Annotated in this window: 92 protein-coding genes (1 of these 92 running past the window's edge); 49 read left to right on the top strand and 43 right to left on the bottom strand. The window is 66.2% G+C overall.

Translation table 11 applies throughout. The features are described 5' to 3' along the window. The 6 genes from ACIPG5_RS14110 to ACIPG5_RS14085 all read right to left on the bottom strand — a co-directional run. Nucleotides 1-225: the start of an ABC transporter permease gene (locus ACIPG5_RS14110; protein WP_176516525.1), read on the bottom strand. The gene continues 723 nt to the left of window position 1, outside the view; only the first 225 of its 948 coding nucleotides appear in the window; it begins with the start codon at nucleotides 223-225; its stop codon lies beyond the left edge, outside the window. 10 nt (nucleotides 226-235) lie between these two features. Next, nucleotides 236-1738: a sugar ABC transporter ATP-binding protein gene (locus ACIPG5_RS14105; RefSeq protein ID WP_236236065.1), complete on the bottom strand. Its 1503-nt coding sequence runs from the start codon at nucleotides 1736-1738 to the stop codon at nucleotides 236-238. 11 nt (nucleotides 1739-1749) lie between these two features. Beyond that, nucleotides 1750-2694, bottom strand: coding sequence for an ABC transporter permease (locus ACIPG5_RS14100; protein ID WP_401375740.1), 945 nt, complete (start codon nucleotides 2692-2694; stop codon nucleotides 1750-1752). An 82-nt stretch (nucleotides 2695-2776) separates the two neighbouring features. Beyond that, complete coding sequence (locus tag ACIPG5_RS14095; protein WP_401375737.1) at nucleotides 2777-3877, bottom strand: sugar ABC transporter substrate-binding protein; 1101 nt, start codon at nucleotides 3875-3877, stop codon at nucleotides 2777-2779. Between the two features lie 185 nt (nucleotides 3878-4062). Then, complete coding sequence (locus tag ACIPG5_RS14090; RefSeq protein WP_401375735.1) at nucleotides 4063-5715, bottom strand: GMC family oxidoreductase; 1653 nt, start codon at nucleotides 5713-5715, stop codon at nucleotides 4063-4065. 38 nt (nucleotides 5716-5753) lie between these two features. Beyond that, nucleotides 5754-7271, bottom strand: coding sequence for an aldehyde dehydrogenase family protein (locus ACIPG5_RS14085; RefSeq protein WP_401375732.1), 1518 nt, complete (start codon nucleotides 7269-7271; stop codon nucleotides 5754-5756). A gap of 224 nt (nucleotides 7272-7495) precedes the next feature. Between ACIPG5_RS14085 and ACIPG5_RS14080 the strand changes: the two genes are divergently transcribed. Further along, nucleotides 7496-8152 (top strand): TetR/AcrR family transcriptional regulator, encoded by a 657-nt coding sequence (locus tag ACIPG5_RS14080; RefSeq protein WP_176516539.1) that lies wholly within the window; start codon nucleotides 7496-7498, stop codon nucleotides 8150-8152. Between the two features lie 59 nt (nucleotides 8153-8211). Here ACIPG5_RS14080 and ACIPG5_RS14075 read toward each other — a convergent pair whose 3' ends face one another. Beyond that, a complete protein-coding gene (locus tag ACIPG5_RS14075) occupies nucleotides 8212-9723 on the bottom strand; it encodes a CoA-transferase (protein ID WP_401375728.1) in 1512 nt (503 codons plus the stop codon). A 188-nt stretch (nucleotides 9724-9911) separates the two neighbouring features. Here ACIPG5_RS14075 and ACIPG5_RS14070 point away from each other — a divergent pair, with 188 nt between their 5' ends. The 4 genes from ACIPG5_RS14070 to ACIPG5_RS14055 all read left to right on the top strand — a co-directional run bounded on the left by ACIPG5_RS14070 (nucleotide 9912) and on the right by ACIPG5_RS14055 (nucleotide 13937). Further along, entirely contained in the window at nucleotides 9912-11057 is a 1146-nt protein-coding gene (locus tag ACIPG5_RS14070; RefSeq protein ID WP_286913005.1) for an acyl-CoA dehydrogenase family protein, read from the top strand. Then, a complete protein-coding gene (locus tag ACIPG5_RS14065) occupies nucleotides 11054-11824 on the top strand; it encodes a 3-ketoacyl-ACP reductase (protein WP_401375725.1) in 771 nt (256 codons plus the stop codon). Before ACIPG5_RS14070 ends, ACIPG5_RS14065 begins: the two co-directional genes overlap by 4 nt. 14 nt (nucleotides 11825-11838) lie before the next feature. Then, nucleotides 11839-13014: a dihydrodipicolinate synthase family protein gene (locus ACIPG5_RS14060; protein ID WP_286913008.1), complete on the top strand. Its 1176-nt coding sequence runs from the start codon at nucleotides 11839-11841 to the stop codon at nucleotides 13012-13014. A gap of 65 nt (nucleotides 13015-13079) precedes the next feature. After that, nucleotides 13080-13937, top strand: a complete 858-nt coding sequence (locus ACIPG5_RS14055; RefSeq protein ID WP_401375722.1) for a sugar phosphate isomerase/epimerase family protein — start codon at nucleotides 13080-13082, stop codon at nucleotides 13935-13937. Nucleotides 13938-14015: 78 nt separating this feature from the next. Here ACIPG5_RS14055 and ACIPG5_RS14050 read toward each other — a convergent pair whose 3' ends face one another. The 3 genes from ACIPG5_RS14050 to ACIPG5_RS14040 all read right to left on the bottom strand — a co-directional run bounded on the left by ACIPG5_RS14050 (nucleotide 14016) and on the right by ACIPG5_RS14040 (nucleotide 16698). Next, entirely contained in the window at nucleotides 14016-14987 is a 972-nt protein-coding gene (locus tag ACIPG5_RS14050) for a biotin-dependent carboxyltransferase family protein (protein ID WP_401375720.1), read from the bottom strand. Then, the gene (locus ACIPG5_RS14045) at nucleotides 14984-15871 is read right to left on the bottom strand and encodes an allophanate hydrolase subunit 1 (protein WP_176516554.1); all 888 of its coding nucleotides are present in this window, start codon (nucleotides 15869-15871) and stop codon (nucleotides 14984-14986) included. The genes ACIPG5_RS14050 and ACIPG5_RS14045 overlap by 4 nt, the downstream gene beginning before the upstream one ends. 68 nt (nucleotides 15872-15939) lie before the next feature. Then, entirely contained in the window at nucleotides 15940-16698 is a 759-nt protein-coding gene (locus tag ACIPG5_RS14040; protein ID WP_286913013.1) for a 5-oxoprolinase subunit PxpA, read from the bottom strand. A gap of 120 nt (nucleotides 16699-16818) precedes the next feature. Here ACIPG5_RS14040 and ACIPG5_RS14035 point away from each other — a divergent pair, with 120 nt between their 5' ends. The 4 genes from ACIPG5_RS14035 to ACIPG5_RS14020 all read left to right on the top strand — a co-directional run bounded on the left by ACIPG5_RS14035 (nucleotide 16819) and on the right by ACIPG5_RS14020 (nucleotide 21901). Then, nucleotides 16819-17736: a LysR family transcriptional regulator gene (locus tag ACIPG5_RS14035; protein ID WP_401375716.1), complete on the top strand. Its 918-nt coding sequence runs from the start codon at nucleotides 16819-16821 to the stop codon at nucleotides 17734-17736. A 64-nt stretch (nucleotides 17737-17800) separates the two neighbouring features. Next, a complete protein-coding gene (yddG, locus tag ACIPG5_RS14030; protein WP_176516560.1) occupies nucleotides 17801-18685 on the top strand; it encodes an aromatic amino acid DMT transporter YddG in 885 nt (294 codons plus the stop codon). A gap of 358 nt (nucleotides 18686-19043) precedes the next feature. Then, the gene (treS, locus tag ACIPG5_RS14025) at nucleotides 19044-21110 is read left to right on the top strand and encodes a maltose alpha-D-glucosyltransferase (RefSeq protein WP_286914970.1); all 2067 of its coding nucleotides are present in this window, start codon (nucleotides 19044-19046) and stop codon (nucleotides 21108-21110) included. 161 nt (nucleotides 21111-21271) lie between these two features. Continuing rightward, the gene (locus ACIPG5_RS14020) at nucleotides 21272-21901 is read left to right on the top strand and encodes a riboflavin synthase subunit alpha (protein WP_176513009.1); all 630 of its coding nucleotides are present in this window, start codon (nucleotides 21272-21274) and stop codon (nucleotides 21899-21901) included. A gap of 95 nt (nucleotides 21902-21996) precedes the next feature. Here ACIPG5_RS14020 and ACIPG5_RS14015 read toward each other — a convergent pair whose 3' ends face one another. From ACIPG5_RS14015 to ACIPG5_RS13990, 6 genes are all read right to left on the bottom strand, one after another. Then, nucleotides 21997-22701, bottom strand: coding sequence for an SDR family oxidoreductase (locus ACIPG5_RS14015; protein ID WP_401375712.1), 705 nt, complete (start codon nucleotides 22699-22701; stop codon nucleotides 21997-21999). Between the two features lie 84 nt (nucleotides 22702-22785). Beyond that, complete coding sequence (locus tag ACIPG5_RS14010; RefSeq protein WP_236236083.1) at nucleotides 22786-23691, bottom strand: LysR substrate-binding domain-containing protein; 906 nt, start codon at nucleotides 23689-23691, stop codon at nucleotides 22786-22788. Between the two features lie 33 nt (nucleotides 23692-23724). After that, nucleotides 23725-25227 carry a glycine betaine/L-proline transporter ProP gene (gene proP / locus ACIPG5_RS14005; RefSeq protein ID WP_401375709.1) on the bottom strand — a complete coding sequence of 501 codons (1503 nt, stop codon included), beginning with the start codon at nucleotides 25225-25227 and terminating at the stop codon, nucleotides 23725-23727. Nucleotides 25228-25315: 88 nt separating this feature from the next. Continuing rightward, nucleotides 25316-26290 carry a porphobilinogen synthase gene (gene hemB, locus ACIPG5_RS14000; protein ID WP_176513017.1) on the bottom strand — a complete coding sequence of 325 codons (975 nt, stop codon included), beginning with the start codon at nucleotides 26288-26290 and terminating at the stop codon, nucleotides 25316-25318. A 133-nt stretch (nucleotides 26291-26423) separates the two neighbouring features. Beyond that, nucleotides 26424-26945: a GNAT family N-acetyltransferase gene (locus ACIPG5_RS13995; RefSeq protein WP_401375706.1), complete on the bottom strand. Its 522-nt coding sequence runs from the start codon at nucleotides 26943-26945 to the stop codon at nucleotides 26424-26426. 190 nt (nucleotides 26946-27135) lie between these two features. Next, entirely contained in the window at nucleotides 27136-29247 is a 2112-nt protein-coding gene (locus ACIPG5_RS13990; protein WP_401375936.1) for a TonB-dependent receptor, read from the bottom strand. 237 nt (nucleotides 29248-29484) lie between these two features. On the opposite strand from ACIPG5_RS13990, the gene ACIPG5_RS13985 reads away from it, so the two are divergent. The 4 genes from ACIPG5_RS13985 to ACIPG5_RS13970 all read left to right on the top strand — a co-directional run bounded on the left by ACIPG5_RS13985 (nucleotide 29485) and on the right by ACIPG5_RS13970 (nucleotide 34106). Then, nucleotides 29485-30000, top strand: coding sequence for a sigma-70 family RNA polymerase sigma factor (locus ACIPG5_RS13985; protein WP_401375704.1), 516 nt, complete (start codon nucleotides 29485-29487; stop codon nucleotides 29998-30000). Beyond that, on the top strand, nucleotides 30001-30978 hold the full coding sequence (locus ACIPG5_RS13980) for a FecR domain-containing protein (protein ID WP_401375701.1): 978 nt from the start codon (nucleotides 30001-30003) through the stop codon (nucleotides 30976-30978). It begins immediately after the preceding gene. Between the two features lie 93 nt (nucleotides 30979-31071). Beyond that, nucleotides 31072-33492 (top strand): TonB-dependent siderophore receptor, encoded by a 2421-nt coding sequence (locus ACIPG5_RS13975; RefSeq protein ID WP_401375698.1) that lies wholly within the window; start codon nucleotides 31072-31074, stop codon nucleotides 33490-33492. 41 nt (nucleotides 33493-33533) lie between these two features. Beyond that, nucleotides 33534-34106 (top strand): helix-turn-helix domain-containing protein, encoded by a 573-nt coding sequence (locus tag ACIPG5_RS13970; RefSeq protein WP_401375695.1) that lies wholly within the window; start codon nucleotides 33534-33536, stop codon nucleotides 34104-34106. Between the two features lie 50 nt (nucleotides 34107-34156). Here the strand turns inward: ACIPG5_RS13970 and ACIPG5_RS13965 are convergent, their stop codons facing one another. The 6 genes from ACIPG5_RS13965 to ACIPG5_RS13940 form a co-directional block, all read right to left on the bottom strand. After that, a complete protein-coding gene (locus ACIPG5_RS13965) occupies nucleotides 34157-39508 on the bottom strand; it encodes a S8 family serine peptidase (RefSeq protein ID WP_401375692.1) in 5352 nt (1783 codons plus the stop codon). A 722-nt stretch (nucleotides 39509-40230) separates the two neighbouring features. After that, complete coding sequence (locus ACIPG5_RS13960) at nucleotides 40231-41649, bottom strand: HlyD family type I secretion periplasmic adaptor subunit (RefSeq protein ID WP_401375690.1); 1419 nt, start codon at nucleotides 41647-41649, stop codon at nucleotides 40231-40233. Next, nucleotides 41646-43814, bottom strand: a complete 2169-nt coding sequence (locus ACIPG5_RS13955) for a type I secretion system permease/ATPase (protein WP_401375933.1) — start codon at nucleotides 43812-43814, stop codon at nucleotides 41646-41648. Before ACIPG5_RS13955 ends, ACIPG5_RS13960 begins: the two co-directional genes overlap by 4 nt. A 414-nt stretch (nucleotides 43815-44228) precedes the next feature. Further along, nucleotides 44229-45122: a PA4780 family RIO1-like protein kinase gene (locus tag ACIPG5_RS13950; RefSeq protein ID WP_176513033.1), complete on the bottom strand. Its 894-nt coding sequence runs from the start codon at nucleotides 45120-45122 to the stop codon at nucleotides 44229-44231. An 88-nt stretch (nucleotides 45123-45210) separates the two neighbouring features. Next, nucleotides 45211-45642: a multidrug/biocide efflux PACE transporter gene (locus ACIPG5_RS13945; RefSeq protein WP_176513035.1), complete on the bottom strand. Its 432-nt coding sequence runs from the start codon at nucleotides 45640-45642 to the stop codon at nucleotides 45211-45213. Nucleotides 45643-45734: 92 nt separating this feature from the next. After that, nucleotides 45735-46664 (bottom strand): alpha/beta hydrolase, encoded by a 930-nt coding sequence (locus tag ACIPG5_RS13940; protein ID WP_401375687.1) that lies wholly within the window; start codon nucleotides 46662-46664, stop codon nucleotides 45735-45737. Between the two features lie 173 nt (nucleotides 46665-46837). Here ACIPG5_RS13940 and ACIPG5_RS13935 point away from each other — a divergent pair, with 173 nt between their 5' ends. The 4 genes from ACIPG5_RS13935 to ACIPG5_RS13920 all read left to right on the top strand — a co-directional run bounded on the left by ACIPG5_RS13935 (nucleotide 46838) and on the right by ACIPG5_RS13920 (nucleotide 52706). After that, on the top strand, nucleotides 46838-48583 hold the full coding sequence (locus tag ACIPG5_RS13935) for a hydantoinase B/oxoprolinase family protein (RefSeq protein ID WP_401375684.1): 1746 nt from the start codon (nucleotides 46838-46840) through the stop codon (nucleotides 48581-48583). 13 nt (nucleotides 48584-48596) lie between these two features. Further along, nucleotides 48597-50681, top strand: coding sequence for a hydantoinase/oxoprolinase family protein (locus tag ACIPG5_RS13930; RefSeq protein WP_401375681.1), 2085 nt, complete (start codon nucleotides 48597-48599; stop codon nucleotides 50679-50681). 132 nt (nucleotides 50682-50813) lie between these two features. Continuing rightward, nucleotides 50814-51770 carry an AraC family transcriptional regulator gene (locus tag ACIPG5_RS13925; protein WP_176513042.1) on the top strand — a complete coding sequence of 319 codons (957 nt, stop codon included), beginning with the start codon at nucleotides 50814-50816 and terminating at the stop codon, nucleotides 51768-51770. Nucleotides 51771-51851: 81 nt separating this feature from the next. Continuing rightward, nucleotides 51852-52706: a LysR family transcriptional regulator gene (locus ACIPG5_RS13920; protein ID WP_236236093.1), complete on the top strand. Its 855-nt coding sequence runs from the start codon at nucleotides 51852-51854 to the stop codon at nucleotides 52704-52706. A gap of 6 nt (nucleotides 52707-52712) precedes the next feature. Here the strand turns inward: ACIPG5_RS13920 and ACIPG5_RS13915 are convergent, their stop codons facing one another. Both ACIPG5_RS13915 and ACIPG5_RS13910 read right to left on the bottom strand, forming a co-directional pair. Next, entirely contained in the window at nucleotides 52713-53609 is an 897-nt protein-coding gene (locus ACIPG5_RS13915) for a DUF2950 domain-containing protein (RefSeq protein ID WP_286914987.1), read from the bottom strand. Continuing rightward, nucleotides 53606-55162 carry a DUF3300 domain-containing protein gene (locus ACIPG5_RS13910; protein ID WP_401375677.1) on the bottom strand — a complete coding sequence of 519 codons (1557 nt, stop codon included), beginning with the start codon at nucleotides 55160-55162 and terminating at the stop codon, nucleotides 53606-53608. Before ACIPG5_RS13910 ends, ACIPG5_RS13915 begins: the two co-directional genes overlap by 4 nt. A 150-nt stretch (nucleotides 55163-55312) precedes the next feature. Here ACIPG5_RS13910 and ACIPG5_RS13905 point away from each other — a divergent pair, with 150 nt between their 5' ends. Continuing rightward, nucleotides 55313-55690 (top strand): VOC family protein, encoded by a 378-nt coding sequence (locus ACIPG5_RS13905; protein WP_176513206.1) that lies wholly within the window; start codon nucleotides 55313-55315, stop codon nucleotides 55688-55690. Nucleotides 55691-55769: 79 nt separating this feature from the next. After that, nucleotides 55770-56489 (top strand): TorF family putative porin, encoded by a 720-nt coding sequence (locus ACIPG5_RS13900; RefSeq protein ID WP_176513208.1) that lies wholly within the window; start codon nucleotides 55770-55772, stop codon nucleotides 56487-56489. 6 nt (nucleotides 56490-56495) lie between these two features. Here the strand turns inward: ACIPG5_RS13900 and ACIPG5_RS13895 are convergent, their stop codons facing one another. Next, the gene (locus tag ACIPG5_RS13895) at nucleotides 56496-57395 is read right to left on the bottom strand and encodes a LysR family transcriptional regulator (RefSeq protein WP_236236097.1); all 900 of its coding nucleotides are present in this window, start codon (nucleotides 57393-57395) and stop codon (nucleotides 56496-56498) included. A 191-nt stretch (nucleotides 57396-57586) separates the two neighbouring features. Between ACIPG5_RS13895 and ACIPG5_RS13890 the strand changes: the two genes are divergently transcribed. From ACIPG5_RS13890 to dctM, 8 genes are all read left to right on the top strand, one after another. Beyond that, entirely contained in the window at nucleotides 57587-58426 is an 840-nt protein-coding gene (locus ACIPG5_RS13890) for a MaoC family dehydratase N-terminal domain-containing protein (protein WP_401375673.1), read from the top strand. Nucleotides 58427-58447: 21 nt separating this feature from the next. Continuing rightward, nucleotides 58448-59611, top strand: coding sequence for an acyl-CoA dehydrogenase family protein (locus ACIPG5_RS13885; RefSeq protein ID WP_314619449.1), 1164 nt, complete (start codon nucleotides 58448-58450; stop codon nucleotides 59609-59611). Nucleotides 59612-59621: 10 nt separating this feature from the next. Continuing rightward, entirely contained in the window at nucleotides 59622-60971 is a 1350-nt protein-coding gene (locus tag ACIPG5_RS13880) for an MmgE/PrpD family protein (protein WP_314619452.1), read from the top strand. Between the two features lie 9 nt (nucleotides 60972-60980). Then, nucleotides 60981-62180, top strand: coding sequence for a CaiB/BaiF CoA transferase family protein (locus ACIPG5_RS13875; protein WP_401375670.1), 1200 nt, complete (start codon nucleotides 60981-60983; stop codon nucleotides 62178-62180). Beyond that, nucleotides 62177-62995, top strand: a complete 819-nt coding sequence (locus ACIPG5_RS13870) for an HpcH/HpaI aldolase/citrate lyase family protein (RefSeq protein ID WP_401375667.1) — start codon at nucleotides 62177-62179, stop codon at nucleotides 62993-62995. The genes ACIPG5_RS13875 and ACIPG5_RS13870 overlap by 4 nt, the downstream gene beginning before the upstream one ends. 210 nt (nucleotides 62996-63205) lie before the next feature. Beyond that, on the top strand, nucleotides 63206-64204 hold the full coding sequence (locus tag ACIPG5_RS13865) for a TRAP transporter substrate-binding protein (protein WP_236236103.1): 999 nt from the start codon (nucleotides 63206-63208) through the stop codon (nucleotides 64202-64204). A gap of 69 nt (nucleotides 64205-64273) precedes the next feature. Further along, a complete protein-coding gene (locus tag ACIPG5_RS13860) occupies nucleotides 64274-64909 on the top strand; it encodes a TRAP transporter small permease (protein ID WP_401375664.1) in 636 nt (211 codons plus the stop codon). Next, nucleotides 64906-66189 carry a C4-dicarboxylate TRAP transporter large permease protein DctM gene (gene dctM, locus ACIPG5_RS13855; protein ID WP_176513224.1) on the top strand — a complete coding sequence of 428 codons (1284 nt, stop codon included), beginning with the start codon at nucleotides 64906-64908 and terminating at the stop codon, nucleotides 66187-66189. Before ACIPG5_RS13860 ends, dctM begins: the two co-directional genes overlap by 4 nt. Before the next feature lie 164 nt (nucleotides 66190-66353). Here the strand turns inward: dctM and ACIPG5_RS13850 are convergent, their stop codons facing one another. Further along, nucleotides 66354-67235, bottom strand: coding sequence for a LysR substrate-binding domain-containing protein (locus ACIPG5_RS13850; RefSeq protein ID WP_401375662.1), 882 nt, complete (start codon nucleotides 67233-67235; stop codon nucleotides 66354-66356). A 44-nt stretch (nucleotides 67236-67279) separates the two neighbouring features. Continuing rightward, complete coding sequence (gene ggt, locus ACIPG5_RS13845) at nucleotides 67280-69070, bottom strand: gamma-glutamyltransferase (protein ID WP_401375659.1); 1791 nt, start codon at nucleotides 69068-69070, stop codon at nucleotides 67280-67282. A 116-nt stretch (nucleotides 69071-69186) separates the two neighbouring features. Between ggt and ACIPG5_RS13840 the strand changes: the two genes are divergently transcribed. Further along, on the top strand, nucleotides 69187-69822 hold the full coding sequence (locus tag ACIPG5_RS13840) for an ankyrin repeat domain-containing protein (protein WP_401375656.1): 636 nt from the start codon (nucleotides 69187-69189) through the stop codon (nucleotides 69820-69822). Between the two features lie 120 nt (nucleotides 69823-69942). Here ACIPG5_RS13840 and pobA read toward each other — a convergent pair whose 3' ends face one another. After that, nucleotides 69943-71130: a 4-hydroxybenzoate 3-monooxygenase gene (pobA, locus tag ACIPG5_RS13835; protein ID WP_401375653.1), complete on the bottom strand. Its 1188-nt coding sequence runs from the start codon at nucleotides 71128-71130 to the stop codon at nucleotides 69943-69945. A gap of 133 nt (nucleotides 71131-71263) precedes the next feature. Between pobA and ACIPG5_RS13830 the strand changes: the two genes are divergently transcribed. From ACIPG5_RS13830 to ACIPG5_RS13820, 3 genes are all read left to right on the top strand, one after another. Beyond that, on the top strand, nucleotides 71264-72142 hold the full coding sequence (locus ACIPG5_RS13830) for a helix-turn-helix domain-containing protein (protein ID WP_401375650.1): 879 nt from the start codon (nucleotides 71264-71266) through the stop codon (nucleotides 72140-72142). A gap of 173 nt (nucleotides 72143-72315) precedes the next feature. After that, a complete protein-coding gene (locus ACIPG5_RS13825; RefSeq protein ID WP_176517248.1) occupies nucleotides 72316-72714 on the top strand; it encodes a MerR family DNA-binding transcriptional regulator in 399 nt (132 codons plus the stop codon). Between the two features lie 20 nt (nucleotides 72715-72734). Continuing rightward, nucleotides 72735-73634: a hydroxymethylglutaryl-CoA lyase gene (locus tag ACIPG5_RS13820; protein WP_401375647.1), complete on the top strand. Its 900-nt coding sequence runs from the start codon at nucleotides 72735-72737 to the stop codon at nucleotides 73632-73634. Between the two features lie 532 nt (nucleotides 73635-74166). Here the strand turns inward: ACIPG5_RS13820 and ACIPG5_RS13815 are convergent. Continuing rightward, nucleotides 74167-74685 (bottom strand): MgtC/SapB family protein, encoded by a 519-nt coding sequence (locus ACIPG5_RS13815; protein ID WP_401375644.1) that lies wholly within the window; start codon nucleotides 74683-74685, stop codon nucleotides 74167-74169. A gap of 137 nt (nucleotides 74686-74822) precedes the next feature. Between ACIPG5_RS13815 and ACIPG5_RS13810 the strand changes: the two genes are divergently transcribed. The 5 genes from ACIPG5_RS13810 (at nucleotide 74823) to ACIPG5_RS13790 (ending at nucleotide 81885) form a co-directional block, all read left to right on the top strand. Continuing rightward, on the top strand, nucleotides 74823-75062 hold the full coding sequence (locus ACIPG5_RS13810; protein ID WP_176517245.1) for a DUF3203 family protein: 240 nt from the start codon (nucleotides 74823-74825) through the stop codon (nucleotides 75060-75062). 122 nt (nucleotides 75063-75184) lie between these two features. Continuing rightward, the gene (ccoG, locus tag ACIPG5_RS13805) at nucleotides 75185-76570 is read left to right on the top strand and encodes a cytochrome c oxidase accessory protein CcoG (RefSeq protein ID WP_401375931.1); all 1386 of its coding nucleotides are present in this window, start codon (nucleotides 75185-75187) and stop codon (nucleotides 76568-76570) included. Nucleotides 76571-76609: 39 nt separating this feature from the next. Then, nucleotides 76610-78019 (top strand): GntR family transcriptional regulator MpaR, encoded by a 1410-nt coding sequence (gene mapR, locus ACIPG5_RS13800; RefSeq protein ID WP_176517244.1) that lies wholly within the window; start codon nucleotides 76610-76612, stop codon nucleotides 78017-78019. Nucleotides 78020-78076: 57 nt separating this feature from the next. Continuing rightward, the gene (locus tag ACIPG5_RS13795; RefSeq protein WP_176517243.1) at nucleotides 78077-79729 is read left to right on the top strand and encodes a PAS domain-containing sensor histidine kinase; all 1653 of its coding nucleotides are present in this window, start codon (nucleotides 78077-78079) and stop codon (nucleotides 79727-79729) included. 71 nt (nucleotides 79730-79800) lie between these two features. Then, nucleotides 79801-81885, top strand: coding sequence for a PAS domain-containing protein (locus tag ACIPG5_RS13790; RefSeq protein WP_401375639.1), 2085 nt, complete (start codon nucleotides 79801-79803; stop codon nucleotides 81883-81885). A gap of 10 nt (nucleotides 81886-81895) precedes the next feature. Here the strand turns inward: ACIPG5_RS13790 and ACIPG5_RS13785 are convergent, their stop codons facing one another. The 6 genes from ACIPG5_RS13785 to ACIPG5_RS13760 all read right to left on the bottom strand — a co-directional run bounded on the left by ACIPG5_RS13785 (nucleotide 81896) and on the right by ACIPG5_RS13760 (nucleotide 88642). Then, a complete protein-coding gene (locus ACIPG5_RS13785; protein ID WP_401375636.1) occupies nucleotides 81896-82642 on the bottom strand; it encodes an SDR family oxidoreductase in 747 nt (248 codons plus the stop codon). A gap of 363 nt (nucleotides 82643-83005) precedes the next feature. After that, entirely contained in the window at nucleotides 83006-84541 is a 1536-nt protein-coding gene (locus ACIPG5_RS13780) for a DHA2 family efflux MFS transporter permease subunit (protein WP_401375633.1), read from the bottom strand. Next, nucleotides 84538-85731, bottom strand: coding sequence for an HlyD family secretion protein (locus tag ACIPG5_RS13775; protein ID WP_176517315.1), 1194 nt, complete (start codon nucleotides 85729-85731; stop codon nucleotides 84538-84540). The genes ACIPG5_RS13780 and ACIPG5_RS13775 overlap by 4 nt, the downstream gene beginning before the upstream one ends. A 32-nt stretch (nucleotides 85732-85763) precedes the next feature. Next, nucleotides 85764-86237 carry a MarR family winged helix-turn-helix transcriptional regulator gene (locus ACIPG5_RS13770; protein ID WP_176517316.1) on the bottom strand — a complete coding sequence of 158 codons (474 nt, stop codon included), beginning with the start codon at nucleotides 86235-86237 and terminating at the stop codon, nucleotides 85764-85766. Between the two features lie 359 nt (nucleotides 86238-86596). After that, nucleotides 86597-87223: a response regulator transcription factor gene (locus ACIPG5_RS13765; protein WP_401375630.1), complete on the bottom strand. Its 627-nt coding sequence runs from the start codon at nucleotides 87221-87223 to the stop codon at nucleotides 86597-86599. 12 nt (nucleotides 87224-87235) lie between these two features. Continuing rightward, entirely contained in the window at nucleotides 87236-88642 is a 1407-nt protein-coding gene (locus ACIPG5_RS13760) for a sensor histidine kinase (RefSeq protein ID WP_401375627.1), read from the bottom strand. Nucleotides 88643-88835: 193 nt separating this feature from the next. On the opposite strand from ACIPG5_RS13760, the gene ACIPG5_RS13755 reads away from it, so the two are divergent. The 3 genes from ACIPG5_RS13755 (at nucleotide 88836) to ACIPG5_RS13745 (ending at nucleotide 93553) form a co-directional block, all read left to right on the top strand. Beyond that, complete coding sequence (locus tag ACIPG5_RS13755; RefSeq protein ID WP_401375624.1) at nucleotides 88836-90458, top strand: acyl-CoA synthetase; 1623 nt, start codon at nucleotides 88836-88838, stop codon at nucleotides 90456-90458. 96 nt (nucleotides 90459-90554) lie between these two features. Continuing rightward, on the top strand, nucleotides 90555-92324 hold the full coding sequence (locus ACIPG5_RS13750; protein ID WP_401375621.1) for an acyl-CoA dehydrogenase C-terminal domain-containing protein: 1770 nt from the start codon (nucleotides 90555-90557) through the stop codon (nucleotides 92322-92324). Between the two features lie 221 nt (nucleotides 92325-92545). Further along, nucleotides 92546-93553 carry a FecR family protein gene (locus tag ACIPG5_RS13745; RefSeq protein ID WP_401375619.1) on the top strand — a complete coding sequence of 336 codons (1008 nt, stop codon included), beginning with the start codon at nucleotides 92546-92548 and terminating at the stop codon, nucleotides 93551-93553. Between the two features lie 4 nt (nucleotides 93554-93557). On the opposite strand, the gene ACIPG5_RS13740 is transcribed toward ACIPG5_RS13745, so the two are convergent. Continuing rightward, nucleotides 93558-94877, bottom strand: coding sequence for a Na+/H+ antiporter family protein (locus ACIPG5_RS13740; protein WP_176517325.1), 1320 nt, complete (start codon nucleotides 94875-94877; stop codon nucleotides 93558-93560). Between the two features lie 491 nt (nucleotides 94878-95368). Between ACIPG5_RS13740 and ACIPG5_RS13735 the strand changes: the two genes are divergently transcribed. Both ACIPG5_RS13735 and ACIPG5_RS13730 read left to right on the top strand, forming a co-directional pair. Then, on the top strand, nucleotides 95369-97513 hold the full coding sequence (locus ACIPG5_RS13735) for a methyl-accepting chemotaxis protein (protein WP_401375616.1): 2145 nt from the start codon (nucleotides 95369-95371) through the stop codon (nucleotides 97511-97513). A 98-nt stretch (nucleotides 97514-97611) separates the two neighbouring features. Further along, nucleotides 97612-98628 carry an ABC transporter substrate-binding protein gene (locus tag ACIPG5_RS13730; protein WP_401375613.1) on the top strand — a complete coding sequence of 339 codons (1017 nt, stop codon included), beginning with the start codon at nucleotides 97612-97614 and terminating at the stop codon, nucleotides 98626-98628. A 12-nt stretch (nucleotides 98629-98640) separates the two neighbouring features. Here ACIPG5_RS13730 and ACIPG5_RS13725 read toward each other — a convergent pair whose 3' ends face one another. Next, complete coding sequence (locus ACIPG5_RS13725; protein ID WP_401375611.1) at nucleotides 98641-100128, bottom strand: aldehyde dehydrogenase family protein; 1488 nt, start codon at nucleotides 100126-100128, stop codon at nucleotides 98641-98643. Nucleotides 100129-100329: 201 nt separating this feature from the next. Here ACIPG5_RS13725 and ACIPG5_RS13720 point away from each other — a divergent pair, with 201 nt between their 5' ends. From ACIPG5_RS13720 to sfnR, 8 genes are all read left to right on the top strand, one after another. Next, nucleotides 100330-101481, top strand: a complete 1152-nt coding sequence (locus ACIPG5_RS13720; RefSeq protein ID WP_176516919.1) for an amine dehydrogenase large subunit — start codon at nucleotides 100330-100332, stop codon at nucleotides 101479-101481. 15 nt (nucleotides 101482-101496) lie between these two features. Next, the gene (locus ACIPG5_RS13715) at nucleotides 101497-102033 is read left to right on the top strand and encodes a MauE/DoxX family redox-associated membrane protein (RefSeq protein ID WP_236238267.1); all 537 of its coding nucleotides are present in this window, start codon (nucleotides 101497-101499) and stop codon (nucleotides 102031-102033) included. A 4-nt stretch (nucleotides 102034-102037) separates the two neighbouring features. Then, complete coding sequence (mauD, locus tag ACIPG5_RS13710; protein WP_401375607.1) at nucleotides 102038-102673, top strand: methylamine dehydrogenase accessory protein MauD; 636 nt, start codon at nucleotides 102038-102040, stop codon at nucleotides 102671-102673. A gap of 14 nt (nucleotides 102674-102687) precedes the next feature. Further along, entirely contained in the window at nucleotides 102688-103209 is a 522-nt protein-coding gene (locus ACIPG5_RS13705) for a methylamine dehydrogenase light chain (RefSeq protein ID WP_016392015.1), read from the top strand. A gap of 4 nt (nucleotides 103210-103213) precedes the next feature. Beyond that, nucleotides 103214-103732, top strand: a complete 519-nt coding sequence (locus tag ACIPG5_RS13700; protein WP_286915036.1) for a cytochrome C — start codon at nucleotides 103214-103216, stop codon at nucleotides 103730-103732. 384 nt (nucleotides 103733-104116) lie between these two features. After that, a complete protein-coding gene (msuE, locus tag ACIPG5_RS13695) occupies nucleotides 104117-104677 on the top strand; it encodes an FMN reductase (RefSeq protein ID WP_401375604.1) in 561 nt (186 codons plus the stop codon). A 9-nt stretch (nucleotides 104678-104686) separates the two neighbouring features. Further along, nucleotides 104687-105874 carry an acyl-CoA dehydrogenase family protein gene (locus tag ACIPG5_RS13690; RefSeq protein WP_401375601.1) on the top strand — a complete coding sequence of 396 codons (1188 nt, stop codon included), beginning with the start codon at nucleotides 104687-104689 and terminating at the stop codon, nucleotides 105872-105874. Between the two features lie 9 nt (nucleotides 105875-105883). After that, nucleotides 105884-106984, top strand: coding sequence for a sigma54-dependent transcriptional activator SfnR (gene sfnR, locus ACIPG5_RS13685; protein WP_236238272.1), 1101 nt, complete (start codon nucleotides 105884-105886; stop codon nucleotides 106982-106984). 138 nt (nucleotides 106985-107122) lie between these two features. Here sfnR and ACIPG5_RS13680 read toward each other — a convergent pair whose 3' ends face one another. The 6 genes from ACIPG5_RS13680 to ACIPG5_RS13655 form a co-directional block, all read right to left on the bottom strand. Beyond that, the gene (locus tag ACIPG5_RS13680; protein WP_401375598.1) at nucleotides 107123-108505 is read right to left on the bottom strand and encodes an MFS transporter; all 1383 of its coding nucleotides are present in this window, start codon (nucleotides 108503-108505) and stop codon (nucleotides 107123-107125) included. Beyond that, nucleotides 108502-109713 (bottom strand): acyl-CoA dehydrogenase family protein, encoded by a 1212-nt coding sequence (locus ACIPG5_RS13675; RefSeq protein ID WP_401375596.1) that lies wholly within the window; start codon nucleotides 109711-109713, stop codon nucleotides 108502-108504. The genes ACIPG5_RS13680 and ACIPG5_RS13675 overlap by 4 nt, the downstream gene beginning before the upstream one ends. 153 nt (nucleotides 109714-109866) lie before the next feature. Beyond that, on the bottom strand, nucleotides 109867-111579 hold the full coding sequence (locus tag ACIPG5_RS13670) for a dipeptide ABC transporter ATP-binding protein (RefSeq protein WP_401375593.1): 1713 nt from the start codon (nucleotides 111577-111579) through the stop codon (nucleotides 109867-109869). Further along, nucleotides 111576-112439 carry an ABC transporter permease gene (locus ACIPG5_RS13665; RefSeq protein ID WP_401375590.1) on the bottom strand — a complete coding sequence of 288 codons (864 nt, stop codon included), beginning with the start codon at nucleotides 112437-112439 and terminating at the stop codon, nucleotides 111576-111578. The genes ACIPG5_RS13670 and ACIPG5_RS13665 overlap by 4 nt, the downstream gene beginning before the upstream one ends. Continuing rightward, nucleotides 112436-113422: an ABC transporter permease gene (locus tag ACIPG5_RS13660; protein WP_401375587.1), complete on the bottom strand. Its 987-nt coding sequence runs from the start codon at nucleotides 113420-113422 to the stop codon at nucleotides 112436-112438. Before ACIPG5_RS13660 ends, ACIPG5_RS13665 begins: the two co-directional genes overlap by 4 nt. Continuing rightward, nucleotides 113419-115053 carry an ABC transporter substrate-binding protein gene (locus ACIPG5_RS13655; protein ID WP_401375585.1) on the bottom strand — a complete coding sequence of 545 codons (1635 nt, stop codon included), beginning with the start codon at nucleotides 115051-115053 and terminating at the stop codon, nucleotides 113419-113421. Before ACIPG5_RS13655 ends, ACIPG5_RS13660 begins: the two co-directional genes overlap by 4 nt. Between the last annotated feature and the right edge of the window lie 290 nt (nucleotides 115054-115343).

Here is a 115343-nt window from a genome sequence, read left to right as displayed (position 1 = left end):
GCTGGCCATGGAAGCCACCGCCTGGGACGACAGGTCGATGCCGCCGATCAGCAGCACGAAGGTGATGCCGGTGGCCATGATGAACAGCGTGGCGGTGTCGGCAAGCAGCCCGAACACGGCACCGGGGTGGATGAAGCCGGGGTCGTAGCCGGCGATCAGGGCAACCAGCACGATCAGCGCCAGCAGCGGCGCCTGGGTGCGAAAACCATTGAGCAGGATAGGCATCGTTGTTCTCTCAGACCATGTACTGGATCAGGTCGACCTGCTGGGGCTTGGCCCCCGGCAGGCAGGCGAAGGATTGCGCCACGTCGCCATCGCGCATCACCAGGATGCGGTGGCTCAGGCCGATCATTTCTTCCAGGGTGTCGGCGGTGAGGATCACCGACACGCCCTGTTCGGTGATCTCGCGGATCAACTGGTAGACGTCTTCCTTGGCACCCACGTCCAGCCCACGGGTGGGGTGGTCGAGGATGAGGATGCTGGAGCCGGCGTTGCGCCATTTGGCCAGCACCACCTTCTGCTGGTTGCCGCCGCTGAGGTTGAGCAGCAAGGCATCCGGGCCTGGGGTCTTGATGCTCAGCCGCTTGATCCAGCTCTCGGCGAGGCTGCGCTCGCGCTTCTCGTCGAGCAGGCCGGCACGGGTGACCTGGCCGATCCGCGCCAGGGTCATGTTTTGCGCCACGCTGAGCATCGAGACGATGCCCTCGACCTTGCGCTCACGCGGGATGTAGCCGATCCCGGCGCGGATCGCCGCCGCCGGGCCGCCGCCGGCCAGGCGCTTGCCGTGCACCTTGAGCTCGCCAGTGCTTCGGGGCAGCAGCCCGGCCAGCACCCGGCACAACTCTTCGCGGCCCGAGCCGATTACCCCGGCGATGCCGAGGATCTCGCCGCGGTGCAGGTCGAAGTCGAGGCTGGCGAAATGGCCGTGCAAGGCCAGCCCGCGTGCCGACAGCACGACCTCGGGCAAGCACGGCTTCTGCAGCGATTCGCGGTAGAACTCGGCCTGCAGCGAACGGCCCACCATCAGGCTGTGCAGGCGCTCCTTGGAGGCTTCGCCAGCGGGCATCTGCGCCACCACCTCGCCGTCCTTCATCACGTACACCCGGTCGCTGAGTTCGAGCAGCTCGTCCAGCCGGTGCGAGACGAAGATGAACGAGGCGCGCGACTTGAGCTGGCGCACCAGGCGGAACAGCGTGTCGATCTCGCGCTGCTCCAGCACCGAGGTGGGCTCGTCGAGCAGGATCACCAGGTGGCCCTGGCAGCGCTCTTCCAGCGCCAGCGCCTTGGCCAGCTCGATCATCTGCCGCTGGCCGAAGCTCAGCTCGCTGCACAGCATGCCCGGGTCGATATCGAGGTTGACCTTGGCCAGCTGCTGGCGCGCCGCGCGGTGCAGTTTTTTCCAGTTGAGCCAGCCAAAGCGCGAGAATTCGTCTTCGCGGCCCATGAACAGGTTCTCGGCCACCGACAGGTTGGGCAGGATCGACTGCTCCTGGTAGACCATGGCGATGCCCTGCGCGGTGGCACCGCGAGGGCCGTCGAGGACGATGGGCTGGCCGTCGAGCTCCAGGTGCCCTTCATCGGGCTGGTGCACGCCGGTGAGGATTTTCATCAGGGTCGATTTGCCGGCACCGTTCTCGCCGATCAGGCCGACCACTTCGTGCTTGCGTACCTCAAGGTCGATGCCCTTGAGCACGGTGACGCCGTTGAAGCGCTTGGTGACATTGTTCAGGGTGAGCATGGCGGCTTTCCTCACTTGACGACCCGTGCCTTGGCACGGTCGAGGGCAATGGCGACGGCAGCGATGATCAACACCCCCTGCACGCCTTGCTGGACATACGGCGCAACCCCCATCAGGACCATGCCGTTGCTCACTACCACCACGATCAGCACGCCCAGCAAGGTGCCCAGCGGGCTGCCGTTGCCGCCGGCCAGCGAGGCGCCGCCGACCACGATGGCGGTGATCGCGGTGAACAGCTGGCCCTGGGCGATCAGCGCGTGCCCCTGGCCGAACTGCGCCACCGCAAGGATTGCCGCCAGGCCATAGAAGCCCCCGGCCAGGGCGAAGATGCCGATGCGTATGCGGTTGACGTTGACGCCATTGAGCCGCGCCAGGTCCTCGCCACCGCCGATCGCCAGGGCGTGGCGCCCGAGCACGGTATGGCGCGAGATGAAGTGCGCGACGCCCAGCGCCAGCACCACGATCCACACCGACAACGGCAGGCCGAGCAGGCGGTGCAAGGCGATGGCGCGCACGTCCATGTCCAGCACCCGCACGGTGTTGCCCTGCAGCAAGGCCGTGGCCAGGCCGATGCCGACGAAGCCCAGGCCCAGGGTGGCCATGAACGACGGGATGCGCAGTTTCACCTGCAGCAGGCCGTTGAGCAGGCCGGTGCCGGCGCCGACCGCAATGGCCACCGGCAAGGCCCACAGGCCAAGGGCGTGGGCATTGAGGTTGTTGCCCACCAGCAGGGCGAAGCACACGGCGGCGACCGCCACCACGCCTTCCACGGACAGGTCGATGCTGCCCATCTGGATCACGAACATCCCGCCCAGTGCCATCAGCAGTGGGATCGAACAGGCGGTGGCGATGCGCACCAGGTTCATCGGGTCGAAGAAGTTGCTGTTGATCGAACCGATGAGCAGGCCGATCAGCAGCAGGACAAGCAGTGACGAAAACCGTCGCAGGCGGGCCATGACGATAACTCCGGAAAACAGGCAGTAGAAAACCCTCGGCGTGCAGCCTGGCAGGCCGGCCGAATGAAAAAGGCGCTAGGGGTCAGGAGGTGTAGCGGATAGGCCCGGCCACGCGCCCCCAGAAATCATTCACGTCCACCACCGGGGTGGCCTTGAAGTTGCTCGCGTAGAACGCCTCGACATTGGCCTTGGTGACCAGTTGCGGGCGCACGTAGAACTCGCGGTGCTCGTGCGGCTCCTGGGCCGGGTCGATGCGCCCGGTCTTGGCCGCGTGGCCCAGGGCCAGGCCCATGCTGCCGAGCCAGTAAGGGTCGAGGCTGGTGGTGGCGATGTATTCGCCGGTGCGAATGGCTTCGACGGCCTGCTCGATGCCATCGATGCCCACCACCGGGATCATCCCCGCCAGGCCTTCGCCACGCAGCGCTTCGAGCGCGCCCATGCCCATGTCGTCGTTGGCGCACCAGATGCCCTTGATGTCGCTGTTGAAGCGGGTCAGCCACGACTGCACGATGGGGAACGCCTTGTTCGCGCTCCAGTCGGCTGGCTGGAAGTCCAGCAGGGTGATGCCGGGGTACTTCTTCAGCGCGGCCTCCAGGCCACTGCGCCGGCCGATGGCCGCCACGTTGCTGAGGATACCGCCCAGGGCGACGATGCCGCCGCTGCCGCCCATGGCTTCGAACAGCTCGGTGGCCACCGCCTCGCCCACCGCCTGGCCGTCTTCGGAGATGTGCGCCACCCAGTAGGGGCTGTAGTCCCAGGGGTGCATGTCGTCGGGCTTGTTCCACACGGTGGTGACGTAGACCCCGGCCTTGACGCACTGCTCGATGATGGCGCGGGCGTCGGCGGAGTCGTTGGGCTCGATGTTGAGGATCAGGTTGCCTTCGGTCTTGGCGATCAGCGCGCGGATATCGGCGATGCCCTTCTGGCTGTTGCCTTCGGTGACCAGCGGCGAGTACGGCAGGCCCAGGCTGGCCGCGTAGGCCTGGCCGCCGCGGTTGAAGATGGCGTGGTAGGGGTTGGTCAGGGAGCGGAAGGAATTGGAAAACGTCAGTGTGGTCTGCGCCCAGAGCGCGGTGGGCATCAGCGCGGCCACGGCACCGACGCCGGCAAGGCCTGCGGCACCGACCAGCAGCTTGCGCCGGGTGATGTCCAGCAGTTGGGTGGAATCATTGTTGTTATTCATTTGGCCTCCGGGTGCAGGGCACCGGGTGAGTACTGCCTGTTGTTTTTATGTAACCAACTAGTTATTTATAAATCTAACGCAGCGAGGATGCAATCTTTAATGTTTGTCAGGTCTGGCCCTATCGCCGGCAAGCCGGCTCCCACAGAGGACGGTGAGGCTTGCCGGCGATAGGGCCCTGGCAGGGTTCAGACTGCCTTGTGCAGCTCCCCATGCTCACTGCGCACCAGCACCTGCGAAGGCGCCAGGCTGCGCCCCAGGATCAGGTCGGCGCCCTTCTCGGCAATCATGATCGACGGCGCATTGGTATTGGAGCTGACCAAGCGCGGCATCACCGAAGAGTCAACCACCCGCAAGCGCCGCACGCCCCGCACCCGCAACTGCGGATCGACCACGGCCATGGCGTCGATGCCCATCTTGCAAGTACCCACCGGGTGATACCCGGTGCGCCCGCAGCGCCGTGCGTAGTCTTCGTAGTCCGCCTGAGTACGCACGCTGTCGCCGGGGAAATGCTCGGCCTTGATGTAGCGGCTCAAGGACTGCTGGGCCATGATCTCGCGGCTGAGCTTGATGCCTTCGACCGACACGTGCAGGTCATACGGGTCGCTGATGTAGTTGGGGTCGATCAGCGGCGGCTGCAGCGGGTCGGCGCTGCGCAGGCGCACGCTGCCGCGGCTGCGCGGGCGCAGGAAGTACGAGTTGAGGGTACAGCCGGCGCCGGAGGGCACCGGCGGGATGCCCGCCTCCACCCCGGCACCGGGCAGGAAGTGAAACTGCAGGTCCGGCACGCTGGCGCGCGAATCGCCGTACCAGAAGGCACCGGCCTCGGCGATGTTGGAGGTGACCGGCCCCTTGTTGAATAGCTTGTACTCCAGCCCCGCCAGCAACATCATGTGCGGCTTGGCGTACTTGTCCAGGCTCTGCGACCCCTTGAGCTCGTAGACGATGTCGATGTCGAAGTGATCCTGCAGGTTCTGCCCCACCCCGGGCAGGTCCTGCTTGACCTCGATGCCCAGGCGCTGCAGCTCCTCGGCCGGGCCGACGCCGGAGAGCATGAGGGTCTTCGGCGAGCCGATGGCGCCGGCCGCCAGCACCACTTCACGCTCGGCGGCCACGAAGCGCACCTCGCGCGAGCCGCTGCCCTGGACGTACTCGACCCCCGTGGCCTGGCCGTTGTCGATGCGGATGCGGGTTACCAGGCAGTCGGTCTGGATGGTCAGGTTGGGCCGCTGGCGGGCCTTGCTCAGGTAGCCCTGGGCGGCACTGCAGCGGCGCCCGCCGCGCTGGGTGACCTGGTAGGCGCCGCAGCCTTCTTGGCGCGCGCCGTTGAAGTCGGCGTTGTAAGGGATGCCGGCTTCCTGGGCCGAGCGGATGAAGGCCTTGGTCACCTCGTTCACGCTGATCAGGTCGGACACCCCCAGCGGGCCTTCGGTGCCGTGGTATTCGTTGCTCAGGCGCTCGTTGTCCTCGGCCTTGCGAAAATACGGCAGCACCTCGCGGAAGGACCAGCCACGGCAGCCCTCCTCCTGCTCCCAGTCGTCATAGTCCTTGGCGTTGCCGCGGGTATAGACCATGGCATTGATCGAACCGCCACCGCCCAGCACCCGCCCTTGCGGGTACAGCACCGAACGGTTGTTCATGGTGCCTTGGGCCACGGTATCGAAGCCCCAGGTCAGCGGGCCGCCGGTCATCTTGAAAAAACCCACCGGCATATGGATGTAGGGGTTTGTATCGGCAGGCCCGGCCTCGAGCAGCAACACCCGCACATCCGCCTGCTCGCTCAGGCGCGCCGCCAGCACACAACCGGCGGAACCCCCACCGATAACGACGTAATCGTACATGCTTGTTTTCTCCGATCTTGTTGTTCTGCTGCCTGGATTCAGGCGCTGACCCACGGCGTGCGGGCACCCAGCTGCACATGCACGGACTTGAGCTCAGTGTACTCCTCCACCCCGTAGCGCCCGGCCTCGCGGCCAATGCCCGACTGCTTGAAACCACCAGAGGGCAGCTCCGGCCCACCGGCGATGGTGGTGTTGACCCAGACCCGGCCAGCCTTGATCTGCCGCGTGGCCTGCAGCGCAGTCTCCAGGTTGCGGCTCCAGAGGCTGGCGGCCAGCCCGAAGGGCGTGTCGTTGGCCAGCGCCATGGCTTGCTCGAAGCTGTCGAAGGCAGTGATGGTCAGCACCGGGCCGAAGATTTCTTCGCGGGCGATGACCATCTGCGGGGTGACATCGGCAAACACGGTTGGCTGCAGGTACATGCCCGTCGGCGATTCGATGCGCTGCCCGCCGCGCAGCAAGCGCGCGCCTTCGCGCCGCCCCTGCTCGATGTAGCCCAGCACCCGCTCCAGATGACGAGCCTCGGTGATCGAGCCGACCTGGGTGCCCTCGTGCAGCGGGTCGCCGATGCGCACCTTGTCGAGCAAGGCGCAGATCTTCTCGGTCAGCGCTTGCTCCACCGAGCGCTCGACGATCAGGCGGCTGCCGCTGACGCAGCATTGGCCGGCATTGAAGCAGATGCCGAAGACGATGGCGTCGGCGGCCGCGTCCAGGTCGGCGTCGGCAAACACCACCTGCGGGTTCTTGCCGCCCAGTTCCAGGCCGACCTTCTTCATGTTGCCGGTGGCCGCGGCCATGGTCAGGCGGCCGACTTCGGTGGAGCCGGTGAACGACACCATGTCGATATCGGCATGCGCGCTGATCGCCTGGCCGAGCACCGCACCCGGGCCGGTGAGCACATTGAGCACGCCGTCGGGCAGGCCGGCTTCCTGCATCAGCCCGGCCAGCATCAAGGTGGTACCTGAGGTCAGTTCACTGGGCTTGGCCACCACGGTGCAGCCGGACGCCAGGATGAACGGCAGGCGCTCGGCGAGGATGAAGAACGGGAAGTTCCACGGCGTGATCAGCCCGACCACACCCACCGGCTCGCGCGTGACCAGCCCGAGCAGGCTGTCACCGAGGTTGTTGAAGCTGTCGCCGTGCAGGGCCTGGGCTTGCCCTGCGGCATATTCCCAGATGCCCGCGGCGCCCAGCACCTCGCCGCGCGCCTGGCTGATCGGCTTGCCGGTCTCGAAGGTTTCCTGCAGCGCCAGCGCTTCGCTGTGCTGGCGGATCAGGGCGGCGGTGCGCAGCAGCACACCTGCCCGCAACGCACCACTGGAGCGGGCCCAGGTGCCGTGGTCGAAGGCCCGGCGGGCCGCCGCCACCGCCTGCTGCACGTCGTCGACGCCGGCAGCGGGGTAGACACTCACCGGCACCTCGTGGGACGGGCTGTAGCGCGTGACCTGGGCGGTCGCCGAACCCTGCGTCCAGCGGCCGTCGATGAACATTTCGAAGCGCCGCGGCTGCAGCGGCGGCGCCAGGCGTGGCGTGTTGTCGTTGTTGTTCACGGGAAACATCCTCAGTACAGCGTTGTTGTTGTTCTGGCAAACCACCCGCACAGCGCGTATGGAGCGGCTGCCGGTTGCCTATGTATAACTAACCGGTTGTTTACATACAAGCAGCGGGCTAAGCTTTGTTTGTCAGCCTTATGCCCCCGCGGCTAAGCTCATCGCCCCTACGCCGCAGGCCATTGATTTCTGCGTCAGGAAGTACAGCACTCAAGCTCTGGAGAGCGTTCCACATGCCCAGCAAAGCCACCGAAGCGGTCAGCGCCCGCCCCACCCGGGATTCCGAAGCGACGCGCCTGAGAATCCTCAACGCCGCCAAGGTCGAATTCGCCAAACTGGGCTTGGCCGGCGCACGCATCGACAGCATCGCGCTGCGCGCCAAGTCCAACAAACGGATGATCTACGAGTACTTCGGCAACAAGGAGGGGCTGTTCGAAGCGGTCCTGGAGTCGGCCTACCAGGACATCCGCCAGGCCGAACGCAAGCTCAATCTCGAAGCGCTGGAGCCGGTCGAGGCGATCACCCAACTGGTGACCTTCACCTGGAAGTACTACCTGAAGAACCCGCACTTCCTGACCCTGGTCAACAGCGAGAACCTGCACAAGGCCGTGCACCTCAAGCGCTCCCAGGAAAAGATGCAGCAGATGCACGCGCCGATGGTGTCGATGGTCGCCCAGATCCTCGCCCGTGGCGTGGCCCAGGGCGTGTTCCGCGAAGGTGTCGACCCGGTGCAGCTGAACATCACGATCGCCGCGATCAACTACTACTACCTGAACAACCGCTTCACCGGCGAGATCATCTACGGCTTCGACCTGATGTCGCCCGAAGCCCTGCAGGCGCGCATCGACTTCAACGTGCAGACCATCCTCGGCATGCTGCGCCCCGCCTGACGCCCACGCTGCACGCAGCCCCTCCCGGCCACACCGCACGCCGCGAGGGGCTGCCCGGCTCATGCCAGCCCCGCCACTTTCACATCGCGCACGATCGGCGTGAACGCCATGCGCGCCAGCACGTCGCGCTCGATATCCACGCCCCGCGCCACCTCGATGAGCTCGATGCCTTCGGCCAGCAGGCGGAACACCGCGCGCTCGGTCACGTACAGCACCTCCTGGCCTGCACGGACCGCCTGCGGGCCGCTGAAGGTGATGTGGCGCACCTGCTCGACCAGCTTGGGCACCTCGCCACGGCGCTCGATCTGCAAGGCAGCGCCGACCTTCGCCACCTCCAGCCCCTTGGCCTCGAAGGCGCCGCAGAACACCACCTTGCGCGCCCCCTGGGTGATGTCGACGAAGCCACCGGGGCCGACCAGCGTGCCGCCCAGGTTGGACACGTTGACGTTGCCCTGCCCATCCATCTCGCCCATGCCGAGGAACGCCAGGTCGACACCGCCGCCGCTGTAGAAGTCGAACTGGTCCAGCGAGGTGACGATCGCCTGCGGGTACTGCGCCGCGCCGAACATCGCCCCGCCCATCATGCGGCCGTTGTGGATGCCCTGCTCGATGCTGCCCCAGTAGCTGTCCTGCAGGCCGCGCTCGGCCAGCAGCGAGGGGATGCCGCCGGGGATGCCGAAGCCAAAGTTCAGCGACATGCCCGGGACGAATTCATCGGCCGCACGCGCGGCGATGATGCGGCGAATATCGTCGGCCATCGGCGCCTCGCTGCGCGCCGCCTGGGGCAGGCACTCGCCGCTGATGGCCGGGTCGTAGTCGGCGGCCACGCACTGGCGCTGGTCCTCGACCACCACCACTTCATCCACCAGCACGCCAGGGATGCGCACCAGGCGTGCCGGCACGAAGGCGCTGTCGCTCAGGCCGCGAACCTGGGCGTAGACCTTGCCGCCGCTGTTGTGCGCCGCCAGGGCCAGGGCGTAGGCGTCCAGGTCGGCCGCCTCGTGGCACAGGCTGATATTGCCGCTGGGGTCGGCCAGGCTGCCGCGCACGATCGCCACATCGACCTTGAACGGCTTGTAGCGCAGGTAGTCCTGGCCATCGATGCTCAGCCGCTCGACCAGCGCTTGGCGGGCACTGGCGTTGCACTTGCCGCCGGCCACCTGCGGGTCGGCGAAGGTGCCCAGGCCAATGTGGGTGATCAGCCCCGGGCGGCCGGCGCCGATCTCGCGCATCAGGCTCATGATCACCCCGGCCGGCAGGCTGTAGGCCTGGATCTGCTCGTTGCGCGCCAGCGCCTGCATCTTCGCCGACCAGCTCCAGTGGCCACCGATCACCTTGCGCACCAGGCCCGGGTGGGCCAGGCGCTCCAGGCCGCTGCCGCGCCCGTCGCCGATGCCCAGGGCGTGCACCAGGGTCAGGTCGCGCGGGTGGCCGGTGCTCAGGAAGCAGGCTTCGATGGCCGCCAGCAAGGCGTCCGGCTCCAGCAAGGTGCCCGAGCCACAGATGGCCACGGTCGCGCCATCGGCTATCCGGCTGGCGACATCCGCTGCTGATGTACAGCTTCTTTTCATTGTTGTTTTCCTCATCGATCGCCCGGCCCCGGGCGACTCCAGGTGTGCAATTGAGTGCTTGACGGCCTGCCAAAGGGCGCTTTAAATAAATAACCAGTTGGTTACTTAAAAACACTTTAGAGCAGCCCGGAACAGAACACAACCCACGCGATGAACCCCCTCGTCGCCTCCCGGAAAGGAAAACAACAATGCCGCTTTCTGAAACACACCTGATGATCCAGGACGTTGCCCGGCGCTTTGCCGACCAGACCATCCGCCCGCTGGCCGAACGCCTGGACCACGAAGAAAGCTTCCCCGCGCCGCTGTACCGGCAGATGGGCGAGCTCGGCCTGTTCGGCATCACCGTGCCCGAAGCCTTCGGCGGCGCCGGCCTGGACACCCTCGCCTATGCCCTGGTGATGGAAGAGCTGTCGCGCGGCTACGCCTCGGTCGCCGACCAGTGCGGCCTGCTGGAGCTGATCGGCACCCTGCTCGCGGTGCACGGCACCGCCGAGCAGCGCCAGCGCTACCTGCCGCCCTTGCTGCGCGCCGAGAAACACCCGGCCTACTGCATCACCGAAGCCGAGGCCGGCTCCGATGTGTCGGGCATCCGCACCAGCGCCGTGCGCACCGAAACCGGCTGGCTGCTCAACGGCTCGAAGCTGTGGATTCACAACGCCCCGGTGGCCGACCTGGCGTTCGTCCTGGCGCGCACCGACCCTGCCGCCGGCAAGCGCGGCATGAGCATCTTCATCGTCGACTGCCACCTGGCGGGTGTGTCCAAGGGCCCCAAGGAGCACAAGATGGGCCAGCGCGCCTCGCAGGTCGGCGGGCTGAACTTCGACAACGTCGAGCTGCCGGCCGATGCCCTGCTGGGCGTCGAGGGCCGTGGCTTCCACATCATGATGAGCGCCCTGGACAAGGGCCGTGTCGGCATCGCCTCGCTGGCCGTGGGCATCGCCCAGGCAGGGCTTGAGGCGGCGCTGGATTACGTGCCCCAGCGCAAGCAGTTCGGCAAGCCAATCGCCGACAACCAGGGCGTGCAATGGATGCTCGCCGACATGGCCAAGGACATCCGCGCCGCCCGCCTGCTGGTGCGGGACGCCGCCGAGCGCCTGGACCGCGCCGACAACGCCACCATCGCCTGCTCCATGGCCAAGTGCTTCGCCGCCGACATCGCCGTGGCGCAGACCGCCAATGCCGTGCAGTTGTTCGGCGGCAGCGGCTTCATCCGCGGCTTCGAGGTCGAGCGCCTGTACCGCGACGCCAAGATCACCCAGATCTACGAAGGCACCAACCAGATCCAGCGCACGATCATCGCCCGTGAGCTGCTCAACCAGGGAGCACGCGCATGACCGCCCGCCACGTTGCCTTGGTCACCGGCGCCCGCGCCGGCATTGGCCGGGCCATCGCCCTGGGCCTGGCGCAAGCCGGGTTCGACCTGGCCCTGGTCGACCTGCAGGCCGATGCCGCCCTGCAGCAAACGGCCGAACTGGCCAGCCGCCACGGCGCCCGCGCCGTGGCCCTGGCCGCAGACATCGCCGCCATCGACGGCCATGACGCCTTGCTCGATGCCGCCGAACAGGCGCTTGGCGCACTGAGCTGCCTGGTCAACAACGCCGGCGTCTCGGTGCTGTCGCGCGGCGACCTGCTGGAGGTGACGCCGCAGAGCTACGACCGCTGCCAGCAGGTCAACACCCGCGGCACCTTCTTCCTCACCCAGGCCTTCGCCCGCCGCCTGGTGCGGCGCGAGGCCGGCCAGGCCCTGCGCAGCATCATCACCATCACCTCATCCAACGCCCAGGCGGTGTCGGTGCTGCGCGGCGAGTACGGCATTTCCAAGGCCGCCCTGTCGATGGCCTCGCGGCTGTTCGCGGTGCGCCTGGCCGAGGCCGGCATCGGCGTCTACGAGGTGCAGCCCGGGCTGATCGCCACCGAGATGACCGCCCCCTCCAAGGCCCGTTACGACGCCGAGATCGAACGTGGCCTGACCGCCATCAAGCGCTGGGGCCAGCCCGAAGATGTCGCCCGGGTGGTGGTCAGCATGGCCACCGGCGCCCTGCCCTACACCGTCGGCCACGCCGTGCCGGTGGACGGCGGCCTGCTGCTTCCCAAATTCTGACTGGAGAGACACGCATGTCCTTGAGCATCAACCTGCCCAGCGCCCAGGCCGGCCACCCGCTGCAGCGCTACACCCTGGTCGGCGAGCCGCTGCTGCCGCCGGCCAGCCCCCTGCCCGCCAACCGCATCGCCCTTTCGGCGGCCCATGTCGTCGCCGACCCGTTCAGCGCCAGCGCCCCCGGTGGCAAGGCGGCGATCGACTGGCGGCGGACGATGGATTACCGCCGCTACCTGCTGCAGCAAGGCCTGGGCATCGCCGAGGCGATGGACACCGCGCAACGCGGCATGGGCCTGGACTGGCCGACCGCGTTGGAGCTGATCGAGCGCACCCTGAGCGAAACCCGCGACATCCGCCATGCGGTGATCTTCTCCGGTTGCGGCACCGACCAGTTGCCAGCGGACCAGGCCCGCGACCTCGATGACGTGGTGCGTGCCTATGCCCAGCAGCGCGACGCCATCGCCAAGCTCGGCGGGCGCATGATCCTGATGGCCAGCCGCGCCCTGGCGCGGGTGGCGAAGACGCCGTTCGACTACCGCCTGGTGTACCGCAAGGTGCTGGCCGAGGCCGACCAGCCGGTGATCCTGCACTGGCTGGGCGAGATGTTCGACCCCGCGCTGCAAGGCTACTGGGGCGCCGAGCGCTTCGAGGAGGCGCTGGACACCTGCCTGGAGGTGATCCACGAGAACGTGGGCAAGGTCGATGGCATCAAGATCTCCCTGCTCGACAAGGACAAGGAGATCCTCATGCGCCGTCGCCTGCCGGCCTCGGTGAAGATGTACACCGGCGACGACTTCAACTACCCGCAGCTGATCGCCGGCGACGCGCACGGCTACTCCCACGCGCTGCTGGGCATCTTCGACGCCATCGCCCCGGCCGCCGCCCACGCCCTGGCCGCGCTGGCCGAAGATGACCTGGCGCGCTACCAGCGGCTGCTCGAACCGACCCTGCCGCTGGCCCGGCTGATCTTCAGCAGCCCGACCCAGTACTACAAGACCGGCGTGGTGTTTCTGGCCTACCTCAACGGCCACCAGGAGCACTTCGTGATGCTCGGCGGGCACCAGGCCATGCGCCCGCTGCCGTACTTCTGCGAAATCTTCCGCCTGGCCGACCAGGCCGGCCTGCTCGCCGACCCGGTGCTGGCCGTTGCCCGCATGAAGCGCCTGCTGGCGCTCTACGGCGTCGACGCCTAGCCCCTTGCGCAACGCCGCGGCCTGCGGCGTTGCGCCCTCTGCCACCTGCCCACGGTGATTGCCCCATGAACGTTTCATCCCTGGCGCAGCGCCTCGACCGCTGCTCGATCAACACCGCCACCCTCGGCCACCGCCTGCCCCTCGGCCAAACCCTGGAGCTGATCGCCCGCACTGGCTTCGGCCAGGTCGCGCCCTGGCGCCGCGACCTGCAAGGCCAGGACCTGAAACAGGTGCGCCGGCAGCTGCGCGACTGCGGGCTGACGGTCAATGCCTACTGCCGCTCCACCTACCTGCCGGCGGCCAGCCGAGAGGCCTTCGCCGCCGCCGTGGCCGACAACCGCAAAGCCCTCGAAGAAGCCGCCGAGCTGCAGGCCGAGTGTTTCATCATGGTGGTCGGCGGCCTGGCGCAAGGTTCACGCGACCTCGCCGATGCCCGCCAGCAGGTGAGCGAAGGTATCGGCTGGCTGCTGGAAGATGCCCGCCGGCACGGGGTGGCCCTGGCCCTGGAGCCGCTGCACCCGATGTATGCGGCCGACCGCTCGTGCCTGTCGACCCTGGAACAGGCCCTGGACCTGTGCGAGGCCCTTGAGCCTGGGGGCTTCCAGAGCCTGGGCGTGGCCATCGATGCCTACCACTGCTGGTGGGACCCCAAGCTTGCCCAGCAGGTGCAACGCGCCGGTCAGCAGCAGCGCATCCTCGGCCTGCACCTGTCCGACTGGCTGGTGCCGACCCGCGACCTGCTGCTCGACCGCGGCATGATGGGCGATGGCGTCATCGACCTGCGTGGGTTGCGCCAGGGGGTGGAAGCGGCCGGGTATCAGGGCGCTATCGAGGTGGAGATCTTCTCGCGTGACAACTGGTGGCAGCGCCCGGCCGAGGAGGTGCTGCGCACCTGTGCCGAGCGCCTGCAGCAAAACTGCTGATGGAGGGCCGAAAGCCAATCCTGTGGGAAAGCATGAATCGTACTGTACCGTACCACGCCGTACGGTACAGATGGATGATCAGCCGAACAGCTTGGCCAGGCACCCCAGCTTCTTCTTGTACGACCGCCGCGCCTCCAGCGCTTCGTCCATGCTCACCGGCAAGAACCGCGCTTGCTGGTTGGGCTGCATCTGCCCCACCAGGTCCAGGTCGGCGCTGATCACCGTGCCGATCATGGCGTAGCCCCCACCCGACACCGCATCGCGGTGCAGGATGATCGGTTCGAGCCCTGCCGGCACCTGGATCGAGCCGATCGGGTAGCAGCTGTCGACGATGTTCGAAGGGTCCGAGCCCGCCCCGAATGGCTGCTCACGGGGCTGAAAGCTCAACGCGCCCCCGCCCTTGTAGCGGTAGCCGATGCGGTCCGCCTCCGACCCCACGGTCCAGGCGTCGGTGAAGAAGCTCTGCGCCGCGGCCTCGCTCAGGCGATGGAAGTACAACCCCGGCACCACCCGCAACACCACCTCGCCACCCAGCGCCTGGCGCAGCGCCATGGGCAGGCTGGCCCCGGCGCGGGTCTTGCCGCTGGCCTGGCCAACCGGCAGCACGTCACCCGCCATCAGCTTGCGCCCGTGATGGCCGCCAAGGGCGCCCAGGGCGTAGGTCGAGCGGCTGCCCAGCACCTCAGGCACATCGATGCCCCCGGCCACGGCCAGGTAAGCCCGCGCCCCTGCCGTGGGGAAGCCCAAACGCAGCACCTGCCCGGCCCGGACGGCAAAGGCGGTGTACGGGTGCTGCTCGCGGCCATCGAGCAGCACCGGCATCTGTGCGCCACACACCGCCACCAGGGCATCGTGCTGGAACTCGAGCTCCGGCCCCACCAGCGCGCATTCGATGCCGGCAGCGCCCGCCGGGTTGCCGACCAGGTGGTTGGCCGCACGCAGCGCGTACTGGTCGAGCGCGCCCGAGGGCGGGATGCCCAGGTGATAGAAGCCTTCGCGGCCAAGGTCCTGCACCGAGGTGGCCAGGCCAGGTTTGACTACCTTGATCATGCCAGCGCCTCCTGCAGTGTCTTGGGGTAACCGACGGGGTCGGCGAGAAATGCATCCAGGGAGAACTCCACCGGGCGGATGCGCAGGTCGAAGCGCCCGTCCTCGACGTCGGCCACGGCCTGGTCGTAGCTGCGCCGGTCGATGGGCTTGAACTGCACGATGTCGCCCGGGCGGAAGAACACCATGTGCTCCTTCAGGTAGGCCAGGCTCTGCTGCGGGTCGTAGATCGGCGCCGGGGTGACGCCGAACATCTGGTAGCCGCCGGCGCCACGCACCGAATAGATGCAGCCGAAACAGCCGCCATGGCCGAGGGTGAGCTTGGGCGTGTCGGTGCGCGGGCGCAGGTACTTGGGCACCTGCAACTGGCGCTGCTGCTCGACCATCTGGAACATGAACGGCAAGCCGGCGACGAAGCCGACCATCGACACGAACCACGGCGCCCCACTGTGCGCGGCAACGAACGCCTCGACGTCGGCCAGGCCGTTGATCCGCGCGGCGTATTCCAGGTCGGTGCTCTGCGGGTCCTGGTGGCGGTCACGAAAACGCATCAGGGTTTCATGGGTCCAGGGGTCGTTGTACAGCACCGGGATCTCGATGATGCGCGTGCTCAACGAGCGCTCCGCCACGGCCTCGGCCTCGGCGCCGCGCACCGCTTCGAGCAGCGCCTCGGGCGCGATGCGGTCGGGGTCGAAGCGGATCTGGAACGAGGCGTTGGCCAGGCACACGTCGAGCACGCCCTCCAGCGCCAGGCGCTCGACGGCGCGGGTCACCGCCAGCCCTTTGAAGAAGGCCTCCAGCGACATGCTCTCGCTGACCTCGGCGAACAGGTGCTCGTCGGCACCGAAGCTGTAGCGGATGGGGGTGGTGGCAAGCGGCTCGGCCATGTCTGCTCCTTTTCTTGGAATCTTTATCGGTAAGGCAGGCAAAAACAATGCGGTGCGGCAAATGGCGCTTAACGCGGGGCGCGCACCTGGATACCGGCGCCATCCAGGGCCGCGCGCGTGGCCTCGACCAGGCCCAGGGCGCCGGGCGTGTCGCTGTGCAGGCAGATGGAGTCGAACTCGATGGCCAGGTCCTGGCCTTCGACGGTGCGCACCACGCCTTCCTGGCAGGCGCGCAGCACGCGCTCGGCAACCCGCTGCGGCTCGTAGCCGCGCACGTTGCGGGTGAACACGATCGAGCCACTGAGGTCGTATTCGCGGTCGGCGTAGAACTCACGCACCACCGGCTGGCCAAGCGCCTGGGCGATCCGGCAGATCACCGAACCCGGCATGCAGTACAGCAGCAGCGTGGGCTCGATCACTTGCAGGTTTTCCACCAGCAGCCGCGCCGCCTCTTCATCACGGGCCAGGTGCATGTACAGCGCACCATGCGGCTTGATGTGCTGCAGGCTGACGCCCTGGGCGCGGGCGATTTCACGCAGCGCGCCGAGCTGGTAGAGCATGTCGTCGACCAGCTCCTGGGCCGGCGCGTTGATGTGCCGGCGGCCAAAGCCGACCAGGTCACGAAAGCCCGGGTGCGCACCCACGGCCACGCCCAGCGCCTTGGCCCGCTCGACCGTGCGGCGCATGGTACCGGGGTCGCCGGCGTGGAAGCCGGTGGCGACGTTGGCCGAACTGATGAACGCCATCAGCTCGTTGTCGACGCCATCACCGATGGTCCACGGGCCGAAACCCTCACCCATGTCCGAATTGAAATCCACCGCCTGCATGCTGGTTCTCCTGGTGCTTGTGGCTGCATGCAGGCCACGTTAGATTCTCCCCACCCCCTTGGGAAGATCTATAAACAGATAGGGTGTCTTCTGAAAAACAGATACCCAGGAGCTGTCATCGTGTCACTGACCCTGCGCCAGGTTCGCTACTTCGTCGCCACCGCCGAGATTGGCCAGATCTCCCAGGCCGCGATCCACCTGAACATCTCCCAATCGGCGGTGACCACCGCGATCAAGGAGCTCGAAGCGATGCTCGGCGTGCTGCTGTTCCAGCGCTCGCCCCAGGGCATGAACCTGACCGATGCCGGCCGGCACTTTCTCAACCGCGCCTACGTGATCTTGCGCAGCGTCGACGATGCGCTGAACAGCCCCCTGCCCGACGTGCGCGCCAGCGGCCTGCTGCGCCTGGCGGCCAGCTACACGGTGATCGGCTACTTCCTGCCCCACCACCTGCAGCGCCTGGCGCACTGGCACCCGGATGTGTCGCTGGAGGTGCACGAACAGGAGCGCAGCGCCATCGAGCAAGGCCTGCTGGACGGGCGTTTCGACATGGCCGTGGTGCTCACCGCCAACCTCACCCATCCGGACATCGTCTCCGAAACCCTGTTCAACTCCGAGCGCCGCCTGTGGCTGCCCGGCCATCACCCGCTGTGCGAGCGCTCGGCGGTGAGCCTTGCCAACGTGGCCTGCGAGCCGTACATCCTGCTCACGGTCGATGAAGCCGAGCAGAGCGCCATGCGCTACTGGGAGCAGGCCGGCCAGCGGCCCACGGTGCGGGTGCGCACCAGTTCGGTGGAAGCGGTGCGCAGCATGGTCGCCAACGGCAGCGGCGTGGCGATCCTCTCGGACCTGGTGCACCGGCCCTGGTCGCTGGAGGGCAAGCGCATCGAAACCGTGACCATCAGCGACCCGGTGACGCCGATGAGCGTGGGCCTGGCCTGGCACCGCGAACGCGCCTTCAGCCCGGCGATGCAGGCGCTGCGCAATTACTTCCATGATGCCTTCCTGGCGCCGCAGCAGCTTTCGGCGCGGCGCTGAACCCGTGACCCGTGGCAGCCGAGCCTTTAGACTTGGCGCTTTTTCACCCAAGAGAGCCCGCCCCATGCGCATCACCAGCCCTTCAGCCGCGACCGCCTGCGGCCTGGCGGCGATCCTGCTGTGGAGCACGGCCAGCGGCCTGATCCGCAGTGTCAGCGAACACTTCGGCCCCATCGGCGGCGCCGCGCTGATCTACACCCTCGGCGCCGCGCTGCTGCTGATGCTGCTCGGCCGCCCGCGCCTGCGCAACGCCTCGCGGCTGTACCTGGTCAGCGGCTCGGCGCTGTTCGTGGCCTACGAGATCTGCCTGTGCCTGGCACTGGGGTATGCCGTCAGCCGTACCCAGGCGATCCAGTTGGTGGTGGTCAATTACCTGTGGCCGAGCCTGACGGTGTTGCTGGCGATCTTCATGAACCGCCAGCCGGCGCGCTGGTTGATCGTGCCCGGCACCGCCATTGCCCTGCTGGGTATTCTCTGGGTGGTGAGCAGCGACGGGCTGTCGCTGGCCAGCATCGCCAGCAACATTGCGTCCAACCCCTTGAGCTACAGCCTGGCGGCGGCCTGTGCGGTGACCTTTGCCTTGTACTGCAACGTGACCCGGCGCTATGCCAATGGGCAGAGTCATGTGGCGCTGTTCTTTGTGCTGACGGCTGGGGTGCTGTGGGTGAAGTACCTGTTCAGCAGCGAGGCGCTGCCGGCTTTTTCGCTGGTGCACAGCCTTGAGCTGCTGGCGGCGGCGGTGGGTATGGCTGGGGGTTATGCGCTTTGGAACATTGGCATCTTGCGCGGCAACCTGACGTTGCTGGCGACGGCTTCGTATGCGGCGCCGGTGTTGTCATCGGCGTTTGCTGCGGCTTGGCTTGGGGCGCAGTTGGGGTTGCAGTTCTGGCAGGGGGCGGTGTTGGTGACGGTGGGGTCGTTGCTGTGTTGGCAGGCGACGCGGGGGTGAGGGGCTGGTCATGACTTTTTTGGTGGCTGTGAGATCGAGCGCCGCCCGCGCGGCGCATCGCGGATAAATCCGCTCCTACATTTGTTGCAACGTGCCGCGGTCTGTCAGGCCATGGTTGTCTGCTTTTGGTGCCCGCCGAGAAACCGCGTCGTGCCACCAAGGCTGGCAACCATGGCCTATCAGGCATAGGCACGTTGCAACAAATGTGGGAGCGGATTTATCCGCGATGCGCCGCGCGGGCGGCGCTCGATCTCATGAACGACACACATCCAACGCCAAACCACCTTCCCCAACCGAACATTCCGCGTACCACACCGTCATAACTTGAGCACATGCCGACCCGCAGCGAGGACGCGAAATGACCCAGCCCGACCCGTCATACGTCAAATGGCTCGAAGACCGCTCCATGCTCAAGGCCTCGCAAGCGCGGGCGCGCTTGTATTCCGGCCAGTCACGCCTGTGGCAGAACCCCTACGCCGAGGCGCAGCCGCGCCGGGCCACGGAAATCGCCTCGGTGTGGCTGACCGTCTACCCCGACGCCATCATTGCGCCCGAAGGCGACTCGGTGCTCAGCGCGCTGGGCCACGAGGCGCTGTGGAAGCGCCTCTCGGAGATGGGCGTGCAAGGCATCCACACCGGCCCCATCAAGCAGTCCGGCGGCGTGCGTGGGCGCGATTTCACCCCCAGCATCGACGGCAACTTCGACCGCATCAGCTTCGACATCGACCCGCTCTACGGCAGCGAACAGGAGCTGGTGCAGATGAGCCGCATGGCCGCGGCGCACAACGCCGTGACCATCGACGACCTGATCCCTTCGCACACCGGCAAGGGCGCGGACTTTCGCCTGGCCGAGCTGGGCCATGAGGCATTCCCCGGGCTCTACCACATGGTCGAGATCCGCGAGGAGGACTGGCCGTTGCTGCCGGACGTGCCGGCCGGGCGCGATGCGCTCAACCTGCTGCCGGCCCAGTGCGACGAGCTCAAGGCGCGCCACTACATCGTCGGCCAGCTGCAGCGGGTGATCTTCTTCGAGCCGGGGGTCAAGGAAACCGACTGGAGCGTGACCGCGCCGATCACCGGGGTCGACGGCAAGACCCGGCGCTGGGTGTACCTGCACTACTTCAAGGAGGGCCAGCCCTCGCTCAACTGGCTGGACCCAAGCTTCGCCGCGCAACAGATGATCATCGGCGATGCCCTGCATGCGCTGGACTGCCTGGGCGCGCGCGGCCTGCGCCTGGATGCCAACGGCTTTCTCGGCGTGGAAACCCGCGCCAGCGGCACTGCCTGGTCGGAGAGCCACCCGCTGTCGATCGTCGGCAACCAGCTGATCGGCGGCATGATCCGCAAGGCCGGGGGCTTCAGCTTCCAGGAGCTGAACCTGACCCTGGACGACATCGCGCAGATGTCCAAGGGCGGCGCCGACCTGTCCTACGACTTCATTACCCGCCCGGCCTACCAGCATGCCTTGCTCACCGGCGACACCGAGTTCCTGCGCCTGATGCTCAAGGAGATGCAGGCCTTCGGCATCGACCCGGCGTCGTTGATCCACGCCCTGCAGAACCACGATGAGCTGACCGTCGAGCTGGTGCACTTCTGGACCCTGCATGCCCATGACATGTACCTGTTCAAGGGCCAGACCCTGCCCGGCAGCATCCTGCGCGAGCACATCCGCGAAGAGATCTACGAGCGCCTGTCCGGCGAGCATGCGCCGTACAACCTGCGCTTCGTCACCAATGGCATCTCTTGCACCACCGCCAGCCTGATCACCGCGGCGCTGGGCATCCGCGACCTGGACCGGCTTGGCGCGGCCGAGATCGAGCAGATCCAGAAGGTGCACCTGCTGCTGGTGATGTACAACGCCATGCAGCCTGGGGTGGTGGCGCTGTCGGGCTGGGACATGGTCGGCGCGCTGCCGTTGCCGGCCGAGTCGGTGGCCGAGCGCATGCTCGATGGCGATACCCGCTGGATCCACCGCGGCGGCTATGACCTGGCGGGGCTGGCGCCGCAGGCCGAGGCGTCGGTGCGCGGCATGCCACGGGCGCGCGCGCTGTATGGCAGCCTCGACAGCCAGCTGGAAAACCCCGATTCGTTTGCCAGCAAGGTGAAGAAGCTGCTTGCCGTGCGCCAGGCCTATGGCATCGCCACCAGCCGCCAGGTGCTGGTGCCCGAGGTCAGCAGCCCGGGGTTGCTGGTGATGGTGCATGAGCTGCCGGCCGGGCGCGGGATACAGATCAGCGCGCTGAACTTCGGCCAGGCGGTGATTGCCGAGGAGCTGCAGTTGACCGGGTTCACGCCGGGGACGGTGGTGGACATGATCAACGAGACGGTCGAGGGCGACCTGACCGAGGATGGGCGGTTGATGATCAACCTGGACCCGTTCGAGGCGCTGTGTTTGCGGATCGTCAACAGCAGTGGGCATGTTTGAGCCTGCTGCGGCCCTATCGCCGGCAAGCCGGCTCCCACAGGGAACTGCGGGGTCCATGTGGGAGCCGGCTTGCCGGCGATGAGGCCGCAGCAGACAACTTGCATTTACCGCCCCAGGGGCATAGTTTCCCGGGCATTCCTTTCCCTGCCCAGGAGCCCCCCATGTACACCGGTATCGTCCAGGCCGTGCGCCCTCTTCTTGCGGTAACCACTCACCCGGGCCACAACGAGTTCACCGTCGAGCTCACCCCCGAGCTGCTTGACGAGCTGAAGATCGGCGCCAGCGTCAGCGTCGAAGGCACCTGCCTGTCGGTCACCGAAATCGCCGGCACCCAGGTCAAGTTCGACGCCATGACCGCCACCCTGGAGCGCACCAACCTGCGCTTCTTCAAGGCCGGCCAAGGCGTGAACATCGAGCGTTCGGCGAAGATGAACGCCGAAGTCGGCGGCCACCTGATGGCCGGCCACATCGCCACCACCGCCGAAATCGTCGAGCTGTCGATCGAAGAAACCGGCGCCTTCATCACCTTCCGCATGCCGCCGGAGTGGGCCAAGTACGTGTTCGCGCGGGGGTTTCTGGGGGTCAATGGCTGCAGCCTGACCGTCGCCGATGTGGACGACACGCTGGTGAAAATCAACCTGATCCCGGAAACCCTGCGCCAGACCACCTTCGCCCGCTACAAGGCCGGCGAGCTGATCAACATCGAGGTGGACCACCAGACCATGGTGCTGGTCGATGTGGTGGAGCGCACGTTGAAAAACACCCTGGCTCGGGAAAAGTTGTTGCCCTGAAGGGCCCTATCGCCGGCAAGCCGGCTCCCACAGGCACAGCACTGCCTGTAAATGTGGGAGCCGGCTTGCCGGCGATAGGGCCGATGCGGCCAACATCACACGCTGCGGGTAATCCCGCCATCGACGCGGATGTTCTGCCCGGTGATGTACGCGCCGCCCTCGCTGGCCAGGAAGGCCACGGTGGCGGCGATTTCCTCCGCCTTGCCATAGCGCTTGAGCGGCACGCTGTCGCGCCGAGCGTCGGTGGCCGGCAGGCTGTCGATCCAGCCCGGCAGCACGTTGTTGATGCGGATGTTGTCGCCGGCATAGGTGTCGGCAAAGATCTTGCTGAACGACGCAAGCCCGGCGCGGAACACCGCCGAGGTGGGGAACATGTCGCTCGGCTCGAAGGCCCAGGCGGTGGAGATGTTGATCACCACCCCGCCCTGCTGGCGCTGCATGATCGGGGTCACCAGGCGGGTCGGGCGAATCACGTTGAGCAGGTAGGTTTCCATGCCCAGGTGCCAGTCCTCGTCGCTGATCTCCAGGATCGGCGCACGCGGGCCGTGGCCTGCGCTGTTGACCAGCACGTCGATGCGGCCCCATTGGCCGACCACCGCGTCAACCAGGCGCTGGATGTCGTGAGTGTTGCGGTTGCTGCCGGTCACGCCGATACCGCCCAGTTCCTTCGCCAGCGCCTCGCCCTTGCCGGACGAGGACAGGATGCCGACCTTGAAACCGTCTGCCGCCAGGCGCCGGGCGCATGCCGCGCCCATGCCGCTGCCACCGGCGATCACGATTGCCACTTTTTCAACTGCCATAAGGCCCCCTTGTCGAGTGCGTCTGCATGAATGATGGGGGTTAGCCTAGCAGCAGGCTCGCCCCAGCAGAGAGCCAGGAAAACTTCAATCAGCCGATAGAAATTCTACTGCCTGTTGCAGCAGCCAGCTGCGCACGGTGGCCAGCGCCGGCGGCTGGTGGGCATTGCGTGGCCACACCAGGTAGAACGCCTGATCCAGGCGCAGCTCGTGGTCGAACGCCAGGGCCAGGCGCCCGGCGGCCAGCTCGCTCTGCACGAAGTAGTAGCTGGCCAGGGCCAGCCCCTGCCCGGCAATCGCCGCATCGATGGCCAGCGCCGTCTGGTTGAAGCGCACGTTCCGCGCCGCCGCCTGCAGGGGCTGGCGCAGCGCCTCGGCAATGAAGTCGGGCCAGAAGTTGTGGGCGTCGTGCAGCAAGGTGTAACGCTGCAACTGCGCAAGGTCCGTTGGCGCGCCTTGCGCCTCGAGCAACGCCGGGCTGCCCACCGCCACGATGCGCTGGGGCAGCAACAGCTCGGTCTGCAGCGCCGGGCCGAACGGCGGCCGGCCGTAGCGCACGGCCAGGTCCACGCCCTCGGGGCGAAGCTGCGAAAGGCGGTCGGTGGCCAGCACCTGCAGGTCGATGTGCGGATGCTGCGCGGTGAAGGATGACAAGCGCGGGATCAGCCATTTGGCGGCGAAGGTCGGGGTCACGCTGACGGTCAGTTGCGCACCGTCCGGGCGCAGCGCCTGGGTGGCGCTGGCGATCAGGGCGAAGGCGCTGCGGATGTCGGCGCTGTAGCGCTGGCCGGCCCCGGTCAGGCCCAGGCCCCTGGGCAGGCGGTCGAACAGCTTGAGCCCAAGGTTGGCCTCAAGCCCACGAATCTGCTGCGCCACCGCCGCCTGGGTCACCCCCAGTTCGTCGGCGGCCAGGCGAAAGTTGAGGTGGCGCGCCACCACCTCGAACACCCGCAGGGCATTGAGCGGTGGCAGCGCCGAGAAGCCATCGGCCATGAAGTTTATCTACTGAGTGGAAAGACCCACACCTTACTCGATCCGTGGGTGCTGCTGCACCAGCAGCTTGCGCTTGGCCTCGAGATCGGCGATCTGCTCGTCGATGTCCTCGATCTTCTGCTCGATGGTGTCGTGGTGCTCCTGCAGCAGTTCGCGCGCCTCTTCGATGTCCGAGGCCGCCGGGGCAGCGCCGCGCAGGGGCTTGTTGGCGGTTTCCTTCATGGTCAGCCCGGTGACCAGGCCGATGGCGGCGATCACCATCAGGTAGTAGGCCGGCATGTACAGGTCGCCCGTGCTTTCCACCAGCCAGGCGGCCAGGGTCGGGGTCAGGCCGGCGATCAGCACGGAGATGTTGAAGGCGCTGGCCAGGGCGCTGTAGCGGATATGGGTGGGGAACATCGCCGGCAGGGTCGAGGCCATCACGCCGATGAAGAAGTTCAGCAGCACGGCGATGATCAGCAAGCCGGCGAAAATCACCCCGAGCACGCCGCTGTTGATCAGCATGAAGGCCGGGATGGCCAGGGCGAACAGGCCGACGCTGCCGACGATGATGAATGGCCGGCGGCCCCACTTGTCGCTGAGCAGGCCGATCACCGGCTGAACGAAGAGCATGCCGACCATGATCGCGATGATGATCAGCACGCCGTGGTCTTCGCTGTAGTGCAGGTTGTGCGACAGGTAGCTGGGCATGTAGGTGAGCAGCATGTAGTAGGTGACGTTGGTGGCGATCACCACCCCGATGCAGGTCACCAGGCTGCGCCAGTGCTGGGTCGCCACCTCCTTGAACGACACCTTGGGCCCCGATGCCAGGCCCTCGCGGTCGCCTTGCTCGAGCTTGTCGACGTGCTGCTGGAAGGCCGGTGTTTCCTCCAGCGCATGGCGCAGGTACAGGCCGATGATGCCCAGTGGCAGGGCCAGGAAGAACGGCAGGCGCCAGCCCCATTCGAGGAATTTCTCCTCGCCGAGGGTGGCGGAAATCAGCACCACCACCCCGGCCCCGAGCACGAAGCCTGCGATCGAGCCGAAGTCCAGCCAGCTGCCGAGGAAGCCGCGCTTGCGGTCGGGTGCGTACTCGGCAACGAAGATCGATGCGCCGGTGTACTCCCCGCCGACCGAGAAGCCCTGGGCCATTTTCGCCAGCAACAGCAGGATCGGCGCCCAGATGCCGATCGAGGCGTAGGACGGTATCAGGCCGATGGCGAAGGTGCTGAGCGACATGATCACGATGGTCGCGGCCAAGATCTTCTGCCGGCCGAAGCGGTCGCCCAGGGCGCCGAAGAACAACCCGCCCAACGGGCGGATCAGGAACGGCACTGAGAAGGTGGCTAGCGCTGCGATCATCTGCACGCTGGGGTCGGCGTTGGGGAAGAACACCTTGCCCAGGGCATAGGCGACAAAGCCATAGACGCCGAAGTCGAACCATTCCATGGCGTTGCCCAGCGCCGCGGCGGTGATCGCCTTGCGCATCTTGGCATCGTCAACGATGGTGATGTCTTTCAAGCCGATCGGCTTGACGGTTTTCTTGCGTGATTTCATCCCAGTGTCCCTGTGGCTGAGCCTCTCTGGCATCAGAACCGCAGGGACACTAAATAATTCCACGCTCAGCGATTTCTCGCGGCAAAGGTCAGATGCCCTCGCGCGCCAGGTCCATGGCGAAGTAGGTGAGGATCAGGTCGGCGCCGGCACGCTTGATCGCGCCCAGGCTCTCGCGCACCACACGGCCTTCGTCGATGGCACCGGCCAGGCCGCCGAACTTGATCATCGCGTACTCGCCGCTGACCTGGTACGCCGCCAGCGGCAGGCGCGAGGCGGCGCGGATGTCGGCGATCACGTCGAGGTAGGCGCCGGCCGGTTTGACCATCAGCACATCGGCCCCTTCCTGCTCGTCGAGCAGCGACTCGCGCACCGCTTCGCGGCGGTTCATCGGGTTCATCTGGTAGGCCTTGCGGTCACCCTTGAGGGTGGTGCCGCCGGCTTCACGGAACGGGCCGTAGAGCGAGGAGGCGAACTTGGTGGAATAGGCCATGATCGCGGTGTCGTGGAAGCCTGCGGCATCCAGCGCGCCACGGATGGCCTGGACCTGGCCGTCCATCGCCGCCGACGGGGCGATGAAGTCGGCACCGGCGGCCGCGGCCACCACGGCCTGCTTGCCAAGGTTGGCCAGGGTCGCGTCGTTGTCCACGCCATGGTCGTGCAGCACGCCGCAGTGGCCGTGGCTGGTGTATTCGCAGAAGCAGGTGTCGGACATCACCACCATCTCTGGCACGGTGTCCTTGCAGATGCGCGCCATGCGCGCGACCAGGCCGTTTTCGTTCCAGGTGTCGCTGCCGGTGGCATCGAGGTGGTGGGAAACGCCGAAGGTCATCACCGACTTGATGCCGGCGCGGGCGTAGCGTTCGATTTCCTGGGCCAGCCGTTTTTCAGGGATGCGGTTGACCCCAGGCATGCTGGTGATCGGCACGAAGTCATCGATGCCTTCCTCGACGAAGATCGGCAGGATCAGGTCTTCGAGGCGGAATTCCGTCTCCTGGAAAATAGTGCGCAGCGATTCGTTCTGGCGCAGGCGGCGGGGGCGGACGGACGGGAAACGGTTGGACATGACAGCTCCAGGGAATATGGACGGCGTACACCATATGCCTGTTGGGCGCCAGTGAAAAGGGCGGATGAGGAGATTGTGTATTGCGCCGGGTGCAGTAGCGCATTTTTCCAGTATCGGCCGCTTCGCGGGGCAGTCAGCCTTCGTTGGGCTCAAGCGGGGTGGGCAGGATCTTCTGGTAGAACGCCAGGTCCAGCCACTGGCCGAACTTGTATGCCGCCTCGCGGATAACGCCTGCCGGTTCGAAGCCCAGGCCTTCATGCAGGGCAATGGAGGCCTGGTTGGCCACATCGATACCGCCGACCATCACATGCACCTCGCGCTGGGTCGCGATCTCGATCAGTTCGCCGAGCAGGCGCTTGCCCAGGCCCATGCCACGGCACGCGTGGTGCACGTAGACCGAGTGCTCGACGCTGTACTTGTTGGCCGGGCGGTCGCGGAACGGGCCGTAGCTGGCGAAGCCCAGCAAGGTGCCCTGCGCGTCTTCGAAACCGATCACCGGCAAGCCGTTGCGGCGCTTGGCAGCGAACCACTCGACCATCGACGCGGGTTCGCGCGGCTTGTAGTCGTACAAAGCAGTGGAGTTGAGGATGGCGTGGTTGAAGATGGCGAGAATGGCCTCGGCGTGGCGTTCTTCGCTGCAATGGATGAGGCGCATGGCGGATACTCAGGTCGATCACTATGAGATACGTTTTGTATCAGATAGTGAACGGGCTGAGAAGTCCTGTGGGGCACAGCCTCTTTGTGGGAGCCGGCTTGCCGGCGATAGGGCCTGGCAGGCAGATGAGGTTGTCTGCACTGGCCTCATCGCCGGCAAGCCGGCTCCCACAATGATTTTTGGGGGGCTGTTAGAAATCGACCGTGGCCGAAAGCTGCAGGGTACGCGGGTAGCCTGGGGAGAAGGCGCCGTAGGACGCCACGCCAGACCAGTACTCGCGGTCGAAGACATTCTGCACGGTGGCCCGGAAGGTGGTCGGGCGGCCATCGATCTTCGTCGCGTAACGGGCGCCGGCATCGAACCGGGTCCAGGCGTCCAGCTGCTGGGTATTGGCCTGGTTGACGTACTGGCGGTCGGTGTAGATGGCGCCGCCGGTCAAGGTGAAGCCTTCGAGCCAGGGGGTATCCCATTCGGCCCACAGGTTGGCCTGCACGTCAGGCACGCCCACCGGCTTGTTGCCACGGTTGGCGGCGGTGGCCGATTTGGTCAGCTCGCCATCGAGCAGCGTCACCCCGCCCATCAGGCGCGTGCCGGGCGCCACTTCGCCGAACACGCTCCATTCGATGCCGCGGTTGCGCTGCTCGGCCTGCACCGAGAACACATTGCCCGCGCCGATTTCGCCACTGGGCTTTTCGATCTGGAAAAGCGCCAGGGTGGTCATGAACGTGCCTAGCTCATACTTCACGCCGACCTCGTGCTGTTTCGATTCGTAAGGGGCGAAGGTCTCACCGGCGTTGGCCGCAGTGCCGGGGGCGATATCGCCTTTGCTCAGCCCCTCGACGTAGTTGTAGTAGAGCGCCACGTTGTCCCAGGGCTTGACCACCACGCCGACCAGCGGGGTGGTCGCGCTGTCGTCGTACTTCGAGCTCACCGCACCTGTGGCGCTGTAGTTGCGCGATTCGATGTCCTGCCGGCGCACCCCGAGGGTCAGCTGGAAGCGGTCGTCGAGCATCGACAAGGTGTCGGTCAGCGCCACGCCGGACAGCTGCGATTCGGAAACGCGCAGCACCTTGGGTGCGTTGATGTATTGCTTGGGCACCTCCACCGGGTGGTAGATGTTCGAGCGGATCTCGCTGCCGTTGTTGATCCCGCGCGACAGCTCATCCTGGTAGGTGGTCGCCATCACCGTGGTGGTGTGGCTGATCGGCCCGGTGCTGAACACCCCGCGCAGGCCGATGTCGGCCGTGGAGCGGTCGACGTTGAACTTGTAGTAGCCAGGAATGTTGCTGGTATCGCCCGCCTCGTTGAGGATTCTCGGCACCTGGTCGGACATGCGCTTGACGTCCGACTTGCCGCCGCCGGCATGGGCGAACAGGGTGAGCGAATCGCTCAGGTCGTACTCACCGCCCAGCAGCGCCGACTGCTCCTTGGTGTCGGACCAGCCCCAATCCTGGGGCAGGTTGGTGCGGCCGTTCGGCGCTGACGGCACCTCCACGCCCGGGGCGATGGTGAAGGGCCGCGAGGCGCCTTCGAAGCTTTCCTTCTGGCTGATGAAGTCAAGGTTCAGGCGCAGCCGCTCGCCGCGGTAGTCCAGGGCGATGGCGCCGATGCCAAGGTCGCGGTGCTGGTCGTCGACGGCGGTGTCGCCGCCTTGCAGGTTGCCGTTGAAGCGCACGCCGAACTGGTTTTCGTCACCAAAGCGGCGGCTGACATCCAGGTGCCCGCCGACCTGGGAGTCCATGGCGTAGGAGGCGGTGAAGCGGGTCAGGTCTTCGTCCAGCGCGCGTTTGGGCACGATATTGATCACCCCGCCTACCCCGCTGTTCGGCGAAATGCCGTACATCAGCGCACCGGGGCCTTTGAGCACCTCGACCCGCTCGGCGTACTCGGTGAACACCCGGTAGTTGGGCGCCACGCCGTACACGCCATCGAAGGCCAGCTCGCCAAGGTTGCCCTCGCCGACCGGGAAGCCGCGAATGAAGAACGAGTCGACGATACCGCCGGCCTGCCCGGTGGAGCGCACCGAGGGGTCGCGCTCCAGGGCATCGGCGACCGTCACCGTCTGCAGGTCGGCGAGGGTCTTGGCGGTGTAGCTGGTGACGCTGAAGGGGGTGTCCATCACGTCCTTGTTGCCCAGCATCCCGAGGCGCGCGCCACGGGCCACCTGGCCGCCGGGCAAGGCCTCGGGCAACGTTGGTGCGATGGCCGTGGCGTCGACGTTGGTGGTGTCGAGCACCAGCGCCTGCGGGCTCTCTGCGGCCCAGGCACTGGCGCTGCCTGCGAGCAAGACGAAATTCAGCATGGACGTGCGCAGGGTGAGCGAAGCACTCCTGGCAAGGGGACGGTGGACAACGGGCATGGCGTGGGGGTCCTTTTCGGCAAGGGAAAATGCTAATCACTCCCATTGCCAGCCAGGCGCGGAAAAAGTATCACCCCGGCGCAGAAATTTTATTCGCAGGGTCGCCACCCCCACCCTTGCCGGGCAAACGCGATACCTCTACCATTGCCAATAATTCTCAATTACAACAAAGCGGCAGCCATGCGCGAACCCCTTCCCGCCGACCCTCACGCCCACCTGCGCGCCATCGAAGCGCTGTACAGCGGCCACCATGGCTGGCTGTTCGAGACGCTGAAGAAAAAACTGGGCAATGCCATGGATGCCGCGGACCTCACCCACGACACCTTCACCCGCGTGCTCGCCTCGCGCGTCACCTGCATCGAGCAGCCACGGGCCTACCTCAGCTGCGTGGCCAAGGGCATCCTCGTCAACTGGTACCAGCGCAAGGCGCTGGAACGCGCCTACCTGGAGGCGCTGAGCAGCTTGCCACCGCAGCAAGTGCCCTCCCCTGAATTGCGCTACGTGGTACTGGAAACCCTGCACCAGATCGACCACATGCTCGATGCGCTGCCGCCGCTGGTCAAACGCGCCTTCCTGCTGTCGCAGATCGGCGGCCTGAAGTACCACGACATCGCCGAACAGCTGGGCGTCTCGCTGATCACGGTGAAGCGCTACATGAAGCAGGCGTTCGTGCAATGCCTGTTGCTGGTGGAGTGAATGGCCTTGCCAGGCAGCCGCGCCGTGCTCGACCCCAAGGCCCTGGAAGAAGCCGCCGAATGGCTGGTGCGCTGGAGCGAGGGCGAGCTCGATGCCTGCGCGCAGGCCGAATGGCAGCGCTGGCAGGCCAGCAGCCCCGAGCGCAGCGCCGCCTGGGCCCGCGCGCAGTTGCTGCAAAGCCGCATGGGCGGCCTGCCGCAGGCGCTGGCACTGAGCGTGCTCGACCGCCCGCGCAGCCCGCAGCGGCGCGCCGCGATTCTCAAGCTGGCGGCGCTGCTGGCCGTGTTGCCGGCCGGCTGGGGTGGCTGGCAGCTGAGCCGCCGGCAGGCTTGGACGGCCGACTACCACAGCGCGGTCGGCGAGCGCCGCGAGCTGACCCTGGCCGATGGCTCGCACGTCACCCTCAATACCGATAGCGCCATCGACGTGCTGTTCGATGCCAACCAGCGGCTGGTGCGCCTGCGCGCCGGCGAGATCCTGGTGCAGACCGCCGCCGACCCGGCAGCGCAGGCGCGGCCGTTTCTGGTGGCCAGCGCCCACGGCAGCATGCAGGCCCTGGGCACGCGCTTTACCGTGCGCGAGCTACAGCAGCGTACCCAGCTGGCGGTGCTCGACGGGGCGGTGAGCGTGGTGCTGGCAGGCAATCGCCAAGCCCCGCCACGGCTGGTCAAGGCCGGCCAGCGCACGGCCTTCTCGGCCCAGGCCTTCGGCCCTGTGGCTGCCACCGACGCGCATGTCAGCGCCTGGGCCCAAGGCATGCTGATGGCCGACAGGATGCGCCTGGCCGACTTCGCCGCGGAACTGGCGCGCTACCGCCGCGGCGTGGTCCGCTGCGACCCGGCCATCGCCAACCTGCAGGTTTCCGGCGCCTACCCGATCAGCGACACCCCGCGCACGCTGAACATGCTGGCCAACACCTACGGCATCCAGGTGGCCGCGCACCTGGGCGGGCTTTGGGTGACCCTGGCCCCCGGCTGAGAAAAAATTCGGCCCGGCGCTGATACTTTTTCCGCGCTCGGCTGGCTAATGGGCAAAGCCCTTTCCCATCGTCACCCATGAGGCCCCGTATCCATGCTCCTCGCGCGCACCCTGCGTCCGGCCCCGCCACTCAAACCGGTGATCCGCAGTGCGTTGCTGAGCCTGGCGCTAGGGGCGCCGGCATGCCCGCAGGCCCTGGCCGAACCCGCAGCGCAGCTGAACAGCGTCGAGGCCCGCCGGTACAACATCGCGCCAGGCCCGCTGGGCGCCACCTTGTCGCGCTTTGCCGTGGACGCCGGCATTGCCCTGTCGTTCCAGCCGGCGCTGACCGAAGGGCTGGCAAGCCCCGGCCTGGTCGCTACCTGCACGGCCCAGCAAGCCGCGACGCGCCTGTTGGCCGGTAGCAACCTGCAGATGCTGCTGCGCGACGACGGCAGCTACACCCTGGCACTGCGCCAGGTCACCCTCTCCGACACCGCCGTCAACGGCCTGGCCCCCGCTGGCCTGGAAGACGGCCTGGCGCCCGCCTACCCGGGCGGCCAGGCGGCGCTCGGCGGGCGCCTTGGCCTGCTGGGCAACCGCGATGTGCTGGACACCCCGCTGAGCATCAGCAACTACACCGCCACGCTGATCCGCGACCAGCAGGCCACCACCGTCGCCGACCTGCTCGAGCGCGACGCCTCGGTGCGCGCCACCGGGCAGGCGGGCGGCATCGTCGATTCGTTCTTCATCCGTGGCTTCCCGGTTGGCGAGGGCAACCTGGGCGAGCTGGCCTTCGATGGCGTGTATGGCGTGGCGTCGAACTACCGGGTGTTCACCGACTACGCCGAGCGCATCGAGGTCATCAAGGGCCCGGGCACCCTGCTCTACGGCATGTCGCCCAACAGCACCGTGGGCGGCGTGATCAACGTGGTGCCCAAGCGTTCGCTGGCCGACGACCTGACCCGTTACACCGCAAGCCTTGCCCTCGACACGCAGCTGGGCAACCACCTGGACATCAGCCGCCGCTTCGGCGAGCAGCGGCGCTTTGGCGTGCGCTTCAACGGCAGCCTGCAGCAAGGCGACACGGCCATCGACGCGCAGTCGCGCAAGGTCGGCATCGGCGCGCTGTCGCTGGATTACCGCGGCGAGCGCCTGCGCACCAGCCTTGACCTGATCGACCAGCGCGAAACCCTGGATGCCGCCTCGCGACCGTTCCTGATTGCCCAGGGCGTGCCAATTCCGCCTGCCGCCAATGGCCGCACCAATGTCAGCCAGGCCTGGGGCACCTCGACCACCGATGACCGCTCGCTGCTGTTCAGCGGCGAGTACGATGCCAGCGATGCCTTGACCCTGTTTGCCCACGCAGGCGGCGGCAAGTCCCGGGTGAGCAGGCTTTCCGACCAGACCCCGACGCTGATCGACAGCGCCGGCAACACCGCCTCCATCCCCGGCTATTACCGGTTCGATGTGCAGCGCTACACGCTCGATGGCGGCGCGCGCCTGCGCTTCGACACCGGGCCCCTGGCGCACAGCATGGCCTTGCAGGCCAGCCGCTACCGTGACGAGCTCAAGCGCGGCATCCTTTCCGGCGCGCCGATACTGTCCAACATCTACCACCCGGTCGAGCGCCCCAAGCCTGCCATCGCCCGCCCCGACACCGCCAAGGTGTCCGCCAGCGAGCTCAGCAGCCTCGCCCTGGTCGACACCGTGTCTCTGTTCGAGCAGCGCCTGCAGGTCACCGCAGGTGTGCGCCAGCAGCGCATCGAGTCGCGCAACTACACCGCCAACGGCAGCGTCGCCAGCCGCTACGACCAACGCCGCAGCACCCCGCTGTTCGGGGTGCTGGTCAAGCCCCTGGACAACCTCTCGCTCTACTACAACTACCTCGAAGGCCTGAGCAAAGGCGACGTGGCGCCCAGCACCGCGAGCAACTCGGGCGAAGTGTTCGCGCCCTACGTTTCCCGCCAGCACGAAGTCGGCGTGAAGATCGACTACGGCACCGCCATGGCGACCCTGGCCCTGTTCCAGATCACCAAGCCCTCGGGCGAGCTGGCCGACGGCCGCTTCTCGGTGCAGGGTGAACAGCGCAACCGCGGCGCAGAACTGAACCTGCTGGGCGAAGTGGCGCCCGGCATCCGCCTGCTCGGCGGCGTGACCTTGCTCGATGCCCGCCTGCGCAAGACCCGGGTGGCGGCCAACCAGGGCAACAAGGCGGTGGGCGTGCCGAACCTGCAGGCCAACCTCTGGGCCGAATGGGATACGCCCTGGGTCGAAGGCCTGACCTTGACCGGCGGGCTCATCCATACCGGCGAGCAGTACGTCGACCAGGGCAACACCCAGCAACTCGAGCGCTGGACGCGCACCGATCTCGGCGCACGCTACAGCACCCGCATCGGCGAGCACCCGACCACCTTTCGCGCCACCGTGCAGAACCTGTTCGATAGCCAGTACTGGTCGGGTGTCGCCTCCTACGGCGCGTTCTCCCAAGGCGCGCCGCGCACGCTGTTGCTCAGCGCCAGCGTCGATTTCTGAGTAAGCTGTGGGCCATTGCGCATCCAGGCCCGTGAATACCCATGACCCCACTCGACCAAGCCATTGCCCAACGCCTCGCCCACCTGCGCGGCCAGCAGCGCCTCAGCCTGGCGCAACTGGCCGAACGCTCCGGGGTGAGCAAGGCGATGATTTCCAAGATCGAACGCCAGGACAGCAGCCCCACCGCAGCGGTGCTGGGGCGGTTGGCGTCGGGGTTGGGGGTTTCCTTGAGCCAGTTGCTGGCCGAGGACAAGGGGGTGGGGGCATCGGCATTGCGCCGCAGGGCCGAGCAGGACACCTGGCGAGATCCAGCCAGCGGCTATGTGCGTCGACAAGTGGCGGAACTGGACCCGGCCAGTGGCAGCGAACTGGTGGAAATCGACTTGCCGCCTGGGCAACGCATCGACTACCCCTGCTGGCACTCGCAACCTTATCGGCAGCGATTGTGGGTGGTGACGGGCACTCTAGGGGTGACCTATGGAGAGGACCAGCACGTGATGGAGGCCGGTGACCAGCTTGATTTCGCAGTGGACAGGCCAGTCAGCTATCAGGCTCAAGGGACACAGCCCTGCCGTTATCTGCTGAACATTTTGCACAGGTCGGCACCGGCGTGATCATCTTCAAACTCTGGATAACGCCGGTACCGAATCTCACCGATAGATGATCATGCTGCAACGGCAACAGTTGACTCCCAGCGCTGAACGGGGGCCTCGGCAATCAGCGCCGAGCCGGCCGCCTCAGGCGCGAAGGCCGCCATGGCGTCCACAAGACTGGCGATGTTTGGTATCGCTGAAAATGCCATGGGTAATGCCTCTGCCGCTGCAGGTGGGGCGAAGATGAAGTCGTCGGCCGTGACCTGCGCGACCTCCAGCGAATCCAGATACAGCAGCTTGACGGTGCTGCCCTGCCCCGCCACCGTCACACCATGTATTTGGGCAAAACCATTGAACACGAAGAACTCGTCCTTGGCGATCTGCAAATCCTCGTACCGGCTAATACCCGTCTGGCTCAGGTCAATCTTGTCGATGCCGTGCCGGAACCCACGCAAGGTGTTCTTGTAATCCTCCACACCTTCCTGCTTCGCGATGACGAAAACACTAGGAGCAACGCTTGCAGGGCCGTAGATCTTGCCCGTCAACGATGCTACGAACTGCCCCGAGGCGTCCGATGTGAATGACACGCCACCTGCACCTCCTTCGAGCAATACTGTGGCATTGGCAGGCTCCACTGACTGACCTTCAGGGCTGCCATCGAAATAACCAGGCGCGGCGATCACAGTGTCCAGGAAGCGGAAGTTGCCAGGTTGCAACTGGGTAGTCGCCAAGCCTGCCAAGCTCAATGATTGCCCGTCTCCAAGGTCTATAATCGCAGTTGCCCCTTCCTGCTGCAGTTGCAAATCTGCGAAGGTCTTGCCACCAAACCCTATCAGGTCGATGGTTTCACGGGCGTGCTCAAATTGCTCGAGCACATCTCGGCCACTGGCTCGCTTGTGAATGACATAGCGATCTGTCCCGGCGCCTCCCCTGAGCAGGTTGTAACCACGGCCGCCATCGAGCAATGCACCGACCTCCCCGGCAATGAGGGTGTCGTCTCCATCGCCACTGATGAGATTGTGCACGGCGCCTGGCGCGATGTTCAGCGCGGCGCCGGCAATACTCGCGCTACCACTTCCCAGGTCGACCGAAACACCTTGGCTGACGGCTGCCGCATTTAGTGTATTGCGCCCGCCTGCAGTCCCGTTGACTGCGTCATCCAGCATGGCGCGGGCGGCCTGCTGGGCCACTGCGTTGGCGTAATCATCCGTATAGAAATACACATCGTTTTCGCTGCTTGGGCTTCCTATGACACACAATGACCAGCGATCGAGCGTCAGTGGCAAGCCATCGCCGGCATTGCTGACTTCCAGTCGCCATTCACCGGTCGAGCGTTCCGCGCGGTGATGAGTCGACATGAACCCGTATTTGAATTCTCCGGAACGTGGATTACCCAAGTCGTCAGGGCCAGAACCCGGTGCCTTGCCAGCACGGTCCAACAGTATGCTTCGAGTGCCCTCGGGGGACACCAGCGTCAGTGTCAGGTCTCCCAGCCGGCCGACCTGCGCGTGAATATCGACCTCGACATGTTCTATCAGCACTCCGTCCGGCAGAGTCAAGGCGGATGTACTGACTTGGCCTGGGGCGACGACGTGTGCAAGGGTATCGCTGTCGGTAGCCAGTAGTTGCTCGTTTGCCTTGCTTGCCTGGCCCCCCCACGATTCGGCAAGACGCACCGCCGCACGCGCATCGATCATCCCGAACCCGTAGTCGTGGCTAGCGCGCATGCCACCGCCATTCCAGTTGCGCCCAGCGTTGTACGTCCAGACCGTGGATGCGTCATCGACCTTGCGCGCCGAAAGCGCCAGGATCTGCTGAACATCTCGGTAACCAAGCCCGCGGTTGGCCTGGAGCATCAGCGCCACTACACCGGAAACGATCGGCGCTGCGAAGCTGGTGCCCTGGGTGGTGCCATAGGCGCTACCGACCATCGCACCGCGCTCGGCCTCCAGGCTGACGCCGCTGGACATGACATGACTACCTGGCGCAGCAATCAGCAGGCTGGAGCCTGGGTTGGAAAATGGCGCGCTGGCAACCTGTAGCACCGAGAGGTCCGCCTTTGCGTTGACGGCAGCCACTTCGATAGCGTGACGGCTGTTATTGATCAGCGAACCTTGCGCGCTGCCGCCCAGTTCGCGCTGGTTACCGCCCGACGCAACGATGATGGTACCCAGCCCGCCTCGACCATTGGTGGCCGCAAGCGACGCACTGAAGGCCAGCGCCAACGACGTGTCGATCTTGCCTTCAGGCACGTTCCCAATCGCGAAATCGGTTTTGAAACCCCAGCTATTGTTGGCAATGTCGTAGTTGACCATCTGCCCCAGGCCTGTCAAATCATCACCCTTGTTTGCCAGGTAGTGCCCGCCGATCTTCGCGTCATAGGCAATTCCGATACCCCCTTCATCATTACGCGCTCCCACCATCACGCCCGCTACCTGAGTCGCATGGTTGGAGTCCAGCACAGGCAAGGTGCCATTGCTGCGCTGGGTATGCAGCCAGATAGGGTCGACATTGATCTTGAGGTCTGGGTGTTCTATATCGAATACCTCCGGCGCTACGGCGAACTCGCCGCCCGGTTCGAACTGGCCGATTCTCACCCCCTTGCCCGTGAAGTCATGCCAGACTGGCTGGACATCGATTTCGTTGAGGTACCACTGGCGCGAGGCCAACGGATCAGCGGGCGACTGCTCATGGCGCAAGGTGACCGTGGCCCTTAATGGTGCCGATGCACCGCTGGCGACTTCCGTCACGGCCACGGATGGGTTACCGGCAGCATCGACCAGCTCATAGCGGAACGTGACATCAGTATCGTGCCCTGGCAACGGCGTGACTTCGACATCGCCCTGCGCATTCAAAATTACGGTCGCCCCCTTGCCATCGCTGACCGAGGCGATTCGCAGCGGGCCACTGCTGTCGAGGGGTAGGTCGTTGGCCAGTAGCGACGCGGCGGGAATCACCAAGCTGGTCGGTGTAGTGGCAAAGGCCGCTAATTGCGCCTGAGCCAACGTGTCGCTTATCGGCAATGCGCCGGGTGCCAGCAAGTCCACTGCCGCAATGTCGGCGAAGTTGAGTTTTTGGATGTTGCTCAGGGTGAGGCTGCCATCGCGCCCGGCTTGCCGGTCGGTTACCTGATGGCCAGTCGCGGTTCGGGTAATGAGGTACTCATCGTGGTTGCCATGCAAGCTGACCAGATTGACCCCACCCGCACCATCGATGGTGGCATTGCCGCGCCCGGCCTCGATGACATCATCCGCCGCCCCACCTGTGATCAGATCATTTCCTCCCCCCGCGTGGATGATGCTGCCACCTTCAGAGGCTTGAATGCGATCACCACGGGGGCCGGCATAAATCACCGCTTTGCCGGTACCACCGATAATGGTGTTGCGGCCCGTACCGCCAACCAGTACATCATTGCCACCTCCACCAATCAGCAGGCTGTCACCCGAACCACCCTTGATGAACACCCCGTGCTGCCCACCACTGGCAAGCACGTCCTTGCCACGACCGCCCTGGGCAATGGTCAGCCCTGCCTCGGCCATGTTCAGGGCCACACCATGCTCGCCCACGATCAATGCCGTGTCGCGCCCTCCATTGCCACGCAGGTTCGCTACACTGTCGCAGGCGCTGATGACCATCACATCATCACCCTCGCCCCCTACGTACGTGTTGCTGCCGCCACCGCCGACCAGCCAGCTACCACCTGGCGCGGCCCTGAGCACATCATCGCCTGCACCACCCTGCAGGGTGTCCACGCTGAGCGTAGCGGCGTCGAGCTCAACACCCACGGTGCTGTTACTGATGTACGAGCGCCGCGAGGTGCCCCTGCTCGTGGAGGTCAGCAGCGTTGCGGCCTCCTGCTGCTCGACGAGATTACCCACGGTGTCGGCAAGAAATTTCACCGCTAGCACTTCACGGCTCACACCATTGGCCATAAAGGTACCGCGAGCGATTACCTCGTTGCCTTGACGTACCTCACCCACTGGCTGGACCTGGGCTACATCGATTTGCGTGACGCCATGTTCCGCCAGCGTCTTTAGTTCGCCAGCATCGACACGGCCGTCGTGATTGCCATCGACCCAGAGTTTCAGATGCTCCCAAAGTGCATCGTCTGGCGTGATCGCGCCATCGCCATTGGCATCGACACTGGCCAGCGCAGCAAAACCATCCTTGAACGGCGCCTCGCCGGGGGCGCCGTTGCTGCCTGGCTGGCCACCGTAGTATTCGGAAAACAGCTGGCGGATACTCGCGACCTGCCCGCTCCCATCGTCGTGTACCAACATGCCGGTCTGCCGATCGGCCCAGCCTGTACGCCGCAGTTGGCCACTGTTGTCGACATCGAACAGTACAGCGTCCTCGATGCCGGTCATGCCCACCCCTTGGTCGCCAAGATCAAACAGCAACGGATCGACGAAAGTGTTGACAGTGGTCATCGCTGCCAAGCCATTTAGCACCACAGCGTTGCGCAAGCTGAAATCCGGCTGGTCGCTGCTTTCCAAATAGAACTGGGCCAAGTGCTGGTTTGGTCGAACATTTGGGTCCAGCTGAAGCTCGCCAGGGCGGATGCCACCAGTGGCCATACTGCCCATTTGGGCGGAGGTAAAGTCAGTATTGTCGAGCGTTTTGTCTGTGAAGGCGATGCTGTGGGTCAGGCGGCGATTGACGAAGCCGGCAGAAACGTCACTGCGGATGTCATCCTGACCTTGCAGATCGCGGCCGGATTCAGTGGTTGGGGTGATTTCGATCTGTATCGGGGAACTTGGTAAATACTCCTGACTTGGCACCAAGGACTCCTCATAAGGGGTCAACTTGAAGAAACTATTTAAGCCAGTGGAAACAATATCAAACCACCCGGAAGGCGCCTCTACATGGCCTATCCAGCTACGAGCAGCTTCGCGGACGTCGGGGGTTCCCATGACTAAGGCTTGCCCCATCATAACGTGAGTACGCAATGCTAGTTCGGATTCTTTCAGTGGATCACCGGCAGCAGATAAAACATGCCCCCAATAAATACCCCTACTTTCTTCCGACATACTCATAAACACTGTATACAGCGTCCATGACGACACAGGATAACCGTTTTCTTCAAATATTTCCCCGTGAAACTCAGCTATATTTGCTTGCGGCAATGGCAACTCGACAAAGCCTTCCACTAGATTGGCCTTCAACTCCGACACGTAACCACCGGCCATCTTGAAACGAATATCATTAACGTGCTCATCCCCCATGACAATTCCAGATTCCGCGGCGACAGACTTCATGTAATTAATTGCAACCACCCCCGCAATGGAATCCCCACGAGCAACGCCATTTGCCAGGACCGCATACTTATCGCCTTTCGCTGACAAGTAATCATACATTGCGGAAGGCCCAGCCTCGACTAGGAGCTTCTCTGCAAATTCCAATTCCTCAATTGACAACTTCATACGCACACGCCTCTTAATTTACTTTTATTTTATAAAACAATATCACACCGCAACACTTGCATCACTGCCACTAAAAAGACTTTAGCGATCAGACTCCACATTCTGACCATCCATTAAAAATCGATATTCGGGCAAAACATGTGGATACCTAACTGCAATTGCAGACTCATCACTGAAGCTCATCGCGCAACCACTTGATGTATTGGACTGAGTCACCCCCGACGTTAAATCAATGTAGAACCTGCTTAAGATTGCCACCCCACCCAAGCCGACCGGGGAAATAATGAGCAAACACAAAACTATGGCCCTCATTAAATTCCAAACTATGAGCAAACAGTACACGCCAACCGTCTTATTCATCTCATTACGCCTTCTAACAACTGGAATAACTCGATGGCTTTACCGCCACCCGTGAATCATGCATTTCTGGGCTGCACCACCGACGAACACTTACCCACGAAACATCATCGTAACTTAGACGCTGATCAGGCGCGTGGTAAACCTGTTTACGGCTGAGTGCGGAATGGCAGGCACCGACCTCGACAGCCGCACATGAAAAGAGTAACAGCCCACTGCAAACTCTCAATACCTGCCAAACAACGACATATAGTTGCACCAACAGATCTTTAAGCCTCCGCAACATCAAGCCCCCTACACGATTCGACCTGAACAAGAAACGGGCATCCATAACATGCCCTACAAAATCGACGCTCTCGTTTCCTCTATCGCTCTCCCAAGCTTTCTTTAACATACCGCTGCAGCGGACTGAGGAAATAGCTAATAACTGTTCGCTTATTAATTAAAAGCTCAGCACGTACTGTCATGCCCGGCGTAAGCGGCACATCTTTACCCCCAACCCGCAAAACACTTTCATTCAACTGAATTCGAGCATTGTACATCCACCCCCGCTGTTTATCCTCAACAGCATCATTGGAAATACTCTGAATAACTCCCGGCACGACGCCATACTTGGTAAAAGTGAATGTTTCCACTTTCACCTCCACCGCCTGACCCGCCTGAACAAAGCCGATATCTTTGTTCTCGATCTGCACTTCCACTTCAATGGGCTGGTCGCTCGGCACAATCACCATCAGGGTTTGCGCCGGGGTAACGACGCCGCCCTGGGTATGGATAGCCAATTGCTGAACCGTGCCGTCTACCGGAGAGGTGAGAACCCGGAGCCGGTGGCGCTGTTCAGCCTTGTGCAGCTCCTGGCTCAGGGTGGCGATCTGCCGATCCGCTTCGGCATGCAGGTCCAGCATGGCGCGGCGCAACTGGGCCACTGCACCCTGTCGCCGGTGCTGGGCCGCCAGCCGGGCGGCCTCCAACTCGTCTATGCGCGAGCCCTGGATCACCAGCTCGCGCTCCTGCTCCAGGCGGGCCTGCTCTTTTTCCAGGTAGGTATGCTTGGCAACCGCCGACTCGCTGAAGAGCTGCTTGTAATCCGCCGTGAGCTGGCGGGTGATCACCAGCAACTGTCGCAATGCATCGGCACGGGCTTGCGCCGATCGGATCTCGGCGCCGCGCTGGGTGATCTCAGCATCCGCCTGCTGCAGCGTGGTTTGTAGCTCCTGATATTGCCCCTCCAGCCAACGTTGTGCGTCGGCTTGCTGTTGTGCCGAGGCCAGAGGGATGCGTGCCGCCAGGGAGGCCGGCTCAGTATTGTCATCGAGCGCCGCCAGCAGCGTGGCGGCACGGGCCAAGTCCACCTGGGCAGCCAGCAAGTCGCTGTTAAGGCGCTTGATGTCCGCAAGGGTCGACTGTCCTTCGAGCTCGACCAGCAGATCGCCTTTCGCAACGAATTGACCGTCCACCACGTGAATAGCCTGGACCACAGCGACTTCACTGGCCTGGATCATCTTGCTCCTGCCACTGGGCACGACCCTGCCCTCGGCGCTGGCAACCACGTCTATTTCACCTACGTAGGCCCAGATCAAGGCCAGTGCGATTAACGCCATCAGGCTCCATTGCGCATAGCGCGGCAGGGGGTGAACCGGCGTTTCCTGCAACGACAATGCCGCTGGCAAAAACGCCAGCTCATCCGGCTCGCGAGCCGCACCTTGCATGGCACGGCGGCGCTTCCAAGCCGCACGCCAGGCATCGCAGTAACGCTCCATCAGGTCAGCGATCGGCGCATTCATGCAGCCGCCCCTTGCTGCAGCCGATGCAGATATGTGTAGACACCTTGCTGGTTGCCCAGCAGTTCATCGTGAGAGCCTTGCTCGATGACTTGGCCGCGCTCCATGACCACGATGCGGTCTGCATGGCGCACTGCAGACAGCCGATGAGCAATGATGATGACGGTGCGCTGGGCACAGATGCGCGCCATGTTCTGCTGGATGACCCGCTCGGACTCATAGTCCAGCGCACTGGTGGCTTCATCCAAGATGAGAATGCGCGGGTCGCCCATCAGGGCTCGCGCAATTGCGATACGTTGCCGCTGACCACCCGACAGGCTTGCACCGTGCTCGCCAACCAAGGTTTCGTAGCCGTCAGGCAGTTCGAGAATGAAGTCATGTGCACCTGCCAGCGTGGCCGCTGCCATGACTTCATCAAGAGGAGCTGCGGGGTTGGCCAGGGCTATGTTCTCGCGCACGGTGCGCCGGAACAGCATGTTCTCCTGCAACACCACACCGATCTGCCGTCGCAACGACGCAACATCGGCCAATGCCAAGTCGGCACCATCGAGCAACACGCGCCCTCTCTGGGGCGAGTGCAACCGTTGAATGAGGCGGGTAAGGGTGCTCTTTCCGGAGCCAGACCTCCCGACGATACCGATGACCTCACCCGGGCGTATCGTCAGGCTGACGTCGCGCAGCACCTCACTACCGCCCGGACGATATCGGAAACAGACCTGGTCCAGCTGGATTCGCCCTACCACCGCTGGCAATTGCGTACCGTGGTTGATCTCGGTGCGGTTATTGAGAATATCCCCTAGCCGCTGTATCGAAATGCCCGTCTGCTGAAAACTGGTCCACAACTGCGCCAGGCGCATGATGGGTTGCGATACACGACCGGCGAGCATATTGAAGGCAATGAGTTCACCGACCGAGAGTTCACCTGCGATGACAAGGCGCGCGCCTAGCCATAACGTGGCCACCGTGACCAGTTTGCCAATCAGGGCAACGCTTTCATTGGCGATATTGGACAAATTCTGGGTTTTCAGGCTGGCAGCGACATAGGCCGCCAACTGCTTGTTCCAGCGCCGCGTAACTTGCGGTTCAACGGCCATGGACTTCAGTGTGTCGATAGCATTGACCGCTTCAACGAGGAACGCCTGGTTTTCGGCACCGCGCTGAAAGCTCTGGTCAATGCGGGCACGCAGCAGCGGCGTAACGAATAGCGAAATCAGGAAGTACAGGGGTAGCGATGCGATGACGACTAACGTCAACCCACCGCTGTAAAGAAACATGACAACGATGAAGACAACGACGAACAAAACATCCAGCAGCAGGGTAATGCTATTGCTGGTCAGAAAACTCCGAATGTTTTCCAGTTCCCGTACGCGTGCGACGGAGTCTCCCACTCGCCGCGCCTGAAAGTAAGCGAGTGGCAACGCTATTAAATGCTGAAATAACTTAGCGCCCAGTTCGACATCGATACGGGAAGCGGTATGAGCCGATATATAGCTGCGAAGGCCACTGAGAAGGCTCTCGAACAATAAGACTGCCAACAGCCCCAATGCAATAACATCCAGTGTGGTCATGCCTCTGTGGACCAGCACTTTGTCCATCACCACCTGGAAGAACAAGGGCGTCAACAGGGCAAGAACCTGTATCACCAGGGAAACCAGAAATACTTCGCCGAGCAACTTTCTGTGTTTGACAATGGCCGGAATGAACCAGGTCAGGTCGAAACGTTCCAACCCCTGAGGCAAAGGTGCGTCCGAACGAACCAGGATCAGCTCCCCGTCCCAACGCTGGCTGAGCTCCGCCAGTGTCCAGGTTTGTGGAGAGCACATCTTGGGATCCTGCACCAGCACCCGCTCGCCTTCCATGCGGGCGATGATGAAGTAACCGCCCTGGCCATCCGCCGCCATGGCAGGCAACGGCATATGTACCAGACGGCGCGGATCAGTACGTCGAAGCTTGGCCTTCAACCCGACATGTTGAAATGCCTGAAGTATCTGAGCGGCCGTAAGAGGCCTGCCATCCGTTGCGAAACTGTGGCGTAGTTGCTCAGGAGAGATGGCTATATCGTGATATCGCGCCAGCATGACCAGGCAGGCCACACCACTATCACTTGATTGGCAATAAGCCGCGTCAGTTTGTTCGGACACCTTTTTCACCCATGCGAAGTAGAACATGGACAAATAGTAGCGCCTGGCAATCAGAAAATAGTCCTACAACGGTCCGACTTCCCTGCAGGAAAATTCTGAACAAAAAACATCAGCAGTAAGAAATTTCGGAGTCACACGAATTTAAAGGTAGGATTTAATTACCGTTTAAGTAGGAAATTTTCCAGAAGTTTCATTTAAAGCCCCAGAAATACAGACTCCTGCCTCCCCGATATGCGCGCTACTACAGAGCCCCTACATACCCAGATAGCGGTGGCCCATTCGCGAGGAGAGCCCATACCGCAGCTACTCACCATAGCTCTGCTGTGGAGTTGTGGGAGCCGGCTAGTAGGCGATAGGGACCTGACAGGCTGCCCTAGCTCACCTGCACCGGCCTCATCGCCGGCAAGCCGGCTCCCACAGGGTGGGGCGCAAACGTTGAGGTCACTGCAACCAGGGCGGCGGCGGCTCCTCGCCCTTGATCGGCCCGTGTTCGGCCTCGGCCAGTGCCTCACGGCGGCGGGCTTCTTCGCGCTGCGCTGCCTCGATCTCGCGCATCACGCCGACCACGTCCGCGGCATGTTCATCGTCGGCAAACTCGCCGGTCAACGGGCTGTCCGGGCGCAGCTCGCCGGCTTCGTACAGGGCCCACATCTCCTGGGCATAGCGGGTGCCCTTGAGCTCCGGGGCAAAGCGCCCGAAATAGTGGGCCATGTTCGCAACGTCGCGCTGCAGCATGCTGAACGCATGGTTGTTGCCCGCCGCATCCACCGCCTGCGGCAGGTCGATGATCACCGGGCCCTCAGGGCCGAGCAGCACGTTGAATTCGGACAGGTCGCCATGCACCAGCCCGGTACACAGCATCAGCACGATCTGGCGAATGACGAAGGCGTGGTGCTCGCGTGCCTCCTCTGCCTCCAGGTGCACGTCGTTCAGGCGCGGCGCGGCGTCGCCGTCGGCGTCGGTCACCAGCTCCATCAGCAGCACGCCATCCTGGAAGTCGAACGGCTTGGGCACCCGCACGCCGGCATTGGCCAGGCGGAACAGCGCCGCCACTTCAGCGTTCTGCCAGGCATCCTCGGCTTCCTTGCGCCCGTACTTGCTGCCCTTGGCCATGGCCCGGGCCTGGCGGCTGTTACGCACCTTGCGCCCTTCCTGGTACTCGGCGGCCTGGCGGAAGCTGCGCTTGTTGGCTTCCTTGTAGACCTTGGCGCAACGCACCTGGTTACCACAGCGCACAACATAAACGGCGGCTTCCTTACCGCTCATCAGGGGTCGCAGTACTTCGTCGACCAGGCCGTCTTCAATCAGCGGTTCGATTCGTTTTGGTGTCTTCATCAGGCTGCATTCGGGGTCCTGGCTGGGGTGGCGGACATCCTCTCACAGCCACGCAGTTCCTGCTTGCCTGTCTGATGCAAGACCCGGCTCACACCGCCAGCCGGCGCTGCACCAGGTAAAACCGCGCGCGGTCGAACGCCCAGTTGTACAGCACGGTGTACGGCAGGATGACCACGAAGAAGCCCAGTTCGACCATGAAGGCCTGCCACAGCGAGATGTCCAGCATCCACGCCGCCACCGGCAGGCACCACACCACCAGCCCGGCTTCGAAACCCAGGCCATGGGCGAAACGCATGCTGGCCTTCCAGTGGATGCGTTCGGTCTTCACCACGCGGTCGACCATGGCGTTGTAGAGCATGTTCCAGAGCATCGCGATCACCGACAAGGTGATGGCCAGGGCACCGGCGGTGGCCAGCGACTTGCCCATCACCCACGACAGCAGCGGCGCACAGAGCAGCACGGCGAACACTTCGTAGCCCACGGCATGTACCAGGCGTTCGCTGAAAGAGGTCTTTTTCATTGCAGATTCCATCATGTGGTTACGTCGTGGCAGCCATTTTCTTTGATGGAACAGATACTCGCGACATAGCTACTATCGGTTTTATCAATACCTCAGATGAAAGACGCCTTGCGCAACCACTGTTCCCACGCGTTGGGCCAATCTGCCGTGGGCGTATTGGCGCGCCCCATGCCGAAGCCATGCCCGCCGCTGGGCAGCAGCAGCCGCTCGACGGCAACGCCCTGGGCCTGGCAGGCCTGGGCCAGGATCAGGGCGTTTTGCGGGTTGGCAACCGGGTCATCTGCGGCCTGCACCACGAACACAGGCGCGCACTGCGCGGTCACGTAGGTTTCGACCGACCAATCAACCGCGGCCTGGTGGCTGGGGTGCTCGCCAATCAGGCTGCGGCGGGTCGAGGTGCGGTCGTAGGGCGGCAGCAGCGTTATCACCGGGTAGGCCAATGCCACGATTGCCGCGTTGGCCGCGAGGCGGTCGCGGTCATCGATCGGCTCATAGGCGCGAAACCCGGCCCGGGTAGCGGCCATGCCCAGCAAGTGCCCACCGGCAGAAAACCCCAGCAGGCCGATGCGCCGGGTATCGATCCCCTCCTCGGCTGCCCTGGCGCGGATGAGCCGCAGCGCGCGCTGGGCGTCTTGCAAGGGCGCCATGGCCCCGGCGTTCCACCCCTCGCGCGGCAAGCGGTAGGTCAGCACGAAGGCCGTTACCCCGCGCGCCGCCAGCCAGCGCGCGGCAGGCAGCGCCTCCTGCCCGTTCTCGATGCGCTTGTAGCCGCCCCCCGCGGCGATCAGCACGGCGGCGCCGTTCGGCTGCGCAGGCCGAAACACTTGCAGCGAAGGCGTGCAAACCTGGCTGACCGCACCTTTTGCGCTGATGACGGCAGGCCCCTGCGGCCCGCCGCCGCCCGGCGCAGAACCAGGCCACAGTGCCATGTGCTCGGCCGGCGTGGCGAGCAACTGCCTGGGCAGCCAGAAGCTGCAGGCCAGCGCCGTGCCTGCGGTGAGCCATGAACGTCGGTTGAGCATGGATCGATCCCCGGAAAGGTCGTGGCGAGACTAGCCAATTCGAGCGCTGCGTGCGCGCAAACGCAACAACCGGTGCACCCAGCGACAAGTCAGCCTTGCCCTTCCCCCGTAGCCTGTCAGCAAGGTCGCCCACTGCGGCCTCACCCAAAACACAAGAACAATGTCGGTGACCCATGAACTCAGTTGACCCGATTACCCTGGCCGTCGTGCGGGGTGCGCTGGAGACGGCGCAGCGCGAGATGACCCTGACCCTCGAAAAGACCGGCCGCTCCAGCGTGTTCAACCTGGCGCATGATTACTCCAACTCGCTGTTCGACCACTTGCCGGAGATGATCCTGCAGGGCCAGGACATCCCGATCCACCTGGGCTCGCTGATACCGGCGATGAAATGCGTGGCCGGTTTCTTCGGCGACGACATCGCCGAAGGCGACGTGATCTACCACAACGACCCGGCCTACAAAGGCAGCCACATCCTCGACTGCTGCATGTACAAGCCGGTGTTCTACCAGGGCGAGCTGGTGTTCTGGACCGTGTGCAAGGGCCACCTGACCGATATCGGCGGCCCGGTACCGGCCGGCTACAACCCCGATGCCAAGGAGATCTACGCCGAGGGCCTGCGCATTCCGCCGGTCAAGCTGTGGGAACGGGGCAAGCGGCGTGAGGACGTGATCAACTTCATGCTCACCAACATGCGCGCCCGCCCCTACCAGGAAGGCGACCTCAACGCCCAGTACGGTGCCTGCAAGGTCGGCGAGCGGCACCTGCTGGAGCTGCTGGACAAGTACGGCGTGGCGCAGGTGCGGGCGTGCATCGCCGAGCTGAAGAACATGGCCGACCGGCACATGCGCGCCCTGCTGCGCGAGGTCCCCGACGGCCACTACAGCGGCACCGCGGTGCTCGAAGACTCGGGCCATGGGCTGGGCGAACTGGCGATCACCGCCCACGTGGAAATCCGCGGCGAAACGGCGCACGTGCGCATCGAAAGCCCGCCCCAGGTGCCCTACTTCATCAACTCCTACGAAGGCAACTCGGTCTCGGGCGTGTACCTGGGCCTGATGATGTTCGCCCAGGTCGCACCGCCCTACAACGAAGGCCTGTACCGCTGCGTGAGCGTGGATGTGGGCGCCAAGGGCACCTTGTGCAACGCCGCCGAACCTGCGCCCCACGTCAACTGCACCACCACGCCGATGGAAACCCTGGCCGATGCCGTGCGCACCGCCCTGGAGCAGGCCTCGCCGCAGCGGGTCACCGCCTCCTGGGGGCACACCAGCGGCATCAACATCGCCGGCCACGACCCGCGCAACGGCAACAGCGAATACGTGACCATGGTGCTGGCCTCGATCATCTCCGGCGCCGGCGCCAACCAGGTGATGGACGGCTGGCATGCCTGCGGGCCGCTGTGCTGCTTCGGCGCCTTGATGAGCGGCGACATCGAGCTGCTCGAACACGCCTACCCGATCCTGATCCACCGCTACAGCCTGATGGCCGACAGCGGTGGCGCCGGCGAGTACCGCGGCGGCTCCGGCACCCGGCTGGAGATCGAGCCGCTGGAGCACGCCATGACCGTGGTCGGTTTCGGCGAAGGCCGCCAGCTGCCCACCGCAGGCGCCGCAGGCGCACGCAACGGCCTGCTGCAGCCCAAGCTCGGGCGGCTGATCCACCGCCATGCCGACGGCCAGGAAGACCATTACCTGCAGAACCCGATGCTGACCCTGCAACCGGGCGAGCGAATCATCAACATCAACCCGGGCGGCGGCGGTTACGGCGACCCGCTGCGCCGGCCGCTGGCAGCGGTGCTCGAAGACCTGCGCAACGGCCTGGTCTCGCCCCAGGGCGCGGCCCTGGACTACCGGGTGATCGTCGACGCCGACGGCCAACTCGACGAAACCGCCACCCACGCTGCCCGCGGCCAGCTCTGACCGGAGACTCAACATGCGCAACCAATATCGCCTGGGCATCGACGCCGGCGGCACCTTCACCGACTTCATCCTGGCCGACCGCGACGGCGGCGTGCAATTGTTCAAGGCCCCCTCCACCCCGCACGACGGCACCCTGGCGATCCGCGCCGGGCTTGCGCAGATCGCCGACGCCACTGGGCTCAGCCCGGCCCAGGTGATCGCCAACTGCGACTTGTGCATCAACGGCACCACCGTGGCCCTCAACGCGCTGATCGAGCGCACCGGGGTCAAGGTCGGCCTGCTGTGCACCGAAGGCCACGAGGACAGCCTGGAAATCCGCCTGGGCCACAAGGAAGAAGGCCACCGCTACGACGCCCATTACCCGCCGGCGTTCATGCTGGCGCCGCGGCACCTGCGCCGGCCCATCGGCGGGCGCATCCTGGGCGATGGCCGCGAGCACAGCCCGCTGGACGAACAGGCCGTGCACCAGGCCATCGAGTACTTCCGCGCCGAGGGCGTCGAGGCAGTGGCCATTTCGTTCCTGTGGTCGGTGCGCAACCCCCGCCACGAACAGCGCGCCGCCGAGCTGGTGCGCGCCGCGCTGCCGGGGGTGTTCGTCTGTACCGGTGTCGAGGTGTTTCCGCAGATCCGCGAGTACACCCGCACCTCCACCACCGTGGTCAACGCCTACCTGAGCCCGGTGATGGCCCGCTACGTGGCGCGCATCGACGCGCTGTTCGAAGAGCTCGGCGCACACCAGCCGGTGCGCTACTTCCAGTCCAACGGCGGGCTGGCCCCCGGCCACCTGATGCGCGAACGGGCGGTCAACGCGATCAACTCAGGCCCGGCCTCGGCCCCCCAGGCCGGCCTGGCGGTGGGCAAGCCGTTCGGCATCGACAACGTCATCACCGTGGACATGGGCGGCACCTCGTTCGACATCACCCTGACCAACGCCGGGCGCACCAACTTCAGCAAGGACGTGGACTTCTTGCGCCAGCGCATCGGCGTGCCGATGATCCAGGTGGAAACCCTCGGCGCCGGCGGTGGCTCCATCGCCTCGCTGGACACCCTGGGCATGCTCCAGGTCGGCCCGCGCAGCGCCGGCGCCACGCCGGGGCCGGTGTGCTACGGCAAGGGCGGCAACGAGCCGACGGTGACCGATGCCAACCTGGTGCTGGGCTACCTGGCCGACGGCGCGCTGCTGGGCGGCAGCATCCGCCTGAACCGCCAGGCCGCGCTCGAGGCCATCCGCAGCAAGGTCGCCGAACCGCTGGGCATCAGCGTGGAGCGCGCCGCCTTGGGCATCATCACCCTGGTCAACCTGAACATGGTCAACGGCATTCGCCGCGTCTCCATCGAGCGCGGTCACGACCCACGTGATTTCGCCCTGATCGGTGCCGGCGGCGCGGCAGGCATGCACGTGGTGCGCCTGGCCGAGGAAATCGGCATGCGCACCGTGCTGATCCCCAAGGTGGCCTCGGGCCTGTGCGCCTTTGGCCAGATCCTGTCCGATGTGCGCTACGACCAGCTCACCAGCCTGTCGATGCGCCTGGACGCGGCGCACGCCGACCTGGCGCTGCTCAACCGCACGCTGGCCGAGCTGCGCCAGCAGGGTATGGCCAACCTGCGCGAAGACGGCTTCGGCGACCAGGCCAGCAGTTGCCACTACACCCTGGAGATGCGCTACGCCGGGCAGATCCACGAGTGCAGCGTGGAGTGGCAGGAAGATGCGCTGGACAGCAACGGCCTTGGCGCGCTGATCGAGGCGTTCCACCAGCGCCACCAGACCCTGTACTCCTACAGCGAGCCAGGCAGCCCGGTAGAGCTGGTCAACCTGGAATGCTCGGTGATCGGCCACCTGCCGCGCCCGCCCCAACCGCTGCTGCAAGCCCCTGCCGAAGCCGCCGTGGCCACCGCGCAGGGCGAGCGGCCGATGCGCTTCAGCGCCGATGGCCCGTGGCAGGCAACGCCAGTGTTCAACGGTAGCTACCTGCTGGCGGGGCAAACCGTGCACGGCCCTTGCGTGATCGAAGAAGACACCACCAACATCGTCGTGCCGCCGGGCTGGCAGGCCTGCCTGGAACCCTCGGCGACCTACCGGCTGACACCTGTCGCCTGATACAGTGGTCGGCGCTTGTACCCGCCCGGCAGCCTCGCGCTGCCGAGCGGCGTGCACAATAACAAGAGCTGCTTGAGTAGCTTGCCAGCAGTTCCTTTTTTCAATGCTGCCCTCTTTGAAAAAGGACCGACCATGCCGACCGAAATCTCCACCCACAGCTGGGCCTTGCCCGAGCGCCAGGCGCGCTGGGCCGAAGCCGTCAGCGACACCTACTTCCCCTTGAGCCTGGCGTTCGCCGCCGAGCAACCCTTCGATGGCCACCTGCAACGCTGGAGCACGCCCAGCACCGCCTGCAGCCTGTCGCGCCTGCGCTCGAGCCGGCTGGGCTATTCGCGCAGCAAGGCGCAGGTGGGCCAGGACCGCGAGGCGTTCTACCTGGTCACCGTGCCCAGCCGCAGCGAGGTGCACTTCGAGCAGGACGGCCACCAGCTCAGCTGCCGCCCCGGCGGCTTCATCGTCGAGCGCGGCGATGCCCCTTATCGCTTCCACTACGGCGCCGAAAACGACCTGTGGGTGCTCAAGCTTCCGGAAAGTGCCTTCAAGGGCCACCTGCGCGGGCACCGGCGCTATACCCGCCACTGTTTCGATGCCACCCAGGGGCTGGGGCAGATCTTCGTCGAGCAGCTGGACCTGTGTGCCCGGCATTTCGACGCCAACCCGCAGGTTGCCCGCCACCTGCTGCTGGAGCAGGCCATGGCCACCTTGCTGCTGGCGCTGCAGCAGGACGAGCGCGTGCTGGGCAGTGAAGGGTCCAACCTCAGCACCCTGCACCTGACCCGGGTGGAGCACTACGTGCTGCAGAACCTGGCTGACCCCGAGCTGTCGCCGCAAGCCATCGCCAGTGCCTGCGGGCTTTCCCTGCGCTACCTGCACAAGCTGTTCGCCAGCACCGCTTTTACCTTGGGTGAATGGGTGCGCCAGCAGCGCCTGGAGGCGGTGCACCGGCAACTGCGCGACCCGCAATGCCACCTGCCGATCGGTGAACTGGCGTTTCGTTGCGGCTTTGCCGACCAGGCGCAGTTCACCCGCGCGTTTCGCCAGTACTTCGGCTGCACCGCCCGCGAGGTGCGCGCCGCCTGCAGGCACTGACGGCGCACGGATGCGCCCTTCACTTTTACGTTGATGGAACCGATACTCGCAGCACACTACCTATCGGTTTGCCCCATACCTATGCGCTATTCGCCTGAAGCCCTGGTCGCCTTCGTCGAAGCCGCCGCCCTCGGTTCGTTCTCCGCAGCGGCGCGCAAGCTGCGCAAGAGCCAGTCGACCATCAGCATCGCCATCGCCAACTTCGAGGCCGACGTAGGTTGCCCGCTGTTCGACCGCGCCGGCCGCCACCCCACGCTCAATGCCGCCGGGCGCCAGGTGCTGGGCCACGTCGAGGCGATCCTCGATGCCAGCGCGCGCCTCGATGCCCTGGCCGTGCGCCTGGCCGGCCAGGTCGAGCCGCTGCTGTCGGTGGTGATGTCGGACAGCTACAGCGTGGCTTCGCAAGGCGCGGCGATGAGCCTGTTCGCCGAACTGTACCCCCACACCGAACTGCGCTGGGGCCCCTCCGAAGACGCCGATGTGGTCGAACTGGTCCAGCAGGGCCTGGCGCAGATCGGCATCCTCGCCGCCCAGCAGCACTACCCCGCCGACGTGCAGGTGGCGCGCTTGCCCGAGCAGGCCGAATTCAGGCTCTACGTGAGCTGCGATCACCCTTTGGCGAAACGCCCGATGCTGCAGCCACAGGACCTGCAAAGCGAGCGCCAGCTGTACATGAAGACCTACGCGCCGAGCCTGCACCATGGCCGTGGCCAGGCCTGGTCGGCGCCGGATTACCTGACGCTGCTGGAATTCGCGGTGCGCGGCTTTGGTTGGGCAGAGCTGCCCACCGCACTGGTGGCGCGCTTTGGCACGGGCCTGGTGGAGTTGCCGGTGGCGGGCTACCCGCGGCGGGTGGCCATGGACGCGGCCTGGTCGCGGCAACGTGCGCTGGGGCCCGCCGGGCAGTGGCTGCTGGGGCAGTTGCTGGGCCGCTAGCGCGGCTCAATCACTGGCGTCTTCGGTCACCTCTTTCCAGCTGTCATCCGGGTCGAAGCGCTTCATGGCCTTGGCCAGCTTGTCGCTCTGCGGGCCGAGGTCTTTCTCGAAGACCTGGCCGTCATGGCTGATCATGAAACTCATCACCCCGGTGTCGTTGTACTTGGCCGGCCAGGCGATCAGGGCGAAACCCCGGCTCATCTGGTCGCCGATCAGGTAGCTGTAGGCGCCGCCGGGGGCCGAGGGGCCTTGGCCATCGAGGATGCGGAAGTGGTAGCCGTACCAGTCGTCACCGACCCGGTCCTGGCCGAACAGCGGCCCCAGCGGGCTCACCTCGCCATCGGCTTCGTCTTCCCAGTACAGGCCGTCATGTTTGCCGGGGGTGCTGAAGATGTGCTGCGCGTACTCCAGCGCACCGTTGCCGTTGCGGTCCTTGGCGGCGTAGTCCATCTGCGCATCGTGGTAGGCCAGCACCGATTGCAGGGCGCCCAGCTCGTTGCGGCCGATGCGCCGGGCGCGGATCTCGGCACTGCCGGCCTTGAGGTCGAAGTGCCAGCCGTTGGCCGCCTTGGCCAGCGGGATGGGCAGGGTCCAGTGTTCGCTGCCCACCGCGAGGATGGCCTTGGTATCGCCCTGGGCCTGGATCTGGTGCTGCTCGTGGTACTGCTTGAGGAAGGCATCCACGTCGCTGCGCTGCACCCCTTCGCGGGGGATGTAGGTGCGCCAGTCTTCACCGAACAACTGGGCCAGGCGCGCCTCGTCGGCGTGCTCCGTGCCCAGCGCGGCGACCAGCGATTCCACCGCCTTTTCCGGTGTCGGGAAGGCTTCCTGGGTCGCGGCCCAGCACGGCCAGGCCACCGCCATGGCCAACAACACGGGGGCAAGCATGCTCATGCGTTTCATCGACGGCCTCCTCCGCCACCACCGCGGCGCACAGGCGCGCTGGGCCGGGAAATGGTGTGCCCCGAGGCGCGCGCGTTGTTCGGCCGTTGGGCGAGCTGCTGGCTGACACGGCCGCGGTTGGCCTGGGCGCTGGTGCGCGAAGGCGAACGGACCCCATCGAAGGCATTGTTGCGCGCCCTGCCGGCGGCATTGTTGGGCCGGATATCACGCTGTTGGCGTGCCTGGCCTTCGCCTTGGCGGCGCTGGTTGAGCTGCGGGTTCTGGTTTCTGGCCTGCAGGTTGTCGCGGCTGGGGCGGGTGTCCTGCCGCCGGTCTGCCACCCGCGGCTGCTCGGCCCGCGCCTCGCGCGCCCGGTCGCGCGCTTCGAGGTTGCTGGTGGCGGGCCGTTCGATGCCGGCCCGGTCCAGCGAGGCACGGGCGCGGTCACGGGCATCCTGGTTGGCGTTGGCCGGCCGCTCGATACCGGCCCGGTCCATCGAGCCACGGGCGCGGTCGCGGGCCTCGGCGCGCTGGGCATCGTCGCCCCGGAAGGCCGCGCGCTGGCTGGCGCCGTCGAGCTGGCGGCCGAATTGCTCGCGGCTGCGGCTGTCGCGGTAGGGCACGCCGTCGCGGTGCACGGCGTTGTGCTGCCACTTGCCCTGGTTGTTGCCGATGCGGTTGTTGGCATTGATGTTGTTGTAGCGGTTCACGTTCACGTCGATATCGTGGTCATCCCAGTCGCAGTCGCCCCACAGCGAATTGACGATGGCAACGCCGGTGCCAAAGGCCAGCCCCGCCATCAGCGCGGTGCCGGCGGTGTACAAGGGCGATGGCGGGTAGTAGGCCGGCGGCGACGCGGGGTAGGCCCAGGTGCCGTAGGTGGTGGTCGGGTTGTAGCTGGGCACGTACACCACCTGGGAGTTGGCGGGCTCGATGATGATGTTCGACGTGCTGCTGGCCGGGGCACTGGCCGAGCCTGCGCTGGCGGCGGGCGCGGCGACCTTGACCGTGACGTTCTGGTACTGGTTGCTCTGCAGGTTGCCGGCTGCCTTGGCTTGTTGGCGCAGGTTCTGCACCGCGGCCATCACCTCGTCAGGCTGCGCCAGAAACGCATCGCCCATGCGCTGCACCCAGACCGGGTCCTGGCCGAGCAGCGCCAGCACCTGGGGGAACGCCACCAAGGCTTGCACGCTCGGGTCCCAGGGCTGTTGGGCCACCTGCTTGACTGCGTCGTCACCCTGGGCCTTGGGGTTGGCCTTGGACCAGGCCACCGCCTCGGTCACCTCGCCGGGATAGGTGCTGGCCATCAGCACCTGGGCCAGCAGCGCATCGGGGTAGAGGGCAATCGGCGCCATCATCTGGGCAAGTTGCGCCTGGTCGAACACGGCCTGCTTGGGCGCTGGCGCCTCGGCGGCCGGGGGTGGTGGGGCTGGCGGCGCCGCCACTGGCGCAGCGGCAACGGGCGCCGCAGGTGCGGGGGCTGCGGGGGTTGCAGGGTTTCGCGCCAGCAAGTAGGCGCCAACGCCTCCCAGGCAAAGCACAGCCGTCACGACGTAGAGCAATGGCCTGCGCATCACAGTTCCCCTTGGGGTCAAACCGCGTGGAATGTAAGGGTAGCAAAGGCTGGGCGTTCCACACGCGGGCTTGTCGAAAGCGTGGCCCAGTGCACTATGATGGCCCGGGCCGGACTGCGCGACGTCAGTCCCCACGCCTTGAGGTAGCCCATGATCGATCACCTGGACCATCTGGTACTCACCACCTGCGACGTCGATGCCTGCACCGACTTCTACACCCGCGTGCTCGGCATGCAACTGCAAACGTTCGGCGCCGGCCGCCTGGCGCTGCTGTATGGCAACCAGAAGATCAACATCCACGTGCGCGGCAAGGAGTTCGAGCCCAAGGCCCACCTGCCGGTGCCGGGCGCCCTGGACCTGTGCTTCATCGCCCGGGTTAGCCTTGAGCAGGTGATCGAGCACCTGCAGCAGGCGCAGTGGCCGATCATCGAGGGGCCGGTGCAGCGTACCGGGGCGACCGGGCCGATTCTTTCGGTGTACGTGCGCGACCCGGACCTCAACCTGATCGAAATCGCCCAGCCGCTCTGAAACAGGCCCCAAGGTTTTCGTCGCCGGCCTGGGCAGGTATCCTTTGCCGCTCAAGTGCAAGCTTCCCAGGACGGTGACCATGACCCGGCCCCTGCTGATACTGAGTGCGGCCCTGCTGTTCAGCCCGGCGCTGCTGGCGCAGCAGATCCAGCGCCAGCTCGGCGACTTCGACTTCACCCTCGGCACCACCCCTTCGCGCAGCATGGCCCAGGGGCTGATCTCGCCGACCGCGCTCGGCGCCTTCCACGGCGGCCTCGACCTCAGCCACCCCAGCGGCTGGTACATCGGCCAGTACGCACCGAGCATGGGCGTGACGCCCGACTCCACCCTGCGCCTGGACAACTACCTGGGCTACAAGCACCACTTCGACAGCACCCTGGGCTACGAGGTGGGGCTGATCCACTACAGCCAGCCGAACATCGCCAACGCCGACAGCTATGCCCTGTACGGCGGCATTTCGGTGCTCGGCAGCCGCTTCGGCGGGGCCCTGCGCGACAACCCGGGCAACCGCACCGGCACCCTGTTCGCCGACCTTGGCCGGCTGCCGCTGTTCAACGTCGACCTCACCGTAAAACTCGCCCACCATCGCCTGGGCACGCCGTTCACCATCGGCGACGGCAGCCAGGTGAACGGGTTTTCCGACTGGTCGCTGGAGCTCTCGCGCCCCTGGCTCGGGCTGGACCTCAACCTGATCTACAGCAACTCCGACTTGAGTGGCGGTGGCTGCGAGGCCTACGCGGGCATGAACAGCTACTGCGAGAGCGTGGTCACGCTCAAGGCCCAGCGCACGTTCTTCTAGCGCCTGTCAGGCCTGCACCGCGCCATCGGGCATCAGGGTTGCGATCAGCGCCCGCACCGTGCCCGGCAGCGCGTCCAGCTCGCGCACCAGGATGCTGCGCTCACGCACCGCCCACGGCTCGTCGAGGCTGATGGTGACCAGGTTCATGGTCTGGCTGTGCCGCAGCGCCGCCGATTCGGGCAGGATGCCGATGCCCACCCCCGCCTCCACCAGCCGGCAGATCGCCTCGAAGCTGGACAGCTGGATACGCAGCGAAAGGTTCAGGCCCATGCGCTCGACGTGGTCGCGCAAAAAGCTCAGCAAGGTGCTGCCGTCGTGCAGGCCGATGTGCTGGAACGCCAGCGTCTGCTTGAGCGTCACCTGCGTGCGCGAGGCCAGCTCATGGCCCACCGGCACGATCAGCACCAGGCGGTCGGTGCTGAAGTGCATCACCTGCAGGCCGCTGGCCTCCACGGGCCCGGCGATGATGCCCATGTCGCTGCTGCCATCGAGCACGCCGCGCACGATGTCGCGCGACAGGCGCTCCTGCAGGTCCACCGTCACCCCGGGGCGCTTGGCGAGAAAGCCGGCCAGCACTTCGGGGAGAAACTCGGTGACCGCCGTGGTGTTGGCGAAGATGCGGATATGCCCGGCCGAATCGGTGCCGAACTGGGTGAACTCGGCTTTCAGGTAGTCCACCTGGCGCATGATCAGGCGGGCGTGGGTCAACAGCTTGTGCCCCGCCGGGGTCAGCTCCACGCCACGGCTGTCGCGGTACAACAGGCGCGTGTCGAGCTGCGCCTCCAGCGCCTTGATCCGCGCGCTGGCGGCGGCCGGCGAGAGGAACGCCCGGCGTGCGCCCTGGGTCAGGCTCGGCGATTCGCCGATGTGGATGAAAAGCCGCAGGTCTGCCAGGTCGAAATGCATGTGAGGCTCCGCTGGTGGTCACAGGCCTCATCCCGGCACCTGTGGGAGCCGGCTTGCCGGCGATGAGGCCAGTACAGGCAAAAACATGGCGTTCAGCATACATGAACGCTGCCTTACACAAATGCAAATTCACAGAATGCCAGGCGCCTCGCATGATCGGTCCATAACAACAAATGCAGAGGCCCATGGTTATGACTGCTTCCCCCCCGCCCATCGACTACAGCGCCTGGATCGGCCGCACGCAAGAGGCCGTCGATGAGCTCAGCCGCAACCTGATCAAGCGCATCGCCGCCACCTTCGGCGAAACCGCGCCCGCCGTCGGCCAAGCGCTGCCCGCGCTGTGGATGTGGTGCTTCTTCCAGGAGCCGGTGGCCGAGGCGCAACTGGGCGGCGACGGCCACCCGGCCCGTGGCGGCTTCCTGCCCCCGGCAGACAACCGCAACCGCATGTGGGCCGGCGGGCGGGTCGAGTTCATCGCCCCGCTCAAGGTCGGCGCCGAGGCCCATCGCCTGTCGACCATCGTGCACATCGAGGAAAAGCACGGCCGCACCGGCGCGCTGCTGTTCGTCACCGTGCGCCACGACTACTCGCAGCACGGCCAGCTCTGCGTGCGCGAGGAGCAGGACATCGTCTACCGCGAGCCCAACCCGCCCAAGCTGACCAGCGCCGCCGCCGAGGCGCCCGGCGACTGGCACGAAACCGTCGTGCCCACCCCGACCCTGCTGTTCCGCTACTCCGCCGTGACCTTCAACGGCCACCGCATCCACTACGACCACCCCTATGTCACCGACACCGAAGGCTACCCCGGCCTGGTGGTGCACGGCCCGATGATCGCCACCTTGAACCTGCGCGCGTTCATCCGCGCCAACCCCGGCAAGCAGGTGCGCCACTTCGCCTACCGCGGCGTGCGCCCGCTAAGCGTGCCCACGCCTTTCGCGGTGGCCGGGCGCATCAGCGCGCCTGGCCAGGCCCAGCTGTGGGCCGGCAATGCCGATGGCGTGGCGCAGAGCGCCGACGTGCTTTTCGACTGATACCCGACAGAGAACACCCGCATGCATACGTACGACAGCGATGACCTCACTGCCATCCGCGAAGGCGTGCGCGCCTTGTGCGCCGAATTCGACGCCAGTTACTGGCGCAAGATCGATGAAGAAAAAAGCTTCCCGCAGGCCTTCGTCAAAGCCATGACCGACGCCGGCTGGCTGTCGGCGATGATCCCCGAGCAATATGGCGGCTCCGGCCTGGGCCTGGCCGAGGCCTCGGTGATTCTCGAAGAAGTGAACGCCTGCGGCGGCAACTCCGGCACCGTGCACGGGCAGATGTACAACATGTTCACCTTGCTGCGCCATGGCAGCGAGGAGCAGAAGCGCCAGTACCTGCCCAAGCTGGCCAGCGGCGAGCTGCGCCTGCAGTCGATGGGCGTGACCGAGCCCACCACCGGCACCGACACCACCAAGATCAAGACCACCGCCGTGCGCCAGGGCGATGAGTACGTGATCAACGGCCAGAAGGTGTGGATCTCGCGCATCCAGCACTCCGACTTGATGATCCTGCTGGCGCGCACCACGCCGCTGGCCGAGGTGAAGAAGAAGTCCGAAGGCATGTCGATCTTCCTGGTCGACCTGCGCGAAGCCATCGGCAACGGCCTCACCGTGCAGCCGATCGCCAACATGGTCAACCACGAGACCAACGAGCTGTTCTTCGACAACCTCAAGATCCCGGCCAGCAGCCTGATCGGCGAAGAAGGCAAAGGCTTCAGGTACATCCTCGACGGCCTCAACGCCGAGCGCACGCTGATCGCCGCCGAATGCATCGGCGACGGCCGCTGGTTCATCGAAAAATCCGCGCAGTACGCCCGCGACCGCGTGGTGTTCGGCCGCCCGATCGGGCAGAACCAGGGCGTGCAGTTCCCCATTGCCGAGGCCCATATCGAAATCGAGGCGGCCGATCTGATGCGCTGGCGCGCCTGCGCCGAGTACGACAGCGGGCAGAACGCCGGGGCCAGCGCCAACATGGCCAAGTACCTGGCCGCCAAGGCCTCCTGGGAAGCCGCCAACGCCTGCCTGCAGACCCACGGCGGCTTCGGCTTCGCCTGCGAATACGACGTCGAGCGCAAGTTCCGCGAAACCCGCCTGTACCAGGTGGCGCCGATCTCCACCAACCTGATCCTGTCCTACGTGGCCGAGCACCTGCTCGAACTGCCGCGCAGCTTCTGAGGGCCTGAACATGCAGCATACCCACGCGCTCGCAGGCTTCCTCGCCGACCTGCGCTACGCCCAGATCCCCGGCCACGTGCTGGACCGCACCGAAGACCTGTTTCTCGACTGGCTGGGCTCGGCCCTGGCCAGCCAGGGTGCGCACCCGATTCCGCTGTTCGAGCGCTATGCCCAGCGCATGGGCCCGGCCCAGGGCCGTGCGCGGGTGTTGACCAGCGGGGGCACCTCTTCGCCCTACTTCGCTGCCCTGGTCAACGGCGCCGCCTCGCACCTGGTGGAGCAGGACGACCTGCACAACAGCTCCGTGCTGCACCCCGCCACCGTGGTGTTCTCCGCCGTGCTGGCAGCCGCCCAGGACCTGGGCAAGTCCGGCCAGGACCTGCTGCTGGCGGCGGTGGCCGGCTATGAGGCGGGCATCCGCATCGGTGAGTTCCTCGGCCGCTCGCACTACCGCATCTTCCACACCACCGCCACGGTCGGCACCCTGGCCGCAGCGGTCGGGGTGGGCAAGCTGCTGGGCTTCGATCGGGAGCAGTTCATCAACCTGCTCGGCAGCGCCGGCACCCAGGCGGCCGGCCTGTGGGAATTTTTGCGCGACGCGGCCGACTCCAAGCAGCTGCACACCGCCAAGGCCGCCGCCGACGGCCTGCTGGCCGCGTACCTGACCGCCGATGGCCTGAGCGGGGCGCGCAATATCCTCGAAGGCGAGCAAGGCCTGGCCGCCGGCATGTCCAGCGATGCCGACCCGGCGCGCCTGAGCGACCGCCTGGGCACGCGCTGGGCGCTGGTGGAAACCTCGTTCAAATTCCACGCCTCGTGCCGCCACACCCACCCCGCCGCCGATGCGCTGTTGCAGTTGATGGCGCGTGAAGGCCTGGGCCATGGCGATATCGCCAAGGTGGTCACCCGCGTGCACCAGGGCGCTATCGATGTGCTGGGCCGGGTGACCACGCCCACCACCGTGCACCAGGCCAAGTTCTCCATGGGCACCGTGCTCGGGTTGATCGCCGTGCACGGCAGCGCGCAGTTGCTGGAGTTTCGCGACCTGGCCTTGAACGATGCGCAGGTGGCGGCGTTTCGCGACAAGGTGCAGATGCAGCTGGACCCTGAAGTGGACGCCGCCTACCCGGCCCGCTGGCTGGGCCGGGTCGAGGTCACCTGCAGCGATGGCCGCAGCTTCCACGCGGCCATCGACGAGCCCAAGGGCGACCCCGGCAACACCCTGTCGCGCCCGGAGCTGGAAGCCAAGTTCCAGCGCCTGCTGGCCTTCTCCGGGGCGCGCAGCCCGGCCCAGGGCCAGGCATTGATCGAGCGCGTGTGGCAATTGCGCGATGCCCGCTCCCTGGCCGACCTGCACTGAGGTGACCCCATGACTCAAGCATCACCCCGCCCGCTCGACGGCATCACCGTCATCAGCCTGGAACACGCCATCGCCGCGCCGTTCTGCACCCGCCAGCTGGCCGACCTCGGCGCCCGCGTGATCAAGGTCGAACGCCCCGGCAGCGGCGACTTCGCCCGTGGCTACGACCAGCGCGTCGACGGCCTGGCCTCGCATTTCGTGTGGACCAACCGCTCCAAGGAAAGCCTCACCCTCGACCTCAAGCAGGAGGCCGCCGGCGGCATCCTCGACGCGCTGCTGGCCAAGGCCGACGTGCTGGTGCAAAACCTTGCGCCGGGTGCAGCGGCGCGCATGGGGCTGTCGTTCGAAGCGCTGCATGCGCGCTTTCCGCAGCTGATCGTGTGCGACATCTCCGGCTACGGCGAAGGCGGCCCGTATGAAAAGAAAAAGGCCTACGACCTGCTGATCCAGAGCGAAGGCGGCTTTCTCTCGGTGACCGGCGGCCCGGGCGAAAACGAAATGGCCAAGGCCGGCTGCTCGATCGCCGACATCGCGGCGGGCATGTATGCCTACACCGGCGTGCTGTCGGCGCTGATGCTGCGCGGCAAGACCGGCGTCGGCAGCCGCATCGACGTGTCGATGCTGGAAAGCCTGGTGGAGTGGATGGGCTACCCCATGTACTACGCCTACGACGGCGCGCCACCGCCGCCGCGTGCCGGCGCTGCGCACTCGACCATCTACCCCTACGGGCCGTTCCCCACCGGCGGTGGCGGCACGATCATGCTCGGCCTGCAGAACGAGCGGGAATGGGCGGTGTTCTGCGAGAAGGTGCTGCTCGACCCGGCACTGGCCAGCGATGAGCGCTTCAGCGCCAACTTCAAGCGCTCGGAAAACCGCGGAGTGCTGCGCCAGATCATCATCGATGGCTTTGCCAACCTGCCTTTGGACGAGGTGGTCGCGCGCCTGGAGCAGGCGCAGATCGCCAATGCCCGGGTCAACGACATGCACGGGGTGTGGCAGCACCCGCAGCTGCAGGCCCGCGATGGCTGGCGCGAAGTGGACAGCCCGGCCGGCAAGCTGCCGGCGTTGCTGCCACCGGGGCGCAATGGCGCCTTCACCCCGCGCATGGACGCCGTGCCGGCGCTGGGGCAGCACACCCAGGGCATCCTCGCCGAGCTGGGTTTCAGCGCAGGCGAGCAAGCCGACCTGGCTGCGGGCGGTGTGGTATGAGCCGGGTGCGTTCGGCGCTGTTCGTGCCCGGCAGCCGGCCCGAGCGGTTTGCCAAGGCGCTGGCGGCGGGGGCCGATGCGGTCATCGTCGACTTCGAGGATGCGGTGGAAGAGCCGCTGAAGCAGCAGGCCCGCGAGCACCTGGCGGCATTCCTTGAAGCTACGCCACAAGCGGCCGTCTGGGTGCGGGTCAACGCCCCGCAGCATGTGCAGCACCGTGCTGACCTGGCGTTCTGCGCGCAGCACCCAGGTGTGGCCGGGCTGTTGCTGCCCAAGGTCGAGAACGCGGCACAAGTGGCCGTGGCGCGCCATGCCGGCAAGCCGGTGTGGCCGATCATCGAGAGCGCCAAGGGGCTGCTGGCGTTGCCGCAGATTGCCCAGGCCGAAGGTGTCGAGCGCTTGTCGTTCGGCAGCCTGGACCTGGCGCTGGACCTGGACCTGAACACCGAAAGCGCGGCGGCCCGGCAGTTTCTCGACCAGGCGCGCATGGCGGTGCAGCTGCATTCGCGGGGGGCGGGGTTATTGGCGCCTTTGGATGGGGTGTACCCGGCGATCGACGATGCCCAAGGCTTGCAGCGAGCGATGCGCCATGCCTACGACATGGGCTATGGCGGGGCGCTGTGCATTCACCCAAGGCAGGTGGCGGTGATCCATGCGGCGCTGGCGCCGAGTGCCGATGAGCTGGTTTGGGCGCGCAAGGTACTGGCTGCCAGCGAGGCGGCCCATGGCGCCGGGGCGTTCCAGCTGGAGGGGCAGATGGTGGATGCGCCGGTGGTGTTGCGCGCCCAGCGGTTGCTGGCCCGGCAACGGGGTTGAAGCTGCCGGCCCTATCGCTGGCAAGCCAGCTCCCACAGAGACTGCGGGCCTGCGGTGTAGCTGTGGGAGCCGGCTTGCCGGCGATAGGGCCGATGCTGGTGTTAACCCCAGCCGAACGCCGCCTTACACAAATGCTGATTCTCCACACACAAGCCATTGGTCCATCTTTACCCTCAACCCTCCTACAACAATAAATCAGAGGTGACATCGATGTTGAAGCTGACCCAGGCGCTGTTCTGCGCCGCCGCTGTGTCCATGGCGAGCCTGGCCCAGGCCGCCGACCCGATCATCATCAAGTTCGCCCACGTGGTGGCCGACAGCACCCCCAAAGGCCAGGGCGCGCTGATGTTCCAGAAGTTGGTCGCCGCCGACCCGCAACTCAAGGACAAGGTAAAAGTCGAGGTCTACCCCAACTCGTCGCTGTTCGGCGACGGCAAGGAAATGGAAGCCCTGCTGCTGGGCGACGTGCAGATGCTGGCGCCGTCGCTGGCCAAGTTCGAGCACTACAACAAGCAGGTGCAGATCTTCGACCTGCCGTTCCTGTTCGATGACCTGGCTGCCGTCGACCGCTTCCAGCAAGGCCCGCAAGGCAAGGCGCTGCTGACTTCGATGGAAGACAAGGGCATCCGTGGCCTGGCCTACTGGCACAACGGCCTCAAGCAGTTGTCGGCGAACAAGAAGGTGATCCTGCCCAAGGATGCCCGTGGCCTGAAGTTCCGCGTGCAGGCCTCCAGCGTGCTCGAGGAGCAGTTCAAGGCCATCCGCGCCAACCCGCGCAAGATGAGCTTCGCCGAGGTCTACCAGGGCCTGCAGACCGGCACCGTCAACGGCACCGAGAACACCTGGTCGAACTACGAAAGCCAGAAGGTCAACGAGGTGCAGCCGTACTTCACCGAGACCAACCATGGCCTGATCGACTACATGGTGATCACCAACGCCAAGTTCTGGAACAGCCTGCCCGAGGATGTGCGCGGCGAGCTGCAGGCGATCATCGACGAGGTCACCGTCGAGGTGAACAAGCAGGCCGAAGCGCTCAACCAGACCTCGCGGCAGAAGATCCTCGACGCCAAGACCAGCGAGATCGACCCGCTCACCGCCGAGCAGCGCCAGCAGTGGCGTGAATCGATGCGCCCGGTGTGGGACAAGTTCTCCGGGCAGATCGGCGCCGACCTGATCAAGGCCGCCGACGACGCCAACAAGCCGTCCTGACCCCTGCTGCGCCCTGCCCTGGCCACCCGCCCCCGGGTGGCCTGCCCTCTCTCTGTCTGGAGAAACCCTATGCAATCGCTCAGGCGCATCTGGGAGCATTTCGAGGAAGGCATGATCGCCTTCCTGCTGGCCGCCATGACCCTGGTGACCTTCCTCTACGTGGCGCTGAACAATCTCTACACCCTGTTCTACACCCTCAGTGACCACTGGTCCTTGGCCAGCGACCTGCTGCTGGGCATCGGCGACCACCTGATGGGCTACGCCCAGGAAATGACCTGGAGCATCGCCCTGACCAAGGCGCTGTTCGGCTGGCTGATCTTCTTCGGCATCGCCTATGGCGTGCGCACGGCCGGGCACCTGGGCGTCGACGTGCTGGTGCGGCGCACCCGCAAGCCGGTGCAGCGGGTGCTGGCGATGCTCGCCTGCGCCTGCTGCCTGGCCTATGCCGGGTTGTTCCTGGTGGCGAGCATCAAGTGGGTGAGCGCGGTGCTGGTGGCCGGCATCGGCGCCGAAGACCTCGACCGCTACGGCATCAAGGTCGGCCATATCGCGCTGATCGTGCCGCTGGGTTTCGCCCTGGTGATCGTGCGCTACCTGGAGATCTTCTACCGCCTGTTCACCCATCGCCAATACGGCCTGGGCCTGGCCGACGAGGCCGCCGAAGCCAGCAAGCTGGCCAACCCGGGTGAGGAGCACCACCAATGACGGTCATCTGCCTGTTCCTGCTGTTGTTCGTGTTCATGTTCCTGGGCGTGCCGATCGCGATTTCGCTGGGTTTGTCGGGGGCGCTGTCGATCTTGATGTTCAGCCAGGACTCGCTGAGCTCGCTGGCGATCAAGCTGTTCGAAACTTCCGATAGCTACACCTTCCTGGCCATCCCGTTCTTCCTGCTGTCGGGCGCGTTCATGACCACCGGCGGCGTGGCCCAGCGCCTGATCGACTTCGCCAACGCCTGCGTCGGCCACATCCGTGGCGGCCTGGCGATTGCCGCGGTGCTGGCGTGCATGCTGTTCGCCGCGCTGTCGGGCTCGTCCCCGGCCACGGTAGCGGCGGTGGGTTCGATCGCGGTGGCCGGCATGGTGCGCTCCGGTTACCCACGCGAGTTCGGCGCCGGCATCATCTGCAACGCCGGCACCCTGGGCATCCTGATTCCGCCATCGATCGTCATGGTGGTGTACTCGGCCGCCACCGAAACCTCGGTGGGCAAGCTGTTCATGGCGGGCGTTGTGCCCGGCATCCTGCTGGGCGTGGCGCTGATGGTGACGATCTACATCGTGGCGCGGATCAAGAAGCTGCCGGCGCAGCCGCGGGTCAGTTTCGCCCAGTGGCTGAGCACCGCGCGGCGCGCGTTCTGGGGGCTGTTGCTGCTGGTGATCATCCTTGGCGGGATCTACAGCGGCATGTTCACCCCCACGGAAGCGGCGGCCGTGGCGGCGGTGTATTCGGCGTTCATCGCCTTGTTCGTGTACAAGGACATGCGCCTGCGCGACTGCCCCAAGGTGCTGCTGGAGTCGGGGCGGCTGACCATCATGCTGCTGTTCATCATCGCCAACGCCATGCTCTTCGCCCACGTGCTGACCACCGAGCAGATCCCCCAGCAGATCACCCAGTGGGTGCTGTCCGAGGGGCTGACGCCGATCGGTTTCCTGATCATGGTCAACGTGGTGCTGCTGGTGGCCGGCAGCTTCATGGAGCCGTCGGCGATCATCCTGATCCTGGCGCCGATCTTCTTCCCGATCGCGATGAAGCTGGGCATCGACCCGATTCACCTGGGCATCGTGATGGTGGTGAACATGGAGATCGGCCTGGTGCACCCGCCGGTGGGGCTGAACCTGTTCGTGACCTCGGCGGTGACCGGGCTGACGCTTGGGCAGACGATTCGCGCGGCGCTGCCGTGGCTGTCGATCCTGCTGCTGTTCCTGGTGCTGGTGACCTACGTGCCGTTCATTTCGCTGGCGCTGCCGCAGTGGTTGGGGATGCCATAAGAAGCGACCTTTGTCGCGAAAGGCTGTAGGGGCGGCCTTGTGTCGCGAAAGGCTGTAGGAGCGGCCTTGTGTCGCGAAAGGGCCGCGAAGCGGCCCCCATCCATCAGCAGCGGCACAAAAACCCCGGGGCCGCTTCGCGCCCCTTTCGCGACACAAGGCCGCTCCTACAGCGCCCCTCCCCTCAGTAGTTCTGTCATCACCTCGGCCAACGCCTTGACCATCACATCCGCCGTCGGCCGGTGAACGATGACGATTTCGTAGCTGTCCACCTCCGGCAACCCCTGGGCAGCCCCCAGCACCCGATGCTCGCCACTGGCCGCGCGCGGCGGCAGCAGGCTGATGCCCATGCCGTCGGCCACCGCTGCCTGGATGCCGCTGAGGCTGGAGCTGGTGAAGCTGATGCGCCAACGCCGGCCCATGCCTTCGATGGCACTGATCATGTCCTCGCGGTACAGCCCCCGCGGCGGGAAGGTCACCAGCGGGATCGGGTCGAGTTCGAAGGCCGGAATACGCGCACTGTCGATCCACTGCAAACGCTCCGGCCAGCACGCCACGCCCTCGCGGGTATTGCGCCGCTGCTTGAGCAGCACCAGGTCCAGCTCGCCGTTGTCGTAGGCCTGGCTGAGGTCGCGGCACAGGCCGCTGGTGACCTCCAGCTTGACCTGGGGGTGCTGGCGGTTGAACGCCGACAGTGCGTTGGTGGTGCGCCCGCCAACGAAATCCTCGGGCACGCCCAGACGCACGGTGACGCCGACCATGGCCCCGGCCAGGGCTTCGAGCATCTGGTCGTTCAGCGCCAGCATGTGCCGGGCGTAGCCGAGCAAGGTCTGCCCGGCGTCGGTGGGCAGCACGTCGCGGTTGCCGCGCACCAGCAGGCGGTGGCCGACCATGTCCTCCAGGCGACGCACCTTCTGGCTGATGGTCGACTGGGTCGAGTGCAGGCGCGTGGCGGCGGTGGTGAAGCTGCCGCAATCGGCCACCACGACGATGGCGCGTAGCAGGTCGAGGTCGAACAGGGCTCTATTCGATTTCACGCTGATGGACATCTTGGTATTCAACTTTCAAATGGCAAGGCTGACTTCTACCACGCCTAGTCGCCCAGCGCCACGCCCTCACGCCGCGGGTCGGCGCCGCCCGACCAGCCGCCGGCGCTGCGCTGGATGATCTGCATGCCGCTGGTCATGGTCAGTGGCGTGACCTCATGCCCCCATGCCGCCAACTGTCGGATCAAGGCCGGGCTGGCCAGCTCCTTCTCCACTTCGGTGCCGCCATTGCGGCTGCCGAAATTGGGCAGGTTGGCGGCCTGCTGCGGGTCGAGCTTCCAGTCCAGCAGGCCGACCAGGGCCTTGTTCACGTAGCCGATGATCTGCGAGCCGCCGGGGGAGCCGAGGCTGGCCACCAGTTCGCCGGAATCGCGGGCGAACACCAGGGTCGGCGCCATCGCCGACAGCGGCCGCTTGCCGGGCTCGACGCGGTTGGCCACGGGCCTGCCGTTCTCCTGGGCGATGAAGGAAAAGTCGGTGAGCTGGTTGTTCAGCAAAAAGCCCTTGACCATCAGGTGCGAGCCGAATGCCGCCTCCACCGAGGTGGTCATGGCCAGGGCCTGGCCGCTGTCGTCCACGGCCGACAGGTGCGAGGTGGAGATGCGCAGCGGCGAGCGGTCCGGGGCCATCGCAAGGTTGGCGCCTTGTGGTGTGCCCGGGCGGGCGCGCTTCATGCTGTACTCGCCGACCAGCGTGGCGCGCCCGGCCAGGTACGCCGGGTCGATCAGCGCCTTGAGCGGCACCGGCACATAGTCGCTGTCGGCCAGGTATTGGGCACGGTCGGCGAAGGCCAGGCGTTCGGCCTCGGCCACCAGGTGCACCGCCAGCGGCGTGGGTTCCAGGCCGGCGGCCGAGGCCACCTGGCGCGGCGCTTGATGGGCCAGGTCGCGTTGCGCTGAAGCACGCTGCACGGCTTCGAGGATGCCCAAGGTCTGCAGCACGCCGACCCCACCCGAGGACGGCGGCGGCATGCCGCAGATCTGCCAGGCCTTGTAGGGGCCGCATACCGGGTCGCGGGCCTTGGCCTGGTACTGGCGCAGATCGTCCAGCGACAACTGCCCGGCGTTGGCATGGCCACGCACCTGGGCCACCATCGCCTCGGCGATTTCGCCGCGGTAGAAGGCATCCACGCCCTGCTCTGCCAACTGCTCGAAGGTGCGCGCAAGCTCGGGGTTGCGCAGTACGGTACCCACCGCCAGCGGCTTGCCCTGGCTGTCCAGGAAGTAACGCGCCATGGCCGGCGAATCGGCAATGAACGGGTCTTCGCTGACCAGCGCATGCAGGCGCTCGGACAGCGCGAAACCGTTGCGCGCAAGCTCGATGGCCGGCTTGAACAGCTCGCGCCAGGGCAATTTGCCGTGCTGTGCGTGGGCCATTTCCAGGGCCCGCAGCACGCCCGGCACGCCCACCGAACGGCCGCCGATCTGGGCAGCGCGAAATGGCATCGGCGTGCCGTCGGGTTGCAGGAACAGCGCTTCGGTGACCGCTGCCGGCGCCGTTTCGCGGCCATCGTAGGCCTGCACCTGCTGGCCGTCCCAGTACAGGATGAAGCCACCGCCGCCGATGCCACTCGATTGCGGCTCGACCAGGGTCAGCACCATCTGCATGGCGATCGCCGCATCGATGGCGCTGCCGCCGGCGCGCAGCATCGCCCGCCCCGCCTCGCTGGCCAGCGGGTTGGCCGCCGCCGCCATGTGCCGGCTGGCGTGCACCGGCTCAAGGCCGCTGCGGTAGCCGGACTGGGCTTCCGGCGGCGCCGGCAGCGCTTGGTCGGCCAGGGCGCCGTGGCTGGTGGCGGCCAGGCACAAGGCGGCGAGCAATGGCGTCGGAAAATTCATGGGTAGGCTTCCTGCTTTAACTATTCAGCAGGGCACTGTGGGTCATGCACATTCTTAACTTCAACCCCTGCCGTGCATTTTCTAGGATTGCGGCAGACATTACAGGAGCCTGCGAAATGCGTTTGCCACTTACCGCGCTAGCCTTTGCCTTGTTCACCAGCCTTGCCTTCGCCGAGACGCCCGCCATGCACAACGCCGCCGCGCACAACGATACCACCACCCTGCAGCGCCTGCTCGAGCAAGGCGCCGATGTGAACCTGCGCGACGACCAGGGCCGCACCGCGCTGCTGGTTGCCACCCACGCCAACCAGGTGGCGGCGGCCAAGGCGCTGATCGAGGCCGGTGCCGATGTGAACGCCAAGGACATCATCGACGACAGCCCCTACCTGTATGCCGGTGCCCGGGGCTTGAACGACATCCTGCGCCTGACCCTGGCCCATGGCGCCGACCTCAAGAGCACCAACCGCTACGGCGGCACGGCGCTGATCCCCGCCGCCGAGCGCGGGCACGTGGAGACCGTGCAGCTGCTGATCGACGCCGGGGTCGACGTTGACCACCTCAACCGCCTGCACTGGACCGCGCTGCTGGAGGCGGTGATCCTCGGCGATGGCGGCCCGCGCCATGTGGAGATCGTGCGGCGGCTGTTGGCGGCGGGTGCGGACCGGCAGATTGCCGACAAGGACGGGGTGACCGCCCTGGAACATGCGCGCCAGCGCGGGTACCGGGAGATGGTGGCGTTGCTGGCCCAATAATCCGGCGCTGCCCCTGTGGAAGCCGGCTTGCCGGCGATAGGGCCCGAGCAGGCAACCAAGGCTGCATTCGTCTGCCCCAGCCAATCGCCGGCAAGCCGGCTCCCACAGGATAGCGGCAGCTCAAGCCACCTCTTCGAACGGCAAGCCCACATAGTTCTCGGCAATGTTCACCAACCCCGCCTGCGACGACAGGAAGTACTCTCGGTCGGCCTCCTGCATCTTCTGGTCCCAGGCATCCTTGTGCTCGCCAAAGTCATGCAGCAACTGGGTCATGAACCAGCTGAAGCGCTCGCCCTTCCACACCCGGCGCAGCGCCAGCGGCGAGTACTGCTGCAGCAGGTCGGTGCGCCCTTCGCGATACACCTTGAGCAGGATGCGGTACAGGTAGTTCACGTCCGAGGCCGCCAGGTTCAGGCCCTTGGCACCGGTGGGCGGCACGATGTGCGCGGCGTCGCCGAGCAGGAACAGGTGGCCGTACTGCATCGGCTCGACCACCAGGCTGCGCAGCGGCGCGATGCTCTTTTCCAGAGCCGGGCCGGTCACCAGGCGCGCCGCCACCTCTTGCGGCAGGCGGGCCTTGAGCTCGTTCCAGAAACGCGCATCCGACCAGTCTTCGACGCGCTCCTCCAGCGGCACCTGAAGGTAGTAGCGGCTGCGCGTCAGCGAGCGCTGGCTGCACAGCACGAAACCCCGTTCGTGGTGGGCGTAGATCAGCTCAGGGTTGACCGGCGGGGTGTCGGCCAGCATGCCCAGCCAGCCGAACGGATACACGCGCTCGTAGTGCTTGAGCACACCTTCGGGGATGCTCTGCCGGGACACGCCGTGGAAGCCATCGCAGCCGGCAATGTAGTCGCAGTCCAGGCGCTGCGGCTGGCCATCGTGTTCGAAGGTCACGTAGGGCTGCTCGCCCTTGAGTTCATGCAGTTGAACATTGCTGGCCGAGTAGAAGATGGGCGCGGCGCTGGCCGCACGGGCCTGCATCAGGTCGCGGGTGACTTCGGTCTGGCCATAGACCATCACCGTCTTGCCACCGGTCAGGCCCTTGAGGTCCAGGCGCTGGCGGCGGCCGCCGACCAGCAGTTCTACGCCATCATGCACCAGCCCTTCGCGGTCCATGCGCTCGGCGACATCGGCCTCGCGCAGCAGATCGACGGTGCCCTGCTCGAGCACGCCGGCGCGGATACGGCCCAGCACATAGTCCGGTGCCTGGCGTTCGAGGATCACGTTGGCGATGCCGGCCTTGTGCAGCAGCTGGCCAAGCAGCAGGCCAGAGGGGCCCGCGCCGATGATTGCAACCTGAGTCTTCATTGTTGTTGTCTCTTGTTGTTAGGCGTTTTGTACTTGCATTTTTAAGGGCTAAAGCAGCCAAATAGGTGTGCTATTCCATAAGAAAACTGCACTTTTACAAAATTGGTTCGATTAACGAACAGGCCATCCGCCCATGCCATCCACCCTTTCCGGCGTCCCGTTGTTCCAGCTTTATGGCGAAAACCAGGCCTGGCCCGGCACCGACCTGCTGCATTGCGAGTCGATCCCGGCGCGCAGCCGCCTGCACCATTGGGAGATCAAGCCGCACCAGCACGCCGAGCTGTTCCAGCTGCTTTATGTGCAACGCGGCCGGGCCGAAGTTGAGATCGAGGGCGTGCGCAGCGTCATTGCCGAGGCGGCGATCCAGGTGGTGCCGCCGCTGACGGTGCATGGTTTTCGCTTCAGCGCCGATATCCAGGGGCATGTGCTGACCTTCGGCACGGCCCTGGTGGCGGCCCTGGAACAACGCCTGGGCACGCCGCTGGGCGTGCTGGCCAAGGCGGCGTGCTACCCGCTGGGCCAGGACCGCGGGCGCCTGCGCAACCTGATCGACACCCTGCAGCAGGAGTACCAGGGCCACGCCCCCGGGCGCGCGGCCTTGCTCGAAGCCCTGGTGACGGCGCTGATGGTGTGGATCAGCCGCTGCCAGCAACAGGGCCAGGCGCCGCGCAACCGCGACGAGCGTGACCGGCAGTTGCTGGGGCAATACCTGCGCCTGGTCGAGGCGCATTACCGCGAGCACCTGTCGGTGGAGGACTTTGCCGCGCGCCTGAACATTCCGAGCCTGCAACTCAACCAGCTGTGCCGGGCGTTGTGCGCGCAGACGGCGCTGCAGGTGGTGCACCAGCGGCTGCTGCTGGAGGCGCGGCGCAACCTTGTGTACACGCGCATGAGCATCGGGCAGCTGTCCGATAGCCTGGGGTTCAGTGACCCGACGTACTTTGCGCGGTTCTTCAAGCGCCTGAGTGGGCAGACCCCCAATGGCTATCGGCGTTCGGTGCAGCCTGAGTGAATGGCTTTGCCTGTTCGGGCCCTATCGCCGGCAAGCCGGCTCCCACAGGTACAGCGCAGCACTTGTGGGAGCCGGCTTGCCGGCGATAGGGCCAGCAAAACCGACACAGCCCTGCTTGACGTATACGTCAACCTGCCCTCAGGATACCGCCATACCCCACGCCGAGCCCGAGCATGAGCAGCCAGACCTACAGCATCTCCGACCTGTCCCGCGAGCTGGACATCACCACCCGCGCCATTCGCTTCTACGAGGAACAGGGCCTGCTCAGCCCCGAGCGCCGCGGCCTGGAGCGCATCTATTCGCCCCGCGACAAGGTCAGCCTGAAGCTGATCCTGCGCGGCAAGCGCATCGGTTTCTCGCTGGCCGAATGCCGCGAACTGATCGAGCTGTATGACCCCAGCAGCGGCAACCTCAAGCAGCTCAACAGCATGCTGGCGAAAATCGCCGAGCGCCGCGCCCAGCTGGAGCAGCAGATGCTCGACATCCACCAGATGCAACTGGAACTGGACACCGCCCAGGAGCGCTGCGAGCAGGCCCTGGCCGCCACCTTGAACAATAACGACAACCGTTGACCCGCCACAGGAACCCCGCCATGTCCTTGCCTGAAAAAGTCCGCCTGGTCGAAGTCGGCCCCCGCGACGGCCTGCAGAACGAAGCCCAACCCATCAGCGTCGCCGACAAGGTGCGCCTGGTCGACGACCTCAGCGCTGCCGGGCTGGGCTACATCGAGGTGGGCAGTTTCGTGTCGCCCAAGTGGGTGCCACAGATGGCAGGTTCGGCCGAGGTGTTCGCCGCCATCAGCCAGCGCCCCGGCGTTACCTATGCCGCCTTGGCCCCGAACCTGCGCGGTTTCGAAGACGCCCTGGCGGCGGGCGTGAAGGAAGTGGCGGTGTTCGCGGCGGCCTCCGAGGCGTTTTCCCAGCGCAACATCAACTGCTCGATCAGCGAGAGCCTGAACCGTTTCGAGCCGATCATGGCGGCGGCGCGCAGCCACGGCGTGCGCGTGCGCGGTTACGTCTCCTGCGTGCTCGGCTGCCCTTATGAAGGCAGGGTCAGCGCCGAACAGGTGGCCCCGGTGGCCAAGGCGCTGCACGACATGGGCTGCTACGAAGTGTCGCTGGGCGACACCATCGGCACCGGCACCGCAGGCGATACCCGCCGCCTGTTCGAGGTGGTCTCGGCGCTTGTGCCGCGTGCGCAGCTGGCCGGGCACTTCCACGACACCTACGGCCAGGCCCTGGCCAATGTGTACGCCAGCCTGCTCGAAGGCATCAGCGTGTTCGACAGCTCCGTGGCAGGTTTGGGCGGCTGCCCGTATGCCAAGGGCGCCACCGGCAACATTGCCACGGAGGATGTGCTGTACCTGCTGCAGGGGCTGGGTATCGAAACCGGTATCGACCTCGACGCACTGATCGCGGCCGGGCAGCGCATCAGCCAGGTGCTGGGCCGGGCCAACGGCTCGCGGGTGGCGCGGGCACGCAGCGCCCAGTGATTCACACGGTTGTCACAAGAGTGTGGGTGCAGTGTTACCGCTGCCGCCCACTCCAGCAAAAAATCGGGTAACAGGGAAACAATTCGACAGAATTTCAGGCCACCGGTTTTTCGCCATTTTGCTCAAGCCCTTGATTTTAAAGGCTTTTTAAAAGTTGGCACGGCACCTGCTATATCTTTCGTACAACAACAACAAAAAACGTGACACCCAATAAAAACAACAGGTAACGGCTCTGACATAACAAGAACAACACGGCAGAGGCGTAGCAAGCAGATTTTTTTGGAGTCGACAGGCTTTTCAGGGGCTCGCCCCGCGATCTGACACAGAACAACAAAACTACCTCCAGGTAGCGGCAGTCAGGATCGGATCAGCATGATGACAGCAGGTCAGCGCTCAAAAAAATACGTTTGCTCTTGACCCCGCATGGGGGTCGCTCGCAACACAAGGCAGGCTTACAAAAACAACAAAAGGCCGGTCTTCAATAATAATAAAAGAGCAGGCAACAACGCTTTGAGGGGAGCTTCGGCTCCCCTCAGTGCTTCCTGCCCTCCTCCTCCCTGCGCTTGTCCTCCTCTTGCGCCTCCAGCTTGTCCACCAGCAACGGCATCGTCGCCAGCACCAGCAGCGCCAGCAAGGTGCTGATCAGTGCCGTGGCCTCGCGCCCCATGCCGGCTGCCGTGCCGATGGCGGCGGTCATCCAAAGCCCGGCGGCCGTGGTCAGGCCTTTGACGTGGCTGGTGTCCTGGACATTGCCTTTCAAGATGGTGCCCGCCCCAAGAAAACCGATACCGGCGACGATGCCCTGGATCACCCGGCTCAGTGCCTGCTCGTCAGCACCGGCCATGCTCGGCGCCAGCACGAACAGCGCCGCGCCCATCGACACCAGCATGTGCGTGCGCACACCGGCCGACTTGCCCTTGCTCTCGCGTTCAAAACCCAGCACCGCGCCCAGGATCGCCGCCATCGACAGGCGCAAGAGGATGCGGGTGATTTCGGCTTCGTCGGTGATGTCGGCGAATTCCGCTTGCAGCGTTTGCCAGATGACGTCCATCGCCTTTCTCTCGATCCACTGTGGGCTTCACAGGGTTGACCTGCCGGAGGGCAACAAAGTGCCCGCCTGGCGGATCGATGCAGCAACCTGCCAACGCCCGCAGTCCCACCTGTAACCGCACCCCGGAGGACCGCCCCATGCCCGTCGAAATCGAACAAAGCACCCAGCGCTGCACCCTCATCGGCCAGGACCTGCGCATCGAAGGCCAAGGCCCGGACATCGAAATCGTCACCGATGAGCAGCTGCACATGTCCGTGGCACTGCTGGCCGGTAACCGTGTGCCGATCACCGAAGCCGAGGCCGATGCGCTCACCGTGGCCGGTGCGGTGGATAGCCGCAGGCATCTGAAGGCCAGCGTTCCAGGCTCCGTGATTTAAGGGTTCAGCGGCCTAGGCTGGCCATCTGATACGGTTTTAATCGCGCAACCTGAGCCTGTGCTGAAAACAGCTTGGGGGCCATAGTGCTCTGGCCTGATAGAGGCCTGATGAGCACCGTAGCCATGTACGAGAAAATCGACGTCATCCAGATCGCTGGCAAGCGCCCGAGCGTCAGCGGCATCCATACCCGCAGCTTCACCGGCCTGTATCGCAACCTGCGCATCGGTTTTGCCGGGGCGCTGTTCGTGCTGTTCTTCGGCACCGCCTGGCTCGACTGGAACGGCCGCCAGGCCGTGCTGTGGGACTTGTCCAGCAGCAAGTTCCACATCTTTGCCAGCACCTTCTGGCCGCAGGATTTCATCCTCCTGTCGGCGCTGTTGATCATCGCCGCCTTCGGCCTGTTCGCCATCACCGTCTACGCCGGCCGCGTGTGGTGCGGCTACAGCTGCCCGCAAAGCGTGTGGACCTGGCTGTTCATGTGGTGCGAAAAGGTCACCGAAGGCGACCGCAACCAGCGCATCAAGCTCGCCGCCGCGCCCTGGAGCCTGGGCAAGCTGGCCCGGCGCACGTTCAAGCACGGCCTGTGGCTGGCCATCGGCGTGCTCACCGGGCTGACCTTCGTCGGCTACTTCACCCCGATCCGGCCCCTGGCCCAGGAGCTGTTCACCCTGCAGCTGGGTGGCGTGGCGCTGTTCTGGGTGCTGTTCTTCACCGCCGCCACCTACATCAACGCCGGCTGGCTGCGCGAAGCGGTGTGCCTGCACATGTGCCCCTATGCGCGCTTCCAGAGCGTGATGTTCGACAAGGACACCCTGGCCGTGGCCTACGACCCGCGCCGCGGCGAAACACGCGGCGCGCGCAAGAAAGGCAGCGATGCCCGCGCCCAGGGCCTGGGCGACTGCATCGACTGCACCCTGTGCGTGCAGGTCTGCCCCACCGGCATCGACATCCGCGACGGCCTGCAGATGGCCTGCATCGGCTGCGCGGCCTGCATCGATGCCTGCGACAACGTCATGGCCAAGATGGGCTATGCCAGTGGCCTGATCGGCTACAAGTCCGAGCACAGCCTGCAAGGCGGCACCACCCACTGGCTGCGCCCGCGCCTGCTGGGCTATGCCGCGGCGCTGCTGGTGATGATCGCGGCGCTGGTGCTGGCCTTGCAGCTGCGCCCGATGGTGTCGCTGGACGTGATCAAGGACCGCGGCCTGTTCCGCGAAAATGCCCAGGGCCAGATCGAGAACATCTACCTGCTCAAGGTCATCAACAAGACCGAACAGACCCAGCGCTACCACCTGCGCCTGCTGGATGCCGAAGGCTTTGCCCTGCAAGGGCGCACCGAGCTGATCGTGCCCGCCGGCGAGATGGCCGAGCTGCCGGTATCGGTGGCCCTGCTGGCCGACCGCCCGAGCAGCAGCTCGCAGGAGCTGGCCTTCGAAATCCAGGACAGCGACCAACCCGAGGTGCGCAGCGTGGCCCACAGCCGCTTCGTGGCGCCGATCAACCGCTGATCCCTTACACTCAACGTTCACCTTGCCTGCCGAGCCCCCATGAAACGCTACGAACGCTTCGCCGACGACATTGCCGAACTGATCCGCTCCGGGGTGCTCGGCCCCGGCCAGCGCGTGCCTTCGGTGCGCTATGCCAGCCAGACCCACGGCGTCAGCCCCTCGACGGTGTTCCAGGCCTACTACCTGCTCGAGCGCCGCGGGCTGATCCGCGCGCGGCCGCGTTCGGGCTACTTCGTCAACGCCCACGCCCCGCTGCCGTTCAGCGAACCCCAGGCGCTGGAGCCGCAGAGCGAATCGACCGACGTGGATGTCAGCGCGCTGGTGTTCTCCATCCTCGAATCGATCAAGGACCCAAGCACTGTGCCCTTCGGCTCGGCCTTCCCCAGCCCCGAGCTGTTCCCGCTGCAGCGCCTGTCGCGCTCGCTGGCCAGTGCCAGCCGGGCCATGGACCCGCGCATGGTGGTCACCGACCTGTCGCCCGGCAACCCGCAACTGCGCCGGCAGATCGCCCTGCGCTACATGGTCGGCGGGCTGATGCTGCCGATGGAAGAACTGCTGATCACCAACGGCGCGCTGGAAGCCTTGAACCTGTGCCTGCAGGCGGTGACCGAGCCGGGCGACCTGGTGGCCATCGAGGCGCCGGCCTTCTATGCCTGCCTGCAGGTGCTCGAACGGCTCAAGCTCAAGGCGGTGGAAATCCCCGTGCAGCCGCGCGAAGGCATGGACCTGGCGGTGCTGGCCCAGACCCTGGACAAGCACCCGGTCAAGGCCGTGTGGTGCATGACCAACTTCCAGAACCCGGTGGGCGCGAGCATGCCCGAGGCGAAGAAGCAGGCGCTGGTCGAACTGCTGCGCCGCCACCAGGTGCCGCTGATCGAAGACGATGTGTATGCCGAGCTTTACTACGCGCAGCAGGCGCCCAAGCCGGCCAAGGCCTTCGACACCCAGGGCCTGGTGATGCACTGCGGCTCGTTCGCCAAGAGCCTGGCGCCGGGCTACCGCATCGGCTGGGTGGCGGCCGGGCGCTTTGCGCAGAAGATCGAGCGGCTCAAGCTGATGACCTCGCTGTGCGCCTCGATGCCAGCCCAGGCGGCCATCGCCGACTACCTGCAGCACGGCGGCTACGACCGCCACCTGCGCAAGCTGCGCTACGCCCTGGAAGGCCAGCAGGCCAACATGCTCGCCGCCATCGCCCGGCACTTTCCGGCGCAGACCCGGGTCAGCCAGCCGGCCGGCGGGTACTTCCTGTGGCTGGAGCTGCCCGAGCAGATGGATGCCCTGAAGCTGTTTCACATGGCCCTGGCCCAAGGCATCAGCATCGCCCCGGGGCCGATCTTCTCGCCCACCCGGCGCTTTGGCAATTGCATCCGCCTGAACTACGGCAGCCCCTGGAATGCCACGGCCGAAAGCGCGATGGAAACCTTGGGGCGCATCATTCGCTCCTTCTGAAGGCAAACAGCCAGCCCAGCGGCTATATTCGAACGACCCGCAAACCGGAGCGTTCCCATGCCGCAGGATCAGCCCGCCCTCAGCATCGAGCAGCTTCAGGCGAAGGTTGCCGAGCTTGAAGCGCAATGCGCGCAACGCATCGACCAGGCCCAGGCCAACAACAAGCTGCTGGGCGAACTGGTCGATCACAGCGTGGCCAATGTGTTCGCCGCCGACCGCAGCCTGCGCCTGCTGGCCATCAACCGCACCGCGCAGGAAACCTTCAAGCGCTACCGCGGCTTCGCGCCCAAGGTGGGCGACCACATCCCGCAGTTTCTGGCCGGGCAAGCGGACATCACCCACCAACTCGAACCGGTATGGCCAAGGGTGCTGGCCGGCGAAGCCTTCGTCGATGTCATCAGCCTGGGCCCGGCCGACCTGCACCGTCACTACGAGGTGCGCTACACCCCGCTGCGCGACGCGCAAGGGCAGATCCAGGGCGGCTACCTGTTCGCCTATGACATCACCGAGCGGGTGGTCGAGCAGAAGCGCTTGCGGGAAACCGAAGAGGCCTTGCGCCAATCGCAGAAAATGGAAGCGGTCGGGCAACTGACCGGTGGCATCGCCCACGACTTCAACAACCTTTTGGGCGGCATTCTCGCCGCCCTGGAAATGGCCGAGCAGCGGCAAAGCGAACATCGCCTGGCCGACAGCCAGCGCCTGCTCAGCACCGCGCGGCACAACACCGAGCGCGCCGCTACGCTGGTCCAGCGCCTGCTGGCTTTCGCCCGCCAGCAGAAGCTGGTGCCCCAAGCCGTGGACGTGCAACTGCTGGTAGAAGGCATGCGCGACCTGATCAACAGCTCGCTCGCCTCGCACATCAGCTTCAGCGACGAAACCCTGCCCGGCCAATGGCTGGTGCGCATCGACCCGCCACAGCTGGAAAACGCCTTGCTCAACCTCTGCCTGAATGCCCGCGACGCCATGCTCTTGGGCGGCTCGCTGCGCATCGGCTGCGAAAACGCCCCGCTCGACGAGGAGCAGGCGCGAGCCCTGGAGCTTGCACCCGGCCAGTACCTGCGGATCACCGTCAGCGACAATGGCGCGGGCATGACCGCGCAGGTGGCGCAACGTGCGCTCGAGCCGTTTTTCACCACCAAACCACTGGGCCAAGGGTCCGGGCTGGGGCTGTCGATCGTGTACGGCTTCGTTCGCCAGTCCGGCGGCCAGCTGCGCATCACCAGCACACCGGGGCAAGGCACCCGGGTCGCCCTGTACCTGCCCAGGGATTACGACGCCCTGGTCGCGGCGGCGGAGCGCCCGATAGTGGCCCCCACCCGCGAGCCAAGCCGGCATCGGGTGATGCTGGTGGAAGACCAGGACACCCTGCGCCTGCTGATCGGCGAAGTGCTCGAGGACAGCGGCCACGAAGTGCACGTGTTCGCCGACGGCCAAACTGCGCTCAATGCCCTGCACGGGGGGCTGCAACCTGACCTGCTGATTACCGACATCGGCCTGCCCGGCGGCGTCGATGGCCATCAGCTGGCCGCCACCTGCCTGAGCTCGCCTGGCGAAGTGGCAGTGCTGTTCATCACCGGCTACAGCGAATGGAAGGGCAAGAACAAGACCTGGCCCAACGGCCGCACCGACTTGCTCTACAAGCCATTCGCCCTGTCCGTGCTCAAGCAGCACGTCGACCGCCTGCTGGGAAACCTGCGCAACACCCGGTAAGCCGCTATGCACCTGGCACAGGGCAGGCTAAAGTCATTGCCAGTCAGTTCAGTTTTCTGTCGGAAGTCGGCATGCCATCGCGCGATCCACTCGCCCTGCAACAGCAAATCGAAGCACTCCAGCAGCGCAACGCGCAACTGGAGGCCCGCCTGGTACAGCGCCAGGACCAGGACCAGAACATCTACCGCTTTCTGTTCGACACCATGGACGAAGGCTTCTGCATCATCGAGTTCTTCGATGGCCCCCACGGCCCGCTCAGCGATTACGTGCACGTGCTGGCCAACGCCGCGTACGCCAAGCACGCCGGCATTCCCAACGTGGTCGGCAAGAAGCTGCGCGAAATGGTGGCCGACGAGGCCGATGTCTGGGTGCAACGCTACGGGGGGGTGCTGCGCACCGGCCAGCCATTGCAGTTCGAGCAGGAGCTGGTGGCCACCGGCCACGTACTGTCGGTGACCACGTTTCGCGTCGAGCCGCCCGAGCGGCGCCAGGTGGCGGTGCTGTTCAAGGATGTGACCGCGCGGCGCATGGCCGAACAGGCCTTGCAACAGCTCAACGAAGAGCTCGAACAACGGGTCAGCGCGGCGCTGGCCGAGCGCCGCCTGTTCGCCGAGCTGGTCGAGCAGTCGGTGGTCAACGTCCATGTGATCGACAATGGCATGCGCTGGCTGGCGGTCAACCGCCAGGCCAAGCAGGACTTTCACACGCTCTACGGCCACACGCCGGAAGTGGGCGAGTACATGCCAAGCCTGATGGACAACGCCCCAACCGATTCCCAGCAGGCCCTGGCCTTCTGGCGCCGCGCACTGGGCGGCGAGCGCTTCATCGAGATCGCCGCCTTCGGCCCGGAGCACGACCGGCGCCATTACGAACTGCGCTTCAATGCCCTGCGCGACCAGGACGGCAGCGTGCAAGGCGCCTACCTGTTCGCCTACGAGATCAGTGATCGGGTCAAGGAACAGCAGCGCCTGGCCAAGGCCGAGCAAGCGCTGCGCCAGGCGCAGAAGATGGAAGCCGTCGGCCAGCTCAGCGGCGGTATCGCCCACGACTTCAACAACCTGCTGGGCAGCATCCTCAATGCCCAGGAGCTGATGCAGCAACGCCTGCAGCAAGAGCGCCACGACGAACTGGCGCCGTTGCTGGCGCTGTCCAACAGCTCCGCGCAACGGGCCTCCTCGCTGGTGCACCGGTTGCTGGCCTTCTCCCGCCAGCAGACCTTGCAACCCACTGCCACCCAGGTCACGGCACTGGTCACCGGCATGGAGGAGCTGCTGCGCCGCACCATTGGCCCGGCCATCAGCCTGCACAGCCACTTCGACAGTGCCTTGTGGCCGACCTTCATCGACCCGCCGCAACTGGAAAGCGCGCTGCTCAACCTGTGCATCAATGCCCGCGATGCGCTGCCGGCGGGCGGTGTGATCGACATCCTCGGCGAAAACATCAGCCTCGAAGGCGAGCAGGCGCGGCTGCTGGAACTGCCCGCCGGCGACTACCTGCGCCTGAGCGTGGTGGACAATGGCCGAGGCATGAGCGCAGACATCGCCGCGCGGGCGCTGGACCCGTTCTTCTCGACCAAGCCCATGGGCCAGGGCACCGGCCTGGGGCTGTCGATGACCTACGGCTTCGTGCGCCAGTCAGGTGGCCAACTGCGCCTGCTGTCGACGCCAGGCAGCGGTACCCGCGTAGAGCTGTACCTGCCGCGCCATCATCAGCACGCACAACCGCCGGCCCCTGCGTCAGCGGCTGGGCTGCAACAGGCGCGCCGCGAGCCATGTGCGGGTGGGCAACGCATTGTGCTGGTTGAGGACCAGGCCGCGCTGCGCATGATCGTTGGCGATGTGCTGGAAGAGCTGGGTTATCAGGTCGAGGCCTTCGAGGACGGCCCGGCCGCGCTGGCCCACCTGCAGGATGCCGAGCGCCCGGACCTGCTGCTCAGCGACATCGGCCTGCCCGGTGGGCTCAATGGCCGCCAGTTGGCCGAACGTTGCCGGCAGCAGCACCCCGACCTCAAGGTGCTGTTCATCACCGGCTACGATGAAAGTGCCGCGCTCAACGACGGGCAATTGCTGCAAGGTACCAGCGTGCTGACCAAGCCCTTCGAACTGCAGGCCCTGGCCGAGCGCGTGCAGCAGTTGCTGGACGGCCAGTTGCCCTGAGCCGCCTGGGTCAGCGCCCGCCGCCCAGGTCGAGGAAGCTGCCGGTGGAATAGGACGCCTTCTCCGACAGCAGCCAGAGAATCGCCTCGGCCACTTCTTCGGGCTGGCCACCGCGGCCCATGGGCAAGCCGGCTTCGAGCTTGCTCACCCGGTCGGCGTCACCGGACAGCGCGTGGAAGCCGGTGTGGATGTAGCCCGGGCGCACACCGTTGACCCGCACGCCCTCGCCTGCGACTTCCTTGGCCAGGCCCAGGGTGAAGGTGTCCAGCGCACCCTTGGAGGCGGCGTAGTCGACATATTCGTTGGGCGAGCCCAGGCGGGCGGCGACCGACGACACATTGACGATCGCCCCGCCCTGGCCGCCATGCCGGCGTGACATGCGTAGCAAGGCGTGCTTGGCGCACAGCATCGGGCCGACGACGTTGGTCTTCATCACCTTGAGCAGGCGAAACTCCGACATGTCCTCGACGCGGCTCTGCTGGCCGATGGTGCCGGCGTTGTTGACCAGCGCGGTGACCGGGCCGAGTTCGTGATCGACGCGGTGGAACAGCTGGATCACCTCGTCCTCGACACTGGCATCGGCACGCACGCAGATGGCCTCGGCGCCCAGTGCACGCACCTGGGCCAGCAGCTGTTCGGCGGCCTGGTCGTCGGCGTGGTAGTTGATGCAGATGCGGTAGCCCTGCCGGGCGGCCTGCAACGCGGTGGCGGCGCCGATGCCACGGCTGGCGCCGGTGATGACGATGACTTTCTCCATGAAACTGCCAATCGTGTAGGAAAGGAGCCTCGACAATAGGGGAAAAGTTATTTCATGGGAATAGATTGGGTTGGGGCTGGTGGGGCTTGGCTTGAGGGGTGGGGTGAGGCAGAAATCGAGCGCCGCCCGCGCGGCGCATCGCGGATGAATCCGCTCCTACATTTGTTGCAACGTGCCTTTGCCTGATAGGCCATGGTTGCAAGCCTGGGTGGCACGACGCGATTTCTCGACGGGCGCTGAAAAGCGGACAACCATGGCCTGACAGACCGTGGCACGTTGCAACAAATGTAGGAGCGGATTCATCCGCGATGCGCCGCGCGGGCGGCGCGCGATCTCAACATCACCCCGCTCCCAAGGCGAACCTCAATGCCCCGCCGACGCCGGGCCCGCCTTGGCGGTAAAGGGTGGCTTGGCCAGCCACACCAGCAGGATCAACCCCGCGAACACCCAGGTCATCAAGGTGAAGTAATCCACCGTCGACATCATGTAGGCCTGCCCGTTGAGTATCTGCTCGAGCTGCGCGTAACTCTGCGGGCTGGCCCCGCACATGTGCTCCAGCGTGTGCCGCGTGGCCGGCTCGAATTCGCTGATGTGCTCGCTCAGGTAGGCATGGTGCTGGTCGGCGCGGCGGATCCAGATCCACGTCGTCAGCGACGCGGCAAAGCTGCCGCCCAGGGTGCGCAGGAAGGTTGCCAGCCCCGAGCCGTCGGCAATCTGCTGCGGCGGCAGGTCCGACAGCAGGATGCTCAAGGTCGGCATGAAGAACAGCGCCACGCCAATGCCCATGAACAACTGCACCAGGGCAATGTGCTGGAAGTCCACCTCGCTGGTGAAGCCGGCGCGCATGTAGCAGCTGCCGCCAATCGCCAGGAACGCCAGCCCCGCCAGCACCCGCAAGTCGAAGCGGTGCGCGTACTTGCCCACGAACGGCGACATGATCACCGGCAACAGCCCGATCGGTGCCACGGCCAGCCCCGCCCAGGTGGCGGTGTAGCCCATCTGCGTCTGCAGCCACTGCGGCAGGATCAGGTTGATGCCGAAGAACCCCGCGTAGCCCCCCACCAGCACCATCGTGCCGATGCGGAAATTGCGGTGCACGAACAATCGCAGGTTGACCACCGGGTGCCGGTCGGTGAGCTCCCAGATGATGAAGATGGCCAGGAACACCACCGAAATCAGGCTGCCGACAATGATGAACGACGACTCGAACCAGTCCAGGTCGTTGCCCTTGTCGAGCACCACCTGCAAGGCACCGACACCGACGATCAGGGTCAGCAGGCCGATGTAGTCCATCGGCTGGCGGCTGGTGACCACCGGCCGCGTGCGCATCTGCTGGCGCACCACGGCGGCGGCGAACAGGCCGATGGGCACGTTGATGAAGAAGATCCACGGCCAGCTGTAGCTGTCGGTGATCCAGCCGCCGAGGATGGGCCCGGCGATCGGCGCCACCACCGTGACCATCGCCAGCAACGCCAGGGCCATGCCGCGCTTGGCCGGCGGATAGACGGCAATCAGCAGGGTCTGGGTCATCGGGTACAGCGGCCCGGCCACCACCCCCTGCAGCACGCGAAAGCCCACCAGCTCCGGCATCGACTGGGCGATGCCGCAGAGGAAGGACGCCAGCACGAACAGCAGCGTGGCCCAGATGAACAGCTTCACCTCGCCAAAACGGCGGCTGAGCCAGCCGGTCAGCGGCAAGGCGATGGCGTTGCTCACCGCGAACGAGGTGATGACCCAGGTGCCCTGCTCGTAGCTCACCCCCAGGTTGCCGGAAATGGTCGGCAAGGCCACGTTGGCGATGGTGGTGTCGAGCACCTGCATGAAGGTCGCCAGCGACAGGCCGATGGTGGTCAGCAACAGGCTCGGCGGGGTGAACTGGGCCGGGGCGTTGTCGCTCATCGCTGGGCCGTCTTGCCGGTGGCGCTGTTTTCGTGGATCAGCCGGGCGATCAACTGGTCGGCCTCGCCCAGCTGGCGGTCATACACCTGGGTGCTGTAGCTGGCCTGCTGCGGCGGTTGCTGGGCCAGGGTCGGGCCGCTCTGGTCGTGCAGGTCGACCTCGACCACGGTGGACAGGCCGATGCGCAGCGGGTGGTCCTTGAGCTGGTCGGGGCTCAGGTGGATGCGCACGGGCACGCGCTGGACGATCTTGATCCAGTTGCCGGTGGCGTTCTGTGCCGGCAACAGGGCAAACGCGCTGCCGGTACCGGCGCCCAGGCTGTCGACCGTGCCGCTGTACTTGACCTCGCCGCCATACAGGTCGGCGGTGACGTCCACCGGCTGGCCGATGCGCATGTTGCGCAGCTGGGTTTCCTTGAAGTTGGCGTCGATCCACACCTCGTCCAGCGGGATCACCGCCATGGTCGCGGTACCCGGCTGCAGGCGCTGGCCAAGCTGCACGGTGCGCTTGGCCACGTAGCCTGTGACCGGCGCCACCAGGGTGGTGCGGGCGTGGTCGAGGTAGGCCTGGCGCAAGTCGGCGGCGGCCGCCATGACCTCGGGGTGCGAGGACACCACGGTGTCGTCGACCAGTGCGCTGCTGGTGTTCAGTTGCTGGCGGGCGCTGTTGACGGCGGCCTGGGCCACGGTCAGGTCATCGCGCGAATGGGAGATTTCCTCGGCAGCGATTGCGCCGCTGTCGGCCAGCACCTTGCGCCGGTTGTAGTTCTGCTGGGCCTTCTGCAGCTCGGCCTGGCGGGTTTCCAGCTGGGCCTTGAGCGAATCGACGTTGCTGTACAGGCCACGTACCTGGCGCACGGTGCGCGCAAGCTTGGCTTCGGCCGACTGCAGGGCGACTTCGCTGTCGGAGGGGTCGAACTGCAGCAGCACCTGGCCTGCATGCACCAGGTCACCGTCGTCGGCGCCGATGCTGGTGACGGTGCCGGTCACCAGCGGGGTGATTTCCACCACGTTGCCGTTGACGTAGGCGTCATCGGTGCTCTCGTGCCAGCGCCCGACCAGGCTGTACCAGGCCCAGGTGCCTGCGCCGCCGAGCAGCACCAGCAGCAGCAGGCCGAGCAGCCAGACCTTGCGCTTGCGCGAAGGCTGCGGTGCTTCGGGGGGAGTGGAGGTGTCTGCGGGAGTGGCCATGGGGAGTACCTAGTGAATATGCGTAACAGGGTTCAACGGTCGCCGAAGCGGCGTGTCGTCAGGGGGTCGCCGGCACCGAGCAGAACCTTGGCCAGCAAGCCTTCGAGGGCCTTGAGTTCGTCAGGCTGCAGCACGCCGACCAGTTCGTTCATCGCCGCCGCGCCGATCTCCGGCAAGCGGTCGGCCAGGCGCTGGCCGTCGGCGGTCAGTGCCAGGCGCACCTGGCGGCGGTCATCGGCGCAGCGGTTGCGCAGGATCAGGCCCTTGTGCTCGAGGCGATCGAGCATGCGGGTCATCGAACCGCTGTCCAGGCCCAGGTAGCGGCACAGCTCGGCCGGGGTGTCCACCTGGTACTGGGTGACGATGATCAACACCTTGAACTGCGCGGCGGTGACGCCCTCTGATTCGAGGTGCCAATCGAGAATGCGGTCCTTGAGGATCGCCGCCCGGCCCAGCAGCATGCCGATGGCGCAGGTCTGGAAGTTTTCCGGGGTGAAATGGGACATCGGCGGTGGGCTCGGGCAATTGTTTAAAAATATTACTGCCTAGGCAGTGAATGTCAAAGCCTTGATTAGTGGGCTAACTAAAATTTCATGTCGGGTGCTTGGAAATTTGCGGGGATGCGGATATCGCGCGCCGCCCGCGCGGCGCATCGCGGATAAATCCGCTCCTACATTTGTTGCAACGTGCCACGGTCTGCCAGGCCATGGTTGTCCGCCTTTGGCGCCCGCCGAGAAATTGCGTCGTACAAACAAGGCTGGCAACCATGGCCTATCAGGCATTGGTACGTTGCAACAAATGTGGGAGCGGATTTATCCGCGATGCGCCGCGCGGGCGGCGCTCGATTTACGCACCAGCAAAAACCTCAAGCCCTCCCCCCCAAGGCCTCCACCGCGCCGCAGGCAATGGCCATGCCCACCAACTCCGCCAAACTCCCGGCCTGCAACCGCTTCATCACCCGCCCCCGGTACAGATCCACGGTCTTCACGCTGACCCCCAAGCGCTCGGCAATCTCCCGGTTGTTCAACCCCTGCGCCAACGGCACGAACACATCCCGCTCGCGCGGCGTCAGCCCATCGATCCGCGCCTGCACCTGCGCCAGCGCCTGGTCGCCCTTGCGCGCCTGCCCTGCCCGCTCCAGCGCCGCCTGCACGCTGTCGAGCAGCAACTGGTCGTTGTACGGTTTCTCGATGAAATCGCAGGCCCCGGCCTTGAACGCCCGCACCACGATCGGCACATCGGCGTGGCCGCTGACGAAAATCACCGGGATCGCCAAGCCGCGCTCGCGCATCGCCTGCTGCACCGCCAAGCCGCCCAGCCCCGGCATGCGCACATCCAGCAGCACACAGGCCGGCCCGTCATCGGCACAGGCTTCGAGAAACGCCTGGCCACTGGCGAACGCCAAGGCCTCAAGCCCCACCGACTCCAGCAGCCACACCGTCGAATCGCGCATGCCCTGGTCGTCATCGACCACATAAACCTTCGCTTGCACCCTGCCTTCTCCTTATCCCCTGCTCACTGCCAGCCGGCAGCACAGCACCAGCCCACCGGTTTCACCTGCACGCGCCCACAAGCTGCCGCCAAAGCCCTCGATCAGGCTGCGGCTCATGCTCAACCCCAGCCCAAGCCCCTCGGCCTTGCTGGTATGGAACGGCGTGAAGATCGCCTCCAGGCGCTCCGGCGCCACGCCCGGCCCCTGGTCGGCCACCTCCACCAGCACCCCGTCGCCATCGCGCACGGCGCCGAGCAGGATACGCGACGGCTGTTCGCCCTGCTGCTCGCGGTTGGCGTCGATGGCGTTGCGCAGCAGGTTGAGCAGCACTTGCTCGAGCAACACCCGGTCGGCGAACACCGCAGGCATCTGCCCGGCGATGCGCAGCTCGACACTCACTTGCTCGCGCGCCGCCTCCCAGGCGCACAGGCGCATGGCTTCGGCCACCACCTCGGCCAGGTCGACCGCCTCCAGGCGCCGCGGGCCCTTGCGCAAAAAAGCCCGCAGGCGGCGGATCACCTCGGCGGCGTGGGTGGCCTGCTCGGTGATGCGCTGCAAGCCCTGGGCGACCCGTTCGCGCGCCTGCGGGTCGCGCTCCAGCCCTTGCAGGTAGCGCTGGCTGGCATTGGCGTAGTTGACCACCGCCGCCAGCGGCTGGTTGATCTCGTGGGCGATGCCCGATGCCAATTCGCCCAAGGTCGCCAGGCGGGCGCTGTGGGCGAGGTTTTCCTGGGCTTCGATGCGCAGGGTGATGTCGCGCGACACGGCAACCACCTCCACCACCGCGCCGGTGTAGGTTTCGCGGATCGCCCGGCTGGCGATCTCGAACCAGCGGTAGCCACCGCTGGCATGGCGTACCCGGCAGGTCATGGTGTGGTAGCCATCCTGATCCAGTGCGGCGGCGGCCTGGCGCAGGGCCTGGCGGCGCTCACGCGGGTGCAGCAAGGCCAGCACCGGCGTGCCGCGCAACTGCTCGGGCCACAGGCCGAGCAGGCGGTAGGCGGCCGGTGACGCATCGAGAAAGCGGCCATCGGGGCTGTGCCGGGAGATCAGGTCGGTGGTGTTCTCGATGATCAGCCGATACAGGCGCCGGGCGCGGTTGGCTTCACGGGCGGCCTGGCGCTCGTCGCTGGCCTCGCGGCAGCGGGCCAGCACCTGCTGGCCCTGGTCATCGGGGATGAACGTCCACAGCACGATACGCTCGCCCACCTGGGTTTCCACCTCGGCAATCGCGCGGTGCTGGCGCAGGCAGGCGCGCACCAGTGCCGGGCAATTGCTGGGCAGCCAGCCAGCCAGCGGCGGGCCGCCCTGGATCAGCGCCTGCAAGGCGGGGTTGAGCGCCAGCGCGCGGGCATCGGCGGCCAGCAGCAGGCTCGGTTGTGGGTCCTTGGCAAGCAAGGCAGTGGGGGTGGTTTCCACGGCAAAGGCTCTTTTTATAGTAGTTTTACTATATTGCTATAGTCGATATTCCATCTACCATAGCGGCTCGCGTAAAACTGCGACAGGGGCATGCGGCCAATCGGCGCGCTGCCCGCACCCTGAACAGAGCTAACAATCAGCCACCGGGGGCCACATGCACAGGCTGCGTGTGCCTCCTACACAGGACTTTTGCATGTCGATCTTCTCCCAGGGCCTGATGCCCGCTGCCGTCAACCATGTCGCCCTGACCCCGCTGAGCTTCATCGAGCGCACCGCTGCCGTGTACGGCAACTACCCGGCAGTGATCCACGGCGCCATCCGCCGCGACTGGCGCCAGACCTACCAGCGCTGCCGAAGCCTGGCCAGTGCCCTGGCCGGGCGGGGCATCGGCCGCGGCGACACGGTGGCGGTGATGCTGCCCAACACCCCGGCGATGCTCGAGGCGCACTTCGGCGTGCCGATGATCGGCGCCGTGCTCAATACCCTCAACGTGCGCCTGGACGCCGAAGCCATCGCCTTCATGCTGCAGCATGGCGAGGCCAAGGTGCTGATCACCGACCGGGAGTTCCACGCGGTCATCGAAGCGGCCCTGGGCCTGCTCGAACACCCGCCGCTGGTGGTCGACGTGGATGACCCCGAATATGGCGAAGGCCGCGCCGTCAGCGACCTGGACTATGAAGCCCTGCTCGCCGAGGGCGACCCGGAGTTTGCCTGGGAATGGCCCGACGACGAGTGGCAGGCGATCTCGCTCAACTACACCTCCGGCACCACCGGCAACCCCAAGGGCGTGGTCTACCACCACCGCGGCGCCTACCTCAATGCCATCGGCAACCAGATGACCTGGGCCATGGGCCACCGCCCGGTGTACCTGTGGACCCTGCCGATGTTCCACTGCAACGGCTGGTGCTACCCCTGGACCATCACCGCACTGGCCGGCACCCACGTGTTCCTGCGCCGGGTCGATCCGCAGAAGATCCTCACCCTGATCCGCGAGCACCGGGTCACCCACCTGTGCGGTGCGCCCATCGTGCTCAACGCCCTGGTGAACATGCCCGAGGCGGCCAAGGCGGCCATCGAGCACCCGGTACAGGCCATGGTCGCCGGCGCCGCGCCGCCGGCGAAGGTGATCGGCGCCGTTGAAGAAATGGGCATCCACGTCACCCACACCTACGGCCTGACCGAGGTCTACGGCCCGGTCACGGTCTGCGCCTGGCACGATGAATGGCAGGACCTGCCGCTGGAGGACCGGGCGCGGATCAAGTCGCGCCAGGGCGTGCGCTACCCGACCCTCGACGGCCTGATGGTGGCCGACCCGCAAACCCTCGAACCGGTGGCGCGCGACGGCAACACCCTGGGCGAGATCTTCATGCGTGGCAACACGGTGATGAAGGGCTACCTGAAAAACCCCGAAGCCACCGCCGAGGCCTTCCGTGGCGGCTGGTTCCACACCGGTGACCTGGCGGTGTGGCATGCCGACGGCTATGTCGAGATCAAGGACCGGCTCAAGGACATCATCATTTCCGGCGGCGAGAACATCTCCACCATCGAGGTCGAGGACGCCCTCTACAAGCACCGCGCCGTGCTGGAAGCCGCGGTGGTTGCACGTGCCGATGAAAAGTGGGGCGAAACCCCCTGCGCCTTCGTCGCGCTCAAGCCGGGGCACGAAGATACCCGCGAGAGCGACATCATCGGCTGGTGCCGCGAACACCTGGCCGGGTTCAAGGTGCCCAAGACCGTGGTGTTCGGCGAACTGCCCAAGACCTCGACCGGCAAGATCCAGAAGTACGTGCTGCGCGACCGCGCCAAAGCCCTCTGAATCCGTAGCGGCCCCATCGCCGGCACCTGTGGGAGCCGGCTTGCCGGCGATGAGGCCCGCCCACACACCCCACCTCCTTTGCCCGAGCCACCTGCCATGACCGACTACACCGCCCCCCTGCGCGACATGCGCTTCATTCTCCACGAGGTATTCCAGGGCCCTGCCCTGTGGGCCCGCCTGCCCGCCCTGGCCGAGCGCGTCGATGGCGAAACCGCCGACGCCATCCTCGAGGAGGCCGCCAAGGTCACCGCCAACCTGATCGCCCCGCTCAGCCGCAACGGCGACGAACAAGGCGTGCACTTCGACGCAGGCAACGTCACCACCCCCGACGGTTTCCGCGAAGCCTGGCGCACCTACCGCGAAGGCGGCTGGGTCGGCCTGGGCGGCAACCCCGAGTACGGCGGCATGGGCATGCCGAAAATGCTCGGCGTGCTGTTCGAAGAAATGCTCTACGCCGCCGACTGCAGCTTCAGCCTGTATTCGGCGCTGAGCGCCGGCAGCTGCCTGGCCATCGACGCCCACGCCAGCGACGCGCTCAAGGCCACCTACCTGCCGCCGCTGTACGAAGGCCGCTGGGCCGGCACCATGTGCCTGACCGAACCCCACGCCGGCACCGACCTGGGCCTGATCCGCACCCGCGCCGAGCCCCAGGCCGACGGCAGCTACCGCATCAGCGGCAGCAAGATCTTCATCACCGGCGGCGAGCAGGACCTGACCGAGAACATCGTCCACCTGGTGCTGGCCAAGCTGCCCGATGCCCCGGCCGGCGCCAAAGGCATCTCGCTGTTCCTGGTGCCCAAATACCCGGTAGCCGCCGATGGCAGCCTGGGGCCGCGCAACGCCGCGCACTGCGGCTCGATCGAACACAAGATGGGCATCAAGGCCTCGGCCACCTGCGTGATGAACTTCGACGGCGCCAGCGGCTACCTGGTGGGCGAGCCGAACAAGGGCCTGGCGGCGATGTTCACCATGATGAATTACGAACGCCTGTCCATCGGCATCCAGGGCATCGGTTGCGCCGAGGCCTCGTACCAGAGCGCCGCCCGCTATGCCAACGAACGCCTGCAGAGCCGCGCCGCAGCCGGCCCGCAGGCGCAGGACAAGGCCGCCGACCCGATCATCCACCACGGTGACGTGCGGCGCATGCTGCTGACCATGCGCACCCTCACCGAAGGCGGCCGCGCCTTCGCCGCCTACGTCGGCCAGCAGCTGGACCTGGCGCGCTACGCCGAGGACGCGGGCGAGCGCGAACATGCCCAGCGCCAGGTGGCCCTGCTCACCCCGGTGGCCAAGGCGTTCTTCACCGACAACGGCCTGGAAAGCTGCGTGCTCGGCCAGCAGGTGTTCGGCGGCCATGGCTACATCCGCGAATGGGGCCAGGAGCAGCGGGTGCGCGATGTGCGCATCGCGCAGATCTACGAAGGCACCAACGGCATCCAGGCCCTCGACCTGCTGGGGCGCAAGGTGCTCGCCGACGGCGGCCAGGCCATGGCAGGCTTTGCCGCCGAAGTGCGCGCCTTCTGCGTGGCTGCGCCGCTGCACCGCGATGCCCTGCAGGCCAGCCTGGTGCGCCTGGTGGCCACCAGCGAGTGGCTGAGCGCGCAGGTGAAGGCGGACCCCAACCTGGTCAGCAGCGTGGCGGTGGAGTACCTGCACCTGTTCGGCCTGACCGCCTACGCCTACATGTGGGCGCGCATGGCGGCGGTGGCCCAGGCCAGGCACGATGAAGAGCCGGCGTTCTATGGTGCCAAGCTTGCGGCGGCGCAGTTCTACTTCCAGCGTGTGCTGCCGCGTGGGCTGGCGTTGGAGGCGAGCATTCGTGCCGGCAGCGCCAGCCTTTATCGCATGGCGCCCGAGCAGTTCTGACTGCACTGGCCCTATCGCCGGCAAGCCGGCTCCCACAGCTGCTGCGCAGCGCTGTACCTGTGGGAGCCGGCTTGCCGGCGATAGGGCCGCGAAAGGTTCTCAAACGCGGCAATTACATTGCACAACCGACGAAAAACCTACATAACTGATAGTCATTCGCCATTACCTCGGTTCTCGGGACCCCCTGTGCAGGGGTAGAATGCGCAAAACCCGGAGCCGCAATGAACCACGACCGCCTCAATCCCAGCCCAGACGATGCCATTACCGACGCCGCCGCGCACTGGTGCATGCGCCTGCACGCCGACGATTGCACGCCGGGCGAGCGCGAGGCCTTCGCCCGCTGGCTGGCCGCCGACCCGCGCCACGCCGAGGAATACCAGGCGATGCTGGAGATCTGGGACACCGCCGACCTGCTGCCGCGCAGCGCCACGGTGATCGACTTCAACCCGCCAGCGGCGCCGGCTGCCCGGCGCCGCAACTGGCGCCCGCTGGCATCGGCCGCGGCGCTTGCCCTGCTGGCGTTGCCGCTGGCCGCCTGGGTGGGCTGGGAACAGGGCTGGGTGCCCAACCGCTACCAGCACTTCAGCGCCAGTGACAGCACCCAGGCCGTGGAGCTGAGCGACGGCAGCACGGTCGAGCTCAACCTCAACAGCGAGCTGACCTTCCTCAACTACAAGGACCGCCGCCAGGTCACGCTCAAGCGCGGCGAGGCGTTTTTCAAGGTGCGACATGACAGCGCACACCCCTTCATCGTGCACGCAGGCCACGGCCAGACGCGCGTGACCGGCACCCAGTTCAACGTGTGGAAGTACCAGGACCAGGTCAAGGTCACCCTGGTACAAGGCTCGGTGCTGGTCAGCAGCAATGGCAATACCGGCGGCTACCGCCTGGGCCCTGGCATGCAGGCCAGCTACCGCACCGGTGATTTCGAGCCGCAACTGGCCCAGAGCGACGACTACGGCCACAGCCTGGCCTGGCGCAGCGGCCAGCTGGTGCTCGACAACCTGAGCCTGGAGCAGGCCCTGCCGATCATCAACCGCTACCTCGAGGCGCCGCTGCTGCTGGCCGACGAGAGCACCGGGCACATTCGCATCAGCGGCATCTACAGCACCCGCGAAGTCGGGCGCCTGGTGGACAACCTGCCCAAGGTGCTGCCGGTCTACCTGACCCGCAGCAAGGACGGCAGCACCGTCCTCAACCGCATCTCGCCCCCGCCGCGCAAGGGCTGAGCCCTTACAGGGTCATCGCCGCCAACCAGCCAAAGGCCAGCAGTGGCAGGTTGTAATGCAGGAAGGTCGGCACCACGGTGTCCCAGATGTGGTGGTGCTGGCCGTCCACGTTCAGCCCCGAGGTCGGCCCCAGGGTCGAGTCCGATGCCGGCGAGCCCGCATCGCCCAGGGCACCGGCAGTGCCGACGATGCACACGGTGGCCAGCGGGTCGAAGCCCAGCTGCACGCACAACGGCACGAAGATCGCCGCCAGGATCGGCACCGTCGAGAACGACGAACCGATGCCCATGGTCACCAACAGCCCCACCAGCAGCATCAGCAAGGCGCCAATGCCCTTGCTGTGGTTGATCCACTGCGCCGACGCCTCGACCAGGCTCTTGACCTCGCCGGTGGCCTTCATCACGTCGGCGAAACCCGAGGCGGCGATCATGATGAAGCCGATCATGGCCATCATCTTCATGCCCTCGGTGAACAGGTCGTCGGTGTCTTTCCAGCGCACGATGCCCGACAGCGAAAAGATCAGAAAACCCACCATGGCGCCGATGATCATCGAGTCCAGCCACAGCTGCACGACAAACGCCGAGGCAATCGCCAGCCCCGCCACCAGCAGGGTCAGCGGGTTGTACTGCACGCTCACCTGCTCCACCTGCTCGATGCGCGCCAGGTCGTAGTCGCGCTTCTTGCGGTAGCTGATGAACACCGCGATCAACAGGCCGGCCAGCATGCCCGCCGCCGGGATGGCCATGGCATGGGTGACGTTGACCCCGCTCACATCGACCCCGGCGCGGGCGACGTTGGCCAGCAGAATCTGGTTGAGGAAGATGTTGCCAAAGCCCACCGGCAGGAACATGTACGGCGTGATCAGGCCAAAGGTGATGACGCAGGCGATCAGCCGGCGGTCGATGCGCAGGCGGGTCAGCACGTACAGCAGCGGCGGCACCAGCAGCGGGATGAAGGCGATGTGGATGGGCAGGATGTTCTGCGAGCACACCGCCACCACCAGCATCAGGCCGATCAGCAGCCACTTGACCTGGCCGCCGTTGGCATGGCCCTGGCGGTCGATCATGCTCAGGGCGCGGTCGGCCAGGGCATGGGCCAGGCCCGACTTGGCGATGGCCACGGCAAAGGCGCCGAGCAAGGCATACGACAACGCCACCGTGGCTCCCCCGCCCAGCCCGCCATTGAAGGCCTTGAGCGTGCCCTCAATCCCCAGCCCGCCCACCAGGCCGCCGACCAGCGCACCGATGATCAGGGCGATCACCACGTGCACCCGGGACAGGCTGAGTATCAGCATGATGCCGACAGCGGCAATCACAGCATTCATCGTTTGGTTTACCTCATGGCTGCAGACAAAAACCGCGCACTCTGAAGCAGTGGGGGGCGGATGTCAAAAGCGCCATGCTACGGCGCATTACACCGGCGCGGCCAATTTAAATTGAATGTTTGAATAAAGAAAAATTTGGGGGAACCGATATAGGGGGATGCGGGGTGCTTGGTTTGCGTTGGTTGGTGGTTTTGAGATCGAGCGCCGCCCGCGCGGCGCATCGCGGATAAATCCGCTCCTACATCTGTTGCAACGTGCCACGGTCTGTCAGGCCATGGTTGTCCGCCTTTGGTGCCCGCCGAGAAACCGCGTCGTGCCACCAAGGCTGGCAACCATGGCCTATCAGGCATAGGCACGTTGCAACAAATGTAGGAGCGGATTCATCCGCGATGCGCCGCGCGGGCGGCGCTCGATCTCAAATCCCCTAAAAACCCCAAGCCAGGCCCCTAAAATCCCACCCAGCCCTTACTGCCAGAAAAGGGATCGCCCCAATGCCTTTGCGACAACTTTCCATCCAGTGGAAGATCACCCTGCTCGCCGGCCTGTGCCTGGCCAGCATCGTCACCCTGCTCGTCGGCCTTTCCCTCTACCGCATGGACCACAGCTCGGACCTGGTCAAGGCCAGCAGCATGCAGATGCTTGGCGAAGCGGCGCAGGCGCGCATCGAGTCGCAAGGTGAAGTGCAGGCCCTGAACATCCGTCGCCAGTTCATGGATGCCTACCAGTACGGCGCAGGCTTCGCCCGCCAGGTGCTGTTCCTGCGCGAGCAGGCCGACAAACGCTTCCTCGACGCCTTCGACCTGCGCGAGGACATGACCCGCCAGGTGCGCGCCGCGCTGCAGGCCAACCCCGACCTGCTCGGCCTGTCGCTGGTGTTCGAACCCAATGCCCTGGACAGCAAGGACAGCCTGTTCGCCGGCAAGCCCGAGCTTGGCAGCAACGAAACCGGCCGCTTCGCCCTGTACTGGTCGCAACCGCGCGCCGGCCAGCTCACCGCCATGGCGCTGCCCGAACACGACATGGCCAACACCGAGATCGGCCCCAGCGGCCAGCCCGCCAACACCTGGTGGGTGTGCCCGCGCAGCAGCGGCAAGGTCTGCGTGGTGGAGCCCTACTTCTATGACATCGACGGCCAGCGCGTGCTGATGACCGGCATCGTCTTCCCGCTGGCGGTGGACGGCAAGGTGATCGCCACCCTGTCCATCGACATCAACCTCAACAGCCTGCAGGCCCTGAGCCAGGACGCCAGCCGCAGCCTCTACCAGGGCCAGACCACGGTCGGCATCCTCAGCCCGGTAGGCCTGCTGGCCGGCTACAGCGCCGACGCCAGCAAGCTGGCCCAGCGCTTCGACCAGGTCGAACCGCGCAAGGGCGCGGACCTGGTGCGCGCTTTGGCCGACGGCAAGCTCACCGTTCACCATGACCAACAACGCCTGAAGGTGCTGGCCGCCTTCCAGCCGATCCCGGATGCCCAACCCTGGGGCGTGTTGCTGGATGTGCCGGAAAGCGCCCTGACCGGCCCTGCCGAAACCCTGAAAAAGGAGCTGGACGCGCTGAACACCAGCGGCACCCTGCTGGAGCTGGGCCTGGGCCTGGCGGCCGCGATCGCCGGCCTGCTGCTGGTGTGGCTGATGGCGCGCGGCGTGACGCGGCCGATCCTCGGCGTTGCCAGCATGCTCAAGGACATCGCCAGCGGCGAAGGCGACCTGACCCGCCGCCTGACCTACGACAAGCGCGACGAGCTGGGCGAGCTGGCCGGCTGGTTCAACCGCTTCCTGGACAAGCTGCAGCCGACCATCGCCGAGGTCAAACGCTCGGTGCAGGCGGCCCGCGGCACCGCCGACCAGAGCTCGGCAATCGCCAGCGAAACCAGCGCCGGCATGGAGCAGCAGTACCGCCAAGTCGACCAGGTGGCCACCGCCTCCCACGAAATGAGCGCCACCGCCCAGGACGTCGCCCGCAGCGCCGCCCAGGCCGCGCAGGCTGCCCGCGAGGCCGACCAGGCCACCCGCGAAGGCCTGACGGTGATCGACCACACCACCCAGCGCATCGACGCCCTGGCCGCCGACATGAGCCAGGCCATGGCCGAGGTCGAAGGCCTGGCGCACAACAGCGAGAAGATCGGCTCGGTGCTGGAGGTGATCCGCTCGATCGCCGAGCAGACCAACCTGCTGGCCCTCAACGCCGCCATCGAAGCGGCGCGTGCCGGCGAGGCCGGCCGTGGCTTTGCCGTGGTCGCCGATGAAGTGCGCAACCTGGCGCAACGTACCCAGGAGTCGGTGGAAGAAACCCGCCAGGTGATCGAGGCCCTGCAGGCCGGCACCCGGGAAGTGGTCGGCGCCATGGACAACAGCCACCGCCAGGCCCAGGGCGGCGTGCAGCAGGTTGGCCAGGCGGTCACGGCGCTGCAGCGCATCGGCCAGGCGGTCAGCGTGATCACCGACATGAACCTGCAGATTGCCTCGGCCGCCGAGGAGCAGAGCGCGGTGGCCGAGGAAATCAACAGCAACGTGGCGACCATCCGCGATGTCACCGAGTCGCTGTCGGGCCAGGCCAACGAATCGGCGCGGGTCAGCCAGTCGCTGAACAGCCTGGCCAACCAGCAACAGGCGCTGATGGACCAGTTCCGCGTCTAACCCCTCTAGCGCAGAAGCCGCTGCTGCCACCCCGGCAGGCGGCCTCGAGCCTTCGTCTACACTTGCCCGCACCTGGTATGACAACCCGTGAGGTGCAGATGAAGAAAATTCCAACGCTGCTGGCCGGCCTGCTGCTCACCGTGGGCCTGGCCAGCACCGACAGCGCCGCCTCGGCCGAGCAGCGCGCGCCGATCCACTTTGGCGCCATCAACTGGGAAAGCGGCGCGCTGACCACCGAGATACTGCGCCTGATCATCGAGCGTGGTTACGGCTACCCCACCGACACCCTGCCCGGCAGCACCGTGAGCATGGAAGTGGCGCTGGCACGCAATGACCTGCAGGTGGTTGCCGAAGAATGGGCCGGGCGCAGCCCCGCCTGGGTCAAGGCCGAAGCGGCCGGCCAGGTGTTCGCCCTGGGCGACACGGTGAAGAACGCCGAAGAAGGCTGGTGGGTACCGGCCTACGTGATCAAGGGCGATGCGGCGCGCGGCATCGCGCCGGCCGCCCCCGAGCTGCGCAGCGTCGAAGACCTCAAGCGCTACCCCGAGGTGTTCGCCGACCCCGAAGCCCCCGGCAAGGGCCGCTTCCTCAACAGCCCCAGCGGCTGGACCTCGGAAATCGTCAACACCCAGAAACTCAAGGCCTACGGGCTCGATGGCCTGTACAACAACTTTCGCAGCGGCACCGGCGCGGCGCTGGACGCCGAAGTCGACTCGTCCATCCGCCGCGGCAAACCCGTGCTGTTCTACTACTGGAGCCCCACTCCGCTGATCGGCCGCCACGACCTGGTGCGGCTGCAGGAGCCGCCGTTCAATGCCGACAACTGGGCCACCCTGCTCGACCCCAACAACCCCCACCCACAAGGCAGCCAGTCGTTGCCGGCGAAGCTGTCGATCGGCGTGTCCAAGGCGTTTCGCGAGGGTCACCCGGAGCTGGTGGCGGTGTTCGAGAAGGTCGACTTGCCGATCGGCCTGCTGAACAAGACCCTGGCGCAAATGAGCGAAAAACGCCTGGCACCGGAAAAGGCCGCGCAAGCGTTCATGCGCGAGCACCCCGAGGTGTGGAAGCCCTGGTTGCCGGCCGACATCGCCGCCAAGGTGGCCAGCAACCTGTGACCGCGCGGGCCTTCAGTAGCGGATCATCACCGACTTCAACTCGGTGTAGTCGTCGATGAACGCGCTGCCGAACTCGCGCCCCACCCCGGACGCCTTGCTGCCGCCAAACGGCACCGCCGGGTCGAGGAAGGTGTGCATGTTGATCCACACCGTGCCGGCCTCGATCTGCGGGATCAGCCGCAGCGCCTTGGACAGGTCGTTGGTCCACAAACTGGCAGTGAGGCCGTAAGGGCTGTCGTTCATCAACGCCACCAGCTGCGCCTCGTCATCGAACGGCAGCACGCAGACGATCGGGCCGAAGGTTTCCTCATGCAGCAGCGGGTCGTGGGCGTCGTTGGCCAGCACCACCGTCGGTTCGACGAAGTAACCCGGCCGGTCGAGCGCCTTGGCGCCGCACACCACGGTGTTGTTGGCCCGGGCACGCTCGAAGAAGCCGAGAATCTTCTGCAGGTGCGCGGCGTTGGCCAGGGGGCCGAACTGGGCTTCGGGGTCCAGCGCCGAGCCGATCTTCAACTGCCCCAGCGCCGCGCCCAGCTTGCGGGTGACTTCATCGACCTTGCTGCGGTGCACGTACAAGCGCTCGGGCGATGCGCACACCTGGCCCTGGTGCACATAGGCGGTCTGCACGATGCCGGCCACCGCAGCGTCAACATCCACATCGGCCAGCAAGGCGGCTGCGTTCTTGCCGCCCAGCTCCAGGGTGGCGCGGGTCAGGTTGGCCGCCATCGCCGCCTTGCCCACGGCAATGCCGGTGGGCACTGAGCCGGTGAAGGCGACCTTGGCCACGCTCGGGTGCTCGATCAGCCGCTGGCCCACGGCGCCGCGGCCGTTGACCACGTTCAAGGCGCCGGCCGGCACCCCGGCTTCGATCGCCAGCTCAGCGATGCGCAGCAGCGTCAGCGGCGTGAACTCGCTGGGCTTGATCACGATGGTGCAGCCGGTGACCAGCGCCGAGGCGATCTTCCAGATGCCGATCATCACCGAGAAATTCCACGGCACGATGCCGGCCACCACACCCACCGGCTCGCGCAGGGTGAAGGCGGTGTAGCGCTCGCCGGCGAACGAGGGGATCGACGGGGTCATGGTCTGCCCGGTGATCTTGCTCGCCCAGCCAGCGAAGTAGCGCAGGAAGACTACACTCTGAGCGATTTCCAAGCCCCGCGAGAGGTTGATCGACTTGCCCGAGCAAAGGGTTTCGAGCTGTGCCAGCTCTTCGCCATGGGCCTCGATCAGGTCGGCCAGGCGGTTGAGCACCACCCCCTTCTGATACGGCGACACCTCGGCCCAGGCGCCCTTGAAAGCCTGCCGGGCGCTGGCCACGGCACGCGCCACTTCGGCTTCGCTGGCCTCGGCGACCCGGCTGATGACCGCCGCGCTGGAGGGGTCATGCACCTCGATCGATGGCCCCGCCTCGCCCGCCAGGTACTGGCCCTCGATGAAGTGGCCATGGGGCCTGGCGAGGAATTCGACCACGGCAGGTAACAGCTGGATATCGCTCATGACATGACTCCTGGGTTGGCAGCGCAAAAAGTGTGCAGGCCGATCTTCCGGTGCCCGGCCACTTGCCTGCCAGCCCTGCCCGGCGTTTTGTCAGGGAGCCACAAGAGAATGTCACGCTGGCCAAAGCAGCGCCTCGAGGCAGGCGGCACACTGCGATGACTGCGATTTCTGCATAACCCATAACAACATCGGAGATAGCCAATGCGTCGCGTCGACAGGCTCAGCATCTCGGCGGCCCTGGCCTTGGCCCTGGCCGCGAGCACCAGCGCGGTGCGGGCCGAGCTGCCCGCCGAAGAGATCGGTAGCAACACCCTGCCGTTCCCCCCGGACCCTCACCGCGTCTACATCCTCGATGTGGACTTCAAGAACCCCATCGCCGGCAAGGTGGTGGTGGTCGACCCCAAGGCCAAGCGCATGCTGGGCATGACCACCAACGCCTTCGTCGCCCCCACCGCGCTCAGCCCCGACAACCGCACCCTGTACTCGGCCAACCTGTTCTATTCGCGTGGCACCTACGGCGAGCGCACCGACGTGCTGGTGGCCTGGGACACCCAGACCCTGCGCCCGCAATGGGAAGTGGTGCTGCCGGCCAAGCGCGCCAGCACCCTGACCGAGAAGTACGCCATGGGCATCAGCGCCGACAGCAAGCTGGCCTATGTCTTCAACCTCACCCCGTCGACCTCGGTGACCGTGGTCGACACCCAGGCGCGCAAGGTCGCCAGCGAAGTGGCCATCAGCGGCTGCGTGCTCAACTACCCGGTGGGCAAGCGCAGCTTCGCCTCGCTGTGCGGTGACGGCCAGCTGCTGCTGGTGACCCTGGACGACCAGGGCCAGGAAGTGTCGCGCACGCAAACCCCATTCTTCGACCCGAACAAGGTGCGCCTGAACGAACGCGCCATCGCCAGCGGCGACACCTACTACTTCACCACCACCCGTGGCGAGGTGTACCCGGTGAGCTTCGAAGGCGGCAAGACCAAGCCGCTGCCGACCTGGTCGCTGGTCACTGACCAGGAGCGCAGCCAAGGCTGGGCGCCCGGCGGCTGGCAGGCGCTGGCCGTGGCCCCGGGCCTGAACCGCCTGTATGCGCTGATGCACGACCAGCACAGCGACGGCAAATGGGAAGACCCGAGCACCACCATCTGGTCGTTCGACCTCAAGACCGGCAAGAAACTCGCCACCCTGGAGTCGCCAAAACCGGTGTGGAGCCTGCAGGCCAGCCACGACAAGGCGCCAATCCTGGTGGCCACCGACCTGGAAGGCGGCGTGCAGTTCTTCGACCTGGCCAGCAACCAGCACAGCGGCGCGATGGACCAGGTTGCCGCCACTCCCGTGCTCACCCTGGCCCCTTGGTAAACAGGAGAACCGACCATGCTCGACCCTGTCCTGGTGATTGCCGCCAGTACCGCACTGGCCGCCCTGCTGGCCAGCGCGGCCAGCCACAAGTTGCGTGACTGGCGCGCCTTCAACGCCATCGTGCGCGCCTACCAGGTGCTGCCCAATGCGCTGGTGCCCGGCGCCACGGCCAGCCTGGCGCTGGCCGAACTGGCCCTGGCGCTGGCCTTGCTGCTGCCCGCCACGCGCAGCCTGGCGGCGCTTGGCGTGGTGCTGCTGATGGCGCTTTACGCCAGCGCCATCGGCCTCAACCTGTGGCGCGGGCGCCGCGACATCGACTGTGGCTGCTCCGGCCCCGGCGCCGCGCAACCGCTGCGCCCGGTGCTGCTGCTGCGCAACCTGGCGATTGCCCTGCTCGCGGGCCTTGCGGCCTGGCCCATGGCCGACCGCGCCCTGGGCGCGCTGGATATCTTCGTGGTGATCGCGGCCGGTGCCGTGGCGCTGCTGATTCATGTAGCGGTGGATGGCCTGTTGGCCAACCAGCCGCGTCTTGCCAAATTGACTGGGAGATAACCCCATGCAACTGCTCATCGCATCGAACATCCTGCTCTGGCTGCTGCTGATCGCCGTGGCCTTCACGGTCATGGCCCTGGTGCGCCAGATTGGCGTGCTGCACGGGCGCATCGCCCCGGCAGGCGCCTTGATGGTGGACAAGGGCGTCACCGTCAACGACCCGGCCCCACAAGTGACCGCCGCCGACCGCCACGGCCGCCCGGTGAACATCGGCTACCGCACCGAGCGCTCGCAGCTGCTGTTCTTCCTCGCCCCCGGCTGCCCGGTGTGCAAGTCGCTGCTGCCGGCGGTGAAGTCGATCGCCAGGGACAACAGCGGCGAGCTGGACGTGATCTACGTCAGCGACGGCGATTTCGCCGAGCAGCAGGCGCTGATCGAGGCCAACGGCCTGCAGCAGGCCACTTATGTGGTCGGCCCCCAAATCGGCATGACCTACCAGATCGGCAAGCTGCCTTATGCCGTGCTCATCGACCCGGCCGGCACCTTGCGCGCCAAGGGCCTGGTCAACTCCCGCGAACACCTCGACAGCCTGTTCGAAACCGTGCACCTGGGCAGCGCCAGCCTGCAGCACTACCTGCACGGCGAGCACCAGCACGACCACGGCCATGACCACGCCCACCCCCACAGCGCGCAGCACTGATCGCGGAGCACACCATGAGTTTTCTCGACAAACTGTTTGAACGCTCCAGCCGCCACGTCGCCGACACCACCTCGCGGCGCAAGGTGCTGGCCCGCCTCGGCTCGCTGATCGTGGCCGGCGCCGCGCTGCCGGTGCTGCTGCCGATCGACCGCACCGCCAAGGCACTGGCCGCCGATGAGCCGAAGATGGGCGACCCGGGCGACCCGACCAGCTGCGACTACTGGCGCAACTGCTCGATCGACGGCTTCCTCTGCTCGTGCTGCGGCGGCTCGATCACCTCGTGCCCACCGGGCACCGACGCCTCGCTGGTGACCTGGATCGGCACCTGCCGCAACCCGGCCGATGGCAAGAACTACATCATTTCGTACAACGACTGCTGCGGTAAACACGCCTGCGGCCAGTGCGCCTGCTCGCGCAACGACGACGAACAGCCGCTGTACCGGCCGTTCAACAACAACGACATCAACTGGTGCCTGGGGGCCGAGTCGAAGATCTACAACTGCACCGTCACCATCATCCGCGGCGTGGCGGTGTAGCGCCATGAAGGGTGTGACGGCGCTCCTGCTGCTGTGCCTGCTGGCGCCGCTGGCCCAGGCCAGGACCTTGCCCAACCCCAACCAGCGCCCGGCGCCGGGCAACGAGGTGCCCCCGGTACCGATCGCCCAGGCCGGGTACTCGACGCCGGTGAACTACCAGCTGCAGTGCGCCGGTTGCCACCGCGACCATGGCGAGGGCTCGGCGGCCAACGACACACCGCGCATGCAGGGCTTTGTCGGCAACTTCCTGCGCGTGCCCGGGGGCCGGGAGTTTCTGGTGCGGGTGCCGGGGATCTCCCAGTCGGCGCTCAACGATCAGCAGATTGCCGATTTGCTCAACTGGCTGCTGGCCGAGGGTGGCATGGCGGGCGCCAGCACCCCCGAGCAATGGCAGCCTTACAGCGGTGAGGAAGTGCAGCGGGTGCGCCATACCAGCATGCTCAACCTGCCCCACGTGCGGGCCGGGTTGATCGAAGCGATGCAGGCCAAGGGGATCGTCATCGGCGACGGGCTTGGCCACTGAATCACGCAAGCGTTGTGCCTTCAGCCCGCTCGGTCAGCGGGCTTTTTTTTTGCCTGCACCGGCCCTTCGCGGATAAATCCGCTCCTACACAAGACCGTAGGAGCGGATTTATCCGCGAAGGGCCAGAAATCAAATAAAGATCTAAGAATATGAATTCTTATTCTTTTTTATTTGCTCTGAACTCCTCTATAACTTTCCCAACTGTACAGCCGCCAACACCCGGCCAACTGTCTGCAGCGCAACACCGAATCAACAACCAACGCCCACAAGGCAACACCGGTCGCCGCCACCAATGGCACGCAACCTGTTGATTCATAACAAAATTCAAACCCGGCACGACGATTGCTCAAGCAAAGTCCCGCTTATAACAACCGGAGACCTGCCATGAGCGCCCCCCTCAACGTCGTTGCCCTGTCCGGCGGCACCACCCGCCCTTCGCGTACCCTGTCCCTGACCGAGGCCATCCTCGCCGAACTCGGCCAGCACCTGCACATCAAGCCGCACCTGATCGAGCTGGGCGACATCGCCCGCCCCCTGGGCGCCGCCCTGTGGCGCAGCGAACTGCCCGAGCAGGTGGAGCAGCAGCTGCGCCTGGTGGAAAAGGCCGACCTGCTGGTGGTCGCCTCGCCGGTCTACCGCGGCAGCTTCCCCGGCCACTTCAAGCACCTGTTCGACCTGATCGGCCAGGACGCCCTGGTCGATACCCCGGTGCTGCTGGCCGCCACCGGCGGCAGCGAACGCCATGCGCTGGTGCTCGACCACCAGCTGCGCCCGCTGTTCAGCTTCCTGCAGGCCCTGACCCTGCCGATCGGCGTGTACGCAAGCCAGGCGGAGCTGGCCGACTACCAGGTGTCCAGTGACGCCCTCAACGCCCGTATCCGCCTCGCCGCCGAGCGCGCCGTGCCGCTGTTCGGCGCCCACCATGCGCTGCGCAAGAGCGCCTGAGGAGCGGCCATGAATGCACCGGTAACCCCCGCCCAGCGCCCCGCCCTGGTGATTGCCCGCGAACTGGCCGGGCAGTTCGCCCAGAGCGCCGTCGAGCGTGACGAGCGCGGCGGCACGCCCAAGGCCGAGCGCGATGCGCTGCGCGCCAGCGGCCTGCTGTCGCTGGCCATCCCCCAGGCCTTCGGCGGCCAGGGCGCCAGCTGGCAGCAAACCTTCGAGGTGGTGCGCGAGTTCGCCCGCGTCGACAGCTCCCTGGCCCACGTGTTCGGCTTTCATCACCTGATGCTGGCCACCGTGCGCCTGTTTTCGCGCCCCGAACAGTGGCAGCCGTGGTTCGAACAGACCGCGCGCAAGCACTGGTTCTGGGGCAACGCACTCAACCCGCTGGACACCCGCACGGTGGTCAAGCACTTCGATGGCTGGTGCGAGTTCTCCGGCAAGAAGAGCTTCTGCTCCGGCGCCAGCGACTCGGAAATGCTGATTGCCTCGGCCGTGGACGAACGCGCCGGCGGCAAGCTGCTGATCGCCGCGATCCCCACAGCCCGCACCGGCATCACCCTGCACAACGACTGGAACAACATCGGCCAGCGCCAGACCGACAGTGGCAGCGCCACCTTCGAGCGGGTGCGGGTCGAGCTGGGCGAACTGCTGCTCGACCCCGGCCCGCTGAGCACGCCATTCGCCGCCCTGCGGCCACTGATCGCCCAGCTGCATTTCGCCAACCTGTTCCTCGGCATCGCCGAGGGCGCCTTCGACGAGGCGCGCCACTACACCCTCAAGGAAAGCCGGCCGTGGTTCCGTTCAGGCGCCACCAGCAGCGCCGACGACCTCTACGTGCTGCGCCATTACGGCGAGTTCTGGGTGGGCCTGGAAAGCATGCGCCTGCTGATCGAACGGGCTGCCGCGCAACTGGACCGGGCCTGGGCCAAGGAACATGCGCTCAGCGCCGAAGAGCGCGGCGACCTGGCCCTGGCCATCGGCACCGCCAAGGTCGCGGCCACGCGCCACGGCCTGGACATCTGCAACCGCCTGTTCGAAGTCACCGGCGCCCGCGCCACCCATGCTTCGCTGCGCTTCGACCGCCATTGGCGCAACCTGAGAACGCAAACCCTGCACGACCCCGTGGACTACCGCATCCACGAGCTCGGCGAGTGGGCCCTCAGCGGCAAGCGCCCTGCCCCATCCTTCTATTCCTAAGGATCGCCCATGCAACTGCTGACCCTCCCCCCGTCCCCGCAACTGGCTACCTCGATCAGGGCGACCGCACAGGTCTTCGAAGACCCTAAATCGCAGGCGCTGCTCGCCCACCTGCAACAGGTCGCCCCCAGCGAGGCCAGCGTCCTGATCATCGGCGAAACCGGCACGGGCAAGGAGCTGGTCGCACGCCACATCCACAACCTCAGCGGCCGGCGCAACGGCCCGTTCGTGGCGGTCAACTGCGGCGCGTTCTCCGAGTCGCTGGTGGAGGCCGAGCTGTTCGGCCATGAAAAAGGCGCCTTCACCGGCGCCCTGGCGGCCAAGGCCGGCTGGTTCGAGGAAGCCAACGGCGGCACGCTGTTTCTCGACGAGATCGGTGACCTGCCGCTGCCGATCCAGGTCAAGCTGCTGCGCGTGCTGCAGGAGCGCGAGGTGGTGCGCCTCGGCTCGCGCAAGAGCATCCCGATCAATGTGCGGGTGCTGGCGGCGACCAACGTGCAGTTGGAGAAGGCCATCAATGCCGGGCATTTTCGCGAAGACCTGTACTACCGGCTGAACGTGGTGACCCTGCAGCTGCACCCGCTGCGCGACCGGCCGGGCGATATCCTGCCGCTGGCCCGGCACTTCATCCGCAGCTACAGCGAGCGGCTGAACTACGGCCCGGTGGAGCTGAGCCCCAAGGCCCAGGCCAAGCTGGTCGAGTACAGCTGGCCGGGCAACATTCGCGAGCTGGAGAACGTGATCCACCACAGCCTGCTGACCTGCGGCGACGGCTTGGTGCAGGCGCAGGATCTGCGCTTGTCCAACCTGCGCCTGGAGCGCCAGGAGGAAGAGCCGACGAGCAATGGCGTGGACGACCTGCTGTTGCAGGCGTTCAGCCGGTTGTACGAGGAGCAGCCGGGGGATTTGTACGAGAAGGTCGAGAATGCGTTGCTGCGTTCGGCGTATCACTTCTGCCATTACAACCAGGTGCATACCGCGCAGTTGCTCGGGCTTTCGCGCAACGTCACCCGCACCCGGCTGATTGCGATTGGCGAGTTGGTGGTGAACAAGCGGCGGGTGCAGGAAGAGCAGGTGCTCGATGCTCGGGTGGTGCGGTTGTCGATCTGAGGTTTGCAGCGTCTGCATCGGCCTCTTCGCGGGCTTGCCCCGCGAAGAGGCCGCAAGCATTTTTAACTGACCCGAACTCAAGTTCGCCCTGCGTCGGGACATCAGTCAGAACCGTTTGCGCCAGCCCCGCGGATACCATCAGCTCGCCAACCGGCGGAACACCCCCGCCGACAACCCGCACAGCGCAGCGCACACCAGCATCACCGTGGCGATGTCCGCCACCGACGTTTCGCTGCGCCCCTCCAGCCCGGCCAGTACACCCAGCAGCACGCCAGCCAGGCTGACCGACAAGGCCATGGTCAACTGCACCGACATCGCCGACAACGAACTGGCCGCCGCCGAGCGCTCGCCCGGCACATCCTGATAGCTGGCCGCACCCAGGGTGGAAAACTGCAGCGAGCGCACCAGCCCCGCCGCGAACAGCACCAACGCCATCAGCCACACCGCCGTGTCCCGATCGAAAGCGGCGCACAACGCGATGCCCGCGCCACTGAGTACGGCATTGGCGCTCAGTACCCGCCGGTAGCCATAGCGGCGCACCAGCGGCACGGCCAGCAACTTCATCAGCAACGCACCGACACCACCGCTGACCACCAGCCAACCGGCCGCCAGCGGGCTCATGCCCAGGCAGTTCTGCAACAGCAGCACGATCAGAAAGGGCTGCGCCGCCGAGCCCAGGCGAAACAGCCCGCCCCCCGCCTGGGCCACGCCGAAGCTGCGCAGGCGCAGCAACGACAAGTCGACCAAGGGGTTGGGGTGCTGGCGCGCATGCAGCAAGTAGCCCAAGGCACACAGCACGCCACCGCCGACCAGCGCCAGCGCCCAGGCCTTGGGCAACTGGCCAAGCCCCAGCGACTCCAGGCCGAACACCAGCATGGCCAACGCCCCGCCGCTGAGCAGCAGCCCGCGTACGTCCAGGCGCGGCACCGGGCGTGCCGGGTAGTCCGGCACATGGCGCACGATCAGCCAGCAGCCGACCAGGCAGATCGGCAGGTTGACCAGAAAAATCCAGTGCCACGACAGCACCGTCACCAGCAAACCGCCCAGCAGCGGCCCGAGCAGCGGCCCCACCAGCGCCGGCAAGGCCAGCCAGGACATGGCCTGCAGCAACTGCTCGCGGCTCGACCAACGCAGGATGATCACCTGCCCCACCGGCGTCATCAGCGCCCCGGCCGCGCCCTGCAGCATGCGCCCCAGGCACAGCTGCCACAGCGTGTCGGCCAGCGCGCAGGCCAGCGAGGCAGCGGTGAACAGGCCCATCGCCACAAGCATCACCTGGCGCGGGCGAAAGCGCTCGGCGGCCCAGCCGCTGACCGGCACGCACAGCGCCAGGGCCAGCATGTACAGCGACACCACCAGGTTCATGCGCAGGCCCGGCTCGCCAAAGTCGGCGGCCATCTGCGGCAAGGCGGTCATCACCGCCGTGCTGTCGAGCAGCTCCATGAACAGCGCGGCGCCGATGATCACCGGCACCCTGGGGCTTTGCAGATGGCCGGCGAGCAACGCCGGCTGGGCGGTCAAAACAGCCCCGACACAGGCGGCTGGGTGCCCTTGAGCTGCCAGGCGCCGACCACCGCCGCCTTCCACTGGCGCGGGTTGTGGTTGGCCACGGTGCGGGCGTTGCGCCAGTGGCGGTCGAGGTTGTGCTGGCGCCCGGTGGTGGACGCGCCGCCCACGTCGAACAGCGTCTCGGCCGCCTTGAGCGCCAGCTCCGCAACCAGGTACTGGGCTTGCGCCACCTCGATGGCGGCCTGCTCCACGGCCGCCTCGTCCAGGTTCGCCGCCCAGGCCTTGTCGATGCTCGCGGCAGCCTTGAGCACCAGGGCTTGCGCGCCGTAGGCACGGGCAGCGATATCGCCCACCGACAGCTCCACGTAAGGGTCGTCCACCGAGCGGCTGGCGCTGCTGTGCTTGATCGGCCGGGCGTGTTCGCGGGCAAAGCGCACGGCGTCGTTCAGCGCGTTGCGGGCAATGCCGGCCAGCACCGTGCCGAGGAACAGCTGCAGGAAGGGCGTGACGAGGGTGCGCTTGCCCTCCTCCACGGTGCGCGTGCGAATGTCGCCGGCCTCGACCCGCACATTGCGCAGGTGCGTGGTGCCGCTGGCGGTCAGGCGCTGGCCCATGGCGTCGAAGTCGTCGACCAGCTCCAGGCCTTCGCGGTCGCGCGGCAGGATGAACGACACCGGCTGCTCGTGCTCGTCCAGGGCCACGGCGCTGACGTAGTCGGCGAACAGCGCGCCGGTGCTGTAGAACTTGCTGCCGTTGGCGCGAAAGTGCTCGCCCTCGCGCACCAGGCGCGCGGCGATCGCGCCGTTGGCGCCGCCCAGTTCCCAGCCGGCGTTGCCGATCACCGCGCCGTCCAGGTAGCGGGCGAACCAGCGCTCGCGTTCCTGCTCGGCGCCTTCGGCCCTGGACACCAGCAGGCCTTCGACGAAGGCGAAACCGGGGCGCAGGGCCTGGGCGACGTTGGAGTCGACTGACGCGACGTGCAGCAGCAGGTCGATCACGTCCGCGACGCTGCCACCGGGGCCGCCGTACTGGGTGGGGATGCGCACGGTGTAGAGGCCGGCGGCGGCGAGCTGGGCGATGGCCTGGTGGGGGAGCTGGCGGTCACGTTCGCGCTGGGCGGCGCCTTCGCCGATGGCGGGGAGCAGGGGCAGGATGCGGGCTTTGAGCGCTGCGATGCTGGTGGCGGGGGGTTGGCTGGGGAAGCGTTGGAAAGTGGTCATGGGTCAGTCCTTTTGGGGTTGTATTCACTATTGCTGGGGCTGCTGCGCAGCCCTTTCGCGACACAAGGCCGCTCCTACAGACAACCGCGTTGCCCCTTGTAGGAGCGGCCTTGTGTCGCGAAAGGGGCGCAAAGCGCCCCCAGCAACTTCAAGCTAGATGGCGATCTTCCAGAGCCGCGATTCGTCAAACAGGTCAAACGCCTCGTGCGCCAAATCCAGCGGCGGCACCACCAGTTCGGCGCCGCTGCCAGGCAAGCGCGGCACCGCACCGAGCAACCGCTGGGTGTACTCATGCGCCGGCCGCTCGAACAACTGCTCCACCGGCGCCTGCTCCACCACCTGGCCATGGCGCATCACCAGCACGTCGTCACTGACATGGCGAATCACCCCCAGGTCATGGGAAATGAACAGGTAGGCCAGGCCCAGCTCCTCCTGCAGGTCAGCCAGCAGGTCGAGCACCTGCGCCTGCACCGACACATCCAGCGCCGACACCGGTTCATCGCAGATGATCAGCTTCGGCTCGCTGGCAATCGCCCGGGCGATCGCCACCCGCTGGCGCTGCCCGCCGGAAAGCTGCAACGGCCGGCGCTGGCCCAGCTCGGCCGGCAGGCGCACCTGGCCGAGCAGCACGGCAATGCGCGCAGGCCTTGCCGCTGCCTCGATACCAGCCACCTGCAAAGCGTCGTCGAGGATCTGCGCCACGCTCCAGCGCGGGTCGAACGAGCCCAGCGGGTCCTGGTAGATCACGCTGATCTCGCGGCGCAGCGGCCTGCGCGCGGCCTCGCTCACGGCGTTGGCCGGGCGGTTCCAGGGTTGGCCGCGGTACAGCACTTCGCCCTGGTCGGGCTGCAGCAGGCCCAGGGCGATGCGCGCCACGGTGGTCTTGCCCGAGCCAGACTCGCCGACGATGCCCAGGGTGCGCCCGGCACGCAGGGTGAAGTCGACGCCCTGCACCACCTGGCGCAACAGCCCGTCCGGGCCGAGGTAGCGCTTGCCCAGGCCACGGCCTTCGAGCAGCACGTCGCTCTTGAACGCTGGCCTCGGCTCACGCCTTGCCCCCGCACGTTCCGGCGACAGCCGGCTGCCACGCGGATGCTCGGCCGGCACCGCCGCCAGCAGCGCCTGGGTGTAGGGGTGGCGGGGCTGGCGCAGCACCTGCTGCATCGGCCCCTGCTCCACCACTTCGCCATGGCGCAGCACCACCACCTCGTCGGCCAGCTGCGCGACCACCGCCAGGTCATGGCTGATGATCAGCAACGAGGCGCCACGGGCCTTGATCTGCTGGAACACTTCGAGAATCTGCGCCTGCACCGTGGCATCCAGCGCCGTGGTGGGTTCATCGGCGATCACCAGCGCAGGGTCCAGCGCCAGGGCACTGGCAATCAACGCCCGCTGCCGCAGGCCACCGGACAGTTGCCCCGGGCGCTGGCGCGCACGCAGCTCGACATCCGGCACGCCGACCCGCGCCAGCAATTCGTGCACCCGCGCGGCGCGAGCGTGGCGGTCGCCATATCGATGGGCCTGCAGCACTTCGAGAATTTCCTTGCCCACCGGCCGCAGCGGGTCCAGCGACACCAGCGCATCCTGCAGCACGAAGCCGATGTCCTTGCCGCGTACCGCACGCCATTGGCGTTCGCTCAGGCCAAGCAGGTCGTGGCCGTCGAAGCGGAGCCTGCGTGCACTGACCTGCGCCCGCGCACCGGCCAGGCCGACCAGGCTGCGGGCGCTGACGCTCTTGCCAGAACCCGACTCGCCAACCAATGCCACGCAGCGCCCCGGTGCCAGCACCAAGGACAAGTCACGCACCACGCTGCGGCCCTCGAAGGCCACGTTCAGCCCCTCGACGATCAAGGTCTTGTCACTCATGGCAGGCGGCCCTCCAGGCGGTGTTGGATGTAGCGGCCAGCCACGGTGGTGGCCAGGGTGGTGAGGACGATGAACAGGCCGGGGAAGAAGGTCAGCCACCAGGCATTGGCGATGAAGTCGCGGCCCATCGACAGCATGGTCCCCCACTCCGGCGCCGGCGGCCGCGCGCCAAGGCCCAGGAAGCTCAGCGCCGAGGCCCAGACGATGGCCTGGCCCACGCCCATGGTCAGCGTCACCAGCAGCGGCCGCATGGCGTTGGGCAGCAGCTGGCGCAGGACGATGCGCGAGGTTGGGTGGCCCAGCGCCCGCGCCGCTTCGATGTAGCCGGCGTTGCGCACCGCCAGCACCTGGCCACGCACCATGCGCGCATACCCCGGCGCACCGCCCAACCCGGTGGCGACGATCAGCGGGCCGACGCCGCTGCCGAACACCGCCACGAACAACAGCGCCAGCACCAGGCTGGGGAAGGCGAACAGCACTTCCAGCAACCAGCCCACGGCGCGGTCCAGGCGGGCGCCGCCCAGGCCGCCGAGCAGGCCGAGGGTGATGGCGATGGCCATTGAAATGGCCGTGGCCGCCACGCCGATCAGCAGGCTTTGCCGGGCGCCATGGATGATCCGCGCAAAGATGTCGCGGCCCGATTGGTCGGTGCCCAGCCAATGCGCCCAGCTTGGCGGCTGGAAGGCTTCGCGCGGGACGATGGCCAGCGGGTCGATGGCGGTGAACAGCCCCGGCGCCAGCGCCGCCAGCAGCAGCGCGAAGAGGAACAGGATGGCCAGGCTGGCGCTCAACGGTGGCAGCCTCAGCTGCCGTTGCCGGCGTTGCGGCGCCAACGCGCGGTCAAGGATCAGGTCAGTCATGCGGCGGCCTCCTGTTGCCGAGGGTCGATCCACTGGTACAGCAGGTCGACCAGAATGTTCGCCAGCACGTAGCCGGCGGCGACCACCAGGCTGATGCCGATCACCAGCGGCAGGTCCTGGGCCTGCACGGCCTGGTACAGCTGCCGGCCCACGCCCTTGCGCGAGAAGATCACCTCGCACACCACCGCGCCGCTGATCAGCGCGCCGATCGCCCAGCCCGACAGCGACACGCCGGGCAGCAAGGCATGGCGCAGGGCATGGCGAAAGCGCACGGCCAGGTCGCTCAGGCCACGGGTGCGGGCCGTGAGCACGAAGGGTTGCTCAAGAGTCAGTTCCAGCGATTCGCGGGTGACCTGGGCGATGAACCCGGCCAGCGGAATCGCCAGCGAAAAGGCCGGCAGCACCAGGCTGGCGAAGCTGTCGCTGCCCGCCGGCGGGAACCAGCGCAGGCCGAAGGCGAACACCGCCAGCAGCACCACGCCGAGCCAGAAATGCGGCAAGGCCGCGCTGAGGGTTTCGGCCAGCGACGCCAGGCCACCGACCCACTTGCCGCGCCCGGCGGTGACCACGGTCAGCAGCAGCACCAGCAACCAGGCCAGCACCAGCGCCGCGATCGTCAGCTGCAGGGTTGCCCCACCCTGCTCGGCGAGCACGCGGGTGACAGGCAAGTGCTGCGAGTAGGACACGCCGAGATCGCCCTGCAACAGGCGCCAGAGATAGAGCAGGTATTGCACGGCCAGCGGCTTGTCCAGGCCGTATTCCTGGCGTGCGGCCTCGATCGCCTCGGGCGTGGGGTTGCCGCTGGGGCCGCCGAGAATCGCCAGCACCGGGTCGCCCGGCATCAGGCGCAGGGCGAAAAAGGTCAGGGTCGCCACCGCCCACAGCACCAGCACGCCACCGCCCAGGCGGATGGCAGCGCGCCGGCCCAGGGCGGCCAGGCGTTCACGGCGTGGGTCGGTGACCGCAAGTGTCGTCGTGCTCATTTGTTCACCCATGCGTCATAGAGGTAGGTCACCGCCAGCGAAGGCTCCAGGCGCACGCCGTGGGCGGTCTTGTAGATGCCCAGGCGCGTGCTTTGCGGGTAGGTGGTGAGTTGCAGGTACTGCGCGGCGGCCTGTTGCTGGGCCTGCAAGTAGCGCTGGCGGCGCAGGTCCGGGTCCTGGGTGGCCAGGGCGCTGTCGAGCAGCGCATCGAACGCGGGGTCGGCGTAGCCGGAGGAATTCTGGTGATAGCCGCCGACCCCGGCCGGCTGCACGAAGGCGGTGGTGAAGATGATGCGCAGCACGTCGGGGGTATTGGTGTTCCAGTAGCCGATGCGGATGTCGTAGTCCCAGGCGGCCTGGCGTGCGGTGACCTGGGCATCGCTCATCTGGTCGAGCACCAGTTCCAGGCCGGCCTGGCGCGTGGTGGCCTGCACCTGCTCCCAGAGGGTCAGCTCCGACGGCGCGGTGCGCGCGCCGATCAGCACCACGGCGCGCAGGCGCTGGCCATGTTTGGTCCGGTAGCCTTGGCTGTCGCGCTCGGTCCAGCCGGCGTCGTCGAGCAGCTTGGCGGCGCGGGCCGGGTCGTAGTCCTGGCTGTGCTCGAAGCCGCCGCTGTAGAACGGCGTGGCCACGCTGAGCGGCCCGCCGGCGCGGGGGAACTCACCGAAGTAAACGCTCTTGAGCGCGCCCTCGACATCGGCGCTGCGCACGAACGCCTCGCGCACGCGGATATCGTCGAACGGCGCGCGGCGCAGGTTGAAGGTGCCATTGGTGGGGTTGCCCGGGCGCTGGGCGATGATCAGGTCGACATCCGGGTTGCGCCGCGCCGCCTCGTGCGACTCGGGCGGCAGCGTCTCGATCACGTCCACCTCCCCCGCCTGCAGCGAGGCGAAGCGCACCGACGGCTCCTGGATGAACTTCCAGACGATGCGCTCAAGGTAAGCCGGCCCTTGGTGCTGCGCGGTGGGCGGCGCCCAGTTGTAGTCTGGGTTGCGCACCAGCTCCACCTGGTTCTGCCGGTCCCAGCGCAGCACCTTGAACGGCCCGCTGCCCACCGGGCTTTCACAGTTTTCGTCGCGGCTGCGGGTGAGCGCGGTGGGCGACTGGATGCCGAGAAAACCCTGGGCCAGCACTTCGAGGAAGGCGGCGTAGGGCGTGGCCAGGGTCACCCGGGCGGTGTAGTTGTCCAGCACCTCGGTGCCGCGGTATTGGCGGATGTAGCCACCGGCGGTGCTGGACTGGGTCTTGGGGTTGGCCATGTGGTCGAGGTTGGCCTTCACCGCCTCGGCGTTGAACGGCGTGCCATCGGTGAAGTGCACGTCGCGGCGCAGGTGGAAGGTGTAGTGCAGGCCATCGGCCGAAACCTCCCAGCTTGTCGCCAGCCACGGGCCGATCTGGCCGTGGCTGTCCATCGACACCAGCGAGTCGAGGTATTGCTGGGCGACGAACACCTGAGGCATGTCGCCGGCCACGTGCGGGTCCAGGCAGGTGGGCTCGCGGTCGGTGGCGTAGACCAGCGTGCCGCCGCTGATGGGCTGGGTGCTTTGCGCGGTGTGTTGCTCGGGTTTTTCGCAGCCGAGCAAGGCCAGTGCGGTGCAGAGCGGGATCAGGGGGAGGATGGGTTTGTTCAAGGGCGCTCCTGCGGGGACTGGGCTTTGCAAGGCCTGTTGCAGGAGTTGTGCCGGGTTCAATGGCTTGATTTTGTTGGGGTTTGGCGGGTGAGTGGTGCTGGTGCCAGGGCAAAGTGTGTGGTGGGTGTTGGTGGGGCGACACCGAGCGGTTGAGCAAGGAGGTGCAGGCCGAGCGATTTGTGGCGCCCATGAGACCGAGCGCCGCCCGCGCGGCGCATCGCGGATAAATCCGCTCCCACATTTGTTGCAACGTGCCACGGTCTGTCAGGCCATGGTTGTCCGCCTTTGGC

The organism is Pseudomonas sp. NPDC087029 (assembly GCF_044745345.1).
Classification (GTDB): Bacteria; Pseudomonadota; Gammaproteobacteria; order Pseudomonadales; family Pseudomonadaceae; genus Aquipseudomonas; species Aquipseudomonas faucium.
Note: the sequence above shows the minus strand (reverse complement) of the source record. Positions and strands in the feature narration are given on the sequence as shown.

Bases quoted from the DNA above. Each gene is read 5' to 3' on its own strand.
- ACIPG5_RS13955 (WP_401375933.1), bottom strand. From the start codon at position 43,814: ATGTTCTACTTCGCATGGGTGAAAAAGGTGTCCGAACAAACTGACGCG.
- ACIPG5_RS13690 (WP_401375601.1), top strand. From the start codon at position 104,687: ATGAATGCACCGGTAACCCCCGCCCAGCGCCCCGCCCTGGTGATTGCC.
- ACIPG5_RS13675 (WP_401375596.1), bottom strand. From the start codon at position 109,713: ATGACCACTTTCCAACGCTTCCCCAGCCAACCCCCCGCCACCAGCATC.
- ACIPG5_RS13725 (WP_401375611.1), bottom strand. From the start codon at position 100,128: ATGAGCGATATCCAGCTGTTACCTGCCGTGGTCGAATTCCTCGCCAGG.
- ACIPG5_RS13860 (WP_401375664.1), top strand. From the start codon at position 64,274: ATGCAATCGCTCAGGCGCATCTGGGAGCATTTCGAGGAAGGCATGATC.
- ACIPG5_RS13935 (WP_401375684.1), top strand. From the start codon at position 46,838: ATGAACTCAGTTGACCCGATTACCCTGGCCGTCGTGCGGGGTGCGCTG.
- ACIPG5_RS13930 (WP_401375681.1), top strand. From the start codon at position 48,597: ATGCGCAACCAATATCGCCTGGGCATCGACGCCGGCGGCACCTTCACC.
- ACIPG5_RS13790 (WP_401375639.1), top strand. From the start codon at position 79,801: ATGCCATCGCGCGATCCACTCGCCCTGCAACAGCAAATCGAAGCACTC.
- ACIPG5_RS13755 (WP_401375624.1), top strand. From the start codon at position 88,836: ATGTCGATCTTCTCCCAGGGCCTGATGCCCGCTGCCGTCAACCATGTC.
- ACIPG5_RS13875 (WP_401375670.1), top strand. From the start codon at position 60,981: ATGACTCAAGCATCACCCCGCCCGCTCGACGGCATCACCGTCATCAGC.
- ACIPG5_RS14015 (WP_401375712.1), bottom strand. From the start codon at position 22,701: ATGGCAGTTGAAAAAGTGGCAATCGTGATCGCCGGTGGCAGCGGCATG.
- ACIPG5_RS13820 (WP_401375647.1), top strand. From the start codon at position 72,735: ATGTCCTTGCCTGAAAAAGTCCGCCTGGTCGAAGTCGGCCCCCGCGAC.
- ACIPG5_RS14050 (WP_401375720.1), bottom strand. From the start codon at position 14,987: ATGATCAAGGTAGTCAAACCTGGCCTGGCCACCTCGGTGCAGGACCTT.
- ACIPG5_RS13980 (WP_401375701.1), top strand. From the start codon at position 30,001: ATGGCCTTGCCAGGCAGCCGCGCCGTGCTCGACCCCAAGGCCCTGGAA.
- ACIPG5_RS13870 (WP_401375667.1), top strand. From the start codon at position 62,177: ATGAGCCGGGTGCGTTCGGCGCTGTTCGTGCCCGGCAGCCGGCCCGAG.
- ACIPG5_RS14105 (WP_236236065.1), bottom strand. From the start codon at position 1,738: ATGCTCACCCTGAACAATGTCACCAAGCGCTTCAACGGCGTCACCGTG.
- ACIPG5_RS13715 (WP_236238267.1), top strand. From the start codon at position 101,497: ATGCTCGACCCTGTCCTGGTGATTGCCGCCAGTACCGCACTGGCCGCC.
- ACIPG5_RS13970 (WP_401375695.1), top strand. From the start codon at position 33,534: ATGACCCCACTCGACCAAGCCATTGCCCAACGCCTCGCCCACCTGCGC.
- ACIPG5_RS13900 (WP_176513208.1), top strand. From the start codon at position 55,770: ATGACCCGGCCCCTGCTGATACTGAGTGCGGCCCTGCTGTTCAGCCCG.
- ACIPG5_RS13925 (WP_176513042.1), top strand. From the start codon at position 50,814: ATGCCGACCGAAATCTCCACCCACAGCTGGGCCTTGCCCGAGCGCCAG.
- ACIPG5_RS13720 (WP_176516919.1), top strand. From the start codon at position 100,330: ATGCGTCGCGTCGACAGGCTCAGCATCTCGGCGGCCCTGGCCTTGGCC.
- ACIPG5_RS13750 (WP_401375621.1), top strand. From the start codon at position 90,555: ATGACCGACTACACCGCCCCCCTGCGCGACATGCGCTTCATTCTCCAC.
- ACIPG5_RS13660 (WP_401375587.1), bottom strand. From the start codon at position 113,422: ATGAGCACGACGACACTTGCGGTCACCGACCCACGCCGTGAACGCCTG.
- ACIPG5_RS13910 (WP_401375677.1), bottom strand. From the start codon at position 55,162: ATGCGCAGGCCATTGCTCTACGTCGTGACGGCTGTGCTTTGCCTGGGA.
- ACIPG5_RS14060 (WP_286913008.1), top strand. From the start codon at position 11,839: ATGTCCTTGAGCATCAACCTGCCCAGCGCCCAGGCCGGCCACCCGCTG.
- yddG (WP_176516560.1), top strand. From the start codon at position 17,801: ATGCGCATCACCAGCCCTTCAGCCGCGACCGCCTGCGGCCTGGCGGCG.
- ACIPG5_RS13830 (WP_401375650.1), top strand. From the start codon at position 71,264: ATGCCATCCACCCTTTCCGGCGTCCCGTTGTTCCAGCTTTATGGCGAA.
- ACIPG5_RS14065 (WP_401375725.1), top strand. From the start codon at position 11,054: ATGACCGCCCGCCACGTTGCCTTGGTCACCGGCGCCCGCGCCGGCATT.
- ACIPG5_RS13865 (WP_236236103.1), top strand. From the start codon at position 63,206: ATGTTGAAGCTGACCCAGGCGCTGTTCTGCGCCGCCGCTGTGTCCATG.
- ACIPG5_RS14075 (WP_401375728.1), bottom strand. From the start codon at position 9,723: ATGAAAAGAAGCTGTACATCAGCAGCGGATGTCGCCAGCCGGATAGCC.
- ACIPG5_RS14085 (WP_401375732.1), bottom strand. From the start codon at position 7,271: ATGTTTCCCGTGAACAACAACGACAACACGCCACGCCTGGCGCCGCCG.
- ACIPG5_RS13730 (WP_401375613.1), top strand. From the start codon at position 97,612: ATGAAGAAAATTCCAACGCTGCTGGCCGGCCTGCTGCTCACCGTGGGC.
- mauD (WP_401375607.1), top strand. From the start codon at position 102,038: ATGCAACTGCTCATCGCATCGAACATCCTGCTCTGGCTGCTGCTGATC.
- ACIPG5_RS13890 (WP_401375673.1), top strand. From the start codon at position 57,587: ATGACTGCTTCCCCCCCGCCCATCGACTACAGCGCCTGGATCGGCCGC.
- ACIPG5_RS13915 (WP_286914987.1), bottom strand. From the start codon at position 53,609: ATGAAACGCATGAGCATGCTTGCCCCCGTGTTGTTGGCCATGGCGGTG.
- ACIPG5_RS14100 (WP_401375740.1), bottom strand. From the start codon at position 2,694: ATGGCCCGCCTGCGACGGTTTTCGTCACTGCTTGTCCTGCTGCTGATC.
- ccoG (WP_401375931.1), top strand. From the start codon at position 75,185: ATGTACGAGAAAATCGACGTCATCCAGATCGCTGGCAAGCGCCCGAGC.
- ACIPG5_RS13885 (WP_314619449.1), top strand. From the start codon at position 58,448: ATGCATACGTACGACAGCGATGACCTCACTGCCATCCGCGAAGGCGTG.
- proP (WP_401375709.1), bottom strand. From the start codon at position 25,227: ATGAAATCACGCAAGAAAACCGTCAAGCCGATCGGCTTGAAAGACATC.
- ACIPG5_RS13665 (WP_401375590.1), bottom strand. From the start codon at position 112,439: ATGACTGACCTGATCCTTGACCGCGCGTTGGCGCCGCAACGCCGGCAA.
- ACIPG5_RS13810 (WP_176517245.1), top strand. From the start codon at position 74,823: ATGCCCGTCGAAATCGAACAAAGCACCCAGCGCTGCACCCTCATCGGC.
- ACIPG5_RS13940 (WP_401375687.1), bottom strand. From the start codon at position 46,664: ATGCTCAACCGACGTTCATGGCTCACCGCAGGCACGGCGCTGGCCTGC.
- ACIPG5_RS13745 (WP_401375619.1), top strand. From the start codon at position 92,546: ATGAACCACGACCGCCTCAATCCCAGCCCAGACGATGCCATTACCGAC.
- ggt (WP_401375659.1), bottom strand. From the start codon at position 69,070: ATGAATTTTCCGACGCCATTGCTCGCCGCCTTGTGCCTGGCCGCCACC.
- ACIPG5_RS13670 (WP_401375593.1), bottom strand. From the start codon at position 111,579: ATGAGTGACAAGACCTTGATCGTCGAGGGGCTGAACGTGGCCTTCGAG.
- ACIPG5_RS14055 (WP_401375722.1), top strand. From the start codon at position 13,080: ATGAACGTTTCATCCCTGGCGCAGCGCCTCGACCGCTGCTCGATCAAC.
- ACIPG5_RS14080 (WP_176516539.1), top strand. From the start codon at position 7,496: ATGCCCAGCAAAGCCACCGAAGCGGTCAGCGCCCGCCCCACCCGGGAT.
- ACIPG5_RS14020 (WP_176513009.1), top strand. From the start codon at position 21,272: ATGTACACCGGTATCGTCCAGGCCGTGCGCCCTCTTCTTGCGGTAACC.
- dctM (WP_176513224.1), top strand. From the start codon at position 64,906: ATGACGGTCATCTGCCTGTTCCTGCTGTTGTTCGTGTTCATGTTCCTG.
- ACIPG5_RS13960 (WP_401375690.1), bottom strand. From the start codon at position 41,649: ATGAATGCGCCGATCGCTGACCTGATGGAGCGTTACTGCGATGCCTGG.
- ACIPG5_RS13975 (WP_401375698.1), top strand. From the start codon at position 31,072: ATGCTCCTCGCGCGCACCCTGCGTCCGGCCCCGCCACTCAAACCGGTG.
- ACIPG5_RS13770 (WP_176517316.1), bottom strand. From the start codon at position 86,237: ATGTCCCATTTCACCCCGGAAAACTTCCAGACCTGCGCCATCGGCATG.
- ACIPG5_RS13735 (WP_401375616.1), top strand. From the start codon at position 95,369: ATGCCTTTGCGACAACTTTCCATCCAGTGGAAGATCACCCTGCTCGCC.
- ACIPG5_RS13920 (WP_236236093.1), top strand. From the start codon at position 51,852: ATGCGCTATTCGCCTGAAGCCCTGGTCGCCTTCGTCGAAGCCGCCGCC.
- ACIPG5_RS13825 (WP_176517248.1), top strand. From the start codon at position 72,316: ATGAGCAGCCAGACCTACAGCATCTCCGACCTGTCCCGCGAGCTGGAC.
- ACIPG5_RS13880 (WP_314619452.1), top strand. From the start codon at position 59,622: ATGCAGCATACCCACGCGCTCGCAGGCTTCCTCGCCGACCTGCGCTAC.
- ACIPG5_RS14010 (WP_236236083.1), bottom strand. From the start codon at position 23,691: ATGGCCGATGGCTTCTCGGCGCTGCCACCGCTCAATGCCCTGCGGGTG.
- sfnR (WP_236238272.1), top strand. From the start codon at position 105,884: ATGCAACTGCTGACCCTCCCCCCGTCCCCGCAACTGGCTACCTCGATC.
- ACIPG5_RS13785 (WP_401375636.1), bottom strand. From the start codon at position 82,642: ATGGAGAAAGTCATCGTCATCACCGGCGCCAGCCGTGGCATCGGCGCC.
- ACIPG5_RS14045 (WP_176516554.1), bottom strand. From the start codon at position 15,871: ATGGCCGAGCCGCTTGCCACCACCCCCATCCGCTACAGCTTCGGTGCC.
- ACIPG5_RS13850 (WP_401375662.1), bottom strand. From the start codon at position 67,235: ATGTCCATCAGCGTGAAATCGAATAGAGCCCTGTTCGACCTCGACCTG.
- ACIPG5_RS14040 (WP_286913013.1), bottom strand. From the start codon at position 16,698: ATGCAGGCGGTGGATTTCAATTCGGACATGGGTGAGGGTTTCGGCCCG.
- ACIPG5_RS13990 (WP_401375936.1), bottom strand. From the start codon at position 29,247: ATGCTGAATTTCGTCTTGCTCGCAGGCAGCGCCAGTGCCTGGGCCGCA.
- ACIPG5_RS13965 (WP_401375692.1), bottom strand. From the start codon at position 39,508: ATGAAGTTGTCAATTGAGGAATTGGAATTTGCAGAGAAGCTCCTAGTC.
- msuE (WP_401375604.1), top strand. From the start codon at position 104,117: ATGAGCGCCCCCCTCAACGTCGTTGCCCTGTCCGGCGGCACCACCCGC.
- ACIPG5_RS13895 (WP_236236097.1), bottom strand. From the start codon at position 57,395: ATGCATTTCGACCTGGCAGACCTGCGGCTTTTCATCCACATCGGCGAA.
- ACIPG5_RS14090 (WP_401375735.1), bottom strand. From the start codon at position 5,715: ATGTACGATTACGTCGTTATCGGTGGGGGTTCCGCCGGTTGTGTGCTG.
- hemB (WP_176513017.1), bottom strand. From the start codon at position 26,290: ATGTCCAACCGTTTCCCGTCCGTCCGCCCCCGCCGCCTGCGCCAGAAC.
- ACIPG5_RS14095 (WP_401375737.1), bottom strand. From the start codon at position 3,877: ATGAATAACAACAATGATTCCACCCAACTGCTGGACATCACCCGGCGC.
- ACIPG5_RS13995 (WP_401375706.1), bottom strand. From the start codon at position 26,945: ATGCGCCTCATCCATTGCAGCGAAGAACGCCACGCCGAGGCCATTCTC.
- ACIPG5_RS13985 (WP_401375704.1), top strand. From the start codon at position 29,485: ATGCGCGAACCCCTTCCCGCCGACCCTCACGCCCACCTGCGCGCCATC.
- ACIPG5_RS14070 (WP_286913005.1), top strand. From the start codon at position 9,912: ATGCCGCTTTCTGAAACACACCTGATGATCCAGGACGTTGCCCGGCGC.
- mapR (WP_176517244.1), top strand. From the start codon at position 76,610: ATGAAACGCTACGAACGCTTCGCCGACGACATTGCCGAACTGATCCGC.
- ACIPG5_RS13905 (WP_176513206.1), top strand. From the start codon at position 55,313: ATGATCGATCACCTGGACCATCTGGTACTCACCACCTGCGACGTCGAT.
- ACIPG5_RS13700 (WP_286915036.1), top strand. From the start codon at position 103,214: ATGAAGGGTGTGACGGCGCTCCTGCTGCTGTGCCTGCTGGCGCCGCTG.
- pobA (WP_401375653.1), bottom strand. From the start codon at position 71,130: ATGAAGACTCAGGTTGCAATCATCGGCGCGGGCCCCTCTGGCCTGCTG.
- ACIPG5_RS13945 (WP_176513035.1), bottom strand. From the start codon at position 45,642: ATGAAAAAGACCTCTTTCAGCGAACGCCTGGTACATGCCGTGGGCTAC.
- ACIPG5_RS13780 (WP_401375633.1), bottom strand. From the start codon at position 84,541: ATGAGCGACAACGCCCCGGCCCAGTTCACCCCGCCGAGCCTGTTGCTG.
- ACIPG5_RS13950 (WP_176513033.1), bottom strand. From the start codon at position 45,122: ATGAAGACACCAAAACGAATCGAACCGCTGATTGAAGACGGCCTGGTC.
- ACIPG5_RS13815 (WP_401375644.1), bottom strand. From the start codon at position 74,685: ATGGACGTCATCTGGCAAACGCTGCAAGCGGAATTCGCCGACATCACC.
- ACIPG5_RS13740 (WP_176517325.1), bottom strand. From the start codon at position 94,877: ATGAATGCTGTGATTGCCGCTGTCGGCATCATGCTGATACTCAGCCTG.
- ACIPG5_RS13795 (WP_176517243.1), top strand. From the start codon at position 78,077: ATGCCGCAGGATCAGCCCGCCCTCAGCATCGAGCAGCTTCAGGCGAAG.
- ACIPG5_RS13705 (WP_016392015.1), top strand. From the start codon at position 102,688: ATGAGTTTTCTCGACAAACTGTTTGAACGCTCCAGCCGCCACGTCGCC.
- treS (WP_286914970.1), top strand. From the start codon at position 19,044: ATGACCCAGCCCGACCCGTCATACGTCAAATGGCTCGAAGACCGCTCC.
- ACIPG5_RS13775 (WP_176517315.1), bottom strand. From the start codon at position 85,731: ATGGCCACTCCCGCAGACACCTCCACTCCCCCCGAAGCACCGCAGCCT.
- ACIPG5_RS13840 (WP_401375656.1), top strand. From the start codon at position 69,187: ATGCGTTTGCCACTTACCGCGCTAGCCTTTGCCTTGTTCACCAGCCTT.